The 115,343-nt window shown below is 41.4% G+C and carries 71 protein-coding genes and 2 tRNA genes (1 of these 73 cut by a window edge); 47 read left to right on the plus strand and 26 right to left on the minus strand.

Annotation, left to right across the window (positions count from 1 at the left end; translation table 11 throughout):
* A protein-coding gene (locus AAG747_RS15595; protein ID WP_346822123.1) for a cysteine hydrolase family protein crosses the window boundary here: on the plus strand, positions 1-239 show its 3' end. 352 nt of this gene lie to the left of the window's left edge; the window shows 239 of its 591 coding nt (coding positions 353-591); its start codon lies beyond the left edge, outside the window; the stop codon is at positions 237-239.
* 85 nt (positions 240-324) lie between these two features.
* On the opposite strand, the gene AAG747_RS15600 is transcribed toward AAG747_RS15595, so the two are convergent.
* Positions 325-777 (minus strand): acyl-CoA thioesterase, encoded by a 453-nt coding sequence (locus AAG747_RS15600; protein ID WP_346822124.1) that lies wholly within the window; start codon positions 775-777, stop codon positions 325-327.
* Between the two features lie 253 nt (positions 778-1,030).
* Here AAG747_RS15600 and AAG747_RS15605 point away from each other — a divergent pair, with 253 nt between their 5' ends.
* The 6 genes from AAG747_RS15605 to AAG747_RS15630 all read left to right on the plus strand — a co-directional run bounded on the left by AAG747_RS15605 (position 1,031) and on the right by AAG747_RS15630 (position 9,406).
* Positions 1,031-1,603 (plus strand): RNA polymerase sigma factor, encoded by a 573-nt coding sequence (locus AAG747_RS15605; protein WP_346822125.1) that lies wholly within the window; start codon positions 1,031-1,033, stop codon positions 1,601-1,603.
* A gap of 325 nt (positions 1,604-1,928) precedes the next feature.
* Positions 1,929-2,540 carry a hypothetical protein gene (locus tag AAG747_RS15610; RefSeq protein WP_346822126.1) on the plus strand — a complete coding sequence of 204 codons (612 nt, stop codon included), beginning with the start codon at positions 1,929-1,931 and terminating at the stop codon, positions 2,538-2,540.
* Positions 2,541-2,836: 296 nt separating this feature from the next.
* Positions 2,837-3,853 (plus strand): FecR family protein, encoded by a 1,017-nt coding sequence (locus AAG747_RS15615; protein WP_346822127.1) that lies wholly within the window; start codon positions 2,837-2,839, stop codon positions 3,851-3,853.
* 138 nt (positions 3,854-3,991) lie between these two features.
* A complete protein-coding gene (locus tag AAG747_RS15620; protein ID WP_346822128.1) occupies positions 3,992-7,090 on the plus strand; it encodes a TonB-dependent receptor in 3,099 nt (1,032 codons plus the stop codon).
* 322 nt (positions 7,091-7,412) lie between these two features.
* Positions 7,413-8,507 (plus strand): phytase, encoded by a 1,095-nt coding sequence (locus AAG747_RS15625; protein WP_346822129.1) that lies wholly within the window; start codon positions 7,413-7,415, stop codon positions 8,505-8,507.
* 188 nt (positions 8,508-8,695) lie between these two features.
* Complete coding sequence (locus tag AAG747_RS15630; protein ID WP_346822130.1) at positions 8,696-9,406, plus strand: DNA alkylation repair protein; 711 nt, start codon at positions 8,696-8,698, stop codon at positions 9,404-9,406.
* 31 nt (positions 9,407-9,437) lie between these two features.
* Here the strand turns inward: AAG747_RS15630 and AAG747_RS15635 are convergent, their stop codons facing one another.
* The gene (locus tag AAG747_RS15635) at positions 9,438-9,782 is read right to left on the minus strand and encodes an ArsR/SmtB family transcription factor (protein WP_346822131.1); all 345 of its coding nucleotides are present in this window, start codon (positions 9,780-9,782) and stop codon (positions 9,438-9,440) included.
* Positions 9,783-10,151: 369 nt separating this feature from the next.
* Here AAG747_RS15635 and AAG747_RS15640 point away from each other — a divergent pair, with 369 nt between their 5' ends.
* Positions 10,152-11,387, plus strand: coding sequence for a CHRD domain-containing protein (locus AAG747_RS15640; protein ID WP_346822132.1), 1,236 nt, complete (start codon positions 10,152-10,154; stop codon positions 11,385-11,387).
* A gap of 182 nt (positions 11,388-11,569) precedes the next feature.
* Here the strand turns inward: AAG747_RS15640 and rpe are convergent, their stop codons facing one another.
* Positions 11,570-12,223 (minus strand): ribulose-phosphate 3-epimerase, encoded by a 654-nt coding sequence (gene rpe, locus AAG747_RS15645; protein ID WP_346822133.1) that lies wholly within the window; start codon positions 12,221-12,223, stop codon positions 11,570-11,572.
* A 255-nt stretch (positions 12,224-12,478) separates the two neighbouring features.
* Between rpe and AAG747_RS15650 the strand changes: the two genes are divergently transcribed.
* Positions 12,479-14,491, plus strand: a complete 2,013-nt coding sequence (locus AAG747_RS15650) for an alpha amylase C-terminal domain-containing protein (protein WP_346822134.1) — start codon at positions 12,479-12,481, stop codon at positions 14,489-14,491.
* Positions 14,492-14,570: 79 nt separating this feature from the next.
* Here AAG747_RS15650 and AAG747_RS15655 read toward each other — a convergent pair whose 3' ends face one another.
* Together AAG747_RS15655 and pheA are read right to left on the minus strand one after the other, a co-directional pair.
* Positions 14,571-15,344, minus strand: a complete 774-nt coding sequence (locus tag AAG747_RS15655) for a peptidylprolyl isomerase (RefSeq protein WP_346822135.1) — start codon at positions 15,342-15,344, stop codon at positions 14,571-14,573.
* Positions 15,345-15,400: 56 nt separating this feature from the next.
* On the minus strand, positions 15,401-16,465 hold the full coding sequence (gene pheA / locus AAG747_RS15660) for a prephenate dehydratase (protein WP_346822136.1): 1,065 nt from the start codon (positions 16,463-16,465) through the stop codon (positions 15,401-15,403).
* A gap of 299 nt (positions 16,466-16,764) precedes the next feature.
* Here pheA and AAG747_RS15665 point away from each other — a divergent pair, with 299 nt between their 5' ends.
* From AAG747_RS15665 to AAG747_RS15705, 9 genes are all read left to right on the plus strand, one after another.
* On the plus strand, positions 16,765-17,967 hold the full coding sequence (locus AAG747_RS15665; protein ID WP_346822137.1) for a hypothetical protein: 1,203 nt from the start codon (positions 16,765-16,767) through the stop codon (positions 17,965-17,967).
* A 213-nt stretch (positions 17,968-18,180) separates the two neighbouring features.
* On the plus strand, positions 18,181-18,810 hold the full coding sequence (locus AAG747_RS15670) for a response regulator (RefSeq protein ID WP_346822138.1): 630 nt from the start codon (positions 18,181-18,183) through the stop codon (positions 18,808-18,810).
* A gap of 523 nt (positions 18,811-19,333) precedes the next feature.
* The gene (locus tag AAG747_RS15675; protein ID WP_346822139.1) at positions 19,334-22,351 is read left to right on the plus strand and encodes a SusC/RagA family TonB-linked outer membrane protein; all 3,018 of its coding nucleotides are present in this window, start codon (positions 19,334-19,336) and stop codon (positions 22,349-22,351) included.
* Positions 22,352-22,377: 26 nt separating this feature from the next.
* Positions 22,378-23,727 carry a RagB/SusD family nutrient uptake outer membrane protein gene (locus AAG747_RS15680; protein ID WP_346822140.1) on the plus strand — a complete coding sequence of 450 codons (1,350 nt, stop codon included), beginning with the start codon at positions 22,378-22,380 and terminating at the stop codon, positions 23,725-23,727.
* Between the two features lie 1,003 nt (positions 23,728-24,730).
* Positions 24,731-25,300 (plus strand): carboxypeptidase-like regulatory domain-containing protein, encoded by a 570-nt coding sequence (locus tag AAG747_RS15685; protein ID WP_346822141.1) that lies wholly within the window; start codon positions 24,731-24,733, stop codon positions 25,298-25,300.
* Positions 25,278-27,986: a SusC/RagA family TonB-linked outer membrane protein gene (locus tag AAG747_RS15690; RefSeq protein ID WP_346822142.1), complete on the plus strand. Its 2,709-nt coding sequence runs from the start codon at positions 25,278-25,280 to the stop codon at positions 27,984-27,986. The genes AAG747_RS15685 and AAG747_RS15690 overlap by 23 nt, the downstream gene beginning before the upstream one ends.
* Positions 27,987-28,004: 18 nt before the next feature.
* Positions 28,005-29,606: a SusD/RagB family nutrient-binding outer membrane lipoprotein gene (locus AAG747_RS15695; protein ID WP_346822143.1), complete on the plus strand. Its 1,602-nt coding sequence runs from the start codon at positions 28,005-28,007 to the stop codon at positions 29,604-29,606.
* 211 nt (positions 29,607-29,817) lie between these two features.
* Positions 29,818-31,311, plus strand: a complete 1,494-nt coding sequence (locus tag AAG747_RS15700) for a hypothetical protein (protein WP_346822144.1) — start codon at positions 29,818-29,820, stop codon at positions 31,309-31,311.
* Between the two features lie 150 nt (positions 31,312-31,461).
* On the plus strand, positions 31,462-32,133 hold the full coding sequence (locus tag AAG747_RS15705; RefSeq protein ID WP_346822145.1) for a transposase: 672 nt from the start codon (positions 31,462-31,464) through the stop codon (positions 32,131-32,133).
* A gap of 76 nt (positions 32,134-32,209) precedes the next feature.
* Here the strand turns inward: AAG747_RS15705 and AAG747_RS15710 are convergent, their stop codons facing one another.
* The 3 genes from AAG747_RS15710 to AAG747_RS15720 form a co-directional block, all read right to left on the minus strand.
* Positions 32,210-34,078 (minus strand): glycosyltransferase, encoded by a 1,869-nt coding sequence (locus tag AAG747_RS15710; protein WP_346822146.1) that lies wholly within the window; start codon positions 34,076-34,078, stop codon positions 32,210-32,212.
* A gap of 394 nt (positions 34,079-34,472) precedes the next feature.
* Positions 34,473-35,075, minus strand: coding sequence for an SGNH/GDSL hydrolase family protein (locus AAG747_RS15715; protein WP_346822147.1), 603 nt, complete (start codon positions 35,073-35,075; stop codon positions 34,473-34,475).
* 116 nt (positions 35,076-35,191) lie between these two features.
* Positions 35,192-36,523: a type IX secretion system plug protein gene (locus AAG747_RS15720; RefSeq protein ID WP_346822148.1), complete on the minus strand. Its 1,332-nt coding sequence runs from the start codon at positions 36,521-36,523 to the stop codon at positions 35,192-35,194.
* A 500-nt stretch (positions 36,524-37,023) separates the two neighbouring features.
* Between AAG747_RS15720 and AAG747_RS15725 the strand changes: the two genes are divergently transcribed.
* Positions 37,024-37,986, plus strand: coding sequence for a tryptophan 2,3-dioxygenase family protein (locus AAG747_RS15725; RefSeq protein WP_346822149.1), 963 nt, complete (start codon positions 37,024-37,026; stop codon positions 37,984-37,986).
* Between the two features lie 559 nt (positions 37,987-38,545).
* Here AAG747_RS15725 and AAG747_RS15730 read toward each other — a convergent pair.
* Entirely contained in the window at positions 38,546-40,114 is a 1,569-nt protein-coding gene (locus AAG747_RS15730; protein ID WP_346822150.1) for a glycoside hydrolase family 10-like protein, read from the minus strand.
* A 382-nt stretch (positions 40,115-40,496) separates the two neighbouring features.
* On the opposite strand from AAG747_RS15730, the gene AAG747_RS15735 reads away from it, so the two are divergent.
* From AAG747_RS15735 to AAG747_RS15770, 8 genes are all read left to right on the plus strand, one after another.
* Positions 40,497-42,191, plus strand: a complete 1,695-nt coding sequence (locus AAG747_RS15735; protein ID WP_346822151.1) for a PAS domain S-box protein — start codon at positions 40,497-40,499, stop codon at positions 42,189-42,191.
* A 1,243-nt stretch (positions 42,192-43,434) separates the two neighbouring features.
* Complete coding sequence (locus AAG747_RS15740) at positions 43,435-46,650, plus strand: SusC/RagA family TonB-linked outer membrane protein (protein ID WP_346822152.1); 3,216 nt, start codon at positions 43,435-43,437, stop codon at positions 46,648-46,650.
* Positions 46,651-46,683: 33 nt separating this feature from the next.
* Complete coding sequence (locus AAG747_RS15745; RefSeq protein ID WP_346822153.1) at positions 46,684-48,306, plus strand: SusD/RagB family nutrient-binding outer membrane lipoprotein; 1,623 nt, start codon at positions 46,684-46,686, stop codon at positions 48,304-48,306.
* 178 nt (positions 48,307-48,484) lie between these two features.
* Positions 48,485-49,153 carry an MORN repeat-containing protein gene (locus AAG747_RS15750; RefSeq protein WP_346822154.1) on the plus strand — a complete coding sequence of 223 codons (669 nt, stop codon included), beginning with the start codon at positions 48,485-48,487 and terminating at the stop codon, positions 49,151-49,153.
* 604 nt (positions 49,154-49,757) lie between these two features.
* Entirely contained in the window at positions 49,758-53,105 is a 3,348-nt protein-coding gene (locus AAG747_RS15755) for a SusC/RagA family TonB-linked outer membrane protein (protein WP_346822155.1), read from the plus strand.
* 36 nt (positions 53,106-53,141) lie between these two features.
* Positions 53,142-54,719 carry a SusD/RagB family nutrient-binding outer membrane lipoprotein gene (locus AAG747_RS15760; protein ID WP_346822156.1) on the plus strand — a complete coding sequence of 526 codons (1,578 nt, stop codon included), beginning with the start codon at positions 53,142-53,144 and terminating at the stop codon, positions 54,717-54,719.
* Positions 54,720-55,291: 572 nt separating this feature from the next.
* Positions 55,292-56,527 (plus strand): pyridoxal phosphate-dependent decarboxylase family protein, encoded by a 1,236-nt coding sequence (locus AAG747_RS15765; RefSeq protein WP_346822157.1) that lies wholly within the window; start codon positions 55,292-55,294, stop codon positions 56,525-56,527.
* Positions 56,528-56,958: 431 nt separating this feature from the next.
* The gene (locus AAG747_RS15770) at positions 56,959-58,113 is read left to right on the plus strand and encodes a DUF2911 domain-containing protein (protein ID WP_346822158.1); all 1,155 of its coding nucleotides are present in this window, start codon (positions 56,959-56,961) and stop codon (positions 58,111-58,113) included.
* Between the two features lie 75 nt (positions 58,114-58,188).
* On the opposite strand, the gene AAG747_RS15775 is transcribed toward AAG747_RS15770, so the two are convergent.
* Positions 58,189-59,112 (minus strand): peptidylprolyl isomerase, encoded by a 924-nt coding sequence (locus AAG747_RS15775; RefSeq protein ID WP_346822159.1) that lies wholly within the window; start codon positions 59,110-59,112, stop codon positions 58,189-58,191.
* Between the two features lie 572 nt (positions 59,113-59,684).
* Here AAG747_RS15775 and AAG747_RS15780 point away from each other — a divergent pair.
* From AAG747_RS15780 to AAG747_RS15790, 3 genes are all read left to right on the plus strand, one after another.
* On the plus strand, positions 59,685-64,067 hold the full coding sequence (locus tag AAG747_RS15780) for an Ig-like domain-containing protein (protein WP_346822160.1): 4,383 nt from the start codon (positions 59,685-59,687) through the stop codon (positions 64,065-64,067).
* 117 nt (positions 64,068-64,184) lie between these two features.
* Positions 64,185-65,117: a PorP/SprF family type IX secretion system membrane protein gene (locus AAG747_RS15785; protein ID WP_346822161.1), complete on the plus strand. Its 933-nt coding sequence runs from the start codon at positions 64,185-64,187 to the stop codon at positions 65,115-65,117.
* 58 nt (positions 65,118-65,175) lie between these two features.
* On the plus strand, positions 65,176-67,896 hold the full coding sequence (locus AAG747_RS15790) for a hypothetical protein (RefSeq protein ID WP_346822162.1): 2,721 nt from the start codon (positions 65,176-65,178) through the stop codon (positions 67,894-67,896).
* A gap of 117 nt (positions 67,897-68,013) precedes the next feature.
* Here the strand turns inward: AAG747_RS15790 and AAG747_RS15795 are convergent, their stop codons facing one another.
* The 3 genes from AAG747_RS15795 to AAG747_RS15805 all read right to left on the minus strand — a co-directional run bounded on the left by AAG747_RS15795 (position 68,014) and on the right by AAG747_RS15805 (position 74,035).
* The gene (locus AAG747_RS15795) at positions 68,014-69,450 is read right to left on the minus strand and encodes a septal ring lytic transglycosylase RlpA family protein (RefSeq protein ID WP_346822163.1); all 1,437 of its coding nucleotides are present in this window, start codon (positions 69,448-69,450) and stop codon (positions 68,014-68,016) included.
* Between the two features lie 521 nt (positions 69,451-69,971).
* On the minus strand, positions 69,972-72,740 hold the full coding sequence (leuS, locus tag AAG747_RS15800; RefSeq protein WP_346822164.1) for a leucine--tRNA ligase: 2,769 nt from the start codon (positions 72,738-72,740) through the stop codon (positions 69,972-69,974).
* A 320-nt stretch (positions 72,741-73,060) separates the two neighbouring features.
* Positions 73,061-74,035: a type I phosphomannose isomerase catalytic subunit gene (locus AAG747_RS15805; RefSeq protein ID WP_346822229.1), complete on the minus strand. Its 975-nt coding sequence runs from the start codon at positions 74,033-74,035 to the stop codon at positions 73,061-73,063.
* A gap of 296 nt (positions 74,036-74,331) precedes the next feature.
* Between AAG747_RS15805 and AAG747_RS15810 the strand changes: the two genes are divergently transcribed.
* The 4 genes from AAG747_RS15810 to AAG747_RS15825 all read left to right on the plus strand — a co-directional run bounded on the left by AAG747_RS15810 (position 74,332) and on the right by AAG747_RS15825 (position 80,420).
* Positions 74,332-76,614, plus strand: a complete 2,283-nt coding sequence (locus tag AAG747_RS15810; protein WP_346822165.1) for an OmpA family protein — start codon at positions 74,332-74,334, stop codon at positions 76,612-76,614.
* 391 nt (positions 76,615-77,005) lie between these two features.
* The gene (locus AAG747_RS15815; protein ID WP_346822166.1) at positions 77,006-77,875 is read left to right on the plus strand and encodes a peptidylprolyl isomerase; all 870 of its coding nucleotides are present in this window, start codon (positions 77,006-77,008) and stop codon (positions 77,873-77,875) included.
* Positions 77,859-79,220 (plus strand): peptidylprolyl isomerase, encoded by a 1,362-nt coding sequence (locus AAG747_RS15820; RefSeq protein WP_346822167.1) that lies wholly within the window; start codon positions 77,859-77,861, stop codon positions 79,218-79,220. Before AAG747_RS15815 ends, AAG747_RS15820 begins: the two co-directional genes overlap by 17 nt.
* Before the next feature lie 231 nt (positions 79,221-79,451).
* A complete protein-coding gene (locus tag AAG747_RS15825) occupies positions 79,452-80,420 on the plus strand; it encodes an AAA family ATPase (RefSeq protein ID WP_346822168.1) in 969 nt (322 codons plus the stop codon).
* An 89-nt stretch (positions 80,421-80,509) separates the two neighbouring features.
* Here the strand turns inward: AAG747_RS15825 and ispE are convergent, their stop codons facing one another.
* Both ispE and AAG747_RS15835 read right to left on the minus strand, forming a co-directional pair.
* On the minus strand, positions 80,510-81,319 hold the full coding sequence (gene ispE / locus AAG747_RS15830; protein WP_346822169.1) for a 4-(cytidine 5'-diphospho)-2-C-methyl-D-erythritol kinase: 810 nt from the start codon (positions 81,317-81,319) through the stop codon (positions 80,510-80,512).
* A 391-nt stretch (positions 81,320-81,710) separates the two neighbouring features.
* On the minus strand, positions 81,711-82,793 hold the full coding sequence (locus AAG747_RS15835; RefSeq protein WP_346822170.1) for a nucleoside hydrolase: 1,083 nt from the start codon (positions 82,791-82,793) through the stop codon (positions 81,711-81,713).
* A gap of 256 nt (positions 82,794-83,049) precedes the next feature.
* On the opposite strand from AAG747_RS15835, the gene AAG747_RS15840 reads away from it, so the two are divergent.
* The 3 genes from AAG747_RS15840 (at position 83,050) to AAG747_RS15850 (ending at position 88,225) form a co-directional block, all read left to right on the plus strand.
* Positions 83,050-83,586, plus strand: a complete 537-nt coding sequence (locus tag AAG747_RS15840; RefSeq protein ID WP_346822171.1) for a hypothetical protein — start codon at positions 83,050-83,052, stop codon at positions 83,584-83,586.
* A 709-nt stretch (positions 83,587-84,295) separates the two neighbouring features.
* Entirely contained in the window at positions 84,296-85,348 is a 1,053-nt protein-coding gene (locus AAG747_RS15845) for an outer membrane beta-barrel protein (protein ID WP_346822172.1), read from the plus strand.
* A 198-nt stretch (positions 85,349-85,546) separates the two neighbouring features.
* Positions 85,547-88,225 carry a bifunctional acetate--CoA ligase family protein/GNAT family N-acetyltransferase gene (locus tag AAG747_RS15850; protein WP_346822173.1) on the plus strand — a complete coding sequence of 893 codons (2,679 nt, stop codon included), beginning with the start codon at positions 85,547-85,549 and terminating at the stop codon, positions 88,223-88,225.
* Between the two features lie 23 nt (positions 88,226-88,248).
* Here AAG747_RS15850 and AAG747_RS15855 read toward each other — a convergent pair whose 3' ends face one another.
* Complete coding sequence (locus AAG747_RS15855) at positions 88,249-88,638, minus strand: hypothetical protein (RefSeq protein ID WP_346822174.1); 390 nt, start codon at positions 88,636-88,638, stop codon at positions 88,249-88,251.
* A gap of 261 nt (positions 88,639-88,899) precedes the next feature.
* Positions 88,900-89,376: a 2-C-methyl-D-erythritol 2,4-cyclodiphosphate synthase gene (ispF, locus tag AAG747_RS15860; RefSeq protein WP_346822175.1), complete on the minus strand. Its 477-nt coding sequence runs from the start codon at positions 89,374-89,376 to the stop codon at positions 88,900-88,902.
* A 417-nt stretch (positions 89,377-89,793) separates the two neighbouring features.
* On the opposite strand from ispF, the gene AAG747_RS15865 reads away from it, so the two are divergent.
* The 3 genes from AAG747_RS15865 to AAG747_RS15875 all read left to right on the plus strand — a co-directional run bounded on the left by AAG747_RS15865 (position 89,794) and on the right by AAG747_RS15875 (position 95,572).
* The gene (locus AAG747_RS15865) at positions 89,794-92,481 is read left to right on the plus strand and encodes a D-alanine--D-alanine ligase family protein (RefSeq protein ID WP_346822176.1); all 2,688 of its coding nucleotides are present in this window, start codon (positions 89,794-89,796) and stop codon (positions 92,479-92,481) included.
* A gap of 95 nt (positions 92,482-92,576) precedes the next feature.
* Complete coding sequence (locus tag AAG747_RS15870) at positions 92,577-93,413, plus strand: PASTA domain-containing protein (RefSeq protein ID WP_346822177.1); 837 nt, start codon at positions 92,577-92,579, stop codon at positions 93,411-93,413.
* A 278-nt stretch (positions 93,414-93,691) separates the two neighbouring features.
* Positions 93,692-95,572 (plus strand): T9SS type A sorting domain-containing protein, encoded by a 1,881-nt coding sequence (locus AAG747_RS15875; protein ID WP_346822178.1) that lies wholly within the window; start codon positions 93,692-93,694, stop codon positions 95,570-95,572.
* Between the two features lie 83 nt (positions 95,573-95,655).
* On the opposite strand, the gene AAG747_RS15880 is transcribed toward AAG747_RS15875, so the two are convergent.
* Positions 95,656-96,162, minus strand: a complete 507-nt coding sequence (locus AAG747_RS15880; protein ID WP_346822179.1) for a GNAT family N-acetyltransferase — start codon at positions 96,160-96,162, stop codon at positions 95,656-95,658.
* Between the two features lie 182 nt (positions 96,163-96,344).
* Between AAG747_RS15880 and AAG747_RS15885 the strand changes: the two genes are divergently transcribed.
* Together AAG747_RS15885 and AAG747_RS15890 are read left to right on the plus strand one after the other, a co-directional pair.
* Positions 96,345-97,211 carry a hypothetical protein gene (locus tag AAG747_RS15885; protein ID WP_346822180.1) on the plus strand — a complete coding sequence of 289 codons (867 nt, stop codon included), beginning with the start codon at positions 96,345-96,347 and terminating at the stop codon, positions 97,209-97,211.
* A gap of 169 nt (positions 97,212-97,380) precedes the next feature.
* Positions 97,381-98,856, plus strand: a complete 1,476-nt coding sequence (locus tag AAG747_RS15890; protein WP_346822181.1) for a PQQ-binding-like beta-propeller repeat protein — start codon at positions 97,381-97,383, stop codon at positions 98,854-98,856.
* A 48-nt stretch (positions 98,857-98,904) separates the two neighbouring features.
* Here the strand turns inward: AAG747_RS15890 and AAG747_RS15895 are convergent, their stop codons facing one another.
* Positions 98,905-101,073 carry a S9 family peptidase gene (locus AAG747_RS15895; RefSeq protein WP_346822182.1) on the minus strand — a complete coding sequence of 723 codons (2,169 nt, stop codon included), beginning with the start codon at positions 101,071-101,073 and terminating at the stop codon, positions 98,905-98,907.
* Positions 101,074-101,337: 264 nt separating this feature from the next.
* Positions 101,338-102,405, minus strand: coding sequence for a methyltransferase (locus AAG747_RS15900; protein ID WP_346822183.1), 1,068 nt, complete (start codon positions 102,403-102,405; stop codon positions 101,338-101,340).
* Positions 102,406-103,130: 725 nt separating this feature from the next.
* On the opposite strand from AAG747_RS15900, the gene AAG747_RS15905 reads away from it, so the two are divergent.
* Positions 103,131-106,388, plus strand: a complete 3,258-nt coding sequence (locus AAG747_RS15905; protein ID WP_346822184.1) for a two-component regulator propeller domain-containing protein — start codon at positions 103,131-103,133, stop codon at positions 106,386-106,388.
* Between the two features lie 15 nt (positions 106,389-106,403).
* Here AAG747_RS15905 and AAG747_RS15910 read toward each other — a convergent pair whose 3' ends face one another.
* The 5 genes from AAG747_RS15910 to AAG747_RS15930 form a co-directional block, all read right to left on the minus strand.
* Positions 106,404-106,928: a hypothetical protein gene (locus AAG747_RS15910; protein ID WP_346822185.1), complete on the minus strand. Its 525-nt coding sequence runs from the start codon at positions 106,926-106,928 to the stop codon at positions 106,404-106,406.
* A 21-nt stretch (positions 106,929-106,949) separates the two neighbouring features.
* Positions 106,950-107,555 (minus strand): GNAT family N-acetyltransferase, encoded by a 606-nt coding sequence (locus tag AAG747_RS15915; RefSeq protein WP_346822186.1) that lies wholly within the window; start codon positions 107,553-107,555, stop codon positions 106,950-106,952.
* Positions 107,556-107,706: 151 nt separating this feature from the next.
* Positions 107,707-107,779: transfer RNA gene (locus AAG747_RS15920), tRNA-Met, on the minus strand.
* A 197-nt stretch (positions 107,780-107,976) separates the two neighbouring features.
* Positions 107,977-108,396, minus strand: coding sequence for a GNAT family N-acetyltransferase (locus tag AAG747_RS15925; protein WP_346822187.1), 420 nt, complete (start codon positions 108,394-108,396; stop codon positions 107,977-107,979).
* A gap of 64 nt (positions 108,397-108,460) precedes the next feature.
* Positions 108,461-108,533, minus strand: a tRNA-Met gene (locus AAG747_RS15930).
* Between the two features lie 511 nt (positions 108,534-109,044).
* Here AAG747_RS15930 and era point away from each other — a divergent pair.
* From era to AAG747_RS15950, 4 genes are all read left to right on the plus strand, one after another.
* On the plus strand, positions 109,045-109,926 hold the full coding sequence (era, locus tag AAG747_RS15935) for a GTPase Era (RefSeq protein ID WP_346822188.1): 882 nt from the start codon (positions 109,045-109,047) through the stop codon (positions 109,924-109,926).
* 346 nt (positions 109,927-110,272) lie between these two features.
* Positions 110,273-110,740, plus strand: a complete 468-nt coding sequence (locus tag AAG747_RS15940) for a (2Fe-2S)-binding protein (protein ID WP_346822189.1) — start codon at positions 110,273-110,275, stop codon at positions 110,738-110,740.
* Positions 110,737-112,851 (plus strand): xanthine dehydrogenase family protein molybdopterin-binding subunit, encoded by a 2,115-nt coding sequence (locus AAG747_RS15945; RefSeq protein WP_346822190.1) that lies wholly within the window; start codon positions 110,737-110,739, stop codon positions 112,849-112,851. Before AAG747_RS15940 ends, AAG747_RS15945 begins: the two co-directional genes overlap by 4 nt.
* A 413-nt stretch (positions 112,852-113,264) precedes the next feature.
* Complete coding sequence (locus AAG747_RS15950) at positions 113,265-114,215, plus strand: hypothetical protein (RefSeq protein WP_346822191.1); 951 nt, start codon at positions 113,265-113,267, stop codon at positions 114,213-114,215.
* Between the two features lie 83 nt (positions 114,216-114,298).
* On the opposite strand, the gene AAG747_RS15955 is transcribed toward AAG747_RS15950, so the two are convergent.
* Entirely contained in the window at positions 114,299-115,090 is a 792-nt protein-coding gene (locus tag AAG747_RS15955; RefSeq protein WP_346822192.1) for a DUF3298 and DUF4163 domain-containing protein, read from the minus strand.
* Between the last annotated feature and the right edge of the window lie 253 nt (positions 115,091-115,343).

Consider the following 115,343-nt stretch of genomic DNA (forward strand, 5'->3'; position numbering starts at 1 on the left):
CCAATCTGGATATATATTTAAGAACCCAACAGATCGAAACTTTATATATCGCAGGCTATGCCACACATGTATGTGTAGAGTCTACGTTCCGGGAAGCACATGACAAAGCCTATACAGCCGTAGTACTTTCCGATGCCTGTGCGGCTTTTAATGAAATACAACAAGCGTATTTCTTAAAGGAGGTAGTGCATCACTTTGGAAAAGCGATTACGACTGAAGAATTTACCTGCTTGGATTAGACAGAAGTTAGGCTTTCGTTGTGAGCGATTGGACAATAAGAGAAAGAAAAAACAAATCCCTGACAACGAAAACCTTTGCATTGAACTACGCCTTTTCAGGAACTTCTTCCCAAACGAAATTTTCGGTTTTTTCCATGGCATCAATCATATGTTTGCCTATTTGTGGAGGGATCGTCAATTTTCGTAGATGAGTGTCCATCCAGGCTCCGTCCACGGTCAGTAAAGCGCACAAAGTGCCGTCCTTTTTCTTGATTTCATGGACGAGGCTGTATCGCGAATAGTCTTTTCGTAACTTAGCTATTTTGATATTGATGGTAGGTTCTTCACCGTACAACAATTCCCTGCGAAAAACACATTCTTCCCGGAAAAGTACCGGGCCGAAGTGTTCCTCTTTCATGGCCTTCATGGTAAGTCCATGAGAATTGAGAAAGTCCGTCCGGATCATAGCGCCCAAGTCGTAATATACCGAATGGCGAACATGAAAGTTGGAGTCAATATCTGACCAGCGCAATTGCATTGATTTTTCAAAATCACTCATAATGCCGTGTTGTTTAATAGTTGATTAGTGATTCAATAAATTTAGTGACGAAGGAGCAGATTGCCAAAACCAAAAGACGAAGGGAAAAGCTGTAAGGCTTGAATACGAGTAGTTTATATCTGTTTTTCTTTTGTGTTATTTTCTTCTTTCACAGTTTGGTAAACATAAATTAAAGCAATGATAACTCGCTTCCTTTGAGCATAAGGCAGAAATAAACAACTTTTGGCATATACTTACCAAAGTACACGGATCATTGCGGACACCTATCCAAACAAAAGACGATATAAGGGTCATTGAAGAGTTGAAGGCGGGTAACTTTAAAGCCTTGGAGCAACTTTTTGAGGAGTACTATCCGCTTTTGTGCCGGTTTGGGTTTCGCCAGCATCCCAACCCCCCTCAAGTAGAAGAATTAGTGGCCGATGTCTTTATTGCTCTTTGGGAAAGACGGGCCCAATTAGTCATTCATTCCAGTATCAAAGCCTATCTGTTTAAGGCTGTCCGCAATCAGATTGCTCAATCTTTGCGAAGGCAGCAACCTCATTTCATAACCACCGAAGAACTGACACAAGATCTGTTGGCCGATAGCCCCACTCCCGAAGGGCACTTGCTCTATAAGGAGTTTAGCCAAAACGTTTTTCAGGCGATAGAAGCATTGCCTGCCAGTTGTCAAACTATTTTTAAACTGCATAAGCTCGATCAACTTACCTACCGGGAAATAGCCGAAATTATGGAGGTCTCCATGAAAACCGTAGAAAATCAAATGGGTATGGCATTGAAAATCCTTTCCCAGCAAGTGTTGAAGGAGGGTGTGGTAACCGACGAGTAGGGTTTCTACGATCTTAGAATTACAAAATCTCAGTTTACCTATGTTTACTTACTTCCATAGTAATATAGAAAAGTTCTTAATAGCTTTTCCTTATTAAAGGGATTTTAATGTTTAAATACTTGATTTGTAAAGCCTTTTAGGTTGATTGTTTTTGCCTTATCATCAAATGTGTTCGGTGAATCTAAAGTACATGTTTTATTGGAGTACAATAACATTGTACAGTTTGTAACAGAGTACTTAAGCCTACGGAAGGTATGAAACCACAAGGAAAAGAATTACCTATTTATACGGTTTTAAGTATAAAGCACACTTTATTAATTTTTTTATGAAAAAAACGTTAACCCTTTCGCTTTTTGCTAAATTTTTATTTTTAGCGCTGATTTTTTCTTCTTGTTCTAAGGATGATGATCCGGAACCGAAAATCAAAAATGAGTTTCAAATAGGGGATGAAACGCTGACAATCGATTATGGTATTTTGGTTGATTTTGGTAGCTTTGACCCTATAGGGTCTGATAATGAGTCAAGTAACCATTATAACTATTATTTTGTACTTACTAATGGTGAGCCAGGTCCTTATGAGGATTATTGGCAAAGTGAATCCAATACTTACAGAGTCTATTTTGAGCTGTTTTCTAATGGTAGTGAGGGATTTAAACCAGGTACTTTTACCTACTTAAATAAAGAAAAAGCAACAAAAGAAACGATTAAAAATAAGTCTTTCTTCTTTGATGTTGACTATTCTGAATCCGACAATTTTAAATCTGATGAGGCTGGAGATAAGGCAATTGGCGGTACGGTAAAAGTTTCAAAAGGCCAATCAGAATACGAATACATAATTGAATTTGAGTTGGAATTAGCATCCGGAAAAACCTTAAAAGGGGCTTACTCCGGGGTCTTTAAGTTTGTTTGTGATAATAAAGACTGCAATAATGAGTAGACTCTAAATACATTACTTTACCAAAGCCGGGTATGTCCATATACCTGGCTTTTTTTATGCAATCTTTGGTATGCTCATTTACAAGTGGGATAATGATAAGTACCTTGAGAACATGTGAAATTTTAAACCTTCCAGGTTTTCAAAACCTGGAAGGTTTGTTTTTTTGCCGGTTTGTTCATCTGTACTTCATATTGCTATCCGATAATAAACTTACTGTTCATATACCTTTCATATTCTCTTATTCGAAAGCCTTCCCCAAATAGCAACTCCCCAATTGAAACACCAACGTAAAAGCAATGGGGCAACCGGATTGGAACATATTAGCCAAATACCTGGCAAAGGAAACTTCAGAAGAGGAAACAAAAAAAGTAGAACAATGGATTGTTACCCATCCGGGTGAGTTTGAACAATTGAAAAAAATCTGGAATGTAGGACATTCTACAGACGAAACTCCGGTGGATGTACTTGCCGGGAAAGCCTACCTGCAAAGTAGGTTGGATAAAAATCCTCAACGGGGGTTTCAGGTACACCGGAATACTTCCAAACGCTGGGCCTGGACAAAAGTGGCGGCTGTGGTTGCTCTGCTGTTGGGATTGGCCATAAGCCTTACTTGGTGGAATCGTATACAAGAGACCGCTGCCTTCGTAACATTGGTAGAAAAATATTCACCGGAAGGAAGTCGTCAAATCATTCAATTGGCCGATGGCACGCTAGTGCATTTGAATGCCGGAAGCCGTTTGCGTTTTCCCAAAGTCTTTACAGGCAAGAGCAGAGAAGTTTTTTTGCAAGGGGAGGCCTTTTTTGAAGTCGCCAGGGACACTACCCAACCCTTTATCATCCGAACCGGAAACCTGGTGACACGCGTTTTGGGTACTTCTTTCAATGTAGCGGCTTACCCGGAAGATTCGGAAGTAAAAGTATCGGTAGCTACCGGTAAAGTGGAGGTTTACACGGAAGGTACAGAAGCTGTGCAAGGGGAAAAAGTGCAGCTTTTACCCCATCGGCAAGCTGTATTTGCCAAAGCAAACCAACAGTTTCAAGTACAGCCCTTTGAGTTGGCTTCGGTATGTGCCTGGAAGGAAGGAACACTTCGCTTTATGAATACCGCTCTGCCGGAAGTGTGTAAACAACTGGAACGCTGGTACGGGGTGACCTTCGAGTTGCAATCCGAATCCCTTAAGGCTTGTAGTTTATCCGGAGAGTTTCATAATCGCTCCTTACAGCATGTTTTAGAAGCTATTAGTTATACGAACGGTCTTCGGTTTGAAATGCATCAGGACTCAGTGGTACTGAGCGGAGAGGGATGCTTATAGCCGTCAGTTTTTTTACGAATCATGATAGTGACTTTCCCGGGAATGTCTTGAAAATGAATAAGGATTACCATTCGATTATTTACTGTCAACCATTTGAATAGCAACTTATTTGTTGAAACAATAAATCTTCAATTCCATATGAAACGAACATTACTTCTAAGCTTTCTTGTACTTAGTTATGCTTGTATTGGGCAAGCCATGGCTGAAGGATTGGATAAAGCCAAAAATATCGAAAAGATTTTCATCAGTCTTTCTCTACAAAATGCTACGTTACAAAAGGCTTTTGAGGAAATTGATGAACGGACCGGACTGAAGTTTGTGTACAACAGCAATTTGGTTCCGGTAGGCAAACGGGTATCGCTTCGGGTAGAAGAACAATCCGTAAAATATGTACTTACGGAGATTGCAAAAGCCGTCAGGGTGAATTTTAAACAAATTGACAATACCATCCTGGTAAAACCGGGCAAAGAGCCTTCAACCATAAAAGATGAAAGTATTGAAGAAGAAGGGCAGGGTATCGTACGAGGACGGGTTGTGGATGAAAACGGCTTGAGCTTACCGGGAGCCCATATCAAAATTGTAGAGTTGGAACAGAATGCAACCATTGCCGATGAGAATGGAAAATTTATTTTATTGAATGTTCCTTCGGGAAAATACCAATTGCAAATTACCTATATCGGTTACGAATCCGGTACGGAAAATATCACGATTGAAACCGGAAATACGGTGGATCTTACAATTTCACTTGCGCCTAACGTTATGGTGGGGGAGGAAGTGTTGGTCCTGGGAGATCGCTTGAAAGGTCAGGCAAAAGCATTGAACCAGCAAAAGAATAATCCCAATATTACCAATGTCGTTTCGGCGGATCAAATCGGTCGTTTTCCGGATGCCAATATCGGGGATGCCATGAAAAGAATTCCAGGGATTACCGTGCAAAATGATCAAGGGGAAGCCCGTGATTTTATCATCCGGGGGTTGGCCCCACAGTTAAACTCTGTAACCTTGAATGGCGAAAGGGTGCCTTCTGCCGAAGGCGACAACCGGAAAGTACAATTGGATTTGATTCCGGCGGATATGGTGCAGACGATTGAAGTCAACAAAGCTTTGACTCCCGATATGGATGCCGATGCCATCGGAGGTTCGGTCAATTTAGTGACGCGCTCAGCTCCGGAAGGCTTCCGCGTGTCGGGAACCCTGGGTTCCGGGTATAGTTTTTTTAGTGAGAAGCCGATTTGGACCGGTGGATTAGTGCTGGGTAACCGCTTTTTCAACAATAAATTGGGAGCTATTTTGAGCGCTTCATATAATCATCATGATTTTGGTTCGGACAACATGGAAGCCGCCTGGATGGATACGGAGGAACACGGAGCCATCATTGAAGAGTACGATGTGAGAACCTATTTTGTGAAAAGGGTGCGGAGAAGTATGTCGTTGAATCTGGACTATAGATTTTCACCGAACCATACCCTTTACCTTTCGGGAATGTACAATTGGCGCGATGACTGGGAAAACCGCTATCGCTTTCGTGTGGGAAAACTGGACGAAGCGTATGAAGAGGGTGACTTTTCGGTAATTGAGCCGGGGTTATACGAAACGCTTGGACGGATAGGGCGCCAAACCAAAGGGGGAAGCGGCAATGACCGGATCAACAATAGCCGTCTGGAAGATCAACGCATTGCCAATATCAGTTTGAGAGGAGACCATTTGTTTGGAATTTTGAAGGTAGATTGGGCGTTGAACTATGCCAAAGCCTCTGAAGAAAGACCTCACGAGCGCTATATCAGTTACCGTTCCGGTGGGCTTCCGGTGCGTATGGATTTACGCAATCCCAAAAAACCGTTGGTTACTCCCTTACAAGAAAACCAATGGCAAAGCTTGGAAATCAATGAAATCAGCGAGCAGTACGGGTATACGGAAGAGGAAGATTTGAATGCCCGTTTGGATTTGCGATTGCCTTTGGGAAAAGGAGGAATTGTAAAATTTGGTGGGAAATACCGCTCCAAAGAGAAGTATAGAGACAATAACTTTTTTGAATACAGCCCTTTGGATGAAGGAACATTCGGTGAGTTGTTGAATGATGTACCCCATCAAGACCAGACCAAAGGCGATTTTCTTGTAGGGGATCAATACAATGCCGGGTATTTTGTGGACAAAGGCTTTTTAGGTGGGTTGGATTTGGGAAATACTTCGGTTTTTGAAAAAGAAGACAAACCGGGTGAATATATAGATGGAAACTACCAGGCGGAAGAATCCATCTATGCCGGGTACTTAATGGCTGATTATCAGCTGGGTAAAAAGTTTTATGTCTTGGCCGGCTTGCGGGTGGAGCATACGGATCTGAATTATAAAGGATTTTCGTTTGACGAAGAGTCGGAAAAAGTGGGTACGACCAAGGGGGAAGACAATTACACCAACGTATTGCCTTATTTGCATCTGAAATTCAATGCCTCTGAGAATACGGTGATCCGTGCAGCGATTACCAAAACTTTAGCCCGGCCGGATTACTACCGTTTGGTGCCCTACCAAGGATACAATCCGGAAGATGAAGAATTGGTGGAGGGAAATCCCAACCTGAAACCTTCCGTATCTACCAATTTGGATTTGATGGCTGAAAATTATTTCCAATCTATTGGATTGGTTTCTGTCGGAGGTTTTTATAAGAAAATTGATGACTTTGTATACGAAAGGGTAATGAACAATTTTGATCATCCGAAATACGGTAACGTAGACTATACCACCTTTCTCAACGGAGAGTCGGTGGATGTTTACGGGTTTGAAGTGGGCGTCCAACGCCAGTTAAACTTCCTTCCGGGAGCATTACGGGGATTGGGGATTTATCTGAATTATACCAATACGCATTCTAAAACCTCCGGAATCCAGGGCCGGGAAGAGAGTAAATTATCATTGCCCGGTACTGCCAAACATATGTTTAACGGCTCCCTGTCTTTTGAAAATAAAAAATGGGTGATGCGCTTGTCATTAAATTATGCCAGTGATTACATCGATGAATTGGGTGGCTCTTCTTTTGATGACCGTTATTATGATAAACAAACCTTCCTGGATTTCAATGCTTCCTATGCCTTGACGCCTAACTGGCGCATTTTTGCCGAAGTGTTGAACATTACCAATCAGCCCTTGCGCTATTATCAAGGGGTGAATAACCGCACTATGCAGGAAGAATTTTACAATATGCGCATGAACATAGGAGTGAAGTTTGACTTGTTTAAGAGTAAGTAATCACCTAATTGTGTTTTGAAAATTTTTCCTTGTATACGAATCCCCCTAGGATACAATACATAAACATAACCGACTTTCAAACATTCACTTCTCAGTTAAGTACGTACTTATCTCCAACTCCCTTTTTGCTCCATGCAAAAAGGGAGTAAAGGGGTAAGTTGCGTGGAGGTTGCACTTTGATGTGGAGAAATTTTTATATCGAGTGTACAAGGGCCTCGAGGTATTCTTTCCGAACGAAACGAAGGTTTTACTTGGTAGGAAAAAAAGAGGCTACGGGCCGTAGTCATATCAATAATTTATAAAGTGTAAAAACTAAATATTTATGAATACTAAGCAATTTATCCTGATGACTTGTTTGGGGACAAGCCTTTGTGCTTGTTTTTCCAAAAAAGAAAATACGAATGAACAAAGCGAAAAACCAATAGAAAAAAACACTGCGGTGGAACCGGTGTTGATTACAGAAAAAGGAGCAACTGACACGGATGATCCTGCCTTTTGGATCCATCCTGAAGACCCTTCGAAAAGTTTGATTATCGGAACGGATAAAGGCAATGATACCCCTAATAGCGGGGCTGTTTTGGTATATGACCTGGAGGGTAAGTTGATTGCGGAAAAATCAGTAGTGGGTTTGACCCGGGTAAATAATGTGGATGTGGCACAAGGGGTTAACCTCGGAGGAGACACTTCTTTGGACATTGCCGTAGTGACGGAAAGAGGGAAAAATGCGCTAAGGGTATTCGCCTTACCAGCCATGGACTCTATTGATAATGGGGGGATTCCGGTTTTTGAAGGAGATTCACTGCGAAAACCCATGGGAGTGGCTTTGTATCAGCGCCCAACAGACGGGGCAGTGTTTGCCATTGTCAGCAGAAAAGAAGGACTTAGTGGTTCTTACCTATGGCAGTACCGGCTTTATGCCAACCCGGACGGTAATGTGACAGGGGAGTTGGTGAGGAAGTTCGGAGCATTTGAAGGCGGAAAGGAAATCGAAGCTATTGCGGTGGACGGTGAATTGGGGTATGTATATTATTCGGACGAGGGATACGGTGTGAGAAAGTACTATGCCGATCCGGAACAAGGAAATGAGGAATTGGCGCTTTTTGCAAGGGAAGGTTTTGCCGATGACCATGAAGGAATTTCCATTTATACCCAAGCTGAAGGGAAGGGATATATTCTGGTTTCCGATCAACAGGACAATAGTTTTCAAGTATTTCCCAGAGAAGGAACTTTACAAAATCCACACGATCATCCATTGTTGAAAAAAGTAAAAGTCTCAACCCAAGAGAGTGATGGCAGCGAGGTAACCAGCCTGACCCTGAATGAAACCTTCAAAGGAGGGTTGTTTGTGGCTATGTCTGAAGGTGGTGTGTTTCATTATTACCGTTGGAGTGATTTAGGGATTGAAGAAAAACAATAATAACTGCCATTTAGCCTGATTCGCAGTACCGGTTTGGCAAATGAGTAAGCAGATTTTTCTTTCCGTTTACTCATTCGCCTTTTCCTTCACAAAGAAACATCTTTTCACTAGTCATCGCCCTCTGTTTCCTGGCGTAAGTTGTTCTTTTTTCGGGTAACTCTTATCTTAAGCAAAAAGATCAACGAACCATGACAACTCAAGAAGTCCTCCAAGAGCTTGCCCTATACGGAAGCGAACAGACTAAAAAGGTATTTAGAAAGCATGGAGCCCGGGAGCCTTTTTACGGTGTGAAAGTAGCGGATTTGCGAAAATTGCAAAAGAAACTGAAAAAGAATTCTCAGTTAGCCGAAGAATTATACAACACCGGAAATTCGGATGCTATGTACCTGGCAGGGTTGATTGCTGACCCTTCACTGATGAGCAAAGAACAATTGCAACGTTGGGTAGATAAGGCTTATTGGTACATGTTGAGTGAACATACCGTGGCAAATGTAACAGCAGATAGTCCTTGGGGATATGAATTGGCCTTGAAGTGGATAAAAGCAGACAAAGAACAGGTGGTTGCGGCCGGTTGGGCTACCTTGTCGGGCATTGTATCTGTAAAAGAGGATGAGACCTTGAATCTCTCCGTTCTGAAACAGCTTTTGCAGCGTGTGGAAAAAGACATCCATCAGGCCCCTAACCGGGTGAGGTATACGATGAATAATTTTGTAATTGCTCTGGGCTGTTATGTGTCCGGATTGACCGAAATGGCCAAAAAGACAGCGGGAAAAATAGGAGCGGTACACGTGAATATGGGAGAGACTGCTTGTAAAGTCCCACAGGCATTAGCATACATTGAAAAAGTAGAAGGGATGAACAGAATTGGGAAAAAACGGAAAAGTGCCCAAGGCAACTAATACTTTTTAGGCAAAATAGAATGATCTTTTTTTAACAACAAGATTCCTCTTTTTGGGATTGTAAGGTGTTCAATCTCTGAAGAAACGTGTCCAAACCGTATTGGGCCTCATTAAAAGCTTCCCAATCGATACAATAACAGGAGCGAGGGCCTTGAATAGTTCCTTTGATGAGACCGGCATTTTTCAACTCTTTGAGGTGTTGGGAAACGGTGGATTGGGCTAACGGGAGCGCCTCCACGATTTCACCGCAAATACAGGATTTCTTTTCCGCTAAGGTTTGTAAAATAGCAATGCGGGCCGGGTGGGAAATAGCTTTGGCAAAATTTGCTAATGCTAGCTCTTTTTTACAAAAGGCAGATTTTTTATTCCGTATCATGGGTAATGATGATTTACTTGTAAAGGTATATAAAATGCGAATGATTCGAGTAAGATTGTGTTATAAAGTTCATTTGTAATTTCAGAACAGAAAGAACTGCCCTAATCCTTTATATTTTTCGAATAAATCCGTAATTTCATTTTTCATAACACAGCATATTCACAAACTACCCATCCCTTTATTTTTTGCTAATAATTGCATTTCCCTTTTAACCTCACGGGCAAGTCTCAAGGAAGGTTATAACTGGGTACTCCTTTCCTTTTAGGAGTACATACTGAGTAAATCCTACTTTGTTTTCCTGACATTCCGCGATTGCCCCAAACATCTCCATTGAACATTCTTTTTTTAATTGAAAAAACTGTTTTTGTTATGAGAAAAATGAAAAAAATCCGGACCTTAAACCATTGGTTAGCTGTGGTATTAAGTTTTACTTTAATGATGTGTATCAGTTGCGATGATGATGACGATGACGGACCCGGTACCCCTCAGCCTACAGGAAATAGCGAAACCTATCAACTAGGGGCGGTATCGAACCCGGGAATTACCGGGACGGTGAAGTTTGAAGAGTTGGATAACGGAAACATTCGGGTGACCATTAACCTTAATAATACGACTTCCGGAGGCTCGCATCCTTCACATATCCATTTCAATTCGGCAGCAGAAAGTGGAACAATCGCCATTTCATTGACCAATGTAGACGGGGCGACCGGCAGTAGCGTTACCGAGGTCAATGAGATGGATAACGGTACGGCAATTAACTATAATGAACTGATTAACTTTGACGGTTATGTGAATGTGCATTTAAGTGCCTCTGATTTGGATATCTTGATTGCTCAAGGGGATATAGGAGGCAATGAACTTACCGGGGAAACACTGGAAATTGATTTGGATGAAAAAGATGTAGCGGATATTAGCGGTACGGCTACCTTTGCCAAACGCAAAAACGGCTTGACCCTGCTTACCATTGAATTGCAAAATACCCCTCCCGGAGGCTCACATCCCGCACATATACATATGAATTCTGCAGCGGAAGGAGGCGGTATTGTAATTTCTTTGAATGCCATTGACGGTGATACCGGATTAAGTAAAACGACCATCCGGGAAACCGATGCCGGTGACCCGGTTACCTATGAGGAAGTAGTTGTTTACAATGGCTATGTAAATGTGCACCTGAGCGATATGGATTTAGGTACGATTGTCGCCCAAGGGGATATTTTGGAAGGCAACCGTCTGGAAGGAAGTACCGAAACGTATGATTTGCTAGAAGTCGGAGGCTCCGGGGTGAGCGGTACGGCTACTTTTGCCAAGCGGAACGATGGTTATACCATCATTACTGTTGAACTCACCGGAACTTCAGGTGGAGCTTCTCATCCTATGCATATTCATGACAATGATGCGGCTACCACAGGACCGATTGCTGTCTCACTGACCAATGTGAATGGCGATACGGGGAAAAGTATTACCTTGGTTACAGAAAAAGACGATGCAACGGATATTACCTATGACCAATTAATTACTTATAACGGCTATATCAACGTGCATTTAAGTGCAAGCCAATTAAGTACGATTGTTGCTCAAGGAGATATTGGCAGCAATGCCGATTAATTTACGGAAAGCTTCTGTTCGAATTAGCATTCCTTGCTCCTTACCGGTGCGCATCCCTTTGATGCGGGCTTGGGAAATGAGATGAAAGCCTTATTGGAATAGGCTGGGGTGTTTGTAAATAGATAAAAAGCCGGAGGACGTTTTCATGTCCTCCGGCTTCTCTTTTAGGTTATGATGTTGTTTTAAGACAAATGTTTGATGGAAGAAATGGCTTCTTTGGGTTGTGGGTGTTTGAATACATAACTTCCCGCGACCAACATATCTGCTCCGGCCTCTACCAAGGCCTTCGCATTCGAAGCATCCACGCCTCCGTCAATTTCAATTAAGGCTTTCGAACCGCTTTCCCGGATCATTTTTTTCAAGTCCTTCACTTTTTGATAGGTGTGAGGGATGAATTTTTGTCCTCCGAAACCGGGATTGACAGACATGAGCAAAACAAAATCCACATCGGTAATCACGCCTTCGAGCAACGATACGGGAGTGTGGGGGTTGAGAACTACCCCTGCCTTACAACCTAACTCTTTGATTTGGTAAACCGTACGGTGCAAGTGAGGGCAAGTTTCGTAATGCACCGAAATGTAATCCGCTCCGGCATTTTTGAAAGCTTCCAGATGTTGTTCCGGATTGACGATCATCAAGTGAACATCAATCGGTTTTTTTGCGATTTTATTGACCGCTTCCAACACCGGGATGCCAAATGAAATGTTGGGTACAAAAGTCCCGTCCATTACATCAAAGTGAATAAGATCCGCCTCGCTCTCATTCACCATTTCTATATCACGCTGCAGGTTATTAAAGTCCGCAGCCAGTATTGAAGGTGCTACTATAGATTTCATGCCGCAAAGATAACTCATTCCCCCGAATTCTATAGTATTGCCTGGAAATTCGACTGGGGTACTGGTTTGCTGTTCAGAAATTTTTAACTTAGAAGAAGCAGGACGGGGAAGGGCTATTCGCAGGGAACGGAAGGAAAATTACCAGAGAACGTTACGGGAAAAACAAAACTTTTTTCTAAAATACACAACCAAGGATAATCCGGACTCAACACCAAACCCCTAAAATCAAATCTTAAAAACCTATACGCTTACTCTATGTCTAAAAACCGACTTCAACTCATTCAAGATGACCCTTGGCTTGAACCTCATGAAGGGGAAATCGAAGCTCGTTACCAGCGGTATCAAGAACTGCTGCAGCAGCTAAACAAGACCTTTGGCAGTTTGAAAGAATTTGCCTCGGCCCATCATTATTTAGGTTTTACCTATGATACTGAGAAGCAAGGCTGGCATTACCGGGAGTGGGCCCCTCAGGCACATCAGCTGTTTTTGATCGGGGATTTTAATATGTGGAACCGCTCTTCCCACCCACTGAGCCGTGATTCGCAGGGTGTTTGGGAAATATTTCTGCCTGACAAGCAGTATCAGACGCTGTTTGTACACGCAAGCAAACTCAAAGTATTGGTACATTCCGTCCATGGACAACAAGAACGGATTCCCGCATATATCCGCAGGGTTGTTCAGGATGAAGATTCCAAAGATTTCTGTGGACAACATTGGGCTCCGGACCGGCCATTTGAGTGGGGAAATGAGGATTTTAAAATCCGGGATATCAAAGAACCGGTTATTTACGAATGTCATGTCGGAATGGCCACCGAAAGGGAGGGGGTCGGAACCTATACCGAATTTAAAAATTTGGTACTTCCCAGAATTAAAAAATTGGGATATAATACCATTCAGATGATGGCGGTTCAAGAGCATCCGTATTATGGCTCTTTCGGGTATCATGTCTCCAACTTTTTTGCCCCTTGTTCCCGTTTTGGTACTCCGGAAGAGTTAAAAGATTTGATCAAAACCGCCCATCAAATGGGCATTGCCGTGGTAATGGATTTGGTGCATTCTCATGCGGTGAAAAATATTCATGAAGGGCTTAACGAATTTGATGGTTCTGACTATCAGTATTTTCATGCGGGGGGTAAAGGCTATCATTCAGGTTGGGACTCCAAGTTGTTCAACTATGGGAAATGGGAAGTGATGCAGTTCTTGTTATCCAATGTTCGGTATTGGTTGGAGGAATTTCATTTTGACGGCTTCCGTTTTGACGGGGTCACCTCCATGCTATACGAGCATCATGGCAATATTGCTTTCAATAGTTATGACGATTATTACAATGATAAAGTAGACCGGGAAGCGGTGACCTATTTAAGTTTGGCGAATAATCTGGCGCATGAAATAAAACCGGGAGCCATTTCCATTGCCGAGGATGTGAGCGGAATGCCAGGATTATGCCGTCCGGTAGAGGAGGGGGGAGTTGGTTTTGATTACCGCCTGGCCATGGGAATTCCTGATTTTTGGATCAAAGTACTCAAGGAGCAAAGGGATGAAGATTGGAATATTTGGGACTTTTGGAGTGTAATGACCAACCGGAGGCATAATGAAAAGACCATTGCCTATTGCGAATCGCACGATCAAGCGTTGGTAGGGGATAAAACCATTGCCTTTTGGCTGATGGATAAATGGATGTATTGGCATATGCAGAAAGACGATGAACATTTGATTATCGATAGAGGTATAGCGCTTCATAAAATGATCCGTTTGTTTACCATTGCTTTAGGGGGGGAAGGATACTTGAATTTTATGGGGAACGAATTCGGGCATCCCGAATGGGTGGACTTTCCCAGGGAAGGAAATAATTGGAGTTTTAAACACGCCCGTAGACAATGGTCTTTGGTAGACAATGCAATGCTAAAATATCAGTTTTTGCAAGAGTTTGATAAAGATATGATTGCAATGGTTAAAAACCATCATGTGTTGTCGGCTGTTCAAGAAGATTCCTTGAATATGGATGAAGTGAATAAAGTGATTATTTTCAAAAGAGACCATTTGATTTTTCTATTCAATTTCCACCCCATCAATAGTATAGAAAATTACCAATTCACTTTGCCGAAAGACCTTTCGGGAGGGTATCGTATTGTGTTTAATTCCGATGATAAGCAATACGGAGGCCATGGCCGAGTCGATGCCTCTATGATTTACTCCACTGATAAATCGGGCCAATTAAGTTTGTACTTGACGAACCGTACCGCCCTGGTGTTGGAAAAAGTTCAGTAAGAAAAATCCCGTCCGGAAGGATCCTGCCGGACGGGATTTTTTGGGCTTTGATCAGTTCGGTTCAAAAAGCTTTTGAACCTTATTCACTGAGTACTCTTACCTCTTGGATAATGACATTTTCCAACGGCCAGTCTCCTTCCCCCACTTTTACAGCCGCAATCTTATCGATAACTTCCAGTCCTTCGATGACTTCGCCAAACACGGTATGCTCTTCGTCTAAGTGCGCTGCACCGCCCAAGGTCGTGTATGCTTGTGTCTGAGATGTGCTAAACCGGATATTATTTTCCTGTTGTAAGCCCAGTAATTCTTGAGGATTTAACCGGGTGCCTTGTACCAGGTAGAAGTCAAAACTGGCCGAGAGTTTTTCCGGGTTATTCTTATAATCCCTGGACATGGCTAGCGCTCCTCGTTTATGAAAGTACTTTTCAGTATTGATTTCTGCCGGAATTTTGTATTTACCAACTTTTCTGGTGAGCGGTCCACGAGATAAATCATCTGACCCTCCCCCCTGAATCATAAAGCCTTTGATGATCCGGTAAAAGAGGGTATTGTCATAAAATTTCATTTTAGCCAAGCGGATAAAGTTAGCCCGGTGTAAGGGTGTATCTTCATACAACTTGACTTTAATGTTGCCCATGGAGGTTTTAATAATCGCCTTGGTTTCTGGGTGCTCTTTGGCATATTCCCGTAAAAAAACCTCCGCATTTTGCTGGTTTAAGGTTACAAAGGCGTTTTTCTTTTTCTTTTCTGTTTTTTGCTTTTTAGTATTTTGTACCTGCTTTTTAGACGTGTCACAGGCTTGCATTCCCCAACTCACCAGCAGTATAAGTATCAGGTAAAAAAAGTGTCTCATATTTCAGTTTTTTCAGTCATTCGGAAATGGGCCTCTCGATACGATCCGTTTGTCTTCTAAACCATGCGTACATAACTGCCCAGAAAGGTGATACGCTCCCCGTATTTTTCAAAAATTCTTTGGGCATTAAGATCAGTATAATGGCCTTCAAAATCAATCAGGAAGAAGTATTTGAAGCTGGCTTTAATTCTGGCCGGACGGCTTTCCAGTTTACAAAGGTTGATTTTCTCACGTTTAAAATCGTTGAGAAATTCGACCAAGCCCCCCGGTTCGTCCTTGATTTTTGCCAGGATGGTAGTTTTGTCATTATCACTTTTTTGGTTGACAATGTTTTTACTGATGATAAAAAAACGGGTCCGGTTGCTTTTGCTGTCTTCGATGTTCTCGAAAAGCACCGGTAGGTTGTAGAGTTTGGCTGCGATATGTGAACAGATAGCGGCTGCTCCTTCTTCTTCGCTGGCCAGTTTTGCCGCTTTGGAAGTAGAGGCTACTTCTACCAGGTTGACCCGGTCGCCAAAGTAATTTTCCAAAAAGTTTTTACACTGCCGGAAAGCGATGTCTTTGGAATAAATCGTATGGATCTTTTCCAGGCGGTCTTCCAATCCGGATAAGGTGAAATGAATAGACATAGGGACTTCCGCTACGATTTTTATATCTCTTTCACAAAGCTGGTCAATGGTTTCAGCGACCGATCCCTCCTGGTTATTTTCAATAGGAACGACTCCAAACCGAACGCGTTCGGTTTCTACACTATCAAAAATTTGCTTGATATTATTCAATGCCACATATTCACTCACAGCACCAAAACGGCTTTCGGCAGCCTGGTGCGTAAAGCTGCCCTCAGGCCCCAAATAGGCAACACGCTCAGGCAACTCAAAATGACGGCTCACCGAAAATATTTCCAGAAAAATAGCTTCAATGGCTGCGCGGGTCAGTCCACCTTTGTTCAGCTTATACAAGCGGTCAATGATAAATTTTTCTCTTTCCGGACGGTAGATGACCGTTTTGCTTGTGCGTTTTAAGGCACCCACTTCATGTACTACTTCCATTCGTTGGTTCAACAACTCCAGAAGTTTAGCATCAATTTCATCAATTCTCTCTCTTAGTTGGTCTAAATTCATTTCAAAAGCAGCTTTGATCTTTAATTCTTGGTTGATAATGTCACTTGCAAATATAATATCGTCAGGGAACAGTTTGCAGGAATCGATGAAGAAGAAAGTAAACAGTCCTTTAGGGAGCTTTCTCTACTAATAGTGTTTTAAGAAAACGGAAAGGTTGATTATTGTATTATTACTGACAACGATTGTAAAATTTCAAGACTAAAGAAGCCGGTAGACAGTATGGTATAATTTTTTCGTTGTAGTTATACAATAAATAAGAGTAAAAACCGCTTAAGCAAGCATTTACAATTCCAATATTCATGAAAGGCATCTGGGTACTTATTTGTACATTCTTTCTTGGAATCACTTCCATCGTTTCCGCCCAACCGGAAGACGAGGTAGTGCGGGTTTTTGAAAATGCACCGGAACACCAAGTGGTAAAGTACCTTGTCAATTCCCAACATGAAAAACGGGTACACCTCTGGATGCACTTTGCCAAATCAGCCATTCTTACTCCGGAGGAATTGGCTAAAATCCAAAATGGAAAAGTGTATGCCATTGACCTTGTCTATACGGATTTCCCTAAAGGAAAGAATTTCGATCAACTGAATCAATCCAGGCTCGCCGATTTACTCAATCTTCGCCAAGATTTATTTTCAGATTCCACCGTTACCTGGAATGTGTTTAAACAAACCGGATGTGCCACACAAGAAGAAGCCGAGCGCTATTTTCATGGTTTGGTAATTCATTTTGAAAAGCCAAAAGTTTGGGAAGTAGTGACTACAAAAGGACCGGCTCAGTTGAAACTGCATCCTGACGATTTGGAAGCCAGAGAGCAAAAACGCAGGGATTACCTGGACAAGCTTTTACAAAAGCTCATGAAAACGAATCTGGGAATGGATATAGGCACCGATTCATCCACCTTGGATATTTTTGAACGCAATGCCAAATCCTGGAAAAATGTAGTGATTGTGAGTGATTGGACCGGCAGTATGTACCCTTATACACTTCAAGTGTTGAAATGGCAAGTAAAGGAAAATGCACATCATCGGATTGCCGGATATGTATTTTTTAATGACGGGGATTTGAAAACTACCGATGAAAAACTCATTGGCAATACCGGAGGCTTGTATGTGGCGGAAAGTACCCGGCCTGACAGGGTGCTGGCTACGATGAAAGAGGTGAAGAAAAACGGGGATGGGGGAGACTTACAGGAAAACGATATAGAAGCTTTGCTATTTGCCAAGAAACAATTTGAAGAAGCGGACGAATTTATCCTAATTGCCGATAATAAATCCCGGGTGCGGGACATGGCTTTGTTGCAATCATTTGACAAACCCGTGCGGATTGTCCTTTCAAGAGTGGATCAGGAAGCGTTGACTGCTATCAACCCTCAATATATCAGTTTGGCAATACTGACCAATGGTTCTATCCATACCCATTCGTTGGATTTTACCAATATAGAATTATTAAAAGATTACCTTAGTGAAAACATCGCCTCCAGTCCATTGGAAAGTTTTTAGAATGCTAGGCTTTAATTTTTACTAACTTAGTAGCGTACCTGTCTACAAGTTATTCCACTGATTGGCAGTATAAAACCCAACAAAAAGACCACTGATCACCAGCTAATAACCTCTTACTATCAACCACCGTACATAATTTCTTGAATACCGGTATTCTTTGGAAAAGATCCGTATTATTGCAATTCTTTTAACAAAAAAAACTAGTGTTGAATTATGATAACTAACACCACCAAAATAGTAATCATTGAAGATAATGAAGTTGTAAAAGATGGATTTACTTTACTGATCAACAACATACAAGGATATGAAGTGGTCAATGCCTATATCTGTTGTGAAGATGCTATTAAAAACCTGGGAAAAGACCAGCCGGATATTGTTTTAACTGATTTGGAGTTGCCCGGAATCAATGGGATTCAAGGCATTCAAAAAATCAAGCAACTCAATCCTGACATCACTATTGTGGTCATCACGGTTCATGAACAAAGCGAGATGGTCTTTGATGCATTGTGTGCCGGAGCCTCCGGCTATATCACCAAAGATACAGGATATGCCGAATTGTTAGAAGCCATAGAAGAAGTAAAACGAGGAGGCGCGCCCATGAGTCGTAACATTGCACGCATGGTGGTAAGCTCCTTTCAACGCAATCACAGTTCACCGCTGACCTCCCGGGAAACCGAAGTTTTGGAATTATTGGCAAAAGGAAAAAGCTATACCATCATTGCCAGTCAGTTATCCATCCATAAAGAGACTGTAAAGTCCCATATCAAGAATATTTACTTCAAGTTACAGGTGAATTCCAAAGCCGATGCCATCGAAAAAGCCCTGAAAAATAAGTTTATATAGCCCGGCATTTATCTTCAAAACCTATTCTGGCAAACCCAAACCGGTACTTTTATCAAGCCAAATAGCTTGATAAAAGTACCGGTTTTTTGTATTGCAATCAGCTATATTTATCGTTTTCACTGAGTTAATACACTACCTCATACAAAGAAGCTAGTCAAAATTATCCCCATTTTATGTTAAGAAAGTATGAAGAATTATACATTTATTATTGTATTTCTGTAATATTTTTTTATAAATTTACCTTACTATTAAGTAAAGCGTTTTGGGGGATATTTTTATATATCCTAATTTACTTAATAGAGATTGTATAATACAGTTCAGAATTAATCTACAACTACCTACTGAGAGCTTGTCTCTGAAAATGACTAACTTATAAAATATGAAGTTATTAGCAATTGCCGTATGTATGGTATGTTAATAAAGGGTGATTATTTTTAAGTGGGAAGAGAGCGTGCTTTAAATCATATCCCTACATTGGCGGTAGCTAATAAATAAGTAAGTTTAACTTTAAATTTTAGCATCTATGTTGAGAAAACTACGACTTGTTGCACTTTTGTGCAGCATGTGCTTGGTGCATACTGTCTATGCCCAAGACAAAACGATTAATGGTAAAGTGACGGCCGCAGAGGACGGTTCCCCGTTACCAGGAGTGAATATCATGGTAAAAGGCACAAGTGTTGGTGCTATCTCTGATATTAAAGGTGAATACAAAATATCTGTGCCTTCAGAAGCTACTACTCTGGTGTTTTCATTTATAGGTTTTGCTACTCAAGAAGTAGAAATTGGAAGTAATTCTACTGTTAATGTACAACTGACTGCTGGTCTTACGGAACTTACAGAGGTTGTTATTACCGGGTATGGCGAAAGGTCTAAGATCTCTTATACGGGCTCAGTATCTTCCTTGGGAGGAGAAAAAATTGAAAATACGCCTGTAGCTACAGTGGATCAGGTGCTACAAGGTAATGTTGCCGGTGTACAACTTTCTGCCAGTTCAGGTACTCCTGGGGCCGTGCAGGATATCAGGATCAGGGGGGTGAGTTCCATTACGGCGGATAATGATCCTTTGATAGTTATTGATGGTATCCCTGTAATATCAGGCGAACTTGACAGAAGTACTAGTACAGGTTCTTTGAGTGTTCTTTCATCTCTGAACCCTAATGATATAGAATCTATCAATGTATTGAAGGATGCAGCTGCTACGGCACTTTATGGGGCAAGGGGTGCTAATGGTGTGATCATCGTAACGACTAAAAAAGGGAAATCTGGTAAGGCTACGTTTACAGCAAGTGCCCAAGTTGGGGTGGTATCCAGAGCTATAGATGGGCCAAGTTTACTTAGTGCCTCTCAGTGGGATGAGTTGTTTTATGAGGCAGCAGTGAATGCTGGGTTTGCAGCTAGTATTGAGGAGGCAAGAGCAAATATTGACAATGGTTGGGATGGAAAAACCAATACGGATTGGACTGATGTAGTGTCGAATGATGATGCAATGCAACAGTCGTATAACCTTTCTGCCAGGGGAGGGAATGAAAATACTAACTATTATGTGTCAATGGGCTACTTCGACCAAGATGGGGTTGTTGTGGGGGTAGATTATGAGCGATTGAGTGGTAAAGTAGATTTGAACTCAAGGCTTACAGATAAGTTGATGCTAAAAACTTCTACTTTGGCATCTGTAGCTGATCAAAACGGGCAATTAGAAGGCTCTGCGTATTATGGAAATCCCGAGGCAGCGATATTTTTTACATTACCAATCGATCCTGCCTACAATGCGGATGGATCGTATAATTTGAACCTGTCTACAGGTACTTTTCACCCATTGTACAGTCAAGAAAATAACATTGCAAATAAGAAGCAAACACGCATCTTCAACAACACCGCTTTAGAGTTTGATATTGTTGATAATTTAAGGTTTATTTCAAATGTAGGCTTGGATGTGGTTTGGAACGAAGAGTTATACTATTATAACCCTAACTATGGAGACGGTGCTCAGCAACAAGGAGAGTCTTATGTGTATAATTCCAGAAATACCAATATTCTTTGGAAAAACCGCTTGAATTATGCTTTTAAGCTTAATGAAGTACATGCTTTTGATGTGAGCCTTGTACATGAACTCCAGAAAAATAAATACTTTACTACTGGGGCTGGGGGGTATGGTATGGCTACGGATGGTTTGGTATTACCGGATATTGTAGCTACTCCTGATTTTGTGTCTGGTTTTCGCTCTGATTGGGGGATTGCATCGATATTAGGTATTGTTAATTATGCATTTCAAAATAGATATTTTATTGACTTGACCTATAGACGAGAAGGAAACTCTAGGTTTAGTAAAGACCATCGCTACGGTAATTTCTGGGCAGTTAGTGGATCATGGGCTTTTTCAGAGGAATCTTTATTTAAAGAATCAAACTGGTTGAGTTTGGGTAAACTACGAGCTTCTTATGGGGTAAATGGTAATGCGGGAATTGTTAATAATTCTTATCAGCAATTACTTTCTTATTCAGGGTCATATTATGGGAACCCTGCCGCTGAGCCTACACAGATAGGTAATCCTCTTTTAACTTGGGAGAGTAGTGCCTACCTTAACTTAGGCTTAGATTTAGAACTTTTTGATCGGGTTAATATCACTGCAGAGTACTTTCATAGAAGAAATTATGATTTATTGTTAGAGGTACCTGTATCCAGAACTTCTGGTTTTGAAAACCAACCATTGAATGTAGGAGAGATGGTAAATAGAGGATTTGAGTTGTCAGTCAGTGCGGATATTATTAAAACAGAGGATTTTAACTGGAATATCGGTTTTAATTTTACAGATGTAGAAAATGAGGTGAAAGAACTGCCGGTTGATAATACAGGAACTGAAATTGGGATAACAACAGGTACCCGAAAAGTAACAGTCGGACAGCCTGTTTATTCTTGGTATATGCAAGAATGGGCGGGTGTAGATCCTGAAACAGGTGATGCATTATGGTATGTAAGTGATAAGAATAGAGAAACTACAAATGATTACACTAAGGCAGAGAGAACATTTCATGGATCAGCAACTCCTACTTTTTATGGAGGAGTAAATACCAGAATTGACTACAAAGGAATATGGCTGAGTGCAAACTTATATTATTCCACAGGTAATAAAGTATATGATTCTTGGGCAGGTTATACCATGTCAGATGGTCAATTTACTTATCATGTGTCTACTGGGTATGCCAGTCAGTACGATCGTTGGCAAGAACCAGGGGATATTGCGCCAAACCCAAAAAATGTTTTTTATAACGACTCTCGTTCTAATTCCACATCTACCAGAAGGCTTTATGATGGTACATTCTGGAGACTGAAAGACCTTACTTTAGGATATAACTTACCTAATACTTTAGTTTCTAGTATTGGTCTTACCAATTTGAGTGTTTATTTGAAGGGAACAAATATTTGGACAAAGGTTAAAGATGATAGGTTGGAGTTTGATCCGGAAGTGAAGGCAAGTGGATTATTGGAACTTATGGGACCTCCTTTGAAATCCTATTCGATAGGACTGTCAGTTAATTTTTAATATTTAAAAATTAGAAATATTGGATTATGAGATATAAAAATATATTTGCAATTTTCATGATGTTAACAGGGGTTCTGTTTGCATCCTGTACAGAAGAGTTTTTTGAGCCTGAGTTATCTTCTTCCAAATCAACGGATCAAGTTAGTAGTATTAATGATTTAAATGCATTGTTATACGGAGCATTAACCAGAATGAGTGAGCCTGAGTTGTATGGTAGAGATTTAATCATTTTAGGTGATATTCGCTCTGATAATGCTTTGTCAAATGGTAAATCTGGGCGGTTTGTTACTGATAATCAATTTGTTTATACTTCAAATGGAGCGAGGGCTTTAGATGTTTGGACAAAAGGCTATGAGGTAATTGCATCTGCCAATATTATTATTAATAGTGAAACGGAGGATAAGGATACACCGGAGGTTAAATATGTAAAAGGACAAGCTTATGCTTTGCGAGCACTGATGCATATGAACCTTTTAACTTTGTATGGGCAACAGTATACCGGGGGTACCGAAGGAGTTCCTATTGTGACTAAATTTTTGGAGAATTTCACTCCGGTTAGAAGCCCTGTACAGGAGGTTTGGGAGCAAATTGGAGCAGATATAGAAGAGGCCAGGAAATTAGTGGACCCTGAATTAGATCCAAATACTTCAACAGTTCCTGGAAGTATGATGGTTGAAGCTTTGGCTTCGAGATATTTTCTATATACAGAAAATTGGGAAAAAGCCAAGGAGGCTGCCCTAAATGTGATTAATGCCAATGCGTACAGCTTAATTAGTTCTGCTGGTTATGCTTCTAATTGGGTAAAAGATGAAACAAGTAATGCGATTTTTGAGATTGGTATGAATGATACGGATAATGCAGATATTAATGGTTTGTATCAAATATTGGGAAATACCAACTATGGAGATGTTGAAATTACCACTGATCTGTATGAGCAATTCGAAGCAGGGGATGCTAGAAAGACTATTTATTCTAAATCAGATGGGGTACATAGGTCCTTAAAACACATTGCATTTAGTACAAATGTGAAAGTATTTACTTATGCTGAAGTGTTGTTGAATTATGCTGAAGCGCTCATGAGATTGAATGACCCTGAAGCTTTGAATGCGTTAAACGTAATTCCTGTGGCAATGGGTGCTACTCCATATGCCGTGGCTAACGAAGATAATGTCTTGTTAGAGAGAAGAAAGGAGCTTGCGATGGAAGGCTTTCGCTTTTATGATCTTATGAGAACACAACGGGATATTCCTAAGGTTGATCCTCGTCAACGTTATGATGATGGAGGTATTCCTTATGGTTCTTCTAAGTTAGTATTACCGATTCCTCAAGCAGAAATTGACGCAAATCCACAAATTGCTCAAAATAAAGATTACTAATTATATAATTCAACTATTTTGATATCAAAAGGCCTGGCTTATGTAAGCCAGGCCTTTTGTATTTATAAAATAAATGTGCAAACTAACAAAGTCTTACCCTTTGGTAATTTATTGTTTAATACTGAAGTGAATTAACCTTTTTCTTTTTCCTGAAAAATGTTTCAAAAACGCCTCCTCGGTGTTACTTTTTTCAACAATAGCTAAAGTTATTCTTTTCAAAAAGTGCCTTGATGAGTTGATTTTGATTCCATGTTCGGTCAAAAACTATGCGTTTAAACCACTTCTGTATCAAGCCAAGTATATGTTTATTTGTTAGAATGCTGGTCTTTATAAAGTTTAGAATCAAATAAGTAGCCCTGATATGACTTCTCTCCTTGTAATTGATTGAAGGGATGTTGGTCGTTTGTTGAATTTTTATAGGTAAGTTAATATTTTGGAGTTCGTTGAAAAAACGACAGATTACCCATCTTAATCTTCTTTTACCCTCCCTTATACTACCCTAACACTTTCTTGTTCTTCTTTTAAGACTGTGGCCGTTACCCTAATCAACACTGGATAATTTGTACTTTTGGAAACCTTGATGTCAAAACGCATCTAAAGCTTTTCCTATTATTTAACTTTTTTGAGGGTGTTTATATTTAACTAATTAAATTTTAATCCCTCAAAATGGGGGATATTATTTCGTTTTTTTTTAAAAAATCGGCCCTTTACTCATTTTCTCTTCTTTTAAAAAATCTATTATCCTTCCAAATGCCTATTGTATCATCCAAAATGGGGTATTTTCTATTTTTTAGTTAAATTATTGATTATCAAATTATTAATATTTTTAAAATGTTATTTTTTTGAAAAAATCGTAGTTTTTTTTGCAGGATTCAAAATTCATTACCACATTTAGGGTGATTTTTGATGATAACTTACATCAAGATGGCAATTGATTCCTTTTACTTTCGGGTGGCTGGAATGAATTACTAACCAAGTTTTACTAATTAAAAAAAAAGCATCTATGTTGAGAAAACTACGACTGGTCGCATGGATATGCGGCTTGTTTTTGGTGCATAATCTTTATGCCCAAGAAAAAACGGTAACAGGTATCGTTACTTCAGCCGAAGATGGCTCTCCGTTACCTGGTGTAAACATCCTTGTAAAAAACACAAACGTAGGAGCTATTACGGACATCAATGGTAAATACTCCATTAGTGTACCCCAGGATGGCAAAATCCTTCAATTCTCTTTTATTGGTTTTACTACTCAAGAAGTTGAAATCGGGGAACGAACTTCTGCTAATGTTATTCTGGAAGCGGCTGCTCAAGAGCTTTCCGTAGTAGTGGTAACAGCCATGAACATTTCCCGTGAAAAAGCATCATTAGGGTATTCTACCCAAGAGTTGACCTCCGAGAGTGTTTCGAAAGTGAAAGAGTCCAATATTGTGAACTCCCTTTCAGGGAAAGCGGCCGGGGTACAGGTCCGTACCAACAATACAATGGGAGGCTCTACCAACATTGTAATCCGGGGAAATAACTCTATTACAGGGGGGAAATCAACCTTTATTTGTGGTAGATGGTGTACCCATTGATAACCGCACCGGTAACTCAACTGCTCAACAAGCAGGTGGTTATGGATATGACTATGGTAACGCTGCTTCGGATATCAATCCGGACGATGTAGAGTCAATCAACATCTTGAAAGGTGCTGCCGCCACGGCTTTGTATGGTTCCAGAGCGTCTAACGGGGTCGTTTTGATTACTACGAAGAAAGGTACTAGCCGCAAAGGTATCGGTATCTCTTTGTCAACGGGGGTAACCGTTGGTAAAATCGACAAAAAAACCTTTGCTGAGTACCAAGATCAATACGGTGCCGGATACGGGCCTTCTTATGGCCCTACAAGAAGTGGATATTTTGAAGAGGATGATATTGACGGAGACGGTACACCTGACTTGATCGTGCCTTTAACGGAAGATGCTTCGTATGGTGGCCGATTCGATCCTAATTTGAATGTATATCACTGGGACTCTTTTGTGCCGGAATCAGACAACTTCGGAAAAAAATATCCTTATCTCGCAGCGAAAAATTCTCCGGTGGAGTTTTTCGAGACCCAACGTACTTTGAATAATAGTATCTCTTTGTACGGAGGTGATGATAAGTCAACATTCCGGGTGAGTTATACCAACTACGATATGAAAGACATTCTACCGAACAGTAGAATGAAAAAACATACGGTGAAATTTACAGGTGGAACAAAAATCAACGAAAAGTTGAAAGCGGATGTGTCTTTTCAATACAACTTCAATGATGTGAAAGGCCGTTTTTCTACCGGGTATAGCGATAACTTGATGACCCAATTCCGCTCTTGGTGGCAAGTGAATGCGGATGTGAAAGCCTTGGAAGATATTTATAAGAAGACGGGCAAAAACTACAATTGGAACCCTAAGAACTATAGTAACCCTGAAACGCCTATCTTTTGGGACAACCCTTATTGGACGCGTTACGAGAACTACAATACAGATACCCGTAGCCGGATCATTAGCCGGGTGAGCTTGAACTATACCATCAATGACTGGCTGAGCTTAACAGGTCGTGCGTCTATTGACAAGTATGATGAAGTAAGAGAAGAAAGAAGACAAATCGGTAGTGTGCCTACAGCTTTTGGTATTAACAGAAATGACGAAGGTTCAGGTTATCAAAGAGAAGAGAGAACAGTAAGCGAGTACAACTATGACCTGTTGTTGACTGCTAGCAAGCAGCTTTCCGATGATTTGTCATTGTCAGCTCTCTTAGGTTCGAATATCCGTAGAAATACGTTTGAGACGGTACGTTCTTCTTCTAACGGAGGGCTTATGGCGAGAAATGTATGGGCCTTAAGTAATTCTACAAACCCAAATCCTTTCCCTGTAGAAGATGCTACTGAAAAAGAAGTATACGGTTATTTTGCCAACGTGAACTTGGGTTATAAGCAAATGTTGTATTTGGATTTGACAGATCGTGTAGATATTTCTTCTTCTCTTCCGGTAAACAACAACACTTATAACTACTGGTCAGGTGCATTGAGTTTTGTGTTTTCTGAAGTAATTAACACAAACTGGATGGACTTTGGTAAAGTGCGTTTAAGTTATGGTGAAGTAGGTAATGACACGGATGCCAACAGGACTTCAGATGCTTACAAAAGATTTGACAACTTTGGTAATACGGTGTTGTACAGTAGAAATAATACCAAAAACAATCCTGAATTAAAGCCGGAAAGAATTAAGAGTATTGAGGCTGGCTTGGCGATGGCTGCTTTTGATAATCGGGTGAATTTCGATGTTTCTTTCTACAAAACTAACGCTACGGACCAAATTATGGAAGTAAAAGTTAGTGATGCAACAGGCTATTCTGCCAAAGTAGTAAATGGTGGTGAAGTAGAAAACAGAGGTATTGAATTAGTATTGGGTGGTGATATCATCCGTACAAACTCGGGTTTTACTTGGAATACTACGATTAACTGGACCAAAAACCAAAGTGAGGTGATTTCTTTGGCAGAAGGCGTGAACAACTTTGTGTTGGGTGACTACCAAGGTGGTGTAACCTTGAATGCTACGGTAGGACAACCGTTTGGTATCTTAAAAGGTACTGGTTTTCAGTATTTGAATGGACAAAAAGTGGTGAACGATGATGGGTATTATGTTTCTGTAGCAGATCAAATCATTGGAGATCCTAACCCGGATTGGCTAGGAGGTATTAACAACTCATTCTCTTATAAAGGTTTGACATTAGGCTTTTTGATTGATATTCAAAGAGGTGGGGATGTATATTCATTGGACATGCATTATGGACAAGGTACAGGTGTGTTAGCGAATACCGTAGGCTTGAATGACAAAGGTAATCCTATAAGAAGTCCGGTAGAAGACGGTGGAGGAATCTTGTTCCCAGGGGTTACTGCAAATGGTGAACCTAACACTACGTATGCCTCTGCAACTACATATGGTGGGGCTTTCTACTGGGGGGATGATAAATTTAACCCTGGTCAAATGACGGTTTATGATGCTTCTTATGTGAAATTAAGAGAGCTTTCATTGACCTATACCTTGCCTAAAACCTGGATCAAATCTTTTGCTCAAAGAGTAGATTTATCCTTGGTAGGAAGAAACTTATGGATCATTGACAAAAACTTGCCTTATGCTGATCCTGAGTCTGGTTTGGGTGCCGGAAATGCTCAAGGGTATATTTCCGGAGCTTATCCTACCGTACGTTCTATGGGATTCAAATTGGATATTGAACTCTAATCAAAAACGAGATCACACATGAAAAAAATATTAATATTAGCTTTCGCTGCTTTGGGGTTAGTAGCATGCGATGACCGGATGGAAAAGCTGAATAAGCCCACCAAAAACCCTTTAGAAGTTCCAGCTTCTACTCTATATGCTCAAGGGGTCCGGGAGGCCTTTGACATGATGGTAAATACTAACGTGAATGAGAATGTATGGCGTTTATTTGCTCAATATTGGGCGCAAACCACCTACCCCGATGAAAGTCAATACAACTTGGTAGGAAGAACCATTCCCGCTACCGTTTGGCAAAATGGCTACCGGGATGCCTTGTCTGATTTGGTAGAAGGCCGGAGGTTAGTGGTTGCTGAGATGGAAAGCGGAACATCTTCTATTCCTGAAGAAGTATTGAAAAACCAGATTGCATTGTTGGATATCATGAGTGCGTATGTATACTCTGTATTAGTGGACACCTTCGGAGATATTCCTTTTGAAGAAACTTTTGATACGGAAAATGTTACGCCTAAATACGATGATGCAGCCGCCACCTATGATAACATCGTGGTAATGCTTGACGAGGCCGTTGCAAGTATCGATTTTGACGCTGAAGGTTTTGCAAACACTCAAGACCCAGTATACGAAGGCTCTTTGGAAAACTGGGCAAAGTTCGCTGCTACGCTTAAAATGCGTTTGGGTATGCGCTTGGCCGATGTAGATGCTGCTAAATCTCAAAAATGGGTGAATGAAGCATTGGCTGCCGGAATTTTCGAAAGCAATGCGGACAATGCATCCATTACTTACTTCTCTGTAGCTCCAAACACAAACCCATTGTATGAGGACTTGGTGTTGAGCGGTAGAGCTGACTTCATCGTTTCCAACACGTTGGTAGACCTGTTGAACGATTTGCAGGATCCTCGTATGATGACCTACGCGGCAAATCCTATCAGTTTCAAATTCCGTGAAGAAAACGAAGTGAAACAAGATTCTTTGATTGAAGATGGCGTAGGACGTTTTGTTTTGTATGAAGATGCGGACGGAAATGATTATTTGGAATATAAAGAAACGCCATTTGTGATGCCCGCTTCGGATGCAGGAAAAAATCCTAGATTGTATGTAGGAGGTGTCTATGGAAGTGCAAACTCATATAAAGTGTATTCTCATATTGGAGATGTGTATTATGTTCCTGAATTAAAGGGTACCATAATCAATTATGCCGAAACGCAATTCTTGTTAGCGGAAGCTGCGGAAAGAGGAGGGTATAACACCACAATGTCCGCTGAAGAATATTACAATACCGGTATCAAAGCCTCTTTCGACCAATGGGATGTAGAAGGAGTGAACGATTACCTGGCATTGGATCATATAGCATATACCACAGCTCCGGGCGATTGGAAGCAAAAGATTGGTACACAAATGTGGCTCGCTCTGTATAACCAAGGTTTTGAAGGGTGGACTACCTGGAGAAGATTAGATATGGATCTGATGAATACTCCTGCCGGTATGGATTTCGAAGATATTCCGGTACGTTTCACTTATCCTTTGAATGAAGGACAATTAAACGGTCAAAACTATCACAGTGCCGGTGAAAAAATCGGAGGTGACAAAGTTTCCACGAAATTATTCTGGGACGCCAACTAATTTCCTCTCAAACGCTTACCAAGCCTCTTCGAAAGAAGAGGCTTTTTTTGTGGGTAGAAAGAAAAGGTTCTGATTGAAATTGACCATTGTACCTCTAAAATGCACTTCCCCTTATAACAAGCTTCCCAACCATTCACCTTTCTTAAGGCTCTTCTTTGTATATCTTTGAGAAGTATTTTATATTCAACTGATTAGATCAAGCTAAATCATTATGAGATATTTTTGCATCTTTTTCTGTTTGTTGCTGGTTGGGTTTGCACATGCTCAGGTGAACATTGACCGCGTTGAGGTTCCTCTCAATAATGCCAATGACGAATACCACATCATTACACTGGAAGAAAAGGGTTTGTTGCTATTCGTACAAGATGAAGGTAGTTTATTTGGCAATGGACAAAATTGGACCATTACACATTACGATACTTCTATGGTAGAATTGTGGGCCGCACCTTTAACCATTAAAAATGGTAAACTGGATTTCCAGGGCTTCGATGTGGAAGACGATAAAGTGTATTTGTATTTTCAAAAATATTCCAGAGGAGAGTATTCCATCGTAGAAGTGGACCCTTTGCGTAGAGAGGTCCATGAATTTGAACTCTTTTCATTTAAAAATATGGAATACGTGGACTTTAAAGTGATTAAGGGCTGGGCATTCATCTTGGGAAATGCGAAACGTACCCCTATGATCTTACATTGTCAGTTGAATAAACAGAAGCGGCCGGTAGTCAATCTTTTGCAAAACTCGTTCACCAAAAAATCCGAAGTGCCTTCCTTAGCCAAGGATACGGTGAACCAAATTATCAATATGACCATCAATAACTGGAAGGGAGGTAAGAATCACATGGTGGCAAAAGCATATTACCCGAAAGGGGAAACCGCCTTTGAAATTCCCTTGAGGCATAGTACTGACAAAAACCTGTTGAATGGGCACATCACATTGACGAAGTATGGGAAAATGTTGGTAATCGGAACTTATTCTAACCGCAATTCGGAGTATTCCGATGGTTTGTTTATCGCAGAACACAACGGGCAGGAGCTGGCTTATGTAAAGTTTCACAACTTTGCCTCTCTGAATAATTTTTTGAATTATATGTCCGAAGGAAAACAAGGACGCATCGAAAAAAAACTCAAAAAGAAAAAAGAAAAGGGAAAAGACCTGAACTTGCAATACCGGCTTAATGTACATGAACTAATCCAGAAAAAAGAGCAAAATATCATGATTGCCGAGGCTTATTACCCCGTCTACCGGACAGAACGGGTGTATGATTGGTACTATGGCAGCCGGGTATACACGTATGTGCGAGTGTTTGATGGCTATGAATTTACGCATGCCATGGCTGCAGGTTTTGATCAAAAGGGGAATTTGACCTGGGACAATAGTTTTGAGCTGGACCGGGTACGTTATCGATATTTAAGACCTGTGGTAAGAGCCGGAGTAAGGAATGATTATATTAAGCTCTCCTATAGTTTTAAAGGTGAACTTCGCTCAAAATTTATCAAAGGGAATGATCTGGTAGAGGAAGTGTCCGAGTCCGAAATGGCTACCGGACACAAAGCGGATAAAATCAAACGCAGTTTTGAAGACCGTTTGGACTATTGGTTTGGGAATTATTTTGTGGCATGGGGTATCCAACGCATTAAAAATAAAGAAGAAGGTGAACTTAAAGGAAAAAGGAACGTATTCTATTTTAATAAAATATCTTTTTAAGAAGTATTGGGGATTTGTATAAATGAAAACACCTTGAAAGGGCAGCTCAAACATCGGAAAATAAGTGAATGAAATTCAAGGGTGGTGTGTATACTTTCTGTCTTCAGTTTAAAACAACTTTATTCTTTAATAAAAACACACATATTCATTATGATTGCACCAAAATCAATGATTCTCTCCCTCTTGTTCTCTTTTGCCTTATTGGCTTGTGGAGGTGGAGACGAATCTTCAAAATCATCGGAATCTGCCCAAGAAGAAAATGAAGTTGGCTTGGGAGATTACGCCTCAGCATTGAAAGAAATGGAGAAAGCTGCTGAAGAGATGGAAAAGAATATGGAAGAAGGGGTGACGGTAGAGCCTGTGGATTTTAGAAAATTGAAAGAATTGTTGCCTCAAACTGCTGTCGGAATTGAGCGAACGAGCACTGAAGGGGAAAAAACCGGAACGATGGGCTTTAAGATGTCTAACGTAGAAGCCGGGTACGAAACAGAAGACTATTCAAAATCGGTGGAGGTCACCATCATGGATATGGGTTCTATGGGGGCTGGGATGAGTGTATTGGCCGCCGGGTGGATCATGGCGGATATTGACCGTGAAACGGAAAACGAATATGAAAAAACAACCAAAATTCAAGGGCACAAAGCATTTGAAAAGTTCGACTACAATGATAAAAGAGGGGAATTGTCGCTATTGGTAGCAAAAAGATTTATCGTAGAAATCAAAGGGAAAGGCGTTGAAATGGACGAGCTGAAAGAGGTGGTGGATGAGATTGACTTGGATGCATTGGAAGCGATGAAAGACGAAGGAAAAAGCAAAGAATAAGGCTTCTTAATTTGTATAAAAAACGGTAATCTTACTTTTGAAGATTACCGTTTTTTATACACATACACCTTTTTTGTTAAAGATCGGCAACAATGGCCCTTTTATGGGCTTTGTCATAATGAGAAGCCAAGTATTGCCAGTCAAAAAGAACAGAGTTACTCTCCACTTGATTTCTGAAGGCAATGCGTTCCCTCCGGTTCAGCTGCACATAGTTGTAGAGAAAAGTGGCCAATTCATTTGCCGATTTATCAAAATTTCCATGCCTGCGTTTGGTAACGGAAATGCCGTTTTCTTCCGGGTCTTTCATGGATTTGAGAGCATAATCACCAAAACCTGACAAGTCACTGGTGACCGAAGGGACACCGCTGGCGATACACTCCAAAGGCGTATAGCCCCATGGCTCGTAGTAACTGGGGAATATCCCCATATGGCATCCCCGGACAAACTGATGGTATTCCATTCCGAACAAAGGATTGGTTGGAGAAATGAAATCGGGGTGGTAAATAAACTTCACCCGGTCGTCCGGGTAGTTGATCAAGTTGGCATTGCGCAGAAAGTTGAGTACTTCATCTTCCGCATCGTTGACCAAGTTGTGTGTTACGATGGGGGGAAGGCTGTCCGATTTCCAGGATTGTAAAGTTCTGCGCAATCGCAAGCGCATATAATCATCCACAAACTCACTCAAGTTAGGTAAGCGATGATCCAGACTGGCCGCAGCGGCATAAAATAATTTCTCGCCTACCTGATGTTGAATTTCATCGCAACATTGCCGGACTTCTTCCATGATGGCCTTTGAATGCAGAACCATAGGGTTGATGCTATGAAAAGGCCTTTTGGTAATGATAAACATGACAATGGTAACCGGGGACTTGTCTTGTTTGAGCCACCAGTTTAAGCGGGCCAAAGCCTCTAAGGTTAAGTCATACCCTTTGTTTTTATACTCAAAGCGGCCTGAGGTAAAGAAGTATAAGGTATTGTTCAGGTCGAAGGAATAGCTCTGAAAGAAATGCCCCATTACGGCTTGGTGGATCCTTTCTTTGTATTCCAGGTGCAGATTTTGAAATTCGTGCAAAGCTTCAAAGCGCTCGATGTTCAGGCCATTAGGCAATATTTCATCCGGCTTTCGTCCCAGCAAATGCTCACATTCATTGGCTGTTAGTTCGCTGACCGTGGTGAAAACATGCGAACCGTGAGCGGCAGCCCGTTCAATTTTGACCATAGGTTCGATGTTGAAATGTGTCGCTTCTTTTTGCCAGTCATAAAAGGGAAGGTATTCATAAAATAAGGGGTCATTCATGGCCAAATACCGGCCCAGTAAGGTGGCATGGGTGGTAAAAACCGTAGAAACCGGAATGCTTTTCCGGCGGATTTGAGGAATGGGAATACCTGCCATCCATTCGTGAAAGTGTCCGACTACTTTTTTACTATTGGCCTCCTCGGTTAACAATTGGAGGAAAACTTCCACTTGATGCCCGAACGCAATGGTTTGGTCCAACATCTCATCTCCTCCGGGAGTAGAAATATCGTGATGCTCCCAAAGTTCATATTTGATCTCCCCTAATTTATCATAAACATTGAAAGGGTTGAAAAGAACCGTTTGTGGGCGCCCGGAAACCAACCAATGGCCGTAATGTACTTCGTAGCCCATCTCCCGCATTTTTTCCACCGCCCGGCCTATAGGGGACCTGCTATGCGAAATAGGCTCAAACTCCGCACTTACATTGCTGTGCACATAAGGCCCCAACAGGCAGTAATGTTCTCCCCAATATTCCACCATCGAGGGAATTTTTGAACGGATAACCGTATAAATACCACCCATCTGATTACATACTTCCCACGCTACTTCCACCAGGATAGATTTACTGATTTCTCTTTTGGTGATCTTTCGTTTTAGCTTTTTTGAGGGGTGTAAAGCTGATGATCCGGATATACTGAATTTTGTCATGAATATTTTGGAAGTTAGGTAGGCGAACCCTGCAAGGGCTTGATTTTGTCCAATCATAAAAAGTAAATCTTACTTAAATGAACCAGTTACAAATCAAGCGCAATTTCGTTTTTGGGAGACGGCTACTCGGGTTAGTGTTGTGGTTTATCAAATTGTAAACAAGATCTCTATGAAGTGAATTAACCTTTTTCTTTTTCCTGAAAAATGTTTCAAAAACGCCTCCTCTATATTACTTTTTTCAACAATAGCTTTGGCTGTTCTTTTCAAAAAGTGCCTTGATGAGCCGATTTTGATTCCATTTTTGGTCAAAAACTATAAGTTTAAACCGCTTCTATGGGTAAATTAGAAACTATTTTGTTTTTCTACAATGTTGAATGTGTTTTTCCCTATGGATTCAAAATTTTAATAATTTGACAATATCGTCCTTGATCAAACGGATCCATTGCGTGTACATCGCACCCGATAGGTGTAATTGGTCTTTGGTAAGAAAAGTAAGGTCCTGGCCGGCTTGTCTGGACAAAGGGGTGATGTCGAGAAAAAGGATACCTTTCTTTTCAGCTTTCCTTTGGATGACACCGTTAAAATGTTCAATCTCTTCGGCAATCTCCGGAGGGTTTTTATCCTGCGCAAACGGAGTTACACTGTAATCGGGAATCGAAAGAGCAAATACACTCTTTTCGTTGTGGGTGGCGAGGGATACTGCTTCTTCGAATAAATCATCCATGGCTGATGCAAATTCGCTGAGGGCATAGCCTCTGTATTGGTTATTGACCCCAATTTGTAAAGACACAAGATCGTATTGATGGTTTTCGGCCAGGGAATCCGTGACGGCATCCAGCAGGTCATCAGTGCTCCAACCCGTACAGGCGACAATGGTTGGCTTTTCAAAAGCAAATCCGGATTGTTTCAGCGTTTCCGTTAATTGAACCGGCCAACAGGCTTCGCGGGATACGCCTTCCCCAATCGTATAAGAATCTCCTAATGCTAAAAATTTCATGGTTTTCAAAGTTTAAGTAGAGGACTTATATTGGAAGATAGATTTCGCTTACTGATAATAAGTATATAATGATCCACCGCTTCAATACATTTAACTCCTATAGGCCTAACAGATTCCTATGGGGTTTTTATCCGTAAATAGCCAATGAGTCGGTCACCTTTTGCTTGCAAAGGACGGTAATAGACCAACACATCGTATTCATTCCGGGTTTGAGAGTGATTGCCTTCTATCAACAGGTCATTTTTTTGTTGGGTGCTGGGGTTATAGATGGTATAAAAGTAATTATACACCCCTTGTTTGAGCAAGATTTTACCTTCATAGGCTGCTTTTTCATCATTGTATAGCATTTGGTATTCCTTGCGTAGTTGCCAGTCTGAGAACCCTCCGAATATATAGACTTCGTTTTCCAACGGATTGGGAAGCGCCAGGTTAAAGTGGACTTCGGCATAGTCGCTTTCGCGGGCCCCGTCTCGACTTTCGTAGTGGTCAATATAATAGGCACCGTTAAATTCTTCCATGTGCTGACGTTGATTGTACACCCGGCCTTCCAGCGATTTGTCTTCGTGTAAATAGACCCGGTTGGCATTGCCGATTTGGTCGACTTTTTGGATATTGATTCCCGTATTGGTAAAACTTCGAAAATCAAAAACCCGGAATTCATTTCCTCCGTCAAAGGTGTTTTCATCATTAAAATACTGAAAATCCAATTGCTTTTGAAATTCTTTTACATACAAGGGAGGTAAGTTGTAGATTGCATTGTCCCATCGGTAGTTTTGCCGGATTGTAAGTTTGATATTCTCCTTGGGGTTGATAAGCTGAAAGTCTTTGTAGTTGACCAGTATATCTACTTTTTGTTTCCTTCTGAATCCCTCATTTCCCAATCCTTCCTGTACGCTTCCCGATACCGATACTTGTTCTTCAAACACCATAAATCGCCGGGTGATAATCAGGTCGCTTTCATCTCCTTCCCGGTAAATGACCAAGAGGTAATTTCCCGAAAGCTTGACTTTGGGCAGCTGAAACCGAAAGTGCACATAAGGTACCTTGGCATTGATCGAGAAGGCAAAGTCATCCAGGCTAAATTCATTGTATTCCGTCAGGTATTCAATAGCCTGTTGGTTGGAAATGCTCCAGTCGTGGTTGCAGTGTAGGATTTTTGCTCTGTAATAGTCGGCATCATCTCCAAACTCATCAAACTCCAATACCAGGCGATCCGATTGGTACACAGGTACTACCGGAGCTTGCAATATGTCTTTGGGAGTGCCGGAGAGCCGGGGGTATAACATCACCGTTTTGATGCCCGGCTCATACACAAAGTTTTGTGTCAATAAGGATTTTTGTTGAAAATATTCCGCCTGGTTAAGGGCCCACTCCGGTTGTTGGCTATATAAAAGGCTAGGGCTTAAAAATAGCAAAGCAAAAAAAAGAAGGTGTTGTTTGATTTTCATAAAGTTGAAGGCTTGTATTCCCTATTAGGGATAAGGTTTTACAGATTACTTTTAGAAGCTTTTATACTTCCTTTTTTAATCGTTTTTTTTTTTGACTAAGTGGCTTATATTTTACTTCTTAAAGAATTCTTTTTAAGCGTTGTTTGAATCTTGGTCAATGGGGCTTGCAAAGTTTTGAAAACGGGATACTGTTTTTTTCCGGCAATACCAAAAGTGCCAATCCAACGGAAAAATGAAATCCGCCAGTTAGGATAACCCCTGCAAAAATTTCCAAACACAAAACTTAAAGAGCTTCTAAGGAAAATTAAAGAAAACATTTTTAAATCGGGCAACAAGCTAGAATAAACTTAAAATGCTTAAAAAAAGACAGAAAAACAGAAGTACATTATACCTAATCCGGCTTTGCAAATTCCAATTGTATTCCTATCGTCTTTGGAAGTATTGGGCTTGCAAAGAGGAGTTATTATCCGGCCGGCATAACCTAATTAAATGATAAAGTGATGGAAAATGAAAAACGTAAAAATATCGATGCCAAGATTGAAGAACAGCTCCGGAAACTAAGAAGCAAATACGATGTGATGGGGCAGGACATGTCTTCTTACCTGGATGGTTTGCTTTATGCAAACTTTTTGACCTATTGGGATTATATTCATTTGGATACGCTGTTGAGTCTGCAAAACCCCAAAACGGACTTTCCCGATGAACAAATTTTTATTATGTATCATCAAATCACAGAACTGTACTTCAAGCTGATTTTATGGGAAATACAACAATGTTCAGAATCCCCTTCTTTGGAAGGAAAAATATTTGTCGGGAAAATTAAGCGGATCAATCGTTACCTGAAGCACCTGGTCAATTCTTTTGAAATTATGGTGGAGGGTATGGAAAAAGAGCAGTTCTTAAAGTTTCGAATGACCTTGCTGCCTGCTAGCGGGTTTCAATCTGTTCAATACCGGATGATAGAATTCCGGGCCACTCCTTTGCGGAATTTGCTGTCAAAGGAATTCTCTGAAACCCACTTGTCAAACCTTCCCATAGAAGAGACCTTCTCCTATTTGTATTGGCAGCAAGGTGCATCTGAACTGAAATCCGGAAAGAAAACACTGACATTGATAAAGTTTGAAGAGAAGTATAAAGAGCCATTGATACAACTGATACATGAGATGCAGACAAAGAACTTGTGGTCTTTGTTTTTAAAATCAGTGAAAAGCGGTGCTGAAGAGGTAGAAGCAGTGGAAGCTTTGCGGACGATGGACGAACTGATGAATGTACAATGGCCCTTGTCGCATTACAAATCGGCTGCCCGCTACTTGCAAAGAGATCCGGAGGTGATTTCAGCGACAGGGGGGACTAACTGGCAAAAATACTTGCCTCCTCGTTTTCAAAAAATCATTTTCTTTCCTGAGTTATGGACGCAATCAGAAAAGAAGGAATGGGGAAAAGCTTATTTTATGAAGGAATAAAATAACAGTGTGAAAGAAGATAAGGGTATAAAAAAGCGGTTCGTTGTTGAACCGCCCGGGAATAATGTTTTTGGGGTATGTTATCGTTTAGGGCAACTTTTGCAGTGATTTTTGCCCTTTTTGTACTTTTTGCAACAGTTCTTCTTTTTGCATACAATTTCTTGTTCTGCACTGTCTATGTGGAGCATCTCTAACAATCGCTGACTGACCACATGATAATTTGATGTATTCATGTATATTTTATTTAAACTTAATCTAAATAAGCATTGCAAATATAAGTTCTGGATTGAAAAATGAAAGTCTTTTAATTAATTTTTTTAATGTGTAAAAAAGCTATCAGGTGCTTGATTTAGTGCTGTTTGCGTAGTTTTTGGTGGAGGAATCTTTTATCTGTTAACAATTGAAAGAAATGTAAGGGCATTTTGAATGACTAAAGAGAAAGTGCGCTTTTTTGAGCCAATCAATATGTAAAAGAGGTGGATAAAGGGGCATTGTCCATTTCTGTTTATCCAAAGCAAGTACTCTCCTTGGCTTTGGTATTGCCGGTTATTATAATCTGTTAATCAGAAGAGTGATGATTAGCCAAACTGACTTCAAAAAGCCGGCTTTCATTGTTCATTCGATCCAGCGCGGTTACTACATACCTGTCCGTGTCCTGCCCTTGTTGATCGAGAAACCAACGTTGGCATCCGGGAAGGACTGCTAAGATATGCCGGGGGTGGTTGATATTAATCACTTCCTTTTCTTTAAACTTATAGATAATATACCGGTAAGGTCGCTCACCGTCTTCGGCTGGGGCAGGTTTATGCCATTTGAGTTTTATCCCGTTTTGTTTTTTTCTGGTTTTAAGTTTTTTAGGGGCCAGGGGAGGGGTATTGTCCTTCCAAGGCATTGTGGGGATTAAAGCCGGGTATTGAAAGAGGTGTTCCTGTAAAGAGTCAGAGAGGTGACCTGTATTGTGCAATACGGATTTACAACTAAACAACGCGTTGCCTTGAATGGATTGATGTAGAGTGCGGGTTAAGCGGATTTGAGCAGGGAGTTCTTCCGGGTTGTTCCAAGTGCTGTCCGCATTGTTCTGTATTTTATAGGCAGCATGTCCGGTATACACATGCCGGTTGAAGTGGTTTTGGGCCCACCACCGTGCCAGTACGCCAAAGGGAGCCTCCGGAAATTGTTGTGACCAATAGATTTGAGGGATCACATAGTCAACCCAGTGTTTTTGCAGCCATTTGCGCACATCGGCATAATTGGCATCAAAAGCGGTCACATTCGCTTCGGTGGCCGAGCCGAATTGGGGGTCTTCTTCTTTGTTGCGCCATACTCCAAAAGGGCTGATTCCCAGTTTTACATGTTTTTTCTCTTGTTGGATTGCTTCATGTAAGGCCTGTACAAACTGGTCAATATTTGCCCTGCGCCAATTGTGTAGATTTTCCGTATTTGAGGCAAATTCAGAAAAGGTATGTTTGTCTTCAAAAGGCCTTCCGGGGATGGGATAAGGGTAAAAATAGTCATCCAAATGTACGGCATCAACATTGTACTTACGGACGACTTCCGTAATTTGCTCTATGACGTATTGACGAACTTCCGGAATGCCTGGGTTTAAGTAGAGTGTACTTCCGTACGTAACAATCCATTCCGGTTTAAGGTGGGCAAGATGGTTTTCAGGTAATTCTTCCCTCGATTGTGTATAATACATGGCTCTGAAAGGGTTAAACCAAGCATGAAACTCCATTCCCCTTCGTCGGCATTCATAGATCATAAATTCTACCGGATCATAGTTGGGTCCCCGCTCCGGGTCGTTTGTAATCCATTCCGACCATGGTTCACTATTGCTGGGGTATAACGTGTTGGCCGCCGGACGCACCTGTACGATGACCGTATTGATCCCGCATTTTTTGAGATGATCCAGAATTTCAATAAACTCATTTTGCTGTTGCCGGGCACTGAGTCCTTTTTGAGAAGGCCAATCGAGGTTGGCAACCGTGCTGACCCAAACTCCCCGGAATTCTCGTTTAGGACTTGGATTTTGTGCATAAACTTTTGAAAATAAGCTATAAAGTAAGGCTAATTGCCAACAAAAAATACGCAATGCTTGTTTGTTAATTTGTTTATGAATTAGTGGCATACCGGGCTGAGTTTATCAGCAAAAGTATTAAAAATTATACACCAAAAACGAATGTAACCCTAAAGGAATGGTCAAGGTTTATTTTGTAGATCTCCATCATACTAATCATCTGTCAGCCGCTCAAGGGCCGGATGAATATTTTACGGTACAGATGGTTTGTAAGAAATCGGAGCTTCTCAATCTCCTAATTATTTTGTAACTTTTAAGTAGAAAACATCCGGCCGTTTGTGAGGCAGAACGTATCTCAAAAAAAATCCTCTTTTCCGGTTACACTTATCATATTGACATAAACTAACCTTGTGAAGGGCTTTTGCTCTTTTGCCAAAACGATTATCTAATGACTAACATTCGCTCCGCGAATTACTAAATATCGGGTTTTTGTATGATAAGAAGATTGCATAAAAAGATAAAAAATCCGGCCTTGTGGATTGCCGCACTCTATGCATTGTTTGGGATCGGTTGGGTTATTTTATCAGACTATCTGGTTTTAAGGATCTTTCCCTGGGAAGATGCCGGTACAACAATGTTGATTCAAAATGTAAAAGGAGCGTTCTTCGCCTTATTGTCTTCAGTCGTACTGTACCTGATTATTAGTTATTTTTTTAAGACAGTAAAAGCACAAGCGGTAGAGTATGAGCAATTCTTTGACAGCTTGCCGGTGATGGTTTTAATAGCAAATCACCAAGGGAAAATAACGATGGTGAACAAAACGTTTGAGTTGCTTTCAGGCTGGTCGCTTAAACACTTTACTTCAGAGGATGATTTTCTTAATGATTTTTTATACGCCTCGGACGGTGCTTTTCCCATGTCCGCAGAAAGTGAACAGCTCGGCTCGGAGTGGAGAGACTTTCAAGTCAAAACCAAAAATAATAGCCAATTAACTACTTGTTGGACCTGTGTTTGGCTGAATAAGTCCATGAAAGTGTACATTGGGCAAGATATTTCCTACAGAAGAGTAGCAGAAAAAGCTCTTTTGAAAAGTTATTGGGAGCTAGCCAATTTTAAGAAGGCCTTAAAGAACAGCGCCTTGGTGTCGGTGACAGACCGGCAAGGCAGCGTCATCGAAGTCAATCCTGCTTTCTGTAATGCCTCAGGGTACCCTAAAAATGAACTGATTGGAAAAAAGTATCAAGAGGTAAATGCCACTTGTTTTTCTGACGGTGATTGGAATACCATATGGAATACCGTTCGTTCGGGAAAACCTTGGCGGGGCGAAATCCGGAATACCACCAAATCAGGAAAGATCTATTGGTTGGATACCACTATCAATCCCATTACAGATGATAAGGGATCTATCTATCAATTCTTGTCTGTGCAATTTCCGATATCAGACAGGAAAAAATATGAAGAAGAACGCGAAATGCTCATCAAGCGTCTGATTCAAAATAATCGCGACCTGGAGGAATTCGGATTTATCATTTCGCATAATTTACGAGCCCCGGTAGCACAAATTTTAGGCTTGATCAATTTGTATCAGAATAATAACATTGAACAGAAGGAAATTGCGGAAATAACCAGTCACTTACGGTCTTCGGCAAAAAACTTAGATGCAGTGATTAAAGATTTAAACAAGGTATTAGAAGTACGCAAAGGTTTTGATATCGTAAAAGCAGTGGATTTACAACAAGTGGCTCGTTCAGCGGTAAATGCCTTGGACGAGCCTATTCGTAAGGCCGGTATCGAAATACATTTGAACTTTCAGGAAGTACGAGTCATACATTCCATCCCTGGATATATCTACAATATTATCTACAGTTTGTTATCCAATGCAATAAAATACCGGTCCGATCAACGCCCTCAAAAAATTGAAATAGCGTGTAAAAAGAAAGGAAAGTCTATTTGTTTGTCCGTGAGTGATTCGGGTTTAGGCATTGATCTGAATTTATTCAAAGACAAACTCTTTCAAATGTACCAACGCTTTCACCTTCATGTAGAAGGGAAAGGTTTGGGGTTGTTTTTAGTGAAAAATCAGGTAGATGCCTTAGGGGGAAAGATAGAGGTTCACAGCCATGTCAATGAAGGGACTACCTTTGAAGTGTACCTGCCTCTGCTACAAAAAGCGGCTTTAATGACATGAAAAGCTGTTTGAGCTCAACAGGTTGGCCGTTTTAGGTGTATTTTATTTGTTTGTTCGTTTTTTTAGAAAGAAGTGAATTAACCTTTTTCTTTTTGCTAAAAAATGTTTCAAACACGCCTCCTCTGTGTTACTTTTTTCAACAATAGCTTTGGCTATTCTCTTCAAAAAGTGCCTTCCTGGGCCGGTTTTGATACCATTTTCGGTCAAAAATGATAAGTATAAACCACTTCTGAGTCTACCTTTCTTTAATTTCATCTTGACTGTCATTGTTCATTTGTTTACTACTCGGATGTGTTGTGTAAATAGTTGAAAAAGAGTGGTATCAACTGTTTGCAAGTTTGTTTGCAGAAAGGTGCTTGTTTGTCTCTTCACTCAAGTGAAACCTGAATGTATTATGACTTTATCTGCTGTTTTATCTTTATATTGAACAACGCAATCTACCTGCTTGTAAACATTTGATAACTTATACTTGCCCTGTTGCATGTTTTAATTGATTGCTTTGAATTGCAAATTTTAGTATTTGTAATTTTTTTTAGTTTGAATTTTGTTTGTAATTATTTGAAAATCAATTAATTAAATATTTTATATTCTGTTGTAAAACCTGAATTTGTATTTTTTTTGTAAAAAAACAGCATATTCCTTGCAAGAAATTGCGGGTTTTGTTAGTTTGCATTTATAATACTCTCTTAACATTACATCAAATAGTAAACATGAAATGAATATCTACTCCAAAATTGTGTTAATTCAAAAACAACTAACTAATTCATGCAGTGAATAAATCTCTTCTGATTCACTCATTCTCTTAACATCTGCATACAAGTAACTCTTAACATCAAAAACTCTAAAACTAAATCTTGAAAGCCTATGAACGAGTTATTTTACAATCCTCTTTTACTGATGATAATCTAATTTCAACAGGTTGTCTCAGTGCACCCGACTTTCTTTATTATTTACCTACTGCCGTGTAGTATTTCTTGCTTGAAAGTAAGTCAAGTCGTGGATTTGATTGCTTAATAGTTATAGGTTGGCATTTCTCTTAACATCCTTTTGCCATTCTATTACCTACTAAAAGCAAAGCAGGTCACTATTGTCTGATTTTTACTTTGTCGGTAATAAAAAACCTTGTCAAGGGCATTGTCTTGTTTATTACTGCAAACAAGGGTGGAAGTGGATTGTCATGATAACAACGCATAGTATGGGTTTTTCGAGGTCAATTTTGTGTGTTTAACCTAAACAAAAAGCGATGAACAAGTTTTTACTAGTTTATTTATTTCTATGCACCTTTGCTGCTGGGGCTTGGGCTCAAGAACGCTCTATCCGGGGGAAAGTTACCAGTTCGGAAGATGGTGAGCCATTGCCAGGGGTGAGTATTGTCATTAAAGGGACTTCCAAAGGAACCGTTACGAACGTAAATGGTGAGTATGTGTTAGGGGTGCCGGGCTCCGAGGCAATACTTTTGTTTTCGTATGTAGGTTTCAAATCCCGGGAAGTACAAGTAGGAAATCAAAGTCAGGTAGATATAAAAATGGACTTTGATAAAACAGAGTTAAAAGAGGTGGTAATTACTGCCTTAGGGACTCAAAAAGAGAAAGATGCGATTGGCTTTGCGCAGGAAAGTATTAAAGGGGAAGATGTGGTAAAAGCTTCTGCACCCAATGTGTTGGATGTGTTGTCCGGAAAAATGGCCGGAGTAAACGTAGGATCGGCCAATGGGGTAGAAGGGGGAACTACCCGGATTACCATCAGAGGAAATAACTATTTTAACGGTAGTAACCAGCCTTTGATTATCGTAGATGGCGTACCTATCGATAATGACGGAGGAATGAGTTCGATCGGAAGTGGGAAGGATTGGGGGTCAGGAATTAATAATATCAATGCCTGGGACATTGAAGACCTTACAGTGTTGAAAGGGCCTACAGCGGCAGCATTGTACGGATCAAGAGGGAGTAATGGGGTGATTTTGATCACCACCAAGAAAGGGAAAAAGCAACCGGGAGTTGGCATCACTTATAACGTAAATCACCGGGCCATTTCAACCTACCGCTATCGTGATGTGCAGAATGTGTTTGGAGAGGGGGGAGCGAGTCTTAATCCTAACCCGCAATTGCCGGAAAATGACGAAGGGCAGAAAATCCTTCCTACGGTAAGTTTTTACGGTTCCGGTTCAAGTTGGGGGCCTAAAATGGATGGTACTCCAGTGTTGTGGTGGGATGGCAACGTCTATCCTTTTGAAGCACAACCCGATAATATCAAAGAGTTTTTTAACGAAGGACATACCACTACGCATAACATCTCTTTCTCCGGAGGAGGGGATAAGGGTTCGGTCAGGGTTTCGCTCACCAGAATGGATCATCAATCGGTGGTGCCTAATAGTGATGCCCAACAAACAACCATCAATTTGGGTTCCTCTCTGAAGGTTTCCGACCGGATCCGGACGGATGTTTCGGTGTCATATATGGATTATGACAGGCATAACTCTCCGATGATGGGGGACAATGAAAATTCTATTGGTAAAAACGTATCCTACAACTGGGGAAGAAGCTACCGGGTGGATATTGAAAAGAATAATTACAAAACGGCCGATGGATTTAAAAACTTCGATGCGGTTCCTTCCGGAGGCGGTAGGGGAAGAACGGGGGATTTCTGGTGGAGAATTTATGAACACAACGATAATCACAATAGAAAAAGATTATTGGGTTCTATTACTTTAACAGGAGAGTTAACGGACTGGTTGGAAGCCACTGCCAGAGTCGGGATTGATAATTCCAATACGGACAATGTACATAAAGAAAGTCCTTGGACAGACACCGGATTGCAAAATCTGTACTATTCAAGGAATTTGGGTAAAACCAGTATCCAAAACCACGAAGCCTTTATTACTGCCAAAAAGAATGATCTTTTGCCAAACCTGACAGCTTCAATGACCTTGGGAGGAACCTATTATAAAGAACATCGCTATGGGTTTGGTGCCCGAAACAAAGGAGGAGGCAATGTGGCAATTCCTTTCACTTATACTTTCCGGAATTATAAAGGAGATCCCAATACGAATCAAGTGCCGGACGAAAGCTTTTACGATAAAGAAGTACAGTCGGTATGGGGGTATGTGGATCTGAGTTATAAAGGATGGTTAAATTTACAAGTGACCGGAAGGAACGATTGGTCTTCGGCATTGCCTTTGGACAATAACTCCTACTTTTACCCTTCGGCATCTGCTACTTTCATCCCTACGGAAGCGTTTGACATAGGTTTGCCTTGGCTAAACAAAGCCCTTTTAAGAGCGGCTTTCTCTGCTACAGCACATGATACGAACCCTTACAATGTGTATCTGACGTATAGCCCCGGGAATTGGAATGGACAACCTACCTCTTCGTTGCCTAACACCGTACCTCCTAAAAGCTTGGAACCTCAACGCGTAAATTCCTATGAGTTTGGTACGAACTTAAACCTGTTTGATAACCGGGTGAATATTGATTTTGCATATTACTACATCTTAGCCCAACAACAGATTGTCGATTCTCCTTTGCCCAAGTCTAGCGGAGCCAATTACTTAAGGATCAATACCGGGGAAATCGAAAATAGAGGATGGGAATTATTGGTAAATGTGGTGCCTGTGAGAACCCAAAATTTTTCTTGGGACTTGACTTTCAACATGAATCGTAACCGCAACTTTGTGAAAGCTCTTTCCGGAGATGCAACGTCTATTGAACTGGGAAATATTTGGGGCGTATGGGGCCCTGCCGTTGTCGTGAAAGAAGGAGAGCAATTCGGTACCATTGTCGGTTGGGACCATCTCTATCATGAAGAAACCGGACAACCGATCATTAATGACTCCGGTACTTGGTACGAACTGACGGATCAGAGAGTAACGGTGGGGAATGCGTCACCGGATTGGACCGGTGGTTTGACAAACACACTGACCTTTAAAAACTTCACATTAAATGCTCATTTTGATGTCAAAATGGGAGGCGATACCTATTTCGGTTCTTATGTGACCGGTGTTACCTTCGGACAAAGCCCGGAAACACTTACCGAACGCCTTGGAGGGGGCTTGCCCCTGGAGTATGAAGGAGAAACGTACAATGTCGGGGTCATTAAACCGGGAGTGTATGCCGATGGGACGGCAAATGATAAAGTGGTGAATTCGGTGTACAAGTATTTAGATTATGGAGGTTGGGGGCCAAACTTAACACATCCCGGTATTTATGAAAACTCATGGGTGAGCTTCCGCGAGTTGAGCTTGTACTACAACTTCTCTCCTGAACTTTTGAGCAAAACAAAATTCATTCAAGGCCTGACGGTAGGAGTATTTGGAAGAAACTTAGGGTATTTGTACGATACCGCTCCTGATAATATCAACCCCCAAGGAACCAACAGTTCCGGAAATGCAGCGGGTGCTTTCGAATGGGGAGCCATGCCTGCTCAACGTTCCTATGGGTTTAATGTTAAAGTAAGTTTCTAAGCTTATCACATTTTGGAATTTAAAGATAATACTATGATGAAATTTAGTTCATACATATATAAAATGCTGCTTGGAGTTGTCCTTCTGGTTTCAGCTTCATGTACGGATGGGTTTGAGGAGCTGAACCGCGACCCTAAAAATCCAACCCTCACTTCGCCCGGGGTGTTGTTTAACGGAGTATTGTCAAAATTGGAAGTGACAGGAGATGAACGCTATTATTTACATCATGACTTTTCCTTCATTGCTTCTCAACTGTTAACCCAGACTTTTGAAGCCGATGCGTTTTCCCGGAATGCCTATGCCCGGGGGGTAACCTCTATTTGGGGGACGTATTTTGATATGTTGAAAAATGTTCGTGAGATAGAAAGCTTGCTGGAAGAGTCAAATCTTGAAGATGCAGTGAAAAACAACCGGTTAGCGCTGTTGAAAATTACGGCTGCTTATCGCTCTTTTGTCATGGCGGATCATTTTGGAGGCTTTCCCTATTTTAAGGCGGGAATGGGTTTTGACAGAAATGCCCCCAATTATAGACCGGTATATGATTCGCAGGAAAGCATTTATAAAAGCTTATTGGACGATTTGAAATGGGCTGTGGAAAACATCGATGAGAATGTCGAAGCATATGGCTCCCAGGAAACACTGTTTGGCAATGATTTTACAAAGTGGAAAAAGTGGGCAAATTCAATGCGTTTAAAATATGCCTTACGCATGTATGAAAAAGACAATGCAACAGCCAGTACTCATATAAAGGAGGTAATGGATGGTGGCTTGCCTGTATTGGAAGAAGGGGAAGATGTTGTGTTGACCTTACAGTCTGTCGGATGGCCGGACAAAAACAGCTGGTCTTGGCGAGAACACGGTTCACTGAGAATGGGAACAAATATATGGCATAAGTTGTCCGATACGGATGATGTGGACGGTAGTGGAATATTTGATCCCCGTACCAAAATTTGGTTTGAACCCAATCAAGACGATGAATGGATCCCTCTTCCGCAGGCATATGGAAATATACGGGAGGACTTGGAAACCGGAAATAATCCGTATCATACTCGCAGAAGAAGTGACTATTTTGACCGGGGACATAATTTTACCGCAGTTAATTTTTGGTTGGTAGAAGACAGTGAATATTTTCCGGAAATCCTGACGTTGGCATCGGATATCTACTTTGTAAAAGCCGAAATCTATGCCCGGAATATTGTCAGTGGAGGAATGAGTGAGGCAAAAAAAGCCTATGAAGCGGGGATCAAAGCTTCCATGAACTATTGGTTTAACGTAGCGGACAATATAGAAAACTGGCAAACCTTTGGGACGGGCAACCCGACTTATGCACCTCCTTCCATGCCCGATGCCACTGAAATGGACGCGTTTTTAAATCACCCCAAAGTTATGTGGGCGGATGCCAATGCCTTAGACTTAATCTACACCCAAAGATGGTTGAATTATATGTTTCAACCTTGGGATGCTTGGAGCTTGAAAAGAAGAACCGATGCGACACCTGCTGAAGAACTAGGAGAGGGAGGCGAGCGCTTTGTTTCTACCATGCGCTTTCCGTTTCCTCAAGACGAAAAAGACAACAACAATGAAAATTGGTCTAGTTATGCTAATTCAATCGGAGGAGATGAGCCTTCCGTGCCGGTTTGGTGGGATGTAAATTAAAAAAGATTGAAAATTACTATTCTACTTGACAAGTAGAAATCTGCTCAGATCGAAGAGCTCTTTTGGAGCTCTTTGATTTTTTATAATTAAAAGGCCTGTTGAGTATGTGTAGGTTCACAAAATGACTTATGAAACAAATCAACGTACCGACTATAACAATTCATAAAATCTTGTTACAATGAAATTTCGAATACAATTATTTGGATTATGCATGTTTCTCTTTGCATGTTCTGCTGTAAAAGCACAAAATTCCTGCAAAGTATTACTGGAGCCCATTGCTCAGCGCTACGAGGGAGAGTGCAAAAAGCAATTAGCCCATGGAAAAGGCAAAGCAACAGGAGTGGATGTTTATGAAGGAGAATTTAAAAAAGGGTTGCCGCATGGAGCAGGAGTTTATACTTGGAATAATGGAAATATTTTTGAAGGAGAATGGAAAAAAGGAGAAAAAGATGGAGAGGGAAAGTTGGTGTTTAAGCTCAAGAATGCCTCTGATAGTGTGCTTGTTGGCTATTGGAGCGGAGATGAATATATAGGTAAAAATAAATATCCTTACCAAGTACATTATAAGCCTTCAAAAGTCACAAGTGTGCAGTTTTCCCGGAAATCCGGAGAAAAAGAAGAGATTCGTGTCTATTTGAATAAAAAAAATACCATGGTAAGCCGGCCTTCGGTAGAGCTGGAGGATATCAGTGGCTATCATGGTCAGGTGATTTCCTTTAGTACTTATGCAAAAGTACAGGGGGTAAAGTTTCCTTACCGGGGATACCTGAAGTTTCAAGGTCAAAGAGTAGAGTTTGAAATTTCCCAACCAGGGATATGGGATGTCACTGTGAATTTTGTTGAATAACTTCTCTCGCTTCTCCTCTTTTTATATAAGCTGTATATTTTATCAATTGATTGGCATAATTTCTACTTAGCTCTCATGCTTTATGAGGGCTTTTTTGTGTCATTATCAGAAGGTTACTGTGCACGTTTTGCTGTTGATAGATGAAGGTTTTGATTCGTTTTTATCGGTATTTGCATGGGTTGAAACCCGTGTTTGGAAGTTAAACCAGCATATATTAATGCGGGTTTTACTAAAAAATGACGGTATTTTTCTGTGTTGTTGTAATAATTCTTGATTTTTTAAGAAAAAAGCCATAAAACATAATGTTTATTTAATATTTCGTGCATGTTTAATTAAAAAAAACGCAAAAGTATTGCAAGAATCTGCTTGTTTTAGTAGCATTGTGCCAACAAAAAGAGTTGTTGACCAATTAACATTTAACTGATACAAAGTTTAAGATTGAACAAAAAACACTTTAGTGTAACTTGAATTAGCTTACAACTGACGCTCTTTTAATTAACTCCTTACAATTTTATGCCTGATAACTTCTTCATTCCAAGTGTATTGGTATGCATGGATAGTTATTGCCTTTTATCTAAACCATTACTTAATTTTTAACAAACGTATGAGCAGATTTTTACTTGTTTTTGGGTGCTTATGTGCGGTATTTTCCAGCGCATGGGCACAAAGCCGCACTGTAACCGGTACGGTGACAGGCGCGGAGGACAATGGTCCGTTGCCGGGTGTAAGTATTTTAGTCAAGGGAACGACTAAAGGAACGGTTTCGGATGTGGATGGTAATTATTCCCTTTCCATACCTGAAAGTGATGCGATCTTGGTTTTTTCTTATGTAGGATTTAAAGCGCAAGAAGTAGCAGTAGGTTCACAGTCTCAAATAGATGTAGCATTAGAGTATGAGCAAACGGAACTGAATGAGGTAGTTGTAACTGCATTAGGTATTCAACGAGAGGAGAAATCCCTGGGGTATGCCGTGACCTCTGTTAGTGCCAAAGATTTAGTAACCACAGGAAGTACAAACTTTGGTTCTGCCTTGTATGGTAAAGCTGCTGGTGTTAAAATCTCTACGGCACCAGGTGGGGCTACCAGTGCGGTAAACGTACAGATTAGGGGGGTGAATTCTCTGAACTACAATACCCAGCCTCTATATGTAGTTGATGGAGTGCAGATTAGGAATTCAGGGCAGTCAGGATCAGGCGGAATTAATAATGGAGGATATTGGAACGATCAAAAAATTAGAGGAAATGGACTTTTGGATATCAATCCGGAAGATATTGAGTCTCTTACAGTATTGAAGGGGGCTAGTGCTACCGCTTTGTATGGTTCTGAAGCGGCTAATGGTGTAATTGTAATTACCACCAAAAAGGGAACAAAACAGAAAGGTCTTGGAGTGGATGTAAATTATACTCATACTATTGAAGAGGTTGCGTTTACTCCAAAATATCAAAATGTATATGGTCCTGGGTATGATAGAGAAACGAACTTTCTTGTAGGTGCGGATGAAGATGGCTGGATTCATTATGATAGTAATGGTGATGGAGTGAATGATGCAAAAAGACCGAACTACAGAGCTTATGGCCAATTTGGTCCTAAAATGGACGGGCAAACGGTAGAATGGTGGGATGGCTCTATGAGGAGTTATTCAGCTCAACCGGATAATTTTAAAGAATTGTTTGAAAAAGGGCATAGCTCTACCTTAAATGCAGCAATTTCAAATCAGTCTGAGAAAGGAGCTTTCAGGTTGTCTTATACTCGTACCGATTATAAAGCCATTCAACGGAATAGTAATCAGCAAAAGAATATATTTAACTTAAATAGTACACTGAAGTTAAATAAAAAATTAAGTGTTGATCTAGTAGCGAGTTACATAAATACTGAAATTCACAATCGTCCGGAATTGATTAATAGAGTTGTAGGTAACTATGACGGTTTTTTCAGTAGAGCAGATGATATGTCGGTGTATCTGGATAAATACCAAACTTCTGAAGGGTATAAATATGTTCCCTACAACTTAAATGTGAGAAATCCGGAAGAAGCTTTGAAACATAATATCCGTGCAGGCTCTCTGATGGATTATATGTGGAGAAATTTTAAAAACTCAGAGGATGAGCTTCAAAATCGTTTAATTTCCAGTATGACAATTAACTATGATATTAATAGTAATTTGAAACTCAGAGGGCGTATTGGAAATGATTTTACCAGTACTTCGATTGAAAAGAAAGAGTATAATGAATATTCATCTGCTTTTAACCAACCTACATCAAGTACAGGAAGTTATAATATGGCTGAAGGGCGGTATTCAATTGTTTATGGGGATGCATTGTTAACCTATTCAAAAGAAATTAATTCTGATATAAAAGCTTCAGTAAGTGGAGGCTTACAAGGTAGACATGAAAAATATTTGGACCAATCTACAGGTACTAGATCTGGTTTAGTGCTTGAAAATTGGTTTAGTATAAATAACTCCTTTAATGCAACTTTGGATGCTAAAGTAAACCGGGGTGAATTGATTAAATACGCTTACCTTGGGATCGCTAATTTTAGTTTTAGAGATTATTTATTCATCGAAGGTACTGTAAGACAAGAATACTCTTCTTCTTTACCAGCTAAAAATAATAGCTATTTCTACCCATCGGTTAATGCTGGTTTTGTCTTTACTGAAGCCTTCACCATGCCCACATTTATGGATTATGGTAAACTTAGAGCTTCATATGGTATCGTAGGTAACTCTCCTCAAAGGTACTTAGCGAATATTGCTTATTCACAAAGTGTATTGCAAACAAGTACCAACGGTTCTGTGCCAAGTTTATCTGCGGATACAAACTATGGAAATGAGGATATTTCTCCAGAACAAAAGTTCGAAACAGAATTTGGTCTTGAGTTAAGTATGTTAAATAGCCGCTTAGGACTTGATGTGACTTACTATTTTAGCCGAGTTGAAGATCAACTGCTTCAAGCGAATTTAGCTCCAAGTACAGGTGCGACTTCAAGATTGTATAACGTAGGTGAACTAAGATCAAAAGGTATTGAGGTGGCAATAAATTCTACTCCAGTAATGGGGACTGTAAGATGGGATGCACGGTTTAATTTTGCTATCAATAGAACAAAAGTACATAAACTTGCTGAAGGTATTCCTGAGCTAGTCGCTAGAGATCTTGATGGAGGTGCTGTACAGGTAAAAGCTGATGAAGGCGATTTGTTAGGGAATATTTATGTTCATCCCCGGGCTACAGATGAAGATGGAAACTATATCATAGGTGAGAATGGCTTATATGTCATTGACCAACAGTCTTATGTGAAAGCAGGTAATGTGCAACCTAAGGTTATCGGTGGGTTTGCCAATACGGTAAGTTACAAAGGCTTTTCCCTGGATATGATGATTGACTATCGTCTTGGAGGGCAGATTGTGTCAACTCCTTTGTTATATGGTAAAAATGCTGGTATGTATGAGAATACACTAGCTTTTAGGGATGAAGCCAATGGTGGATTACCTTATTATATTGATGCCAATAATGGGAATAAAAAAGTATTGTTATCAAACCACAATGAAGCAGCGCCCGATGGAAGTAGAGTGTACCATAATGGGATGGTCCTGAATGGAGTGACCGCTGATGGGAAGAAAAATACTACGGTGGTTGATGCGCCTGCATACTATATGAATTCTTATGGTTGGTCATCAGGTTGGTACGAAGACGGTGCCGTTTATGACAATAGTTTTGTGAAGTTGCGAGAAGTTGCGTTGACTTATCACCTTCCAAAAGATTTTGTTCAAAAAATTAAACTGCAACGGCTAAGTGTTTCTTTAATTGGTAGAAACCTCTTCTATATTTATAGAACTTTGGATAACCTTGACCCTGAAGCTCCTGTGGGTTCACACTGGTCTAGTCAGGGTATTGATGAAGGTTCTACTGCGGCTAACCGTAGTTATGGATTTTCCTTGCGAGCAAGTTTCTAAGCTTCATATTGTAAGAGATAAAAATATTATAGCATAATGAAAAATATTCAAGTAAAAGTATTATGTGCTGTGATCATAGCTATGGTCTTCGGTGCATGTGAAAGTAAACTTGAGGATAAATACCTTAATCCTGAAAAAACGGATAAGACCTCAGTTGGGGCTTTCTTTACAAAAATGTTGGATAATAAGCGGGTAAGATCGGAGTATTGGGTATACCGTACTGTTTTTTTATCACATCAGACTATTTATACGCAATCCGCAAGCTATGTAAATGGCTTAAAATTGTATCAGCAAAAACAGTCTTATACTGATACTCACTGGAATGACTTTTATACTCCTAGTGGTGCCGGGTTGATTGCGCATTTTCGCGAAATAGAGAAGATGTTTGCAGATATGTCTGAGGATGAACAACAATTATGGGAAGTATACAGACAAGCTGCAAAAGTAGCTTTATATGATCAGACAGCTCAAATGGTTGATTTATGGGGGGATATTCCATTTTATGAAGCAGGTAGATTGAATGCGACAGATACGGATATCACTCCTCCAAAGTTTGATGATGCTGCGACTATCTACTCTGATATTATTAAAGGTTTGGAGAGTGTATCGGATTACTTTGAAAATGCTTCTCTTGACCCTGAAGTGCAGTCATCTTTTAGTAAGCAAGATATACTTCTTGGAGGAGATATCGATTTATGGAGGCGTTATACAAACTCGTTATTGTTACGTCTGTTAATGAGGGTTTCTTTTGTGGACGAAAACATGGCTAAAGCAAAGGCCTTGGAAATATTAAATAACCAAGCAGAATACCCATTGCTCGGGGAAGAGCAAAATGTTTTACTTCATCCTTTAGATACGTATACCGAGAGTCTTCAGAAAGCGTTGTATGAAGGAAGTAATCATATTGCTACAGAGTATATGTTAGATGGCTTGATGAAGCCTGCGAGTGATCCTCGTATTCCAGTATTTTATGATAAGGGGGTGGATGAAAGCGGAACTCCTAATGATGATTATTATAGTATGTCTTTGGCGATTCCATCTTCAGAACAAGAGAAAATCATTAAAACAAGAAAACATGCGATTTTAGATTCGGCTACTTTTGTCCAAAATAACCGCTTGCCGGGTGTTGTCATGACTGCCGCAGAAGTTTCTTTCTTGAAAGCTGAAGCGTTTGAACGTTGGGGAAGTTCGGCAGATGCTGAAACAGCTTTTAAAGAAGGGTTGGAAAGGTCTGTGAGTTTTTATTATTACTTAAATAGCACTAGCAATGTAGAGAAAGATCCGATAGAACTCCCTACCGACGGAGAGATGGATGCCTTCTTAACTTCGCCTGCCGTAGCTTATGCGGGTACGTCAGAAGAAAAGCTTGCGAAGATATGGACACAAAAGTGGTTACATTTTGCCTTCTTGCAACCCAATCAAAGTTGGGCAGAATTGAGAAGAACAAAACATCCTGAATTAACTTTTATTGAGGATGTAAGTACTCCTGAAGCTTCATTGCCACCCGCTCGTTTTTTATATCCAAGTACGGAAAGACTCTATAATGCGGAGAATTATCAGAAAGTAGCAGAAAAAGATTTGACTACTACTAAGATTTTCTGGGATGTTAAATAATGTTTGCATTATTTAAACAGAATGAATTACTAAAAAAGCCAGCTTCCGGTACCGGAAGCTGGCTTTTTTTATTGCTCTTTGCTTGCTACCATCCCATCCTGCCTGAATTCCTGAAAAGCTATGCGTTTTTGATGGTTTCTGTTGCGATTTCCGAATGAATGCTTTTGAATAAAAATGGACTTATTTCCTGTGGAAATAGAAATTTTAGGCGAAATAGACTTGTTTGGCTTGTTTTCTGGTAAGAAATTTGATTGCATAGGTAAATAAAAATCTTGCAATCCTCTTGCAGGATTGTGCTTGCTTTGCTACTATTGCATAGTATTCCCGCATAGCTGGATGGAATGAAGGTGAAGAACAGAGAGGGAAGTGCCAACACAGTGAATTACTTATTACTATATACATTATTTAAGGCTAATCCCGTTTGGGGTTAGCCTTTCTTATTACCGGATTTATCCTCTGCTTATTTACCTTTGTAGGGTTTGGAAAATATACAAATACGGTGGGTTGCATTCAGTACTCCCGTATTGGAATTTGATCATCCATGTTGAACTCAATACAAATTAAATAAACACATGAAATATTGGAGAAAATTAACGCATAAACAAATTTGTGACCGGGTGTTCGGAGCCTTGGATAAAAACGTGAATTTCCGTACACAAGGTGGAATCGGTGTGCCGGCTTCTTACTTAGACACTAATGTGTTTTATGACAACGCTTCCTTTTTAAAGGACGCACCCTTTCTGAAAACCTTGATCGAAAACCCCAACCATATCGGTTGCCATACCTTAGGCGATTCGGAAGCATTTTTTGCCGGAACCCAAGAGATCGAAAAAGAGTTGATCAAACTTTGTGCAGAGGATCTCTTAAAAGGAGAGCCGGGAGCTCAGGACGGATATGTGGCTACCGGAGGAACCGAGGCGAATATTCAGGCCGCCTGGATTTACCGGAATTTTTTCATGAAAGAGTACGGGGCTAAGATTTCTGAGATTGGTATCTTGTCTTCGGAAGACTCGCATTATTCCGTTCCTAAAGGGGCTAATTTATTGAATATTAAGTGGTATCAGGCAGAAGTGGATTTTGCTACCCGTCAACTAAACAAGCAAGCGTTACAGTCTCTCTTGGAAGGAGCGAAAGCTAATGGAGTAAAATATATGATTGTTGTGGCGAATATGGCAACCACCATGTTTGGCTCGGTGGATAACCTGGACATATATGTGGAAGCGCTGGAAGCGGCAGGATTGTCTTACAAAATACACGTAGACGGAGCTTTCGGTGGGTTTATTTATCCGGTAAGCAACCCGAATAATCCTTTGAGCTTTCAAAACAAGCATATTACTTCTTTTACGATGGATGCCCATAAAATGGCTCAGGCGCCATATGGTACGGGTATTTTCCTGATCAGGAAAGATTATATACATTATGTGTATACTCAGGAGGCGCAGTATGTATCGGGTTTGGATATTACTCTTTGTGGTAGTCGTTCCGGAGCGAATGCGGTTTCTGTTTGGATGATATTGATGACCTATGGCCCCTTCGGCTGGCTGGAGAAAATCAATAAACTCTTGTACCGTACTTCATGGCTTTGTGAAAAACTGGATGAGTTGGGGATAACTTATTACCGGGATCCTTATATGAACATTGTTACGATTTTGTCAGAACAAGTGCCGGATGAGATTGCTCACGAATTTGGCCTTGTTCCGGATTCCCACTCAGAGCAGAAGCAATGGTATAAAGTTGTGATTATGGATCATGTGGAACTGGATGCATTGGATAATTTTACTCAAACGATGGCCAGGATTAATAAGTAAAGAAAAGCCGGTTGAACCCGACGTAAAGTTCGGTTAGGAGCGAGGGTCGGATTCTCAATCAAATTCAATAAAACCTTAGTGAATTACAACTCCCGCCTGTTTGGTATCAAAAACTCCGGGAGTTGTCTCTTTTTTTCTCATTTTTTTTGATAGTAAATAGTATTTTAAAAAGTTTTCTACGAATTTATATTTGTTGAAAGTGGAGGTTTTGATTTGCGAGAAATATTTGGTATCAGCTAGCTGGTTTAGGATTCATTGCTTCTGGTAAAGACCCTTCCTTATTGTAGTTTGTTTGAATATTGATTTTGGAAAAAGTCAACAAATAGTAATATTCGGGGAATCTTGAATGGTAGTTTGTGAGAGGGTTTATTTTCTTGTTAAAAATTGCTAACTAGTAGAGAGTTTCAATTTTTACTCAAAAAAAGAAAACCATGAAACGAACAACTATGTGTAAGTTTATAAGTATTTCCATTTGTGCTTTTCTCTTCTATGCAGCCTCCTATGCGCAAAGTATTACTCTGCCACCTAGTGGGGAGAACCAAAAGGCCAGTGTGACGCAATGGATGGGCTTGGTGAAAATGAACATTACCTATAACAGCCCGGATGTGACGGCTTCTAATGGAGAGGACCGTACAGGGAAGATATGGGGGCAACTGGTGCCCTATGGTTTTGCAAACCTGGGGTTTGGGATGAGTAGTGAGGAAAATCCTTCCCCTTGGAGAGCCGGGGCGAATGAAAATACCACAGTGTATTTTTCTCATGACGTGGAGATTGAAGGAAAACCGCTGAAAGCAGGTAAGTACGCACTGTTTATGGCGCCTGGTGAAGAAGAGTGGACATTGATCTTTTCTAAAAATCATAGCTCTTGGGGGAGTTATTTTTACAATCCCGAAGAAGACGCCCTACGGGTAACTGTAAAACCTAAAGAAGTAGAATTTTCCGAATGGCTTACATATGAATTCGTGGACCGTGGATTGGACCACTGTGTGGCCGCATTAAAATGGGAAAACAAAATGGTGCCGTTTGAGGTGAATGTTCCTAATATTAATGAACTATACCTTGGTCAGATACGGGATGAATTGCGTTCGTCTTCAGGGTTTAACTGGATGGCCTGGAATCAGGCGGCTAATTTTTGCCTGCAACACGATATTAATTTGAAAGAGGGCTTGAGCTGGATTGACAATGCCATTAATGCTCCTTACTTCGGACAAGAAAATTTTGCGAATTACAATGTGAAATCTCAGCTTTTGAGCAAATTAGGTAAAGAGCAAGAAGCTGAAATCGTTATGAATAAAGCCATTAGTCACCCTACTGCTACGGTTTTTCAAATCCATCAGTATGGAAGACAGCTTCTCAATGAAGGCAAAGGTGATAAAGCCTTGGCAGTATTTGAACTTAATGCGAAACGGCATCCTGATACTTGGCCGGTGAATATGGGTTTGGCCCGAGGGTATTCCGCTTTGGGACAGTACAAAAAAGCCTTAAAACACGCTCAAATGGCTTACGAAAAAGCCCCTGATGAACTGAACAAACAAACGTTGCAAGGCGCAATTGATAAATTGAAACAAAATCAGGATTTTAATTAATATAAACTGAGAGAAATAAGCCAAGGCCTTGTTTATTCCAATAAACAAGGCCTTGGCTTATTTTAAAGTATATATCTATTTCGTATATACCTCTCCGTATTTTTGAATAATCTCTTTTCTGGGTACTTTTTCAAAACTGACTTTAAAACGTATATCTTCCTTGGGCCGGTTGTAGTCATCGGTAGGAAGGGTTGCTATTTGATCAATTATCTCAAGGCCTTCCACTACTTTTCCAAACACCGTGTACTCCTGGTCCAGACTGGGAAATCCTCCTTTTTGCGTATATAAAGAAATTTCTTTTTCTGAGAGTGGTTTGTCCAGTTCAATTTTATAAATATTCTCAATTGTATCCTTCAAGTTCAAGATCATTTCTTCAAGGGCTTTTTGATCGTTTTGAAGCTGAAGTTCCAAGTAAGAGTTTTTAAGGTCATAAAATTGGTCCCGGTCGATCAATTGGATGAAGTATTTATATAAATTGTTGAAGTCGACTCTTGCGGTTTTGAGCTCTTCTTCATTGAACTTTTTTCCTTGCACAATAAAGAACTGACTGCCGTTAGATTCCTTTTCGGGGTTTTGAGCATCGCCTAAACGGGCGGCAGATAAGGCGCCTTTCTCATGAAATAACATCGAATGAAACTCTGCAGGAACCGTGTATCCGGGGTTGCCTCTGCCCAGTCGCTCTCCGGTTTCTGCTTCTTTGGATTCGGGGTCACCTCCCTGAATCATAAAGCTTTCGATTACCCTGTGAAAAAGTAAATCATCGTAAAAGCCTTCCTGCGCCAATTTTAAGAAATTGGCTTTGTGCTTTGGGGTTTCGTCAAACAGGATGACTTTCATGCTGCCTTTACTGGTTTGGATGGTGACCAGGTAGTCGGAGGCACTATTCGGATCTATGATGATTTCTTCTGTGGAAGTATTGGCTTTTTCCTGCTGCTTATTACAAGCGGTGAAGCATACAAAGCAAAAAAGGAGTATCCCTGTATAATTGAATTGGATCATGAGGTCAGTGTTTTATTTCTCTGTTAGTTGATGAATGTACTAAACAAGTTCAGGTAGTGAAAACTTTGTTGTCTTACAGACTGCAATATTATGAAATTTTGATTTGAATAGAGGGGGGAATCTTACAATGGGCTTCTTCTTTTTTGAGGTATTGTGTTAGTGTAATTTTTTTGTGTTAAATATATAAAAAATAGTAATTATTAAATATTTGATAAGGTTTTAACTTGTAATTTAATGACTTTACTCAAAGGGGATTTGTTTGTAAACTATTGGTTTATAGTTATTTGTAATTTTATAACTGTATGTAATAGTGTGAAAAGTCATTTTTGTAATAAATTAAAAGTAAATGATTTTTTTATTTAATGTTAATATAAGTGAAGTGATTTGCCTTATACCAGAAAAATCATCCAATTTTACAACATCTTTTAATTTTTCAATTAAGCATTTACGGGCATCACTAGCACCTCTTCATTTTTTTAATGAATACAATCAATTAACAACTAACTATAAGTGTAATCAACGCCCAGTGAAAGCTATTAAATAGTTTCAAAGTAATAAACCTTGAAATATATATGAGCAAGAATACTGCATTCATCAGGATAGTGATCCTTGTTTTATTACTAAAAAGTACCTTTTTGGCAGCCCAGCACTCTTTTACCGAGAAGGCCGCAACTCAGGGAGTAGATTTGGATGGTAAAAAAGAAGGTGGGTTTTCTTTCGGAGACTTGAACAACGATGGAAACTTGGATTTAATCGTCAATACTTTTCAAGACGATGCCTCTCATCGTACACGGGTGTATTTTTCTACCGGAGCACCTGATTGGCAATTTACGGATGTTACGGCTACACATTGTAAAGGTTGTGTTGCAGGCAATTTACCTGGTGTCTCCGTGATGGAACGCAGTTTGGTAATCGCCGATTTTAACCACGATGGGTATAAAGATTTTATCCGCAACTCCAACCAGCGGCTTGAGGTGTATTTTAATACAGGGAAAGACGGCAGTCCGGCGTATTCTTTTGGAATAGGGACGGACCAAAAGCCGAATTTTGTGTTATATACTTCCAATACACAAGATACCAATCCTCCGAACGGAATTCCCAATGGAATGAACACGGAAGGTATCGGTGTGTTGGATTATGACAATGACGGGGACCTGGACTTGTTGATCGAAAATCACAACTGGGGTGTGGAAATATATGAAAATCAAGGTTTTGCTACAGGTAACTTTGTCCATGTCAATCCTGCCGTTATCGGTTTGATTGACCAGGCAATTGATGGGGATTATGCCGCAGTGGCCGATTACAACGATGACGGGTTGATTGATTTTATCACCCGGAAAAAAGGAGCGATAGACTTGATGCAAAACGATCCGAATAACCCCGGACACTTTATTAAGGGAGTGGAAATTGGAGAAACCGACAACCTGAACAAAGGGTCAGCGGCTTTTTATGACTTTGACAATGACGGTGATTTTGACTTGGTTTGGACAGCCAGTGACAAAACCCAGATTTTTGAAAATCAAAATGGAAGCTTTACCCCTTTGGGAGAATCCACCGGAATACCTGTTAATATTGGAAATCAGATTGATGCTCTGGCAGGTGGCGATGTAGATAACGATGGAGATATTGACCTGTTTTTGGCAGATGATCAAGGGAGTAGTTTTCTCTATATCAATCAATTGAATGATCCGGTGCAAGGGCCAAATGCAGGACAGGCAATGACGTTTGTGAAAGACAACCGGGGGATCAATATTCAAGGGGATGCCGAAGGATGTGTTTTTGTAGATTTTGACCAGGACGGTGACTTGGATCTGTATCTGAATATTGACGGAGGCAAAAACCAATTATGGGTGAATGATCTCCACCAAAGTGAATACGGAGAGAATTATGTAATGGTAGATGTTTGGGAAGAACGGGGAATTTCCGGAAATCCGGGTGCACATCCGAAGCGTTATGCAGTGGGAGCAACGGTTCGTTTGAAAACCTGTGAGGGAGAATATGTCACACCGCTCAAAGAAGTGAACGGAGGAACAGGACATGGAACACAAGACCCACAACGTCTTCACTTTGGCTTGCCTTTGGGGCCGGATGTGGAATACTTGGTAGAGGTGAAATACCCGAATTATGTAGGTAGCCGGCAAGTGGCTACGGCATTGGTCAAGCCTTCCGAAACCCGAGTAGTAGAAATTACTCCTGCTTCCTATTACCATGCTGTGAATTCGGCTCCGGAAGCGAACGATGATGTCATTGAGTTTTGTGAAGGTAATAGCATTTCCTTCAATGTATTGGACAACGATGCCGATGTAAATAACGACCCCATTTTTATCTCTCTGCCCCTATTACAAGAACCTCGTTTTGGAGAAGTGGAAGTCAACAGCAGTACCGGAGAAATTACTTATACATTAAAAGACAAGGATATTCGCCCGGTAGTTGATACCATTCAGTATCAGATTCTTGACGATCCCAAATGTTTGACAGAAGCCAAATCGGACGTGGCATGGGTGATCATCAAATGTGAGCAACAGTGTGACGAGGTAGTGGTCGAAGCCAAAGACGATGCGTATGAGGTAACACAATGCGGAACCTTGGCGGATTTTACCGGAAATATGTTTGAAAACGATGACCTTACTCCTGGTGTAATTTATAAAGTGGAAATTGTAGAGTATCCTAAAAAAGGAAGGGTGACGATTGATCAGGAGGGAAATTTTAACTACACATCGTCTGTCAATTTTGAAGGAGAAGACCGCTTCACTTACCGGGTATGCATGGATAATGGCATCTGTGAAGTGAAGTGTTCGGAAGCTTCGGTGGTGCTGACTTGCGGAGACGGGGATGGCTCTTGTCCTCCTGTAAAGGCCCAAGACGATGACTATAGCAGTGAAAATTGTTCGCTTCCGTTGATTCTCGAAGGTAATGTGACAGAGAACGATGAAGTGCCCGAAGGTACTGTGACATTGGAAGTGCTGGACGAAGTGGACTTTGGAGTGTTGACATTCAACGAGGAAACCGGAGAGTTTAAATACGTGGCAAATACTACTTTTAGCGGTACGGATCAATTTACGTATAAAGTCTGTGTTGAAAAAGAAGGTTGTGATATCAGTTGCTCAGTGGCGACCGTAACATTGCGTTGTGACGATGGTGGTGGCGAACCTTGTGATCAGGAAGCAATAGCAGAAGACGATTTATTTGAGCAGGAAGGTTGCAGCTTACCATTTGTCATTGAAGGAAATATTCTTACCAATGATGCTATTCCTTTAGGACAAATCAGTATTACGATTCAGCAAGCACCTGCGAACGGAACAGTTGCTTTGGATGAAACAACAGGCACTTTCCGCTATGAAGCAAACCCAACCTTTGGTGGTGAAGATTCCTTTACTTACGAAGTATGTGTTGTCCGGGACGGTTGTGTCACATCTTGTTCCACGGCTACGGTAACCTTGCGTTGTGATGACGGGGGAGGGGAGCCTTGTCCGGAAGTTCAAACGGAAGATGATCTTTTTGAAAGCCAAAATTGTGTAATGCCGGCCATCTTTGAAGGCAATGTGTTTGACAACGATGTCATTCCTTTGGGAGAGGTAAGCATCCGTGTCGTTAAGGGGCCTGATTTCGGCGGATTGGTACTCCATGGAGACGGTACCTTCCGTTATGAAGCAGACAATGGCTTTACTGATGAAGATTCTTTTACCTATGAGGTTTGTGTAGAGAGAGACGGGTGTGAGGAAACTTGTGCGCAGGCTACGGTAGTGTTGCGTTGTAATGATGATGGAACCGAACCCTGTGAAGAAGTAACAGCAACGGACGATTACTTCCAACATACAGGTTGTGTCTTACCTTTTGAAATGGAATTGGATGTAATGGCCAATGATGAAATTCCGGAAGGGGAGCTTTCCATCCGTATTCTACCCGATCAGGGACCCAATTTCGGCACCTTGACTTTTAATGCCCATAAGAAATTTATCTATATTCCAGGCACTTCTTTTGAAGGTTTCGACAGCTTTACGTATGAAGTATGTGTCAATATTGAAGGTTGTGAAGTAAGTTGCTCTACCGCAACTGTGACCATTACTTGTAAAGATGATACTGGAGAGCCATGTGAGGAAGAATTTACTGCACTGGATGATGAATACACTGCAGCTTGTGGAGCTCCGTTAGAAGGCATTAATCCTTTAAACAATGATTTGCCGGAAGGAGCAACAGGTACTTTGGTACTCACAGTCAAAGAAGAGCCTGTCCATGGGCAATTCATCGACAATCAGGATGGTACCTTCACTTACGTTCCTGAGGAAGGATATGGAGGAACCGATCAATTGGTTTATACTGCTTGTTGGGACGGTTGTGAGGAAGGATGTCAGGATGCGACCGTAACCTTTATCGTAGAAACCGGCTCCAAACCGGTAGCAAAACCGGACTTCTATACTACTGACTGGCTGACTCCAATATCCGGAGACCTATCCGAGAATGATGAAAATCCGGAGTCATTGACCTACCAGACCGAACCTATAGAGGCACCTGCTAACGGAAGCGTGGAAATTTTAGAAAATGGTCAGTTTATTTATACACCAAAAAGGGGCTTTGAAGGAACCGACCGCTTTATATACCAAGTATGCAATACCTGTGATTGTGAAAATGTTGAAGTGGAGATTCAGGTGGAGGAAGTGCCATTGATTATTTACGACCTGATTACCCCTAACGATGATACGAAAAATGATTCTTGGGTCATCGATGGTATCGAGCGCTTTCCGAATAACAAAGTACAGATATTCAACCGTTGGGGCAATTTGATCTATGAAGTGAATGGATACAACAACGAATCTGTGGTTTGGAGAGGGCAAGTCAACCGGAACGGGGGCATTGCTCCAGGAGAAGAACTAGTGCCGGACGGAACCTATTTTTACATACTCGAACTGGGAGGGGGGCAAGGCAAGTACAACGGAACTATTAAAGTAGCTCGCTAATATTCGAAGTGCAGGAAGGGGACAGACAATCTTCTTCCTGCATATTCTTTCAATGCTTGGATTCGTCCGAGTAATCTCGAAAATGATTATTAACTGTTTATATAACAGCGATATCCTATGAGAAATCAAATGATCAAAATGTATACAGGGCTGATGTTTATCGCAATGTTGGTGGGAAGTCCGGCTTTCGCACAACAGGAGCCCATGTTTACACAATATATGTTCAACGGCATGGCCATTAACCCGGGCTATGCGGGTAGTCATGAAACTATCAGTATTACTGCTTTGGCGCGTAAACAATGGACAGGGTTGGAGGGTGCGCCCAATACCCAGACATTTACCGCGCATATGCCCTTGAAATTGAATACAGCTGCGGGTATTTCCTTTACCCGAGACGAAATCGGTATTACCACTACCAATTCTATTTCGGCGGCTTTTGCCTATAAAGTACCTATGGGTTTGGGTAAACTGTCTTTTGGCTTGCAAGCAGGGATGCGCTTTTACCGGGATAATTTTTCAAAACTTAATCCCAAAGACAAAACGGATGATGTATATACCAATGGCGATGTGAGCAAAACCTTGCCCGATTTTGGGGCGGGAGTGTATTACTATTCCGATCGTTTTTTTCTGGGGATTTCCGTGCCGCACTTGATCAACCAAACCATCGAAACGGCTGATGATGCGGTCTCCGTTTCGGATATGGAAAGGCATTATGTAGTGTACAGTGGGTATGTTTTTGACCTGAGTCCTTCGGTGAAATTAAAACCCCATGCTTTGCTGAAGGTAGTGGAAGGAGCACCGGTACAAATGGATATCAATGCCAGTGTATATTTAAAAGAGATATTGGGTATCGGCTTGTCGTATCGCTCCTTAGATTCATTTGCCGCTTTGTTGGAATTACAAGCCACTCCGGCCTTTCGGTTGGGGTATTCTTATGATTTTGCGACAACGACTGATTTGCGTACCGTGCAAAATGGTTCGCATGAAATCATGCTCAACTATCGCTTCGATTTAAGTAAGAAAATCGTTTTAACCCCCAGGTATTTTTAAACTGTTTCTCTCTATTGCACAGGTATTTAAATTCATTCCTTTGAACTAGCAAAAGCCCATGAAACGTATATATACTTTACTTTTCTTTTTTGTCCTGGTCAGTTGGAGCAATCCCGGTCAGGCGCAACAAAATTCCGAGTTGTTAAGCAAAGCCGATGAGTTGTATTATCAGGAAGCGTATCGGCCTGCTGCCCGCCTTTATAAGAAGATTTACAAAAAAAGTAAAAATGAAGAGGCTTCCCAGGAAGTATTGATGAAATTGGCCGGCTGTTATGTGGAGATTTACAACTATGGGGCAGCGTATAAATGGTATAAAAAAATTTACAAAGACCGGCAGCGATTAAAGCAAGTAGCTGACAGTCTGTATTGTGACGAGCGCAAGTTTGAAGTGGCCATGCAAATGTATGCCACCCTACGGAGCCGTTCCAAAGAAAAGCAAGGGTATGATTTACAGGTTGCCCGCTCGTATTTTGCTATCCGCAAGGATCTGAAAGCCATCGAGTGGTATAGTAAAGTGATCAGTGAAGAGGAGTTGGAAAGCTATCTGGCAAATGATTCGATCTTAAATAAAGTCGCTCTGGACGACCGCCATATTGAATGTTGGGAATACAGTGGAGTGGCGGCCCCGGACCTGCCTGAAGCGTACAGCTATCAGCGAATTGTCAAACCTTCGGATTATTTGCACTTGGCACAGGCAATGTTAAATATCCGGGGTAAATATCACGAGTCCAAAAAGTGGTTTCAACACTATTCCAAACTGCAAAAACTGATCGAAATGCAAAATGAGAATTTGTTGATTTCCCAAACTACTTATTACATTGACAGCTTGCCGATTAATTCTTCGGTATCGGATTTTAGCCCTGCTTTCTATAAAGATAGCCTTGTGTTTGTTTCCGAAAGGGATATTGACGGCTCCAAAGTGAGTAGCATTAACGGTGAGGAACGATCTCCCTTGGATTTATACATTGTAAAATTGGACAGTGCGGGACAGGGGCAAGGCATTCGGAAGTTGATCAATAAAGACCGGAATGTGACTTATAATGAGGGGCCGGTAGCCTTTCTAGATCATGGCCGGAAAATGATTTTTACCGGGAATACTTTTGACGAAAGAAAGCTATTCAAGCAAAATAACCCAAGGCTATCCAATATCAATATTAACCGGATTCAACTATTCTCGGCAAATCAATCGGGAGATAATACATGGGAAGTGAATCCTATTCATTTTTTGTCAAACGACTCGGTGTACAACAATTTACGCTATTCTAAAGGACACCCTGCGCTTACAGCCAATGGAAAACGCTTGTTTTTTGCTGCGGACTATCCCGGAGGGTTTGGAGGTTCGGATTTGTATTACAGTGATTATGACGGACAAGCAAAGCGTTGGACCGAACCGGTGAATTTGGGTGAAAAGGTGAATACCGAAGGAAACGAAGTATTCCCGTATATCCATACCGACAGGCTGGGAAATCAGTCCTTGTTTTTTGCGTCAAACAGGCCCGGAGGGTTTGGGGGCTTGGATATTTATCAATCCCTGATTGTGGGAAATGAATATACAAATCCGGTTAATCTGGGAGATACTTCATTATCCGGAGAAAACAATTCCATTAATTCCAGTAAGGATGACTTTGGGTTGATCCTGGATAAAGACGGGGTGAAAGGGTATTTCTCTTCCGACCGTTCAGGGGACGATGATATTTACCAGTTTAAAATTGTTAAAATTCAAGTGACAGTTTGCGATAGTGAAAACGGAGGAGCTCCGCTTCCGGGAGCAGAGGTGGCTTTTCACAAAGGCGATCAAGCTGAATTGCTCGGTAGTAAAACCGCGGAAGACGGAGTGGTGTGGTTCCATAAGTTTGCCTTAGGAGGAGATTATTCGTTTATGGCCAGTGCACCGGGATACCGTCCGAAATGGTCATCAATGGAGACGTTTAGTTTGGATCAAGTACCTGCCGATGGAATTTACCGGGTGAAAATCTGTCTGGAACCAAGAGCTGTTGCCGATATGATTGTGTTGGCAAATGTAAAAAGTGAACAGCAGTGTTTGATCTCATTCAATAAAGACGTATACGAGTTGACGGAGACCCCTTTGAAAAGCAACACCTTGTATGAACTGGTACAAAAAGGAGCTTTAAATTATTTTATCAATACGGAACAGCCGGATAAGATGTTCTTAGCAAACCTGGATGAAGTGATAGACATCTCCGGAATGGAAAACCCGGCCAAACGGACCCAACTGGTAAACTTATTGGACGAGGCGAACATAGGCCAGGGAGAAGTGACGGTAATCCGGAACATCCGGTACAATTTTGCCGCACCCGATCCTCAAAAATTTCCTAACCTACCGGCTTTCGTACAAAAACTGGTGAAACCCGAAGACGAACTTACCAAAGTAGCGAAAGTGATGGAGATTTATCCCCATCTGGATTTGAAAATGAGCTCCCATACGGATCGCTGCCCTCTGGATGGAAATTACGATAACCTGGCTTTATCAGGTAGAAGAAACCAAGCTGCGGTAGATTATATTGTGAAATTATTTACCCAAATAGGAAGTTCGGAAGAGGAGTTGGAATTGTTGAAAATCCGGATGAAAAAATGCCAATATACCTATGAGTATCCGGTAGATACAGAGACGACTTATGACGGTTGTAAAAATGACTTTAACCGGAGAACGGAGTTTAAGTTTCTTTACAAACACCGGGATAATTACGGGTTGGATTGCGATTGTGATCCTTCCGTAATTCAATACATCCGGTCAGATGATTCTCAAAGTAAGCGATAGATAAGCATCAGAATAAAAAAAACAAGGCGGAAAAATAGCAACTATTTTCCGCCTTGTTTTTTATCCTTAGAGTATGTTTGAAATTTGTTTTTGTTTCAATGAAATTGAAACCTGCTCTTACTTGCTCAGATCATAATGCTTTTTCACAAAGGCTTTTATACCTGATTGTTGTATAAACTGCAACAGAGGTTTTGCCTCTTCTTCACTGTGAAAACTACCCAACAATATCCTGTACACTTTTTGTTTGTTTTGCCAACCCGCTTGTAAGTAAACATGGTTAAATTGGATTTGCTGATAGTGCAATGCTTTTTGAAAGGCAGATTTGATATTGGAAAATACATGGACTTGTACACCATAACCTACCGGCTTTACCTTTTGTCCTTCCAAGGTATAGGTATGTGGCGGTAAGAACACCTGGGTGAGTTCCTCTACGGACATTTCCGGATAAACAATCACCGGAGTGCTGACGGAGGCTGCTTCCACTTGTTCCGGAATGTTTGGTTCTTCTACTTTTTCTTCTTGAGTTTCAATCAAAATTGTAGCTTCCGGGAACTCTTCAGCGGCTTTGAAAGCAGTAGGCGCTGCTTTTGCCTGAACCTGTAGTGTTTGGGCTTGAGGTTTTTGCCAATCCAAAGCGACAATTTCCAAATTGGCTTGAATGGATAATTTTCCGGCCATTCCGATTTTTTCAGCAGCGGCTTTGGAAAGTAGTATAACCGTTCCTTCTTTAATAATGTATTTGGTATCCGGCCGGTCTACTATATGAACCACTACCGTGTTGCCTGTCGCCTTATCTTCCACCCGGACCAAACTGTTAATGGGTGCGGTAGCATGCGAAGCCAGTAATTGGTTCATATCATAGGCATTTCCGGCTTCGGTCATCACCCCATTCCGGTTATCCGGATAATAAGAAGCCAAGCCGTATTGTTGATCACCCACTGAAGCGAGTACTGTATTTTGAGATACGGGTTGCTGGTTTTGGGGTGCTACTGTAGTCACGGTTACCGGATTGGGTGAAGTGACTACAGGTTGTTCCACAGCCGGCTGAGTATAAGGGTTGTTTGCCGGGGCCTCTACGGCCGGTTGAGAATAATTGACAGTGTTTGGAGCTTCGCTTGCCGGTTGGGCATAATTATTTTGCTCTGCCGGAGCTTCTACGGCCGGTTGCAAATAGGCCGGGTTGGCATTGGGATCTACTAACGTAATTTCTACATCTGCAATGCCTTGGTCAATCATTCCCAAAGCAATGGCGGCTGCCTTGGAAATATCAATAATGCGCCCGGGAGTGTGAGGCCCCCGGTCATTGACCTTTACCTGTACCTGTTTGCCATTGTTTAGATTTTTGACTGAAAGGATACTGCCAAAAGGTAAGGTCTTATGTGCGGCCGTAAAGGCATTTTTGTCATAAGGCTCCCCGCTGGCCGTAGGACGTCCGTGGAGCCGGTCCGCATAAAAAGCGGCTTTCCCCTTGGCTTTGTAGGTATTTTGCGCCCAGGTAACATGCGTGAAAAGAAGAAGTGAAGCAATGACATATATTTTTCCGAGATGTCCCATTCTGTATTGGTCCTTTTGTTAAAAAGATTGTTGTTTGAGTGAAGTGTACTAAGAGTATGTTTGCTATTTATTTTTTGTATTGAAAGATTCCTATGTCGGGGATTACAGGTTCGCAAACAATCGAATTTTCGAGCCTCCCTTTATCAAATAGTGAATTTTATGATGGCAGTGAATTAACCTTTTTCTTTTTCCTGGAAAATGTTTCAAAAACACCTTCTCTGTCTTACTGTTTTCAACAATAGCTTTGGCTATTCTCTTTAAAAAGTGCCTTGATGAGCCGGTCTTGATTCCATGTTCGGTCAAAAGCTATAAATGTAAACCACTTCATGCTCAAAGAAGTCGAACTGTCAATGAAAAGCTTTCGGTTTAAATGCAAAAAAACAGGAATACTTAGTAAAGTAAAAATCTCTTCCAATCATGTACAAGGACCGGAAGAGATTTTTTGTATATTCTTATCAAAACAAATTATAAATCATGTTTCTGAACAGATGATTTGCTCAAACTCTTCAAAAGGTCAGGCCTTAAATGACCACGTTTACAATTCTCTTGGGCACTACGATGACCTTTTTAGGTGTTTTGCCTTGCAGCCACTTTTGAACGGTTTCATTGGCCAATACTTCCGCTTCGATATCCTTGGGAGACATGTCCAGTGCAAAGGTCATTTTAACTCTCATTTTACCGTTAATCGAAATAGGATATTCGTGAGCATCCTCTTTCAGGTAAGTTTCGTCCCAAGCCGGGAAGTTGGCATCCAAAACGCTTCCCGACTGCCCTAATTTACTCCAAAGCTCTTCGGAAATATGAGGGGCATAAGGGGATAAAATGACCAGTAAATCTTTCAGCACTTTTTGGTTATTACACTTCATACTGGCTAACTCATTGACACAGACCATAAAGGCACTCACAGAAGTATTGAAGGATAAGTTCTCAATGTCTTCTTCCACCTTTTTGATGGTTTTATGAAGTACTTTCAAGGCCTCTTTGGCAGGTTCGTTTTCCGTGACAACCAAGCTTCCTTCGTTATCATGGAAAAGTCTCCAGAGTTTTCGCAAGAATTTAGCTACTCCGTCAATTCCGTGGGTATTCCAAGGCTTGTCGTGTTCCAAAGGGCCTAAGAACATTTCGTACATACGCAGCGTATCTGCTCCGTACTTTGCGATCATGTCATCAGGGTTGACCACATTGTATTTAGACTTAGACATTTTTTCCACCACATATCCACAGAGGTATTTGTCATCTTCCAAGACAAATTCAGCCTCCGTATATTCCGGCCTCCACTTTTTAAACGCCTCAATATCCAATACATCGTTTTCTACAATATTGACATCTACATGTAGTGTGGATACCTCATATTGATCTTTCAATCCTAATGAGACGAATTTATTTTCATTTTTAACTTTGTAAACAAAATTAGAGCGTCCTTGAATCATCCCTTGGTTGACCAACTTTTGGAAAGGTTCTTTATGGTGAATCAATCCCATGTCAAACAAGAAGTTATTCCAAAAGCGGCTGTATAATAAGTGCCCGGTGGCGTGCTCGGTCCCTCCGATATACAGGTCTACGGAGTTCCAGTATTTTACCGCTTCCTGGCTCACAAATTCCTCTTCATTATTGGCATCCATATAACGGAGGAAGTACCAACTTGATCCGGCCCAACCCGGCATAGTGGTTAACTCGTAAGGGTATTGTCCTTGGTATTTCCAATCCGTGGCTCGGCCCAAAGGCGGCTCTCCGGTTTCCGTAGGTTTGTATTCATTTACTGCGGGCAATTCCAAAGGCAACTCCTCATTTTCAAGCAAGTGAGGGATTCCTTCTTTAAAATATACCGGTACCGGTTCTCCCCAGTAACGTTGGCGGCTGAATACCGCATCCCGGATTTTATAATTGACTTTGACTTTTCCGATTCCCTGCTCTTCTGCTTTGGCACTGATGGCTGCTATGGCCGCTACGGAGTCCATGCCGTTCAAGAAGCCGGAGTTGATCATTTTGCCATGTTTTATTTCACAAGGGTTTTCCAATTCTTCGGTTCCTTCAATCACTCTGATGATGGGTAAACCGAAATAATTGGCAAAGCGGAAATCCCGGTCATCGGAAGAAGGCACGGCCATCACTACACCGGTTCCGTAGCCTGCCAACACGTAGTCAGCAATCCAGATCGGCACTTTTTCTCCCGAGAAAGGATTGATTGCATATGAGCCGGTAAAAGCACCTGATACATTTTTTACCTCGCTCATTCGCTCTCTTTCCGAGCGGTTCACGGCAGTTTGTACATAGGCCTCTATAGTTTCTTTTTGTTCCGGAGTCGTCAATTGTGTTACCAATTCGTGTTCCGGAGCAATAACGATATAGGTCACCCCAAAAATAGTATCGGCACGGGTAGTAAAAGCCGTAAGTTCAATATCAGAATCTACCACTTTAAAATTCAGCTCACAACCTTGGGATTTTCCGATCCAGTTTCGCTGCATTTCCTTCAGTGATTCGGACCATTCTAAGGAGTCGAGGTTAGAGATCAAACGGTCGGCATACGCGGTAATTCGCATCATCCATTGCTTCATCTTCTTACGCTCTACCGGATGCCCACCCCTTTCGGAAAAGCCGTCTTTCACTTCATCGTTTGCCAGTACGGTACCTAAAGCCGGACACCAATTGACCACTGCTTCCGAAGGATGTGTCAAACGGTATTTTAACAACATTTCGGCTTTTTGTTCTTCGGTAAAGTTGTTCCATTCTTCCGAAGAAAATGAAGGCGTGTCTTCATCGCAGGCCGCAGAAATATTGCTGTTGCCTTCTTTTTCAAACCGGGCAATTAAGGAATCAATGGATTCTGCCTTATCGCTGTCTTGGTTGTACCATGCATTGAAAAGTTGCCCAAAAATCCATTGGGTCCATTTATAATAATTAGGGTCGGAAGTTCTTACCTCTCGGCTCCAATCGAAAGAAAAACCAATTTTATTGAGCTGCTTTTTAAAAGTAGCGATATTGTTTTCGGTAGTAATTGCAGGGTGTTGCCCGGTTTCGATGGCATATTGCTCTGCCGGCAAACCGAACGAGTCAAAGCCCATTGGGTGCAATACATTAAATCCCTTCAGACGCTTATACCGGGAAACAATGTCTGAAGCAATATAACCTAAAGGATGACCTACATGCAGTCCGGCCCCGGAAGGGTACGGAAACATGTCCAGTACATAGTATTTGGGTTTATTGGGGTCTAATTTTACTTGATAGATATTCTGGTTTTGCCAGTTCTCCTGCCATTTAGGTTCTATTTCCTTGTGATTATATTCAGACATGGTGGTTTAAAAATTTCAATAAGTCCAATAGAATGTCACAAAAGTAAAGATTTTCCGCAAATAAACCTTAATACCGTCATCAGTCCAGTGTAGTAATGGCGACAGGACAACGACTAGGAAGAAAAATCAAGAGAAGCCGTTTTTACAATTGTGAATACATGAAATGGCGAATGAGTGAGTGAAAGCCAAGAAGAAATAAGGGTTAGCTGAAATAAGCTTAATAGAGAGAGGGAGTGAAATCAACTAAAAACCCTCAATGGAAACAATTTACTGTATTTCCATTGAGGGGGAATTTTGTCATCGTTCAATAGATCCAATACCTATTGTATATACGATTCCATAATCTTGAATGCTCCTTTAGGAGTTAATTTTACCTTTTTCAATGAAGCCGGTAAAAGGATAGATTCACCTTTTCCTACCTCGATTTCACCGTCCTCAAAATTTAAAGTAAAGCCACCTTCCATACATACATAAATGACAAACGAATCCAAGGAAGCATAATCGCGCTCTACTTCTTGATCAAAATGCAAACGGTTGGTCGTAAAGTAAGGGCAAGTAACCAGGTTGACTACTTCATTTTTCTTTTTCTCATATTGTGTTTTATACTCAGGGTACACCTCAAAGTCGATAGCATCCAGTGCTTCCTCCGTATGCAATTCACGGGTGTTGCCTTCTGCATCTTTCCGGTCAAAGTCGTAAATCCGGTAGGTCACATCGGAGGTTTGTTGGATTTCGGCTAATAACAAGCCCTTGCCAATAGTGTGAACCCGGCCGGCCGGTAAGAAGAATACATCGTCCGCTTGTACTTCTTCCTGATTGAGGATATCATTGAGCGTTTTTCCGTTTAAATGCTTTAAATACTCCTCTTTATCCACTTGCTTTTTGAATCCGGAGATTAATTTAGACCCTTCGTCCGCTTGGAAAATGTACCACATTTCCGTTTTCCCAAAAGAATTGTGGCGTTTTTTAGCCAGTGCATCGTCAGGATGTACCTGAATAGACAAATCATCGTTGGCGTCAATGAATTTTACCAATAAGGGAAATTCCGAACCGAATTTTTGATAAATCGTTTCCCCAACCAATTTCCCTTGGTAGCTTTCGATCAATTCCGTTAAGGTTTTTCCGCTAAGGGCTCCGTCTTTTACAACAGACACATTGCCTTGTACTCCGGAAATTTCCCAAGTTTCCCCACAATTAGGCAAAGGAGAAAAATCCTTTTCCAGGATGGTATTGATTTTATTCCCGCCCCAAATTTTGTCTTTGTAAATCGTTCGAAACTTTAATGGATACAGCATAGTCATAATACTCATTTTTTAATCGTACCTATGTTCAGTGGACAGAATTCTTTTTTATACTTAAAAAAAGGTTCAGATAGCAAAAAACGTCAATTTGTAGGAATTCTGGAAAGCCATTTTCAAATTCATTTGTTCTAACTTAGAGCCATTTCATGGCGTATTGTTGATGAAGTGTAATTTTACAAACAAAAAGTAGTAATTTTTGTAGAGTTTCTCTCCTATGTAATAATTCTATAATACTGCACACGTTTACCATCCAAATTGATAAATGAATTAACTATACTAGAATATTGCATATGAGTGCGCGTAAAATCCTTAGTGCATTAACTATCTGTTTGTCTATCAACTTACTATATGCACAAAGCCCTTCTCATCACCTCAAAGAAGGGCTTAAACTGCTCAAGAAAGAAAATTACAGAGAGGCTTTGCCGTATTTTAAAAACGTGCTGAACGAACAACCGGAACACGCAGAGGCCTTGTATTACGCGGGGGTTTGTGAAGTAAGTTATTTTTCAATTGAGCAAGGTTTAAGGTATTTGGAAAAGGTATATGAGCTGAAACCTAAGATAAACCCTAAGCTCGACTATTGGTTAGGGCAGGCTTATCATTACCAAGCGGAGTTTGAAAAAGCAGAAAAGCATTATACCCGTTATCTAAGCACGCTCAAAAAGAAAGATCCCTCCAAAGAGTTTTTAGCCTCCTTGATTGATAACCTTGCCCATGGGCGTACACTTCAAAATGTGATTGCCGATTATCATGTGCATAAAATGAGTGAGGGGATAAACACCGAATTTACCGAGCATAGCCCTATTCTGAGCGATAATGGTAACTCTTTACTGTTTACGTCCCGGTTTCAGGGCAGTGAGGAAAGTACGGGAGCCAATGGGAATTACTTTGAAAATATTTATCAGGTAAGTTTACAGGACGGTAAAGAAGTGGTAAGTAAAGCCTCTTCTTTAGGGAAGCTTGGAAAGAAATCGAACCTTGCCTCTATCCAACTATTTGACCAAGACCGGAAGTTGTTAATTTATACCGATGAAAACGGGGGCGATTTGCAAGTGATGGACAAAACGGACTCCGGGTGGGGGAAACCTTATTCTATTTCTCCCCATATCAATAGCAAAGGGTTTGAAGCACATGGTTACATTACTCCTGATGGCAATACGATTTATTTTGTTTCGAACAATGGCACCGAGAATGATGACCTGGATATTTTCAAAGCCGACAAAAACGAAGATGGTACCTTTGGCAAACCGGTCAATTTGGGTTTGCCTATTAATACTCCCAAAGATGAAAATGCTCCTTATTTAAGCCCGGATGGTAAATTCATGTATTTTAGTTCTATCGGACATAGCAGTTTGGGAGGGTATGATGTGTTCCGTTCGGAGTTTGATCCGCAAACAAACTCCTGGAGTGAACCGGTCAATTTGGGAGCTCCGATTAATACCGCCAAAGATGATATTTATTTTGTGTTGAGTGCGAAGGGAAATTTTGGTTTTATCAGTTCGAACAGGAGTGAGGGAAAAGGTGGAATGGATATTTATCGCTTGTTTTTTAAGCAAAATGTACAACTAAACGGGCAAGTATTGGCACAGCAGGACAATACGAAAGTCCAGGTACCGGAGGTGGATGTCACTTTTGAAAATACGGTGAATGCCAAAAAATATAAGACAACCACAGATCCTAAGGGTGCCTATTCGATTAGTGTTCCTTCAGGAAATAACTATCAGGTGTCCTTAAGTAGAGGGGGCGAACCGTTGCATGTGGGGGGTGAAAAAAAGGTGGTAGACGTAGCAGCCGTAGAAGTAACAGGGCAGCAGGTGAAGCAAGATTTCTTTGTGTCGCCATCAGCAGTTACCCCACTTTTAGCTAAGGAAACTTCAACGGCAACGGAAGAGGAAGAAAGTACCAATGTCATAGCTCAGAATGTGGTTTTATACGGTGCGGTTAATTCGGATGAAGAAACTCCTTTTGAAGAAGCTACCATCAGTGTAAGAGAGTTGGAAACAGGAAGAATTATTGCCAATACCACTATTGAAGGTAATGAGGAGTACAAGTTAGAAGCGCCCATTCAGGATGGGAAGAAGTATACCATCGATGTGACTGCCAATAATTTCAAGTACAATGACATCATAGATTTTGAAAATAATGCTCAAAAAAATACTGAAAACTCGTCTCAGTACCAAGTGAATATACGATTGAAAGAGGTGAGTGAAGGAAGAGAGTTTGTCCTGAAAAATATTTATTATTCGGTGAATAGTTTTCAGGTTACCGAACAGTCCTTACCTACCTTACAGAAATTGTTGAAGGTATTACAGGATAATCCTGAGCTGGAAATTGAAATTCGCGGACATACGGATAGTACAGGGCCTTCTCAAGTGAACAATTGGTTGTCACAAGCCAGGGCTGAAAACGTGAAGGAATATTTAGTAAAACAAGGTGTGGCGACTAGTCGACTACACGCCAAAGGGTACGGTTCGAAAATGCCTTTGGCCAGCAACGATGACGAAAAGGATGGAAGGGAATTGAACAGGCGTACGGAAATAAAAATTTTACGAACGGCTCATACTCGTTCTTGAATCCTATAGTATAAGGATATTATACGTGATTTTCGAATAAACATGTAAAACCCTGGTGCACAAATGGTGCTACCAGGGTTTTTTTCTGCCTAATTTGGAAGGGACAGACAACCCATTCTCCTTTTCTTCCATTATCAATAGAGTATCTATTGAGTGAATACTTGCCAATGGTAGCAGTGTACCGCTGCAAATTGTAATCGTTTACTTTGGTGTAAGCCATTATTTTTAATTACTTTCGAGGTCTTTTTGAAAAGCATATTCAGGGCTTTTCTGCATGAAGGATTGAAGAATGTTTTGTAGATGACAAAGAGAATCACAACTTGAACGGTCTTCGTATTATTCAGAGTTCGAATTGTTGTGTAACTTTGCCAAAGCAAAAAATCAACTTGATATGAACAGGGTATTATGGGTTCTCTTGATATTGGGCTTTACCAGTTGTGATAATATCAACAGCCTGATTAGTCAAAATACGGAAGGTCAAAATCCCGTAGCACGGGTAGACAATAAATATTTGTTTGAAAAAGATTTGAAAGGCTTGCTTCCCGAACGAAGCCGTCCGGAAGACAGCGTCAATATAGTCGAACGGTATATCGATACATGGATCAAAAAGCAACTAATGTTGAAACATGCCGAGAAAAACTTAGCCATTGACGAGGCAGAAATTGAGCGCAGGGTACAAGAGTACCGGTTTCAGTTAATTATTTATGCTTTTGAGAAGAAGTATGTAGAGGAGAATTTGGATACGTTGATTACGGACGAACAAGTGAAAACGTATTACGAAGAGAACCTGGACAATTTCGAACTCAAACAAAATATTGTCAAAGGAGTGTTTTTAAAGGTTCCCAAAGAAGCTCCTAAAACCAAACAGGTGAAAAAATGGCTGCAAAAATGGGATACGGACAAGCAAAGGGAGAAATTGAATTCTTATGCGTATAGTTACGCTTCTATCTTTCACTTGAATGATAGTGTTTGGATCAATTTTGACGAAATGATTGCCAATACTCCCTTTCCCGATCAAATTTCCAATAAGGTACAGGTGCTGAGAAAACAGCGGTTTTTAGAGGCTTCGGATTCTGCGTATGTGTATTATTTCAGGATTAACGATTCAAAAATTGCGGATCAGACCTCGCCTTTGGAATATGTTGACATGCAAATTCGTGATATTTTAATGAACAAACGAAAATTGGCTCTTACAAGAGAATTTGAAAATAAAATATTCAATGAAGCAAGAAGGAAAAATGAATATGAAATTTATAACTAAACTTATACGAGGGTGGATCACCGTACTGGGGGCGGTGCTGTTGTTTCAGGCTAATGGTATGGCCCAAGGACAAGGTGAAGTAGTCGATAAAATTGTTGCAAAAGTTGACAATTATATAATTCTGAAATCCGAAGTAGAGAATGCATATATCCAAATGGCTGCCAACGGAGAAGACTTGGGAGACGATGCGAAATGCCAAATTTTGGAACAACTGATTATGAACAAAATCCTGGTAGCCAAAGCAGAGATTGATTCGGTCATTGTGGATGAGAAAGAGGTAAACCAGGAATTGAACCAGCGGATGGATTATTTTATCAACCAAGCGGGAGATGAAGCGAAGCTGGAGCGCACTTTGGGTAAAAGTCTTGCCGAAATCAAAGAGGAATTAAGAGACCAGGTACATGAACGCTTGGTGGTACAACGGATGCAATCGGAAATTATGCAGGATGTGACCGTTACCCCTGCCCAGGTAAAAAAGTACTTTAACGACATTCCGAAAGATAGCATTCCTTTCTTGTCACAAGAAGTACAAGTGGGGCAAATTGTAAAGAACCCGGAGGTGAGTAAGTCGGAAAAAGAGAAAGCCAAAAATAAATTATTGGACATCAAAGCCAAAATCGAAAGCGGAGAGGAAACTTTTGAAGAAATGGCCAGAAAGAATTCGGAAGATTACGGTTCTGCGGCCAAAGGTGGTGACTTGGGCTGGACCGGTCGTGGAAAGATGGTTTCGGAGTTTGAAGCGGCAGCATTAAGTCTCGATCCCAATGAAATTTCCAACCCTGTAGAATCGGAGTTTGGCTACCACATGATCCAACTGTTGGAGCGGAGAGGAAACCGTTATCGTGCAAGGCATATTTTGGTCCGGCCTAAATCCAATACAGAGGATATCGGCGGTGCGGTTACTTACCTGGACAGTATCCGGACTTTGATACAGGCGGACTCTATGAGTTTTGAGCTGGCGGTAAAAGATCATTCGGATGATCAAATGACTCGCTCCAATGCCGGCTTCTTCAAAGACCCAACAACGAATTCTTCTTATGTATCTACGGAAGGATTGGATCCTGTTATCTTTTTTGCGATTGATACCATGAAGATCGGTTCGATTTCAGAGCCCATCAAATTCAGAACACAAGATGGTAAATCAGCGGTCCGGATCATTTATTACAAAGCCAGTAAAGATCCGCATTATGCAAACCTGAAAGACGATTATCAAAAGCTGTATATCGCTACACTGAACAGTAAAAAAGGAGAAATCTTAAGAGAATGGATTAAAAATGCCAAAAAAGATGTGTTCATCGATATCGATAGTGATTATGCAGCGTGTAAAATCATGCAAGAACTCTGACAGTTGAAGGAGCGTGTATAATACTATTTAACCAAAAGAAAATCAAAAGAGAAGGAATTGTATCTGAATAGATTTCCTTCTCTTTTATTTTTTATAATGACGATGTGTTTTACCCTGCCTATGGATTATTCTATAAAAGTAAGTATATTGCTGTAACTAATTCATTGAATAAGGGTATTCAATCATTTCCAAAGAATTTTTTGTGTCAATCATATCGATCCAGAAACTATCATGTCAACACAATTTCACTCTGATAAGGCAGCCGCGGATGCATTGCATGCCAAATACGAACAATTAACCAAGGAAATATCCAAAGTCATAGTGGGGCAAGATGAAGTAGTCCGCTTAGTAATTACTGCAATTTTTTGTCAGGGGCATTGCCTATTGGTAGGAGTGCCGGGGCTGGCCAAAACCTTGTTGATTCAAACAATTTCTTCTGCTTTGCATTTGGACTTTAGTAGAATACAATTTACTCCGGATTTAATGCCTTCGGATATTTTAGGAGCGGAAACTATGGACAAAGACCGGAATTTTCAATTTATCAAAGGTCCTATCTTTGCCAATATCATCTTGGCGGATGAGATCAACCGGACTCCGCCCAAAACACAGGCTGCCCTCTTGGAGTCCATGCAGGAGTATTCGGTGACCGTCTCCGGAAAACATTTCAAACTGGAACGTCCTTTCTTCGTGTTGGCCACTCAAAACCCTATCGAGCAGGAAGGAACCTACCCATTGCCCGAAGCACAATTAGACCGGTTTATGTTCAATATCAAATTGGATTATCCTTCGTATCACTCGGAAGTGGAAATTGTAAAAAACACTACCAGTGATCATAAGCCCATCACCGAGCATGTATTGGATGCGCAGGAAATTATCGCTTTTCAACAATTGATACGGAAAGTGCCTGTGGCAGACAATGTTATAGAATATGCCGTTCGTTTGGTGAATAAAACGCGTCCGGGAAATGAATTGGCCTCGCACGAAGCCAATGAGTACTTGGAGTGGGGGGCAGGCCCCAGGGCTTCTCAGTTTTTGGTGTTGGCGTCCAAATGCAATGCTTTGTTGAATGGAAAATATTCTCCTGATATTGAAGATGTGCAACAAGTGGCCATTCCAATATTAAGGCACCGGTTGGTGCGGAATTTTAAAGCGGAAGCGGAAGGAATTACAATTGAAAACTTAATTAATAGTATGCTATAATATAAATTGATAAGCCGTAGTGCTAAATATATAAAAACACCCCGGAAAGAGGTTCGTATTAGATAAGTCCTTCCGGGGTGTTTTCTTTTTTAATATTTGATTCTTTCCGCAAATACTTTATAGGCAGGGTCCCAATCAATCGAAGTTTCTTTTTCGAAAATACCATATACACAAGAGCCGGAGCCCGTCATGCTGGCATAAATCGCCCCGTGTTCGTAGAGGGTATTTTTGATTTGGGGTAAAAGAGGGTATTTTTTAAATAAATGCGTTTCGAATTGGTTGTGTACTTTGTCTTTCCATATTTGCCGTTCGCCTTCCAAAAGTGAAAGCAAAGGATGTTCCGGTGTTTTAGGTTGAACTCCTTGGTAGGCTTCTGCAGTGGAGATGGCTATGTCAGGGTAGATAAGCAACATATACAAGCCTTTTAAGCTACATTGCACCGGTTCAAACACATTGCCGATGCCACGGGTCATTACCGGTTTGTTTTCAATAAAAAACGGACAATCAGCTCCTAGTTTTTGTGCATAATAGTGCATGCCATCCACACTAAGTCCTAAGTCAAATAAACTGTTCAGTACCTTGATCATCCAGGCTCCGTCAGAAGAGCCACCTCCCAATCCTGCGCCAATGGGGATCACCTTATGCAAATGAACTCTCACAGGGGACAAATGAAAATCCTTGCTGATTAACTCGAATGCCTTCAGGCACAAATTTCCCTCTTTTGAGCCTGGGATCGGGATACCGGAAGTAGTGAATTTAAGGGTGTCTGAAGGGATGACTTCTAAAACATCCGACCAGCCCACCGGGTAAAAACAGGACTCAATATTATGGTAACCATCCGGTCTTTTTTCCACAATATTTAAACCCAGATTAATCTTAGCATTGGGAAAGACAATCATGAATTATTCAAATTAAAATTTTTGACAATATTACTAAGGAATTTGAAGCTGATACAGTTTTACTCAGCTTTTTTACTTTGTAAAGAGTAAAAAATGCTTGTGATCAAAGTGAATAAAAGACCGCACGCTTGTAATAGAGCGTGTGCGAAAAGTTGAATTTTTCACGGGGCAACAATTAACCTTGTTAAGAAGCAAACAGGTCTTTACAGTATGTTGGTAGTTAATTTCTCTATCCGTGTAAGCGCGTTGGTTGATTGCTAATGGTTATGGATTCTAAGTAATTTATGTATTAAATAACCCAGAGAAGGGGGTTTGGAAATCTTGCGGCAAGTAAAGAAAATTTTATATAAGTCCCAAATTATGAGTATACAAAAAATGCTGTTTCCTGGGATTAATCCAATTTGGCGGGTTGGTGTTGCAGGGCTTTTTCCAAATCATGTTGTAAACGGGTATTGTTTCTTTTATAAAAAAGCCGGAAGTGGTTTCCTGTAATATCGCTTTCCCAATAGGTGTTTTGACGTTCGTCTAATTTCATGGTACCAGCTTGTAATAAAAAATACGGTTGATAGCCCCTGCTGGCAAGCATTACGGTAATCATATCATTGCTCATACGGCCGTCATTATCCACACCTTCATAGCCCATACAGTATTGGTAAATACCGGCAGCCGGATTATTGGGGGTAAGTTTTTGAAAAGTCTTCCCTGTCTTTACGGAGCTGCCGATCTCAAAGGTGCAAAAGATCAACGGAGTAGGCCATTCTTCCAGCACATGCGTACTGGCCTTAGTGTCCATAACGATGTTAAAATCTTTTCCCATAGGCAACCAACCGGCTGAAGCCGCCAGGAATTGTACCTTTTGCTTGACTAACTCTTTTCCGGTAAGTGGCGAAATGGAATCCGGGGCCGAAGTTAATAACTTGTCCAAGTTGCTGAAAAATCCGGTAGAGATAATCCGTACACTTTTATCGGGTTGTGCAGCAAGCTGTTTGCGATAAAGGTTTACGGCCTTCTCATAGTTGTGATTGGGTGGTAAAAGCCTTGCGTATTGCTTTATGGCAAACTCGGGCCATTTCTGCCAAGCTCCCTTAACCGGAGCTTCTTGGCCGGGCTTCCCGACAGGAAGGCGGCTTCCTCGGTAATAGGTGTTGATGATTTGGACGACTTGTGCTGCATAGGGAGACCGGTTGGAGGTCATGGTCGCCAAGATCTTAACATAGCCACTGTCTGCATAGGTATGTAATAAAGCCAAAGCTCCGGCATCTTCATAATCGGGACCCATGTCGGTATCAAAGATGACCGGACAAGGAGAGGATTGGCGGTTCAATAGCGAGTCAATCCTTTCTGACCCTTCAGACCGTTGAGGAGTATCGGTATAGTCAATAGAACAAGCACTGACATAAAAAAATACATATAAAAGGAGGGTGTTTCTAAGCAACATCGGCACTTTAATCATATCGGCTGAAAGTTGTTCCAAAGCTTTAGTAAATTATCGGTCTAGGTTTCGATTCTATAAAAAGCAAAGGTAATGGATTTGAGGAATTTAAACTTTAGAATGCTTGTTTCAATAAATATTCCTGTGTCTACCTAAGGGTAGCTGCTTATTTTTTGGGATCTGTTTAGTAACTTACCGTCCAAATAGTCCGGGTTGAAATCATGTAAAACCAACCGAAAGCGATATGTTATTCAACCTCACTTAATTACATCCCTGCTTACTTGATACATTGAGTATTATGAGATATTTATACTGCTGGCTTACCATATTCCTTTTCCTTCCGCTCATTGTACAAGGGCAAAGCTTTACGAAGGATAAAAGTCTGGAGGTAGATTTGGGTTTGGGTTATTTGGATTTGTTGCACCTTGGGATGAAATACCGCCTGAGTCAAAACAGTCAAATAGGGATGAGCTACGGTGGAGTCTTATTGACCAATACTTCCAGAAAGCAGTCTACTGTTACTTTGGAGCATCTCTATCATTTCGGGCGCAAAGGCTCGAATACCAGTTTGCCACTTTATTACTTTTCGCAAAAACTCTCCTATGTGACGGACAACCGGAATGCTACCAGTACAAATCTTTATTATTTGACAGGTTCAATTGGAAAAAGCTTTTATGCCAACGGACCTTTTGGGGTAAACTTGGATATTGGCTTAATGGTGAAATTGCATGACGAGACAGTAATAGATCCCACTACACCGGATGAAATTCACCGCCCGAATTACCCTCCGGTATTTCCCGCATTCCGTTTTCAGTTCTTTTTCGATTTTAAATAGAAGTTTACTTTGAGGTGTGCAGAAGTAATTTTGACAATGCGTTGTCAAAGGGTACTGTGTGCTTTTTGATTTCCCTTATCGAATAAGGGAATGAACATATAGGTTACGAGATTTTTTTAAGTATGTCCAAATTTTCTCAAGTCCGCCGGGTATACTGAACCTAAGTCATCAAATTTCCAATCTAATACTTCTCTCATTTGCCATATTAGAAAGTTTCTCTGTTTTCATGTTTGCTGAAATGTAAAGGCAATTCTATAAGAACCCTTCCCATACCCTTGTTTTGAATAATTGAGTGTTTTGGGATTTTATTTAAACTATATTTAGATTAATTGTTGTTTATTTATGATTTTTAAGATTATTTAATATGTAAGAAATAATTGATTTGCATATTAATTTAAATTTAAGGGTAAAATTAATGCTATTGTGTTGATATTATTGATTTAATTTAATAGAATTGCTTTCGATTAACAGGCACTAACTGAATAGCTACCCATCTATATTCTCAGATAATAAGTCCTGAAGAACCGGACTAAATAACACCCATCAGAGATCCATCATCGTATTTTTTCTTCTGTGTACTCAACAGATAGTTTGTTTTCTATTGCCCAAGCCGGATCAGTCATACGGTACGGTACTTCCGTGGATTTTTTTGGAATCGCATTCAAATCATATTTAGTCCATATTATTTATTATCTAACTCAAAATCGCTATGCAAAGAAAACTTTTACTCATTACCATGTCATTGCTAATCACTACATTCAGTGCACACGCTCAAATTTTTAGCGACTCTTCAGGGTTCGAATTTTCCGGCTCGGCCGACATTTATTACAAATATGACTTTTCAGGCAACCCAAACATCCCCACCAGTTTTGCCAACGAACAGAATTCTTTTTCCATAGGAATGTTAGATTTGAGCTTGTCCAAAACTATCAACAAGGTGACTTTGGTAGGGGAGGTGTCTTTTGGGCCCCGTGCCGCCCAGTCTTTGCCCTCCTATTCCGTGGATGATGAAACGGATTTGGCCTTTAATCTGCAAAACTTGTACATCAGCTATGCACTTACCGAAAAACTCTCTGTTACGGCAGGGTATATGGGTACCTTTTTGGGGTACGAAGTGATTTCACCTACCGGAAATTTCCATTATTCCACCTCGTATTTGTTTAGTTACGGGCCGTTTCAAAATGCGGGAATCAAGCTCGATTATGCCTTTTCCGACCGGGTAGCGCTAATGGTGGGCGTATTCAACCAATGGAATGTATTTGATAACTCGGTATTTGAAAGTAAAGATTTTGGTGCTCAGCTTTATTTAGTCCCGGTAGAAGGTTGGGATATGTATTTAAACTTTGTGACCGGAAGTATCAACCGGGAATTCGACCTTACGACCACCTATTCCTTAGGTGATTTGACATTGGGGCTAAATGTGGCCTCTTGGGAAAATGTGGATTATGAGCCTGATTTGGAGACCGAAAATAGTACCCAACCTAACTTTTTTGGAGGTGCCTTGTACTTGAGCTACGCAATTTCGGATGCAGTGGCTTTGGGGGTTAGAGGAGAGCATTTCTCTACGGAAAAAACGGGTTATCTGGGGGCTGCCAAAAGTGTGAAAGCATTCACTTTTTCGGCTAACTTAAAATCAGGCCCATTGACTTTCATTCCTGAATTCCGGATTGACAGCGGTGATAAAGATTTGTTTTTAGACAGTGATGAAATGGCGACAAAATCAGCTTCGCAACTATTGTTAGCAGCCATATACGCTTTTTAGAGCAAGTTTAAAACTTGTTGTTGACTCAAAGGATAAAATTTAAACATGCTCTTAATCCTTTACCTATATTTTATCTAAGTTTTGTTAAATTTCGAATGGCCTGGAGATTTTATTTCCCGGTCATTTTTTGGGTCCTGCTTTCCAGTTTCCCCTTTTTGTCTGTAAATTAATCCCCATAAAGCCAATAAACCCAACACCATGAAATCACTTTTTTACCCTCAAAATATTGCTGTAATCGGAGCTTCGGAGCGCAATGGAAGTATCGGTAAACGACTGATCCAAAACCTGATGGCTCATGACTTTCATGGGAAAATCTTTCCGGTAAGTTTGCGGCATTCTTCCATCTTTAATAACAAAGCATATTCTTCGGTCAAGCAGATAAAAGAGCCTATCGATTTGGCCTTGGTGGCTGTGCCCGCGTGTTCTGTGCCGGCGGTTATCAAAGATTGTGGAGTGAAAGGGATTAAAAGTGTCATCATTATTTCGGCCGGTTTCCGGGAGACGGGCACGATGGAAGGTGCCGAGTTGGAGAAGAAAATCGTGCATTATGCCCGCAAATACCAAATTCGGATTGTAGGACCTAACTGTATCGGGGTCATCAATCCATACCTGGGCTTAAATGCCTCTATTGCCCGTTCTATGGCACAAAAAGGAAAAGTGGCCTTTGTCAGTCAGAGTGGGGCTATTTGCGATGCAATTTTGGATTGGGGCAATCAACGCAATATTGGCTTTAGCTACTTTATCTCCCCAGGGGCCATGATCGATGTCAATTTAGCGGACTTGATCTTGTTTTTGGGAGATGACCCGCATACTTCAGCGATCTTATTGTATCTGGAATTTATCACGGATGCCCGTAGTTTTCTATCGGCCTGCCGGGAGGTTTCTTATACCAAACCGATTATTGTGATTAAAGCCGGTAAAACCTTAGAAGCCGCGCAATCGGCGGCATCCCATACCGGTTCGCTCACAGGAAAGGATGCCATCTTTGAAGCCGCTTTTCGAAGAACGGGTGTCTTACGGGTGGACCGCCTGGAAGAATTATTTTTAATGGCTTCGGTATTGCACAAACAACCTACCCCCAAGCACAATCGCCTGATGATTGTTACCAATGCAGGAGGGCCCGCTATTTTAGCTACGGATAATTTACTATTGGGAGGAGGGAAGCTAGCGGAATTGCCGGAGCAGTTGTCTCCCAAGCTATCCGGGCAACTAAAAGAAAAGAGGATAAAGCCTAGTAATCCGCTGGATTTACAAAATGATGCAGATCAGGAGGTTTATCATACGGCCGTAGAGGAGCTTTTTAAAATTCCTGAAAACGATGGGGTGTTGGTGTTAGTGACGCCACAAGCTGTGAATGATCCTGAGGGTATCGTAAAAAGGTTGATGGAGGTAAAGCGACAAAGAAGCAAGCCTTTTTTGCTCACCATCATGGGAGCGGAGCCTAATAGGGAAACCATTGGAGAACTTATGAAGGCCGGGATTTCCCCGATACCTTATCCGGATACTGCCGCCAAGATTTTTAATTATATGTGGAAATATGCATATAATATCAAAGGGATTTATGAAACGCCCGATTTGCATACCGAGTACGATGCCGATGAAGCCCGCGAAAAAGTATTGGCCATCATTCAAAATGCCAGAAATGAAAACCGGGCGTACCTTACGGAAATAGAGTCCAAGGCATTATTGGAAGCTTATGATTTACCTATTGTACAAGGTGCATTAGCCCGGTCGGTTGACCAAGCGGCGGTGATTGCCGAAAAAATAGGCTATCCGGTAGTGTTAAAAGTGAATTCCGTAGAGATAGCGCATAAAAATCAAGTAGGAGGAATTGTTTTTAACTTACATAGTGAAGCCGCTTTGCGGGATGCCTACCAACGGATTGAATCCCGCATTGTGGAACGGTTTGGGGAAAGGGCATTCGGAGGCGTTTCGGTGCAGAAAATGGTGACGCCTCTTTTGCTGGAACTGATTATCGGGGCAACTATCGATGAGCAATTCGGCCCGGTGTTATTATTTGGCAATGGCGGTGAAAATGTGGAAGTCTATAAAGATACGGCTTTGGCCTTACCTCCTTTAAATACCACCTTGGCAAAACGCCTGATGGAGCAAACCCGCATATACCGCAATGCTTATAAAATGCACAAAATCAGTGAGGAAATCCATGAGCGGTTGCAACAGATTTTAGTGCGGTTCAGCCGGATTGTATTGGAAAATCCGGAAATCAGTGAGATCGATATCAACCCCATTGCGGTAGCCAATAACGACTTGATGGTTCTGGATGCATTTGTGGCCCTGCACGCTCCGGACACCGATTTGTCAAAACTGCCTCCGCTGGCAATCCGCCCTTATCCCGATGAATACCAAGGTACCTGGGAGATGAGTAATGGGGAAGAGGTGACCGTCCGCCCGATTTTGCCCGAAGATGAAAACCTGGTGATTGCTTTCCACAAAACCCTTTCGGATGAGAGTGTGTATATGCGGTATTTTTACAATTTGAGTTACAATACCCGGATTTCCCATGAACGTTTGGCCCGTATATGTTTTATTGATTACGACCGGGAAATGGCTCTGGTGACTTTGGAAAAAGATGAAAAGGGACACGACCGCTTAATTGGGGTAGGGCGGCTGACTAAGTACAGAACGGAAGAGAAAGCCGAGTTTGCCATCATCATTAGTGATTACTATCAAGGAAAAGGCTTAGGGGCTGAATTGTTAAAACGCCTGATTGAAATCGGCAAAAAAGAACAGTTGAAGGAAATTGTAGCGGATATTCTCCCGGAAAACAGAGGAATGAAAACGGTCTGTGAAAAATTAGGCTTTCAGGTGAAAATGGATTTGGAAGAACAGGTCTTAAAAGCAAAATTGAAACTTTAAGCTCCTGGCATCAAGAAGGCATACTAGTGACTGTATTCGGTCTCCAGCTCAAAAAAATGCTCTTTCAGGTCATCCAGTTCCAATTCCAGGTACAGAATGTTGTGAGAAATGCGCTCTTCATTTTCCGGAAGGTAATGTTGAGAGCCCGTTTCACTGAGCTTTTTGTGGTTTTGATGGATATAATAATCAAATTGGATAATTTGCGAACGGACTTTCCGGATATGTTTCTGCAAGAGGTGGACTTTATGTTCTAACCTGCTAACCATTGGCAGTTGGGGATGCTTTTTGCCTATATGCGCAAGCCCTTTGGTGATTTGTTTTAGCAAATACTCAAATTGGCTGAGCTCGGCATTCCAGGTATGCTTCTTTTTCTGAAGTCGTTGCAAGGCTAAGTCAGACGGAAATACGCTCATAAATCAGCAATTCTTAAATCCTCCTTATGATAAAGATACACTTTATTTCTCAGTTATAATCTGGCTTTGATAAAAAAGAACAAGAAGAACTTATGGTTCAAAAGAAAGAAGTTTTCAGAATAACCCGGATTGAGGTAGCATTGTTTTGATATGAGTGGTGGGTCGTGTTGGACGAGAAAGGTCACCGGACCTACTCCTCCCTCCGAATGGCCGGAAGGGAAGAGCAGGCATTCTTCGATGAATTGAAAACTCTTGCTTTTTTTATTTATAAATTAAAACAACGGCATAGGCGGATACTCCTTCTTCCCGGCCTACAAACCCTAATTTTTCCGTTGTGGTGGCCTTGATGGAAAGGTCCTCTTCCTCTATGCCCATTACTTGGGCCAGGCAGGTTTTCATTGTAGGAATATGAGGGTTGACTTTAGGTAGTTGGAGGCATATGGTGCTGTCCACATTGCCAATCCGGTATCCTTTGTCTGCAATCAACTGACAAACCTCTTTTAAAAGAATTTTACTGTCAATTCCTTTGTATTGAGGGTCCTTATCTGAAAAATGATAGCCGATATCCCGCAAGTTGGCCGCACCCAATAGTGCATCGCAAATCACATGGATGAGTACGTCTGCATCCGAATGCCCCACCGCACCGTGTGTATGGGGGATTTTAATACCTCCTAACCAAAAATCTTTCCCCGCTTCCAGCTTGTGTACATCGTATCCCTGACCTACTCTGATCTTCATATTTCCTTATTTTTAAGTTTTCTATTTATTTTGGTGGTAATATTGCGAAGATAAAAAGGGAAAGCTTTTTGCCAACTCCCCTTTTGAATAAAAGCGCGGAGAAAAATGAAGGATTTTGAAACAGCTTTTCCCGAATATAGTTTTCTTTTGTAGAGATGAGGTAGGTGGGCTTTCTACAAGCTGAGTAATGAAGGAAATGTCCCGATTACCTGGAATAATTAATTGATTTCCACTTGAAATTGAGCGGTTATTTTTGAATTGCAAAGAATCCTTTCCGTTCTTTGCTATCGTGAAGAAAATTTACATATTATACCTTAGCCTCTCATAGACGAACATGAGGGATAATATTTGAGAAAATACTAACAAAATACAGCCTTCGGTCAAGGGGCTGCTGTTATACGATAAACTAATTGATAGATGAGAGTAGGAGTATTTTTTGGGGGTCAGTCAAGAGAACGTGAAGTATCATTTGCCGGGGGACGGACCGTGTATGACAATTTGAACAAAAGCCTTTTCGAACCTATTCCGATTTTTGTAGACAGCAAAGGGAATTTCATCCTGCTGGACTGGCAATATATTTATAAAGGAACGATCCGGGATTTTTACCCACCCATCAATAAAGTTCCGGCTTCTGCCAACGGTTTCCAAATCTATCTGGAATCTTTGGGGGAACTGACATGCGAACAACAGGAGGAAATTATTTCGGAAGTAGGCCGTAAGGTGCAACCCGAAGAGTTTAGAGACTTGTTTGATTTTGCCTTTTTGGCTTTGCATGGACCTTACGGCGAAGACGGAAACATTCAGGGCTTGTTGGAATGGTACGGATTGCCTTACTCAGGTTCGGGAATTTTACCCTCTGCCATCGGCATAGACAAGTCCGTTCAAAAGCAAATGTTCAAAGACCTGGGCTTAAACAGCCCGGCCACCACCAAACTCTCCAAATCTGATTGGCTGAGCCAAGATCACAGCGCGTTATTTCATTCTTTACAGAAGCAGTTAGGTTTTCCCTTTGTGGTAAAAGCCCCGCATCAGGGAAGTTCCATTGGGGTGGCGGTGATTAACACCGAAGACCAAGAAACCTTTGAGCGGCAGGTAAACAGGGCCTTCTTTATGGAAGAATTGGATGAGGCGGCCTGGTCACAATATTCTCCTCAGGACAAATTGCAGTTTATTGCCGGGTTGGTGGATATCCGTTCGGGAATTGGCTTGCCCGTATTCTATCAAGTAGCCGGAAAAGGCGAAAAAGAAATCGTATACCATCCGGAAGAATTACTTCGGAAATTGGATGCTCATTTTGCACAGAGCGCTGAAAATATTCATTTGCAAGCTTGGGACGAAGAGGAGTTTGTCCTGTTTGAGGCCTTTATCAAAGGACGGGAGTTTTCTTGTATTGTGGTAGAAGACGAAAACGGACAGCCTTTGCCATTGCCTCCTACGGAAGTGATCAAGGTACAAGACCTCTTCGACTATCGCTCCAAGTACTTACCGGGAATGAGCCGGAAGCGTACGCCGATTGACTTGGATTTGCCAAGTATCCGGAAAATTCAAAAGGCTTGTTGTGAGCTCTATCAGAAATTGCACTTCGATGTATATGCCCGGATTGACGGGTTTATCACAGAGGAAGGAGAAGTCTTTTTGAACGATCCGAACACTACTTCGGGAATGATGCCTTCTTCCTTTTTCTTTCATCAAGCGGCTGAAATCGGCTTGAACCCCTCTCAGTTTTTAACGTTTATTATCCGTACCTCGCTGGCTAAACGCCTACAAACAGGTAAGCGAAATCAACATTTGAGAAATTTGTTGGAGGGTTTAGATGGCGAAATTGCCTCTTTACAAGCGCATATGGCGGAAAAAACCAAGGTGGCCGTGATCATGGGGGGCTATTCTTCCGAAAGGCATATCTCGGTGGAAAGCGGTCGGAATATTTATGAAAAACTGGCTTCCTCTGAAAAATATGAACCTGTGCCAATATTTCTAACCGGCTCGGATAAACAACACGAGCTGTATGTGATTCCGGTAAATATCTTGTTGAAAGACAATGCTGATGATATCCGGCATAAAATCACGGAAGCCCTGGAAACCGAGAAGCATCCTGTTTTGGACGAAACCATTGCCGAAGCGAAAAACTTGACGTCCAAATATGCCGGAGTCGTAGATTTCCAACCTAGAAAATTAAACTACGAACAGTTAGCGGAGGAAGTAGGTGAGGCATTTATTGCATTGCATGGCCGGCCGGGGGAGGACGGAGCAGTACAAAAGCACCTGGATCGATTGAAAATTCCTTATAACGGTTCGGGAGTGGAAAGTTCGCAAATTACCATTGATAAATACAAAACCAATGAGATTCTTCGATCTCATGGTATAAAGGTGGCGAAACATTACTTGTTGGAAAAAGAGGATTGGTTGACTGATCAGGAAAAGACGGTCGGTTATATCGAGAAAGAATTTCCTTATCCTTTGATTGCCAAACCGGCTGACGATGGATGCAGTTCTGCCGTGAAAAAAATTGATGACAGAGCCACGCTGGAAGCTTTTGCCAGGAGTATTTTCCGGGAAGAAGAGGAACTCAATCAGGAGGACTTACGTGTCCTGAATCTTCAGCCTAAGGAAGAGTTTCCACAAAAAAAATGTTTCTTGATTGAAGAGATGATCACCAAAACGGATGCGGAGCATTTTCTGGAAATTACCGGAGGAATGCTGACCCAATATGGTGAAGGAGGGGTTGAATACGAAGTTTTTGAACCTTCGGAAGCCTTGGCCAGCAAGGGAATTTTGTCATTGGAAGAAAAATTCCTTGCCGGTGAAGGACAGAACATTACCCCGGCACGCTTTGCTATCGGAAATGCGGAAAGGAATGCCGAAATCTCAAAAGCGGTTCGAGGTACCTTGGAAAAGGTAGCCCGTATTCTTCAAGTGGAAGGTTATTGCAGGGTTGATGCCTTTGTGAAGATTTATGCAGACCGGGTGGAAACTTATGTGATTGAAGTGAACTCTTTGCCTGGCATGACCCCGGCCACCTGTATTTTCCATCAATGCGCCATTCACGGATACAAACCATACGAGTTCATTGACAATATCCTGGAATACGGAAAACAACGCTTGTAAAATTGCGCCAGGAAAAAAGAGGGAGGTAATCTTACCAGGTATTGTTTATTTTTGCTTGATTTTAATAAAAACCAAATATAGAGCGAATTAATCTTATGTTGAATTTCTTTAAACAAAATACACCTGTAGCCTTGGTGCTCAATATAGTCTTGGTACTAGGATTGGGCTTTGGGGGGATTACTTTGTTTTATTATGTATATCTGCCGGCAGCTACAGATCATGGTGAGACGATCACAGTGCCAAACTTGAGTGGTTTGCAACTGGATGAGGTCGAAAGGGTATTAATGGAAAAGGAATTGCGGTATGAAATTTACGATTCCAGTGCGTCTAATTTCACCTCGGAATTTCCTCCGATGACTGTCCTAAAGCAAAATCCTTTACCGGATGCCAAAGTAAAACTGAACCGTAAAATTTACCTTACGGTCAATCCGACTTCACCTCCGATCATTCGCATTCCGGATATTGTGGACGGTTCTATGAAAAATGCTCAGATCCTTTTGAAAAGTTATGGACTGGAAGTGGGTAAAATAGAATATGTGGATGCTCCATTTACCAATACCATTGAGGCTGTGCGTTTCCGGGGGAAAGAGTATAAAAAGGAGGAAATCAAAGAAGGGATAAGTGTGCCTAAAGGAGCGAAAGTGGATTTGCTGGTGAGAAATGGCTTGGGACGCAGTGAAATGTCGATCCCTGATTTGAAGGGAATGCCTCTGGACGAAGCCGAGCAATTGCTGGCCGGAATGGGCTTGGTATTGGGCAATGTGGAGTATGAAGAAACGGAAGATGCGGTAGAAGGAACCATTATCCGTCAGAGTCCTGAGGCCAATGAGCGTTTGCGCATCCGGGTAGGGAGTACCGTAGATTTGTGGGTATCAGGGTATTTTCCGGACGAAGATAAAATTAAAGCCCAGGCGCAAGAGAATGAAGAGTAATTACGGTTGATGACGACAATCTTGCCGGAATTTAGGGTCCCCCTTCTTGTAAACTCACAGGAAGGGGGATTTTTTGTAAGAGCGGAGGTTTCCCTTAAATTCATTATCAACTCGCTTTCCATTTAACCTTCTCTACTGAAAAATTCTTAGATTGCTCTTGTGCTTTTGATCTGCTAAATGTTTATTATTGACTTATAAAATTAAACTTTCAGGAGGATACATATTGCCAAGTAAAGCGCTGTGATTCGTATCCCCACAAACAAATCCGGCTAGATCTTATGAAATACGACCGCTTTTTGCCCTTGGGCGTACTTATACTTACCTTTTTTGTCGCTCATACGTTATCCGCTCAAATCACTCTGAGTCCCCTTCCCAGAAAAGCCCCGCCAAGCAAGCAAAAAGCCGCCTTCAATTCTGCCCGCTTGATGAATGAAGGCCCGGTAGTTCTTACCCTGCCTTTTTTCGATGATTTTTCTTGGAGTAAGGGAGAACCGGATGCCTTGCTATGGGAGGAAGGCGGAGGGACCCACCTCAGCAATACTCTAGGCATTCGGCCGCCAAGCGTAAAGGCAATTGTATTTGACGGGGCTGATATTTACGGAAACCCTTACGACTTTTCCAATCCTCAGGCGCAAGGAGAGGCCGATCATTTGCGCTCGCATTCCTTCGACCTTTCTGCAAGTTCGCCTTCTGATAATTTCTTTATTAGTTTTTATTGGCAGGAAGAGGGCCTGGGAGATACTCCGGAAGACGATGATAAGTTGGTTTTACGACTAAAAGATGCGGATGGAAACTGGCAAGAGGTATGGTCGGTAAGTGGAGGAGAAACCACCGGAGAGGCATTCCAACTGGAAAAAGTACCGATTTCCAATCCGGCCTTTTTTCATGATCATTTTCAATTCGAGTTTGTGAACAGTGGCCGGCTTTCCGGTAGCTTTGATAACTGGTTGTTGGATTATATTTTGTTTTCCAATGAAAGCATAGACGACCCCAATAAACGGTTGGATGTAGCCGTGGGAGAGCAGCCTACTTCTTTGCTTAAGAATTACCGTTCCATGCCGTTGGCGCAGTTCCGTGATTTTGAAGTAGCCGATAGTATTTTTACCGCAGTGCAAAACCTTTCGGATACCTTTAATGTCATCTCTCACGACTGTCAGGTTGTTGATGAATACTCAGGGGATGTCGTGGCTGACTTGGTCACCGGTACCATCGGCGAAAACTCCAACTTCTCGGGAACGAGCCTCATTGAAAAAAGGGAGCGAATGAAACTGGTCAGCTTAAATGATCTTTCCGGTTTGAACGTGGGGAAAGATTCCTTGAAGTTGAGGTATACCTTTACCATTATCACTAACGAAAGCAATGAGTTGATCCCTACGATCCGGAACGATACGGTACGTGGGGTGACGAATTTGCATAATTTTTATGCCTTTGATGACGGTACTGCCGAATTAGGAATGGGAGTCAACCAACGTTTTGGGAAAATTGTGGCGCGTTTTGTTCTTAACGAACCGGCTGAGTTGACAGATATCGATATATATTTTGCGAAACTGGGGGAGAATTTGGCCGGACAAACAGTGAATTTATTGGTGTATGACCATATTGATTTTGAGAATAATACAAATAGCAAACTGGTATTGCGACAGGCTGTTCCCTTTACCTACTCGGATAGCTTGAACCAGTACCGGAGAATTCCTTTGAGTACTCCGGTATTGCTGAGCGATACGATTTATATAGGAGTAGAGCAATTGGAAGAAAATGCCTTGACCATCGGTTATGATAAAAATTCCCTTTTCGGAAAGAATATCTTTTACAATGTCAGTTCGCAATGGGTGCAGAATGATGCCGAAGAACTGCCGGGTAGCATGATGATCCGTCCGGTATTTGACAGCGATCGAATTACGGGAATTGATGACGAGCCTTTACAGCAGCAAGTAAATGTGTATCCTAATCCGGCCCGGGATGTCATTTACATTCACAGTGAAATAGGCATCAATGAAATGGCATTGGTAGACCTTTCCGGGCGGATAATACAAAGGCAAAGTTATTCTCGGCAAAAGCGTTTGGAGTTGTCCCTTAGCACCCTGCCCAAAGGAATGTATTTGCTCCATCTCAATACGCAACAGGGGCAATTGGTGAAGAAAATAGTATTGGCAAAATAAACAGAAGATGGGCAAGAGGGACGTATTACGCTGTCAACCAGCTTGCTTTTTTTAATAAAGCTACCTCCCCCTGTTTTTAATCTTTATCGGGAAGGTTCGGTATGGTACACCCGCGCATGCAAGGAGAAAGCCATTTCAGCATTAATCAAATCCGGAAAACTCATGACTTTCAGTGGTAAGTCAGGACCTCCGGATTGGTAAGAAGGTTGGAAATAATCAAATGTATTGAGCCGGAAGCCCAGTCTTTCGTAAAAGACAATCCGTTTTTCGGCTAATGGGGTATCCGGTAGCTCCACTTCCAAAATCACCGTGACAGGACATTTTTCCAAAAAAGCCTTTAGGTATTGCGAACCGGTACCTCTGCCCCTTTCGGAGGTGCTCAAGGCAAAATGCTCAATGAACCAAAAATCTTCAAATTTCCAATAACCGATCAATCCGCAAGTATTTCCTTGGTGTTTGACAGGTTCAAAATGGTAGGCCGTTTCTCCTAATAGTTTTTTTTGATGTTGAAGACTGCGTCTCTCATTGGAGGGAAAAGCCTCTTTGTAAATTGCCCACAGCTGTTGAAATTCTTGGTTGGTCGTATCCATTTTATTCCTGTATTTGTTTGTTCCAAATGTATTGAAGAAAAAGGAATTGTAAATGCTTTGTAAGCGACATTTGCAACTGAAATGGATTTGTAAATCCTCTTTTTCTATCCGTGCCGGAAAAACAAAAAAATAGTTATTTTAGCTGGAACAACAAATTGCAAAGAGCATAACTCTACTAGCCGATGGATCAGGAAGAATTACAAGCCATTGTATTAAAAACTTTAAGTGAGAGCTATCCGCAGGAAGTGGATTTGCGTATCGTGTTGAAAACGTATGGGGTATATTTGACGCCCGATGAATTAGAGGGCTTTATGAATCACCGCCTGGTGACTCCGGGCTATGTCAATATCGGAAGCAAGGCGTATTGCTTTTCCGCTACGCAAATGGGATTGGAGTTTGGCGAATCTGTCTCTTTAGATCTCCCGGATCCTGAAAAACATAGAAAAGACGGACCTGTTTTACCTTTTTTGGTGCCACACCACTGGCCTAAAAGACAGAAATTTATTTGTGAACCCTTGATTCTCCGCCCCGGGCATCCCGACATTCCTGTCATTGTGTATGGTTATCAAAAAGAAGATGGTTTTGAACTGGATGGCATTGAAGTGGAAGAGGACATTACCTTGGAGGAACTTCGGAACCAAAGCCTGCAAAACCTTCCTTCAGAGGATGTATCGGTGGAAGAGTTAGTGGTGGAAGAGTATAAAATGCTGGAAGGGTCGGGGCCATTTGCCGCAGAAAAAATCTTGGAAAAAGGATGTATGAAAGAACTGCAAAACCGCTTACAAGCCAAGCAAATTGCGGTAGCGATACCGGCAAAAGAAAGTTTATTCTTGATAAATGCCCAAGCTCCGGAAAGGGTGATCCGGAAATTTAAAAGAAAAGTCACGGCTATATTTGAAGCACAAGAACGCAACAATACTATCTCGCAAACAATCTTTACGGTACAAGAAGGGGAAATTACCGGAATTTTGAATTTACCTGAGATGGCAGAGAAGAAAACCCATTCACGGGGGACTTTTTTACGAAAACTTCTGGGGCGGGGAGAGTAGGCATTTGCATTGAGCCTGAAGGAAGCTGAGCGTTTTTATCAAATAAAATTCGCCTTGATAAAAACCTGCCCATCCGTTGATAGAAGATCAGATGTAGACAAGTCTGTAATATTCTGGGAATGATCGGCATATGAGAATTGTATTCATACTATAAGCCTTGTTGATCATTATGAAAATTCTTCCATTGTATCTGTGGTGTTTGGCTTTGGGAGTAATGCCCCTGACACTACAAGGCCAGAAGTCCTGGTCAGTCCAATTGCCCGGAATCGGAACTTTTTCTTCTCCACGAGTGGCGGATTTGAATCAAGATGGGGTAGGGGATATTATCTTGGGAGCAGGTAGAAAAGAGTTTCAAGCCTGTGATTCTGCAATGATTGCTTTGGACGGACGGCACGGAAAGTTACTTTGGCAGGTAAGCGCCAAAGACCAGATATTTGGTTCGGCGGCATTAAAAGACTTAAACGGAGATGGCATTCCTGATATATTGATTGGGGGACGTTCTGCAGAGTTGAAAGCCATTCATGGGAAAACAGGGGAGTTGCTTTGGCAGTTTTCTCCTGAAAATACTTCAAAAACATCATCACACAAATGGTATAATTTTTACAATCCTCAATGGATACCCGATCAAAATCAGGACGGCTTGGAAGAGGTGTTGATCTCCAATGGCGGAGATGTGATGGCAGCAGCTTACGATCCGGATCGTCCGCCGGGGTATTTGCTGGTATTGAGTGGGAAGGATGGGCGTTTGTTGGCTCAGGCGGAAATGCCGGATGGAAAAGAGACCTATATGTCAGTGGCCATTACTCCTGCAAACCGGGAAGGCGATTATAAAGTGATATTTGGCACAGGAGGCGAAACCGTTGGCGGTAATCTATATGTAGGCTTGCTTTCGCAAATACTGAAAGGGGATCTGTCCGAAGCGAAGTTGTTAGACAGCAGCCCGGCCAAAGGGTATATTGCACCTCCGGTTTGGGTGGATATTAACCAAGACCAAGTGCCGGATATTCTGGCCAATTCGGTAGACGGTCGTTTGTTGGCATTTGACGGCAAAACCTACCAGGCTTTATGGTCGGTACATATGCCTAATACGGAGGCGTATAGCTCTATTGCAACCGGGTATTTTACCAAAGATTCAATTCCTGATTTTTTTGTCTCTTACGCACAAGGGGCCTGGCCGAAGTTGGAGTGGTGCAAACAGTTTATGGTAAATGGCCAAACTGGAAAGCTTGAATTTGTCGATTCATTGGGTTTTTACCAAACCAGCACTCCCGTAGCAGCTGATATTACTAAAGACGGAAGGGATGAGGCTTTTTTAAGTGTCAATATCAAATCGGTGGATGAACAAAACCTCCGGACATACTTTTACAACGTATTGGTCTTTATCAATTTTTCAAACCGGGAATTAGTACAAGTAGGCCCTGTTTTTGACGGAAGCAATATTTCTTCCACCCCTTGGCTGGGGGATTTGGATCAGGATGGTTTTATGGATATAATTTATTGCCATGCTACCAATACGGAAAGTACCTACACTTTTGACGGCTTGCAAATTAACCGTATTGCCACCGAATACCCCATGCCCGCCAAACTGCCTTGGGGGGCCTATATGGGAAGTGCGTATGATGGAGTATTTTACCGGGATCAATAAAAAGAGGCGAGTAATCACTGGTTACTTGCCTCTTTTTATTGAATTAATCTATTGCTTAATGCCTGCCAAATCCAACATGAAAGCATATTCTAAAGCCATCTCTTTGTAACGCTTGAACCGGCCGGAAGCTCCGCTATGCCCGGCTTCCATATTGGTATGCATCAACAATAGGTTGTGATCGGTTTTATATTCCCGGAGTTTCGCTACCCATTTGGCAGGTTCCCAATATTGCACCTGCGAATCGAACAAACCGGTAGTGACAAGCATATTAGGATAAGCTTGTTTGCTTACGTTGTCATACGGAGAGTAGGTTTTCATGTACTCATAGTACTCCTTGTCTTCCGGGTTGCCCCATTCGTCATACTCATTAGTGGTCAAGGGAATGGAAGGGTCTGACATAGTCGTGATGACATCCACAAACGGAACAGCTGCCACTACTCCCCGGTACAATTCAGGAGCCATATTGACCACCGCACCCATTAGTAATCCTCCGGCACTGCCGCCCATAGCAAAGAGCTTTTCAGGGTTGGAGTACTGTTGTTCAATCAGGAATTTGCTACAGTCGATATAATCGTAAAATGTATTTTTCTTTTTCAGCATTTTACCCTCTTCGTACCATTCTCTTCCCAGCGCTTGTCCTCCCCGGATATGTGCAATGGCAAAGGCAAAGCCCCTGTCCAGCAAGCTCAGGCGCGCTGAACTGAAATAAGCATCCATGGTGCTTCCGTAAGAACCATAGGCATACAAAAGCAAGGGTGCTTGTCCGTTTTTTTCAAAGCCTTTCTTATACACAAGGGAGATCGGTACTTTTTTGCCGTCACGAGCTGTTGCGTAAAGTCTTTCGGTGGTATACTCTTCCGGGTTATGTCCGCCTATTACCTCACTACGCTTTTTCAATACTTTCTCTTTCGAGTTCATATTGTAATCATAGATAGAGTTAGGAGTAGTGAGTGAAGAATAGCCAAAGCGCAGTTGCTCGGTAGCAAATTCCGGGTTGGTAGAAACATAGGCAGTGTAAGCAGGTTCTCCAAAGTCCAGGTAGTGTTCTTCTCCTGTCTTTTGATGGATAATCCGCAATTGGGTCAAGCCGTTTTTGCGCTCGTCCACCACCATATGGTTTTTAAAGATTTCAATGCCTTCTAACAGTACATCCTCCCGGTGAGCAATGACTTCTTTCCATTGGGACTTCTCCGTAGCCTTTTCAGCAGTTTCCATCAAACGGAAGTTTTTTGCTTCCCAGTTAGATACGATGTAAAATTTATCTTCAAAATGCTCGATTTGATATTCATGAACCTCTTCCCGGGGAGTGAATTGTTGAAAATCATCCTCCGGATGATCCGCATTCAGAATATGAAAATCGCTGGATAAGGTGCTACTATTCCAAATGATGACGTATTTGTCGGATTTGGATTTATATACTCCGATGTAATAGGAAGGATCTTCTTCTTTGTATACAATTGCATCATCTGAGGCGGCTTCGCCTAAGCGGTGCCGGAGAATTTTTTCCGGTAAGAGGGTTGTTTCGTTTTTGGCCGTGTAAAAATAATGGGCGTTGTCGTTGGCCCAAGCCCCGCCTGCAGTCGTTCCGGGAATTTCATCACTCAGCACCTCACCGGTTTCCAGGTTTTTAAATCTGATGGTATAAATCCTCCGGCTCAGGGTGTCTACGCCAAATGCCAGTAATTTATTATCCGGGCTCACTTCCAGGCCGCTAACACTGTAGTAGTTTTTGCCCACTGCCATTTCATTGACATTGAGCAGTACTTCCTCTTCGGCTTCCAAGGTTTTGAGTTTACGGCAATAGATAGGGTACTCCTTTCCCTCTTCGTACCGGGTATAGTACCAATAGCCGTTTTCAAAGTAGGGTACGGATTCATCGGTTTGCTTGATTCTTCCTACGATTTCCTGATAGAGGGTGTCCTGAAGGGCCTCGGTATGGCTTAGTTGTTTTTGAGTGTACTCATTTTCGGCATCCAGGTAGTCAATCACCTTCTGGGTATGTGCATCCGGTGTTTCGGCATTTTTTTGCTCGTCCGTTAAACGCATCCAGTAGTAATCATCTGTCCGGGTGTCGCCATGTAAAGTGAGTTGTTTGGCTTCTTTCTCCGCTTTTGGTGCTTGCATTGTCTGTTCTTTGTGTATACTGTTACAGCTGATAATTCCGCCACTTAATCCTAAAGTGGTGAGCGAAATTAAAAAATGGTTTGGGATCTTCATGAAGTTTATTGATTTGAAATGTGAATTTAGAGAATATTTTCGTGATGAATAGTAAATAATTACAATGCTATTAAGGTATTGTGATAATAATAAATTGACTGTAAAATACCTATGTATTGGCAATAAAAAAGCTATTGTTTTGAGTGCGAGTGAGTGTTTGTGTTGATTGTTGGAAAGAATGCCCCTCCCCGGAATTTCCGGAAAAGGGGCATTTGGACTTTTGCTTATAGGAGAGGTATTGGAAAATTTTCAGATAGTACAAGATCATTCATCCAATTTATAGGCAATCGCTGCGGAGGAGGGACCTCCCAAAGGTAATAAATCCGTATACCGGAAACCCGCTTCCCTCGTCCATTCTTTAAATTCCGCTTCGGTAAAATCAAAACCGCCCTCGCACTCGATCAGCATATTCAAGGACATCAGCAGGCCAAAGGTGTTTTCTTTGCGTTCGTTGTCTAGGATGTTCTCAATGACGACAAAAGCCCCTCCTTTGGGCAGGGCATTGAATGCTTTGCGAATCAACGCTTTTTTCTGATCCAGATCCCAATCATGAAGAATATTTCCCATGACGATGATATCGGCATTGGGGAAGGAATCGGTAAAAAAGTCTCCTTCTTTTACCGCTACTTTGTTTTTCATTTTCATTTCCCGGAGGTACTCCCGGGCAAGTTGACTGACTTCCGGAATGTCCCAGGTGGTACATTTCATATGCGGGTGTTTAGTAGCCACAAGCATAGCCAAGACTCCACTGGCGCCTCCTACATCGCAAAGGGTTTTATAACGTGAAAAGTCAAATTTTTCTACAAAGGAATGAAAGTTTCCCAATTGAGCTCCTCGCATGGCCGAAATGAACTTTCGAAGTTTTTCAGGAGATGATACGAGCGCTTCGAAGATCGGCTTGCCTGTTTCTCTATATTCATTTTGAGGCTTTCCGCTTTTTAATGCATCTTCCAGGTAATTCCAAAAAGGATAGAGGCGATTGTTGACCATCTCTAAAACATTTCCCATGTATTGATGGGGGTTGTTGGGGTTCAGAAAGGTATCCACATCGGGGGCATTTTGATAAATAGCCGTTTCTTTCAAACCGCTACGTTCCAAAAAGCCTAAGGAGGTTAACGCATCCAAAAAATCGAAAAGCCCCCTTGAATGAAGTCCCAGTTTTTCCTGGATTTCCCGGGCAGGTAAAGGACCTTTGGCCAAGAGTGCAAATAGTCCTAAGTTGGTGGCTGTTAAGAGGGTTTTGGAAGCGAAAAATCCGGTGGCGACTTGAAAGATTTTGTCCGCATTGACTACCGTAGAAGGAGCCTGGGGAGACTTAAACACTTTGTCCATTTTCATAGGAGATTTTGATGATGTGAAAAAGCTAGTCAGTGTAAGATGATTAGGTCCGGTGTTAAGTGTAAACAGGATAAAGAAGGTAGGGGGATGGTTCAGTCTGCGGCTTGGGTAGCCGTATAAGTTGCTGTTTTCAAGGGTTCTATTAAGGTATTCGAACAATTTCTCTAAGTTAAGAAATTTTCTGATCAAGTCTGGAAATTGTTAAGCCGGTATTTGTTTTTAGTAAGTCCTTTGGAGGGAGTGTCATAACTTGCTGGGTTATAACAAAGTGATTTGGAAAACTTACAAAGGCCTTAAGAGGCGAGCCGGTGAATGGAGAAATTTTTTGCTAACCTTGTGTTCAGGTGTTTGTACAAGTCATCAATCTCTTTTCGAATGGCTGGAACGCTTGGCAAATATGCGATGAATAACCAAACTGACAGATCTTTTTAGCTTACAAAAACTTCTTTTTTTAAGTAAATCTTACTCATCGAAAGCAGAGTTCTTTATTTGATTAAAATTAGTGACTGGCTGAAGAGTAAAAGTACTCAGTTGTGTGAGGTGAATTAACATAATGAAAAGGAGGTAAGCTATTATGAGGAGATGAAAGGTCTTGAAGGCCTACTTCAGTTTTTTAATTGTAATTGTTAATTATGGATTGCTTGGAGAGTATCAGGCGAATATTCTTGATGCTTGTTTGTTTTTTGTTGTTTAGCCCCTTGGTGAGTGCTCAACATACAATGCGATTTAAAAAAATCGGTACACACGAAGGGCTGTTGACAAAGACAGTACGGGCCTTTCTAAGGGACCAACAAGGGTTTCTTTGGGTAGGGACCGCAGGGGGAGGACTCTACCGCTACGATGGCTACTCTTTTACCAGCTTTACACATGACCCACAGGATTCTACCAGCCTCTTTACGGATCATGTATGGGATATTAAACAAGATACTTTGCAGCAGATATGGATAGCTAATGGTGGTGGACTTAGCAAATATTTACCGCAAACAGAGTCTTTTCAAACCTTCTCTTTTCAAGGAATAGACGAGGGGTGTACGGAATTGCTGATTAGCAAGGACAATCGCATTTGGATGGGCATAAACAACTCGGAAGGGGGGCTTGTCGAATTTGACCCCCAAACGGAGCTGTACCAGAGACATTTGAGCGTAGATGGTAAGGCCTTCGGGCAGGTCTTTGCTTTGTTGGAAAATACAGATGGAACACTCTGGGTAGCAGCGAAACGGGGGCTCTGTCTTTATCATCCGGATCGCAAACAATTACTGGACTATTTTCCGTATCGTGATCCCGAGCAACCTTTTGCCAGTGATTATATCACCTCTTTGATCAAAGACCGGCAAGGGCAACTTTGGCTAGGCTCACAGGAAGGCTATACCAATGTACACCCGGATACTCGAAAGGTGGAAAGAAAGCGGATTCCTTTGGGGGTACTGAGTGAACCGAATGGAAATGCAATTGAGGATATTTTTCAAGACAGTAAAGGGGATTTTTGGTTTTGTACTTCCGGTGGCTTGTACCTGTATCAACCGGGAGCGGATAGATGGATGGGTTATGCATATAAGGAGGAAGACCCTACCAGTATATCTTCCACGGCTCAACGGGTAGTATATGAAGACCGGCAGGGCATTCTTTGGATCGGAACCCATAAGGGGGGAGTCAGTTATATTGACCCGCAATTGAACCGGTTTTGTTATTATGAAAATTACCCTTTCCATCCAACTAGCTTGAGTAATGATCAGGTCACTTGTTTTTATGAAGACCGACAAAAGCGCCTTTGGGTTGGTACTGATGGAGGAGGCTTAAATTTGTTTGATCCCTCTACAGGAAGTTTCAAAAACTATATGAATCACCCGGACGAACAGGGTGATTTTTGTACCAATGTGATTTTGTCCATTATGGAAGATAAAAAGGGCAAACTTTGGTTGGCTAGTTATGGGGGAGGGTTGATTTATTTCGACCCGGATACGGAGAAATTTCAATGTTTTAAAAATGACCCGCAGGACAGTACCAGCTTGTTTGACAATTTTCTAAGTGTGGGCTTGATGGACCATCGGGGTAGAATCTGGACCGGCACCTTTAAAAAAGGTTTGGGGGTATTTGATCCCGATACTCATCAATTTCAAGCGTTTCCTATATCCAAAGATAGCCTGGGTATTGCATCTCCTACAATATATGACATGGTTTCGGATAGTTATAACCGGATTTGGATTGCCGACTTTTGCTTGTCTATGTACGATGTGCATACTCAGTCGTTTACACATTATTTTTACGAAGAATTTCAGAAAAACGGTTTGCGAAGTTATACGCTCAATTGTGTTTTTGAAGATAAAGACCTTCAACTATGGGTCGGGACTGACAAAGGCCTGCAATTGTTGAATGAAGAGCAGGGAAGCTTTGAATTTTACGGAGAAGAGCAAGGTTTGCTGTCTGTAGAAGTGCAAAGTATCCAACAAGATCATAACGGCCTGCTTTGGCTGGGTACAAAACAAGGTCTCTCGGCTTTTGATCCCGTAAAAAAAGAGTTGGTGGAAAATTATGTAATGGATGTCGGGCATAAGGGCAATGATTTTAACAGGCATGCTTCCTTCCGGACTTCCGATCATCATTTGCTATTCGGAAGCGACCGGGGCTTTGTCTATTTCCATCCGGACAGTTTGTTGAAAAATCAAGCGCCTCCGCAATTAAGCTTTACCGGGTTAAAAATTTTCAACGAGTCTGTTTCCTTTATCGAGCGAAAAAAGGTGCTGACTGAGCATATCTCAACAGCCGAGGAAATTTATTTGTGTCATGAACAATCTACGATCTCCATAGAATATGTAGCGCTGAACCTGCTTTCACCTGCAGAAAATCAGTATGCCTATATGCTGGAGGGTTTGGATACGGATTGGACTTATGTGAAAAATGAAAGGAAGGCTACCTATACCAATTTGCCGCCTGGCGAGTATGTATTTAGACTAAAAGCAGCCAACAACGATGGCGTCTGGAATATGGAGGGGATCTCTATTAAAATTCATGTCTCTGCTCCGTTTTGGAAAGCTTGGTGGTTTATTGCACTGTTGACGGTTAGTGTGGCAGTAGTGCTCTACGGTATTTACCGGGCAAGGGTAAGGATTTTGATGAAACACAAACTTAAACTGGAAAGAGAAGTGGCTCTTCGAATCCGCGAAATCGCAACACAGAAAAAGAAAATTGAAGAATACAATACACACCTGTTGGAAAAAAACGAACAAATCAGCCTGAAAAATGCGCAATTGGGAGACCTCAACCAATTGAAAAATAAAATTTTCTCGATTATTTCTCACGATTTCAGAAGCCCTTTGAATGCCTTGTTGGTGACATTCCATTTGCTTGAATCAAACAAACTCAACAAAAATGAGTTGCAATTGCTGTCTAAAGAGTTAAAAGAACGGGTACGGCTCACTTCCGAACTGTTAGATAACTTGTTGTACTGGGCGAAAAGCCAAATGGAGGGCGTGGTACTCTCGCCCAAGTCAATTGATTTGGGCAATTTCGTCAATCATAACTTTGTGTTGTTATTACAAAAAGCAGAAGCCAAGGAAATCACAGTGAATATTCATATTCCGGACCCCATTCAAGTGATGGCCGATGAGGATATTCTAAAAATTGTGTTTCGCAACTTGTTGAGCAATGCGATTAAGTTTTCAGAGTGGAAAGGAGAAGTGACTGTGGGAGCCCGGGAGCAAGGGGGAAAAGTCACTGTCTGGGTAGAAGACCAAGGGCCAGGTGTGCCCGAAGAAGTGAAAGCCAGTTTGTTTAGCTTGTCTGTAAAGCCTAAAAGCAATCCGCAGAAAGAGAAAGGAATAGGCTTGGGGTTAATGCTCTGCAGGGAGTTTATAGAACTACACGGAGAGCGCATTTGGCTGGATGAAAAAAGAGAAAAAGGAAGCTTGTTTGCTTTTACTCTGTCGCCTGCCAACAAAGCTTTGATACCGGACAAAATGTATTCTTTGCAAAATAGTTGAAGAAGAAGTTAGCTATTATTTGCTTGGCGAAGTTTGTATATTTCTTAAGGCGATGTGCATCGACCACCAGTATTTTTCACTGTCCAAGCGGTCTTTCCAATTCAAAAAATCAAATAATCCCAAATAGGTCCATTCCCAGGCATACATATTTTTGGACATGGTCTTGTTGATTTTCGACCGGATCTGCCGGATTTCTTGTTCCGGAATACCAGCTTCTTCAAGGTTTTTTAGAAGCTGTTCCTCCTCCCCCGGAAACATTTCACAGTCAAGATAGGGCCTGCACAAAGCTTCCCATATATCAAAGCGGTGGCTGATAGGGATTTGATGGCTTTCCCCGAACTCCTGTAATTGATTTTTATATTTTGAGGGTATGAAAATAACTTCTCTTTCTTCTCTGACCAACGAAGGGGGAAAGGTATGCAGATTGATCTCGGAAATGCTGCTGGAAGGTATTTTACCCTGTTGATTTACAGGGCTTTGCTTGAAATAATATCCTTCCGGAAAAGTTATTCCGCTCTTCTCAATGATGACTTTTTCCATTTTGAAATAAATAAAACGGGTTTATTTGTATTCTGCCTGAGCATGGAAAATGCTGCTTTTTAATCCTTCCCATTCATTCGAAAGTATACTATAATACACCGTGTTTCTCCGGTAGCCGTCACTCATCAGTGTATGGCTTCTTAATTCGCCTTCGTATTTGCCGCCAATTTTTTCTATGGCTTTTCGGGATTGCAGGTTTCTGCTATCGGTTTTAAACTCTACCCGTTGGAATTCCAGTTGTTCAAAAGCATAACGTAATAGTAAAAACTTGCATTCTTTGTTCAACCCACTGCCCTGAAAGCCTTTGCCTATCCAAGTCCAACCAATTTCCAAACGTTGATCGTAATTGGAAATATGACCAAAGCTGGTACTGCCTGCATACTGTTGTTGTTGCTTATCAAAAATAATGAAGGGGTAGCGCACACCTGCTTTTTTAGCATTTAATGCTTGTTCCAGGTAATAGGTTAATTTTTTCGGTGAATTGATTTGAGAAGGTGAAAATTGAAGCAGGTCCCGGTGTTCTATAGCTATCGGCAATAATACCTCATGGTCGCTCATACGTAAAGGCCGGAGTTGTACCCTTGCATTTTCCAAGACCACGTCATTTTTGAAATCAAAGGTTTTCATATCTATTGGAAATGAGTCTTTTGGATTAGACGCCTCTAAATTAATACATCAGGTCAAATTCCGAATATAGAATAAGAATATTTCCCAAAAGGCGGGGGGAGTTTTCTTAAAATAAAAAAGCCGGTCAGATTTCTCTGACCGGCTTACTTTGTAGCGGAGGCAGGACTCGAACCTGCGACCTTCGGGTTATGAGCCCGACGAGCTACCAACTGCTCCACCCCGCACTGTCATTAGCGTTTTGCTGGTACAAAAGTAGAAATTTTTAACTAAAATGCAATACTCAATTTCCTTTGTAAGCTTTTTGAACGGGGAAATAGAGGTCAGGCTATTTGATAGCCAGTGAGTTAACAGGGGTGATTTTTTTTTAAAAAAAACTGATATGCTATTTCCAGCTATTCTTTTTTGTGATTTCTCGAAAGGTTTAAGAATGTTCCTTGCCTTGGTAAATCCACATTGGCTCTGTGTTTCCTGCTCTTGTGAAGCCACATTTTTCATAAAATCGAATGGCTTTGCCATCAGCGGTAAGCATTTGTTGATGAAAGCCTGTATAGGTGTCTTGGAGTTTGGCTACGATCATTCTGCCGATACCCTTGCCTTGATAATCCGGGTGTACCAGTAAGTGAGGGTAATAGACTACCAGGTATCCATCGGAAATCGCATTGCCCAAGCCAACCAACTTGGTATCGTCATAGGCTAAAACCAAACTGTGGGAATTGTGCAATGCATTCAAAAGAAGGTCGGGTTTTTCCGCCGAGGACCATTTGTTGGATTTATACAATTCTATCACTTGAGCGGCTTCAAATTCCTTGGTATCTGTAAGTCTGATCTTGCTGTGATTCATGTTTCTTCTTGTGCTAAATGTCAAATAAAAAAGCCGGTCAGATTTCTCTGACCGGCTTACTTTGTAGCGGAGGCAGGACTCGAACCTGCGACCTTCGGGTTATGAGCCCGACGAGCTACCAACTGCTCCACCCCGCACTGTTATTAGCGTTTTGCTGGCACAAAAGTAGAACTTTTAATTAAGAAAACAATACCTTTGACAAGAAATTTAATGCGAATGCTTGAATAAAATGACTGTTTCCTGAATAAGTATCTGAAAAAGAGCATCTTGTTTTTGAAGGAAAAAAATAAAAGTATTGAAAATCTAAAATGGAAGAGGAGGTAGTTTGAAAAAAAGTGCCTGATTCCCTTTTCATAAAGGTTAGATTCGGAATTTTTAAGTACTTTAAACCCTAATATAGGTAAGCCTTAATGGGATTTATTTAAGAAGTGAATTAAACTTTTTCTTTTTCCTGAAAAATGTTTCAAAAACGCCTCTTCTATGTTACTTTTTTCAACAATAGCTTTGGCTATTCTCTTCAAAAAGTGCCTTGATGAGTCGATTTTGATTCTATGTTCGGTCAAAAACCATAAGTTTAAACCACTTCTAAGGCATACGTTGTACTTTCGCATTTTTCAGAAGAGGAAAATATTAATTCAAACTAATAATATGAGCACACACAAGGCAGGCTTTATCAGTATTGTTGGAAAGCCTAATGTAGGCAAGTCCACTTTAATGAATCAGTTAGTAGGGGAGAAGTTATCCATTATTACTTCCAAAGCTCAAACGACCCGGCACCGGATCATGGGAATTGTCAACGATGAAGCGTATCAGATTGTCTATTCGGATACGCCGGGGGTCATCAAGCCCAAGTACGAATTGCATAACTCCATGATGGACTTTGTAAAGTTGTCCATGGAGGATGCGGATATGATTTTGTTTATTGTAGATATACACGAGGCCTTCGATGAGGAGGACGTATTGGAAATGTTGCAAAAGGTCAATATTCCGATTATTCTGGTCTTGAATAAAGTCGATTTGGGTGATCAGGAAGAAGTAATGCGGAAAATCGAAGAGTGGTCACAGCGAATGACTTTGAAAGAAGTAATTCCGGTATCCGCATTGCATGGATTTAACCTGGAAAAAGTATTCGATACCATTTTGGATAATTTGCCGGAGCATCCCCCTTTCTTCCCCAAAGATGAACTGACCGATAAGCCTCAGCGCTTTTTTGCTTCGGAAATCCTCCGGGAAAAAATCTTTACCAATTATGAAAAAGAAGTGCCATATGCCTGTGAAGTGGCCATTGTAAGTTTTAAAGACGAAGGAAACCTGATCCGGATTTCTGCGGAGATTTACGTGGAGCGCAAAAGCCAAAAGGCAATTATCATTGGGAAAGGCGGGCAGATGTTAAAGAAAATCGGTTCGGAAGCCCGTATAGATATGGAAGCCTTTTTCGGAAAAAAAGTCTTTTTAGAGCAGTATGTGAAAGTAGAGGAAAACTGGCGGAAAAATCAACGGAAACTACAGCACTTCGGCTATAAAATGTAGTTGTCGGAGGGAACGTATTTTGCGGGATGAGGTATTGATTCATTCCCAAAGACAGTAGCGTTGTAGAGGGTTCCACCGCAAAAAACAGAACTCGCCCGGCAAATCATTACCAGGCGGGTTCTGTTTTTTTGTTAAAATTCTGTTAAGTAAAACTGGGTTTTGAAAAAATACTTAACTTGAATAGCCTTTAGTAATACTCCAAAGTGCTTTCCGGGTTTTTTCTTGGTAAGAAATCATGACAAGATTTTAGTATCAGCCAGCTTTTTCCGGAAAGTTAGAAGGGTTAATATGCTTCCGTATTAATCAGAGAAAAACGAATTAGAATTTTATAAAATCAACATACGAAATGGCTTCATTCTCATTAAAAGTTAATGGAAAAAAAATGGAAGTGGACGTAAGTCCTGACACACCTTTGTTATGGGTGTTGCGGGATACCTTGGGACTTACCGGTACCAAATACGGATGTGGTATTGCCCAGTGCGGAGCTTGTACCGTGCATCTGGATGGCCACGCAGTCCGTTCTTGCTCACTACCGGTATCTGCCGTAAAGGAAGGGACAGTTGTAACCATTGAAGGACTTTCCGACAAGGGGGATCATCCCGTGCAATTGGCTTGGCAAAGTGTAGATGTACCCCAGTGTGGCTATTGTCAGTCTGGGCAGATTATGTCAGCCGCTGCTTTGTTAAAAACGCATCCATCGCCTACGGATGCGGAGATTGATGCGGCCATGGCGGGGAATATTTGCCGTTGTGGCACTTACAAGCGAATCCGAAAAGCAATTCATGAGGCAGCAAACCAAGGAAGTGAACAATGAAAACAAACCGAAGAAATTTTTTAAAAGTCTCCACGGCAGCAGGCGGAGGCTTGGTGTTGGGTTTTAACTGGCTACAGGCTTGTAATCCGGCTTCCCGGCAAGTATCCGATGCCGTATTTCATCCGAATGCGTTTTTGAAAATCGCAGCCGATGGCTGGGTGACCTTACAGGCGCCCAACCCTGAAATCGGACAAGGGGTAAAAACCGCATTGCCGCTGATAGTAGCGGAAGAACTGGATGTGGATTGGGCGATGGTAAAAGTAGAACAAGCCAAACTGGATACGGAGAACTATCAAAGGCAAGTAGCAGGAGGAAGCGGTTCGGTAAGGCATGGTTGGGAAGCATTGCGCCAGGCAGGAGCCACCGCCAGAGAAATGTTGAAACAGGCGGCTGCCAAAGAGTGGAAGGTGAGCCCGGATGAATGTACCACGGAAAAGGGAGAGGTTGTGCATACTGCTTCCGGAAAACGTATGCCGTATGGCGAGTTGGTGGAAAAAGCCGTGGCATTGCCCGTGCCGGAAAACCCTCCTTTGAAAGATGTCAAAGATTTTCACCTGTTGGGTACTCGTATTCCCAATGTGGACAATCCCAAGATTGTGACCGGAAAGATGGACTATGGGATGGATACCAAACGGGAAGGAATGCTGATTGCGGTGGTAGCCCGACCTCCGGCATTTGGGCAAAAATTGAAATCGTTTGACGATACGGAAACCAAGAAACTTCCCGGAGTCAAACAAGTGGTCTCCTTTGATGATAAAGTGGCTGTGTTGGGTACTTCTACCTGGGAGGTGATGAAAGGAAGAGATGCCTTGAAAATCGAATGGACAGAAGACGATCCCCGAGAAACGAGCTCCGAGCATCAAAAGGCCTTTGAAGCATTGCTCAAAAATAATTCGGAAAAGCCCAAACGGGACGATGGAAAGGTGGAGGAAGTATTCAAAAAAGGAAACCGCCTCATCGAAGGAACGTATGAAGCCCCTTTCCTTGCACACAATACTATGGAACCCATGAACTTCTTTGCCGATGTGAAAGAAAATCATGTGGAGCTTTATGGACCTACACAACTGCCTGCCCATTCCCGCAAGGTAGTGTCGGAAGCCTTGGAAATTCCCGAGGAAAAAATCGAGGTGGGCATGACGCGAATGGGAGGAGGTTTCGGAAGGCGTCTGGATATTGCCTTTGTAGTAGAAGCCGCTAAAGTTTCACAACTGGCCAAAGCACCTGTAAAAGTGGTGTGGACCCGGGAAGATGATATGACGGGAGGGTATTATCGACCCGCCGGGATGTATAAATACAGAGCTGCCCTAAAGGACGAGCGCTTGGTAGGATGGCATTTGCAAGCTTCTGCCATAAATTCCGGCAATGGTACGCGGGAAAATAATTTTCCGGCAGGTGCCGTACAAAACTTCCGGGTGGATTATCACAAGTTGGAATCGCCTATTACCACAGGACCTTGGCGGGCCCCCAATCATAATTTTATCGCGTTTTCCGAAGAGTCGTTTGTTGATGAGATAGCTCATTCCCTGAAAAAAGATCCGGTGGCCTTTCGCCTGGAGTTGTTGGAGGACGCAAAGCAACAACCCATAGGCGAGGTGCAATATGACCCGGATCGTTACAAAGCCGTAGTGCAAAAAGCCGCAGAGATGGCGGGTTGGGGAACGAAAGCCTTGCCTGAAGGGGTATATCAAGGATTTGCAGCACATTATTCCTTTAGTACCTATGTGGCACAAGTGGCCGAGGTCTCCGTGCAACAAGGTAAAATAAACGTACACAAAGTGTATTGTGCGGTAGATTGTGGCATCGTAGTGAACCTAAGCGGTGCGGAAACCCAAATAGAGGGAGGGATCATGGATGGCTTAGGGCATGCCTTGTACGGAGAATTGACGTTTAAAAATGGAAAAGCGCAGGCGAATAATTTCCATCAGTACCAATTGATGCGCATTCCCGATGCTCCGGAAATCGAAGTCGCTTTCTTGCAAAACAATGAAAACCCCACCGGCTTGGGTGAACCCGGTCTTCCGCCTATTCCGGCTGCGGTTGCCAACGCGGTTTTTGCGGCTACCGGTAAGCGTATCCGGAAATTGCCTTTTCGCAAATCCGGACTTGCCTAAAGCAATTTTCCGGTGTTTTTCTTTACAAACGGCTCCCGGTTTTTTCAAGCCGGGAGTTTTTTATGCCGGATTTTGAAAATGATCTGCCAATAAATCATAATTTCTACGATTGAAGTGAATTAACCTTTTTCTTTTTCCTAAATAGCTTTGACTATTCTTTTCAAAAGTGCTTTGATGAGCCGATTTTGATTCCATGTTCGGTCAAAAACTATACGTGTAAACCACTTCATTGTATAGATTCGTTCTTGTTGAAAATTAACCCTTGAATTTTTATGAAAAAATCCATTGCGATACCGTCAAATAAAGTTTACAATTTGTTCATCTTACTTTTTAGATTAATTATCGCTTTCTGTTGAATCTTGCGTAAAATTCAATACCACAAACGGTAATTCACGAAAATAAAACGGATAGTAATGGAATCGGTTTTTATGTTGGTGGGCTTTTTATTGGCGGGGTACTCAGTAGTTGCAAACGATGTGATTCAAACCTTGGGGACTTTTCTAAGTTCTAACCGCGAACGCCCCTGGTGGGTGCTATGGCTTTACTCCGGTGGGATTCTTACCATTGTCTTATTGGCAGGTTGGTTTATGTATGGTGGAGACGTTTCCTATGGCCGTTTAGAGAAAGTGGCGATTCCTTCTCCCTTTCATTGGTATTATATCCTTCCTCCTTTGGTCTTATTGGTCATTACCCGTTTTGGGATCCCTGTGAGCACCACCTTTCTGATATTGAGCATTTTTTCCAGCTCAACTTTGATCGAGAAGATGGTGATCAAATCCCTGTTAGGGTATATCATCGCTTTCGCTTCGGCCATTGTCATTTATCATATTATTGCCAAACCGGTGGAAAAGTATTTCATAGACACAAAAATTCGTATAAGCGATAAGAAATGGCTGATTTTACAGTGGGTTTCTACCGGCTTTTTATGGAGTCAGTGGTTGATTCAGGATTTGGCAAATATTTATGTGTTTCTGCCCAGGAATGAAGAGTTTCACCTGTCCTACCTTCTGATGTCCATGGCAGTGCTTTTGGCAATTCTTGGATTTATCTATTATTCCCGCGGGGGTGAAATTCAAAAAATTGTCACCTCCAAAACAAACACGACCGATATCCGCTCGGCCACGATCATTGATTTTATTTATGGGTTAGTCTTGTTGGCTTTTAAGAATATGAGTAATATTCCGATGAGTACCACATGGGTATTTATTGGTTTGCTGGCCGGCCGGGAGTTTGTCTTTTCTTACAGGTTGAAACTCCATGAGTTGGGCTTGGTATTTCGCTTGGTGCTGAAAGATTTGGGAAAGGTGACTTTGGGAATGTTGGTCAGTATCGGTTTGGTATATTTGATTTTGTATATTTCTTAAAGCGTCTGTCAGGCAATGTAAACCCCTACACTCACCTTCTTTCTCTATGATGAGAAGTGCTGTAGCGTAGGGGTTTGTAGTGCTTAATACTGTTTCTTAATTACACCTTCTAGTTCCGAATAAGGAATGAATACCTTTGTCGGGCCCAGTGCATACGGAGCGATTTCATAACTGTTATAGTACAAATAAATTCCCTCTTTGGTACAAGCGAAGTTCTTAGCCATTTTAAATTTGTTTTCATCCCAGAAAAAACCTGCAGTTTTCAAGTCTGCCTCGGGTTTCAAAAAACGGGCTTTCCTGAATTTCAATTCGGCAATTTCTGAAAAACGGGCCATGTCTGAAACGATATCTTCAATAGAGAGTGTTTTTAACTGAGTCAAATCAATATTGATATACTTGACAAAGCTGTTGGGATGAGCGCCTCCTGTAAAAGCATCGGAGAAAACATTGAGCGTGATCAATTGAGGCGATTCATAGATGACATCAATGTCGAGGTGTATATACCATTGTTGGGGAGAGTCAGGGAACTCATGGTGAAAGGCCGCATATTCTTTTAAAAAGGCCGCTGCTTGGGCTTTTAAATTGCCCGGAGTCTGTTGGTTTTCTGGTGAAGAGCTTTTCAAATTTTCTTCAAGGGCTGTGTTTACCACCTGGTTCAATACTTCACCGGCCTTGTTTGGCCCTCCTTTAAACTCGGGGTATTCTACCGTGACTTGGGCGCAAGGCTGATCGGGTTGTTGACAATCCCCTTCCTTTTCTTCCCATTGTTGAAGGGTGTATTTTACTGCTGAGTTTGCATGTTCGTTTTTTTGTGAATTACAGCTGAAAAGTAAAGTCAAAAATGCTGCAATCCAGTAGTGGGTTTGGTTTCTCATCTTATTAGGTTTTAGCAGGGTTTTATGTATATAAATATAAAAAAGTTTTTCCGGTGAAGGACCTGTAAGAAGGAAGAGTCGTACCTTTCTAAAAGGCTGGTCCTAAGTTGTAGTAACGGGAACCTCAGCGGCATAGGTTTTTCGCGAGTAAGCCAGGCAAAAATCAGCTTGGTGTTTTCCGTATACAAAATAAGATAATCTGCGGAAATTTGACGAATGTTTTTACATAAGTTTCTTTCAAAAACAAGAACGG

Source organism: Rapidithrix thailandica, assembly GCF_039710355.1.
Lineage (GTDB): Bacteria > Bacteroidota > Bacteroidia > Cytophagales > Flammeovirgaceae > Rapidithrix > Rapidithrix thailandica.

Bases quoted from the DNA above. Each gene is read 5' to 3' on its own strand.
- AAG747_RS15950 (WP_346822191.1), top strand. From the start codon at position 113,265: ATGGAATCGGTTTTTATGTTGGTGGGCTTTTTATTGGCGGGGTACTCA.
- AAG747_RS15600 (WP_346822124.1), bottom strand. From the start codon at position 777: ATGAGTGATTTTGAAAAATCAATGCAATTGCGCTGGTCAGATATTGAC.
- AAG747_RS15850 (WP_346822173.1), top strand. From the start codon at position 85,547: ATGAAATCACTTTTTTACCCTCAAAATATTGCTGTAATCGGAGCTTCG.
- AAG747_RS15650 (WP_346822134.1), top strand. From the start codon at position 12,479: ATGTCTAAAAACCGACTTCAACTCATTCAAGATGACCCTTGGCTTGAA.
- pheA (WP_346822136.1), bottom strand. From the start codon at position 16,465: ATGAATTTAGACCAACTAAGAGAGAGAATTGATGAAATTGATGCTAAA.
- AAG747_RS15785 (WP_346822161.1), top strand. From the start codon at position 64,185: ATGAGAAATCAAATGATCAAAATGTATACAGGGCTGATGTTTATCGCA.
- AAG747_RS15735 (WP_346822151.1), top strand. From the start codon at position 40,497: ATGATAAGAAGATTGCATAAAAAGATAAAAAATCCGGCCTTGTGGATT.
- AAG747_RS15810 (WP_346822165.1), top strand. From the start codon at position 74,332: ATGAGTGCGCGTAAAATCCTTAGTGCATTAACTATCTGTTTGTCTATC.
- ispE (WP_346822169.1), bottom strand. From the start codon at position 81,319: ATGATTGTCTTTCCCAATGCTAAGATTAATCTGGGTTTAAATATTGTG.
- AAG747_RS15875 (WP_346822178.1), top strand. From the start codon at position 93,692: ATGAAATACGACCGCTTTTTGCCCTTGGGCGTACTTATACTTACCTTT.
- AAG747_RS15925 (WP_346822187.1), bottom strand. From the start codon at position 108,396: ATGAATCACAGCAAGATCAGACTTACAGATACCAAGGAATTTGAAGCC.
- AAG747_RS15620 (WP_346822128.1), top strand. From the start codon at position 3,992: ATGAAACGAACATTACTTCTAAGCTTTCTTGTACTTAGTTATGCTTGT.
- AAG747_RS15740 (WP_346822152.1), top strand. From the start codon at position 43,435: ATGAACAAGTTTTTACTAGTTTATTTATTTCTATGCACCTTTGCTGCT.
- rpe (WP_346822133.1), bottom strand. From the start codon at position 12,223: ATGAAATCTATAGTAGCACCTTCAATACTGGCTGCGGACTTTAATAAC.
- AAG747_RS15870 (WP_346822177.1), top strand. From the start codon at position 92,577: ATGTTGAATTTCTTTAAACAAAATACACCTGTAGCCTTGGTGCTCAAT.
- AAG747_RS15840 (WP_346822171.1), top strand. From the start codon at position 83,050: ATGAGATATTTATACTGCTGGCTTACCATATTCCTTTTCCTTCCGCTC.
- AAG747_RS15845 (WP_346822172.1), top strand. From the start codon at position 84,296: ATGCAAAGAAAACTTTTACTCATTACCATGTCATTGCTAATCACTACA.
- AAG747_RS15955 (WP_346822192.1), bottom strand. From the start codon at position 115,090: ATGAGAAACCAAACCCACTACTGGATTGCAGCATTTTTGACTTTACTT.
- AAG747_RS15780 (WP_346822160.1), top strand. From the start codon at position 59,685: ATGAGCAAGAATACTGCATTCATCAGGATAGTGATCCTTGTTTTATTA.
- AAG747_RS15755 (WP_346822155.1), top strand. From the start codon at position 49,758: ATGAGCAGATTTTTACTTGTTTTTGGGTGCTTATGTGCGGTATTTTCC.
- AAG747_RS15670 (WP_346822138.1), top strand. From the start codon at position 18,181: ATGATAACTAACACCACCAAAATAGTAATCATTGAAGATAATGAAGTT.
- AAG747_RS15765 (WP_346822157.1), top strand. From the start codon at position 55,292: ATGAAATATTGGAGAAAATTAACGCATAAACAAATTTGTGACCGGGTG.
- AAG747_RS15910 (WP_346822185.1), bottom strand. From the start codon at position 106,928: ATGGAAAAAGTCATCATTGAGAAGAGCGGAATAACTTTTCCGGAAGGA.
- AAG747_RS15825 (WP_346822168.1), top strand. From the start codon at position 79,452: ATGTCAACACAATTTCACTCTGATAAGGCAGCCGCGGATGCATTGCAT.
- AAG747_RS15945 (WP_346822190.1), top strand. From the start codon at position 110,737: ATGAAAACAAACCGAAGAAATTTTTTAAAAGTCTCCACGGCAGCAGGC.
- AAG747_RS15760 (WP_346822156.1), top strand. From the start codon at position 53,142: ATGAAAAATATTCAAGTAAAAGTATTATGTGCTGTGATCATAGCTATG.
- AAG747_RS15885 (WP_346822180.1), top strand. From the start codon at position 96,345: ATGGATCAGGAAGAATTACAAGCCATTGTATTAAAAACTTTAAGTGAG.
- AAG747_RS15680 (WP_346822140.1), top strand. From the start codon at position 22,378: ATGAGATATAAAAATATATTTGCAATTTTCATGATGTTAACAGGGGTT.
- era (WP_346822188.1), top strand. From the start codon at position 109,045: ATGAGCACACACAAGGCAGGCTTTATCAGTATTGTTGGAAAGCCTAAT.
- AAG747_RS15770 (WP_346822158.1), top strand. From the start codon at position 56,959: ATGAAACGAACAACTATGTGTAAGTTTATAAGTATTTCCATTTGTGCT.
- AAG747_RS15675 (WP_346822139.1), top strand. From the start codon at position 19,334: ATGTTGAGAAAACTACGACTTGTTGCACTTTTGTGCAGCATGTGCTTG.
- AAG747_RS15635 (WP_346822131.1), bottom strand. From the start codon at position 9,782: ATGATACGGAATAAAAAATCTGCCTTTTGTAAAAAAGAGCTAGCATTA.
- leuS (WP_346822164.1), bottom strand. From the start codon at position 72,740: ATGTCTGAATATAATCACAAGGAAATAGAACCTAAATGGCAGGAGAAC.
- AAG747_RS15725 (WP_346822149.1), top strand. From the start codon at position 37,024: ATGGAAAATGAAAAACGTAAAAATATCGATGCCAAGATTGAAGAACAG.
- AAG747_RS15730 (WP_346822150.1), bottom strand. From the start codon at position 40,114: ATGCCACTAATTCATAAACAAATTAACAAACAAGCATTGCGTATTTTT.
- AAG747_RS15610 (WP_346822126.1), top strand. From the start codon at position 1,929: ATGAAAAAAACGTTAACCCTTTCGCTTTTTGCTAAATTTTTATTTTTA.
- AAG747_RS15855 (WP_346822174.1), bottom strand. From the start codon at position 88,638: ATGAGCGTATTTCCGTCTGACTTAGCCTTGCAACGACTTCAGAAAAAG.
- AAG747_RS15790 (WP_346822162.1), top strand. From the start codon at position 65,176: ATGAAACGTATATATACTTTACTTTTCTTTTTTGTCCTGGTCAGTTGG.
- AAG747_RS15750 (WP_346822154.1), top strand. From the start codon at position 48,485: ATGAAATTTCGAATACAATTATTTGGATTATGCATGTTTCTCTTTGCA.
- AAG747_RS15775 (WP_346822159.1), bottom strand. From the start codon at position 59,112: ATGATCCAATTCAATTATACAGGGATACTCCTTTTTTGCTTTGTATGC.
- AAG747_RS15865 (WP_346822176.1), top strand. From the start codon at position 89,794: ATGAGAGTAGGAGTATTTTTTGGGGGTCAGTCAAGAGAACGTGAAGTA.
- AAG747_RS15815 (WP_346822166.1), top strand. From the start codon at position 77,006: ATGAACAGGGTATTATGGGTTCTCTTGATATTGGGCTTTACCAGTTGT.
- AAG747_RS15700 (WP_346822144.1), top strand. From the start codon at position 29,818: ATGAGATATTTTTGCATCTTTTTCTGTTTGTTGCTGGTTGGGTTTGCA.
- AAG747_RS15615 (WP_346822127.1), top strand. From the start codon at position 2,837: ATGGGGCAACCGGATTGGAACATATTAGCCAAATACCTGGCAAAGGAA.
- AAG747_RS15900 (WP_346822183.1), bottom strand. From the start codon at position 102,405: ATGGACAAAGTGTTTAAGTCTCCCCAGGCTCCTTCTACGGTAGTCAAT.
- AAG747_RS15820 (WP_346822167.1), top strand. From the start codon at position 77,859: ATGAAATTTATAACTAAACTTATACGAGGGTGGATCACCGTACTGGGG.
- AAG747_RS15665 (WP_346822137.1), top strand. From the start codon at position 16,765: ATGAAAGGCATCTGGGTACTTATTTGTACATTCTTTCTTGGAATCACT.
- AAG747_RS15625 (WP_346822129.1), top strand. From the start codon at position 7,413: ATGAATACTAAGCAATTTATCCTGATGACTTGTTTGGGGACAAGCCTT.
- AAG747_RS15720 (WP_346822148.1), bottom strand. From the start codon at position 36,523: ATGAAAATCAAACAACACCTTCTTTTTTTTGCTTTGCTATTTTTAAGC.
- AAG747_RS15710 (WP_346822146.1), bottom strand. From the start codon at position 34,078: ATGACAAAATTCAGTATATCCGGATCATCAGCTTTACACCCCTCAAAA.
- AAG747_RS15705 (WP_346822145.1), top strand. From the start codon at position 31,462: ATGATTGCACCAAAATCAATGATTCTCTCCCTCTTGTTCTCTTTTGCC.
- AAG747_RS15905 (WP_346822184.1), top strand. From the start codon at position 103,131: ATGCGATTTAAAAAAATCGGTACACACGAAGGGCTGTTGACAAAGACA.
- AAG747_RS15685 (WP_346822141.1), top strand. From the start codon at position 24,731: ATGTTGAGAAAACTACGACTGGTCGCATGGATATGCGGCTTGTTTTTG.
- AAG747_RS15915 (WP_346822186.1), bottom strand. From the start codon at position 107,555: ATGAAAACCTTTGATTTCAAAAATGACGTGGTCTTGGAAAATGCAAGG.
- AAG747_RS15805 (WP_346822229.1), bottom strand. From the start codon at position 74,035: ATGCTGTATCCATTAAAGTTTCGAACGATTTACAAAGACAAAATTTGG.
- AAG747_RS15655 (WP_346822135.1), bottom strand. From the start codon at position 15,344: ATGAGACACTTTTTTTACCTGATACTTATACTGCTGGTGAGTTGGGGA.
- AAG747_RS15715 (WP_346822147.1), bottom strand. From the start codon at position 35,075: ATGAAATTTTTAGCATTAGGAGATTCTTATACGATTGGGGAAGGCGTA.
- AAG747_RS15745 (WP_346822153.1), top strand. From the start codon at position 46,684: ATGATGAAATTTAGTTCATACATATATAAAATGCTGCTTGGAGTTGTC.
- AAG747_RS15695 (WP_346822143.1), top strand. From the start codon at position 28,005: ATGAAAAAAATATTAATATTAGCTTTCGCTGCTTTGGGGTTAGTAGCA.
- AAG747_RS15640 (WP_346822132.1), top strand. From the start codon at position 10,152: ATGAGAAAAATGAAAAAAATCCGGACCTTAAACCATTGGTTAGCTGTG.
- ispF (WP_346822175.1), bottom strand. From the start codon at position 89,376: ATGAAGATCAGAGTAGGTCAGGGATACGATGTACACAAGCTGGAAGCG.
- AAG747_RS15880 (WP_346822179.1), bottom strand. From the start codon at position 96,162: ATGGATACGACCAACCAAGAATTTCAACAGCTGTGGGCAATTTACAAA.
- AAG747_RS15895 (WP_346822182.1), bottom strand. From the start codon at position 101,073: ATGAAGATCCCAAACCATTTTTTAATTTCGCTCACCACTTTAGGATTA.
- AAG747_RS15630 (WP_346822130.1), top strand. From the start codon at position 8,696: ATGACAACTCAAGAAGTCCTCCAAGAGCTTGCCCTATACGGAAGCGAA.
- AAG747_RS15795 (WP_346822163.1), bottom strand. From the start codon at position 69,450: ATGGGACATCTCGGAAAAATATATGTCATTGCTTCACTTCTTCTTTTC.
- AAG747_RS15890 (WP_346822181.1), top strand. From the start codon at position 97,381: ATGAAAATTCTTCCATTGTATCTGTGGTGTTTGGCTTTGGGAGTAATG.
- AAG747_RS15940 (WP_346822189.1), top strand. From the start codon at position 110,273: ATGGCTTCATTCTCATTAAAAGTTAATGGAAAAAAAATGGAAGTGGAC.